This is a genomic window from Angustibacter luteus (genome assembly GCF_039541115.1).
Lineage (GTDB): Bacteria > Actinomycetota > Actinomycetes > Actinomycetales > Angustibacteraceae > Angustibacter > Angustibacter luteus.
Genome location: NZ_BAABFP010000004.1, coordinates 1 through 111677 on the forward strand (window position 1 = coordinate 1; position 111677 = coordinate 111677).

At 72.9% G+C, this 111677-nt stretch carries 113 protein-coding genes, 3 tRNA genes and 1 other RNA gene (1 of these 117 running past the window's edge); 57 read left to right on the forward strand and 60 right to left on the reverse strand.

The genetic code is table 11. From position 1 onward, the window contains the following. The 7 genes from tmk to ABEB17_RS06370 form a co-directional block, all read right to left on the reverse strand. A partial coding sequence (gene tmk / locus ABEB17_RS06340) for a dTMP kinase (RefSeq protein WP_345716365.1) occupies positions 1 to 2333 on the reverse strand: 2333 nt, incomplete at its 3' end. 51 nt (positions 2334 to 2384) lie between these two features. Then, positions 2385 to 5246 carry a type I DNA topoisomerase gene (gene topA / locus ABEB17_RS06345; RefSeq protein ID WP_345715837.1) on the reverse strand — a complete coding sequence of 954 codons (2862 nt, stop codon included), beginning with the start codon at positions 5244 to 5246 and terminating at the stop codon, positions 2385 to 2387. Positions 5247 to 5392: 146 nt separating this feature from the next. Further along, positions 5393 to 6937: a DUF7059 domain-containing protein gene (locus tag ABEB17_RS06350; protein ID WP_345715838.1), complete on the reverse strand. Its 1545-nt coding sequence runs from the start codon at positions 6935 to 6937 to the stop codon at positions 5393 to 5395. 24 nt (positions 6938 to 6961) lie between these two features. Next, positions 6962 to 7570 carry a CGNR zinc finger domain-containing protein gene (locus ABEB17_RS06355; RefSeq protein WP_345715839.1) on the reverse strand — a complete coding sequence of 203 codons (609 nt, stop codon included), beginning with the start codon at positions 7568 to 7570 and terminating at the stop codon, positions 6962 to 6964. A 231-nt stretch (positions 7571 to 7801) separates the two neighbouring features. Continuing rightward, positions 7802 to 10270, reverse strand: coding sequence for a sodium-translocating pyrophosphatase (locus tag ABEB17_RS06360; RefSeq protein WP_345715840.1), 2469 nt, complete (start codon positions 10268 to 10270; stop codon positions 7802 to 7804). A gap of 187 nt (positions 10271 to 10457) precedes the next feature. After that, entirely contained in the window at positions 10458 to 10796 is a 339-nt protein-coding gene (locus ABEB17_RS06365; protein ID WP_345715841.1) for an ATP-binding protein, read from the reverse strand. Between the two features lie 51 nt (positions 10797 to 10847). Continuing rightward, on the reverse strand, positions 10848 to 11204 hold the full coding sequence (locus tag ABEB17_RS06370; protein ID WP_345715842.1) for an STAS domain-containing protein: 357 nt from the start codon (positions 11202 to 11204) through the stop codon (positions 10848 to 10850). 148 nt (positions 11205 to 11352) lie between these two features. Here ABEB17_RS06370 and ABEB17_RS06375 point away from each other — a divergent pair, with 148 nt between their 5' ends. Together ABEB17_RS06375 and ABEB17_RS06380 are read left to right on the forward strand one after the other, a co-directional pair. Continuing rightward, a complete protein-coding gene (locus tag ABEB17_RS06375; RefSeq protein WP_345715843.1) occupies positions 11353 to 13683 on the forward strand; it encodes a DEAD/DEAH box helicase in 2331 nt (776 codons plus the stop codon). Between the two features lie 93 nt (positions 13684 to 13776). Further along, positions 13777 to 14259, forward strand: coding sequence for a hypothetical protein (locus ABEB17_RS06380; RefSeq protein ID WP_345715844.1), 483 nt, complete (start codon positions 13777 to 13779; stop codon positions 14257 to 14259). Here ABEB17_RS06380 and ABEB17_RS06385 read toward each other — a convergent pair. The 6 genes from ABEB17_RS06385 to ssd form a co-directional block, all read right to left on the reverse strand. Continuing rightward, positions 14244 to 14951: an Rv3654c family TadE-like protein gene (locus ABEB17_RS06385; RefSeq protein WP_345715845.1), complete on the reverse strand. Its 708-nt coding sequence runs from the start codon at positions 14949 to 14951 to the stop codon at positions 14244 to 14246. The genes ABEB17_RS06380 and ABEB17_RS06385 overlap by 16 nt on opposite strands. Continuing rightward, complete coding sequence (locus ABEB17_RS06390; protein ID WP_345715846.1) at positions 14944 to 15138, reverse strand: DUF4244 domain-containing protein; 195 nt, start codon at positions 15136 to 15138, stop codon at positions 14944 to 14946. The genes ABEB17_RS06385 and ABEB17_RS06390 overlap by 8 nt, the downstream gene beginning before the upstream one ends. Positions 15139 to 15213: 75 nt before the next feature. Further along, positions 15214 to 15786, reverse strand: a complete 573-nt coding sequence (locus ABEB17_RS06395) for a hypothetical protein (protein ID WP_378227001.1) — start codon at positions 15784 to 15786, stop codon at positions 15214 to 15216. Further along, complete coding sequence (locus ABEB17_RS06400; protein ID WP_345715847.1) at positions 15783 to 16469, reverse strand: type II secretion system F family protein; 687 nt, start codon at positions 16467 to 16469, stop codon at positions 15783 to 15785. Before ABEB17_RS06400 ends, ABEB17_RS06395 begins: the two co-directional genes overlap by 4 nt. Beyond that, the gene (locus tag ABEB17_RS06405) at positions 16466 to 17638 is read right to left on the reverse strand and encodes a TadA family conjugal transfer-associated ATPase (RefSeq protein ID WP_345715848.1); all 1173 of its coding nucleotides are present in this window, start codon (positions 17636 to 17638) and stop codon (positions 16466 to 16468) included. The genes ABEB17_RS06400 and ABEB17_RS06405 overlap by 4 nt, the downstream gene beginning before the upstream one ends. Beyond that, the gene (ssd, locus tag ABEB17_RS06410; RefSeq protein WP_345715849.1) at positions 17635 to 18729 is read right to left on the reverse strand and encodes a septum site-determining protein Ssd; all 1095 of its coding nucleotides are present in this window, start codon (positions 18727 to 18729) and stop codon (positions 17635 to 17637) included. The genes ABEB17_RS06405 and ssd overlap by 4 nt, the downstream gene beginning before the upstream one ends. 633 nt (positions 18730 to 19362) lie before the next feature. Between ssd and ABEB17_RS06415 the strand changes: the two genes are divergently transcribed. From ABEB17_RS06415 to ABEB17_RS06425, 3 genes are read left to right on the forward strand one after another with little or no spacing between them, the layout of a single operon-like run. Further along, positions 19363 to 20382, forward strand: coding sequence for a hypothetical protein (locus ABEB17_RS06415; RefSeq protein ID WP_345715850.1), 1020 nt, complete (start codon positions 19363 to 19365; stop codon positions 20380 to 20382). Between the two features lie 40 nt (positions 20383 to 20422). Continuing rightward, entirely contained in the window at positions 20423 to 21493 is a 1071-nt protein-coding gene (locus tag ABEB17_RS06420) for a hypothetical protein (protein ID WP_345715851.1), read from the forward strand. Between the two features lie 36 nt (positions 21494 to 21529). Continuing rightward, positions 21530 to 22591, forward strand: a complete 1062-nt coding sequence (locus ABEB17_RS06425) for a hypothetical protein (protein WP_345715852.1) — start codon at positions 21530 to 21532, stop codon at positions 22589 to 22591. A gap of 4 nt (positions 22592 to 22595) precedes the next feature. Here ABEB17_RS06425 and ABEB17_RS06430 read toward each other — a convergent pair whose 3' ends face one another. Then, positions 22596 to 23429, reverse strand: a complete 834-nt coding sequence (locus ABEB17_RS06430) for a Fic family protein (protein WP_345715853.1) — start codon at positions 23427 to 23429, stop codon at positions 22596 to 22598. A gap of 145 nt (positions 23430 to 23574) precedes the next feature. On the opposite strand from ABEB17_RS06430, the gene ABEB17_RS06435 reads away from it, so the two are divergent. Together ABEB17_RS06435 and ABEB17_RS06440 are read left to right on the forward strand one after the other, a co-directional pair. Continuing rightward, entirely contained in the window at positions 23575 to 24732 is a 1158-nt protein-coding gene (locus tag ABEB17_RS06435) for a sensor histidine kinase (RefSeq protein ID WP_345716367.1), read from the forward strand. 60 nt (positions 24733 to 24792) lie between these two features. Continuing rightward, entirely contained in the window at positions 24793 to 25284 is a 492-nt protein-coding gene (locus ABEB17_RS06440; protein ID WP_345715854.1) for an FBP domain-containing protein, read from the forward strand. Between the two features lie 108 nt (positions 25285 to 25392). Here ABEB17_RS06440 and ABEB17_RS06445 read toward each other — a convergent pair whose 3' ends face one another. Genes ABEB17_RS06445 through ABEB17_RS06460 form a run of 4 tightly spaced genes read right to left on the reverse strand, consistent with a single transcriptional unit; the run spans position 25393 to position 31719 of the window. Then, complete coding sequence (locus tag ABEB17_RS06445) at positions 25393 to 26418, reverse strand: LLM class flavin-dependent oxidoreductase (protein WP_345715855.1); 1026 nt, start codon at positions 26416 to 26418, stop codon at positions 25393 to 25395. Further along, the gene (locus tag ABEB17_RS06450; RefSeq protein WP_345715856.1) at positions 26415 to 28844 is read right to left on the reverse strand and encodes a GNAT family N-acetyltransferase; all 2430 of its coding nucleotides are present in this window, start codon (positions 28842 to 28844) and stop codon (positions 26415 to 26417) included. The genes ABEB17_RS06445 and ABEB17_RS06450 overlap by 4 nt, the downstream gene beginning before the upstream one ends. Continuing rightward, entirely contained in the window at positions 28841 to 30199 is a 1359-nt protein-coding gene (locus ABEB17_RS06455; protein ID WP_345715857.1) for a lysine N(6)-hydroxylase/L-ornithine N(5)-oxygenase family protein, read from the reverse strand. Before ABEB17_RS06455 ends, ABEB17_RS06450 begins: the two co-directional genes overlap by 4 nt. Next, on the reverse strand, positions 30196 to 31719 hold the full coding sequence (locus ABEB17_RS06460; protein ID WP_345715858.1) for a pyridoxal phosphate-dependent decarboxylase family protein: 1524 nt from the start codon (positions 31717 to 31719) through the stop codon (positions 30196 to 30198). The genes ABEB17_RS06455 and ABEB17_RS06460 overlap by 4 nt, the downstream gene beginning before the upstream one ends. A 123-nt stretch (positions 31720 to 31842) precedes the next feature. On the opposite strand from ABEB17_RS06460, the gene ABEB17_RS06465 reads away from it, so the two are divergent. From ABEB17_RS06465 to acs, 7 genes are all read left to right on the forward strand, one after another. Continuing rightward, positions 31843 to 32601: a LytR/AlgR family response regulator transcription factor gene (locus ABEB17_RS06465; RefSeq protein ID WP_345715859.1), complete on the forward strand. Its 759-nt coding sequence runs from the start codon at positions 31843 to 31845 to the stop codon at positions 32599 to 32601. Further along, positions 32598 to 32987, forward strand: a complete 390-nt coding sequence (locus ABEB17_RS06470) for a hypothetical protein (protein ID WP_345715860.1) — start codon at positions 32598 to 32600, stop codon at positions 32985 to 32987. Before ABEB17_RS06465 ends, ABEB17_RS06470 begins: the two co-directional genes overlap by 4 nt. Before the next feature lie 2 nt (positions 32988 to 32989). Next, positions 32990 to 34531 (forward strand): sodium/solute symporter, encoded by a 1542-nt coding sequence (locus ABEB17_RS06475; protein WP_345715861.1) that lies wholly within the window; start codon positions 32990 to 32992, stop codon positions 34529 to 34531. A 169-nt stretch (positions 34532 to 34700) separates the two neighbouring features. After that, positions 34701 to 35063, forward strand: coding sequence for a DUF485 domain-containing protein (locus ABEB17_RS06480; RefSeq protein ID WP_345715862.1), 363 nt, complete (start codon positions 34701 to 34703; stop codon positions 35061 to 35063). Then, the gene (locus ABEB17_RS06485; protein ID WP_345715863.1) at positions 35060 to 36718 is read left to right on the forward strand and encodes a solute symporter family protein; all 1659 of its coding nucleotides are present in this window, start codon (positions 35060 to 35062) and stop codon (positions 36716 to 36718) included. The genes ABEB17_RS06480 and ABEB17_RS06485 overlap by 4 nt, the downstream gene beginning before the upstream one ends. A gap of 147 nt (positions 36719 to 36865) precedes the next feature. Then, complete coding sequence (locus ABEB17_RS06490) at positions 36866 to 37711, forward strand: HAD family acid phosphatase (protein WP_345715864.1); 846 nt, start codon at positions 36866 to 36868, stop codon at positions 37709 to 37711. Between the two features lie 211 nt (positions 37712 to 37922). Continuing rightward, entirely contained in the window at positions 37923 to 39893 is a 1971-nt protein-coding gene (gene acs, locus ABEB17_RS06495; RefSeq protein ID WP_345715866.1) for an acetate--CoA ligase, read from the forward strand. 16 nt (positions 39894 to 39909) lie between these two features. Here acs and ABEB17_RS06500 read toward each other — a convergent pair whose 3' ends face one another. Next, positions 39910 to 40821 carry a hypothetical protein gene (locus ABEB17_RS06500; RefSeq protein ID WP_345715867.1) on the reverse strand — a complete coding sequence of 304 codons (912 nt, stop codon included), beginning with the start codon at positions 40819 to 40821 and terminating at the stop codon, positions 39910 to 39912. 106 nt (positions 40822 to 40927) lie between these two features. Here ABEB17_RS06500 and ABEB17_RS06505 point away from each other — a divergent pair, with 106 nt between their 5' ends. From ABEB17_RS06505 to ABEB17_RS06515, 3 genes are read left to right on the forward strand one after another with little or no spacing between them, the layout of a single operon-like run. After that, positions 40928 to 41323: a MerR family transcriptional regulator gene (locus ABEB17_RS06505; protein ID WP_345715868.1), complete on the forward strand. Its 396-nt coding sequence runs from the start codon at positions 40928 to 40930 to the stop codon at positions 41321 to 41323. A gap of 33 nt (positions 41324 to 41356) precedes the next feature. Next, on the forward strand, positions 41357 to 42367 hold the full coding sequence (locus ABEB17_RS06510; protein WP_345715869.1) for an aldo/keto reductase: 1011 nt from the start codon (positions 41357 to 41359) through the stop codon (positions 42365 to 42367). 50 nt (positions 42368 to 42417) lie between these two features. Then, positions 42418 to 43179 carry a Clp protease N-terminal domain-containing protein gene (locus ABEB17_RS06515; RefSeq protein WP_345715871.1) on the forward strand — a complete coding sequence of 254 codons (762 nt, stop codon included), beginning with the start codon at positions 42418 to 42420 and terminating at the stop codon, positions 43177 to 43179. Here ABEB17_RS06515 and ABEB17_RS06520 read toward each other — a convergent pair. Both ABEB17_RS06520 and ABEB17_RS06525 read right to left on the reverse strand, forming a co-directional pair. Then, a complete protein-coding gene (locus tag ABEB17_RS06520; RefSeq protein ID WP_345715872.1) occupies positions 43176 to 43412 on the reverse strand; it encodes a YtxH domain-containing protein in 237 nt (78 codons plus the stop codon). The genes ABEB17_RS06515 and ABEB17_RS06520 overlap by 4 nt on opposite strands. A 77-nt stretch (positions 43413 to 43489) precedes the next feature. Beyond that, a complete protein-coding gene (locus tag ABEB17_RS06525; RefSeq protein WP_345715873.1) occupies positions 43490 to 45223 on the reverse strand; it encodes a glycerol-3-phosphate dehydrogenase/oxidase in 1734 nt (577 codons plus the stop codon). A 20-nt stretch (positions 45224 to 45243) separates the two neighbouring features. On the opposite strand from ABEB17_RS06525, the gene glpK reads away from it, so the two are divergent. From glpK to ABEB17_RS06545, 4 genes are all read left to right on the forward strand, one after another. Further along, positions 45244 to 46743 carry a glycerol kinase GlpK gene (gene glpK / locus ABEB17_RS06530; protein WP_378227002.1) on the forward strand — a complete coding sequence of 500 codons (1500 nt, stop codon included), beginning with the start codon at positions 45244 to 45246 and terminating at the stop codon, positions 46741 to 46743. Next, positions 46740 to 48029, forward strand: a complete 1290-nt coding sequence (nhaA, locus tag ABEB17_RS06535) for a Na+/H+ antiporter NhaA (protein ID WP_345715875.1) — start codon at positions 46740 to 46742, stop codon at positions 48027 to 48029. Before glpK ends, nhaA begins: the two co-directional genes overlap by 4 nt. A gap of 61 nt (positions 48030 to 48090) precedes the next feature. Beyond that, a complete protein-coding gene (locus tag ABEB17_RS06540; RefSeq protein ID WP_345715876.1) occupies positions 48091 to 48552 on the forward strand; it encodes a phage holin family protein in 462 nt (153 codons plus the stop codon). After that, a complete protein-coding gene (locus ABEB17_RS06545; protein WP_345715877.1) occupies positions 48549 to 49475 on the forward strand; it encodes an alpha/beta fold hydrolase in 927 nt (308 codons plus the stop codon). The genes ABEB17_RS06540 and ABEB17_RS06545 overlap by 4 nt, the downstream gene beginning before the upstream one ends. Positions 49476 to 49588: 113 nt before the next feature. On the opposite strand, the gene ABEB17_RS06550 is transcribed toward ABEB17_RS06545, so the two are convergent. From ABEB17_RS06550 to nth, 3 genes are read right to left on the reverse strand one after another with little or no spacing between them, the layout of a single operon-like run. Further along, positions 49589 to 50779: a MarP family serine protease gene (locus ABEB17_RS06550; protein WP_345715878.1), complete on the reverse strand. Its 1191-nt coding sequence runs from the start codon at positions 50777 to 50779 to the stop codon at positions 49589 to 49591. Continuing rightward, a complete protein-coding gene (locus ABEB17_RS06555) occupies positions 50776 to 51435 on the reverse strand; it encodes an NUDIX hydrolase (protein ID WP_345715879.1) in 660 nt (219 codons plus the stop codon). The genes ABEB17_RS06550 and ABEB17_RS06555 overlap by 4 nt, the downstream gene beginning before the upstream one ends. Beyond that, entirely contained in the window at positions 51432 to 52100 is a 669-nt protein-coding gene (gene nth, locus ABEB17_RS06560; protein ID WP_345716369.1) for an endonuclease III, read from the reverse strand. Before nth ends, ABEB17_RS06555 begins: the two co-directional genes overlap by 4 nt. Before the next feature lie 163 nt (positions 52101 to 52263). Here nth and ABEB17_RS06565 point away from each other — a divergent pair, with 163 nt between their 5' ends. From ABEB17_RS06565 to ABEB17_RS06580, 4 genes are all read left to right on the forward strand, one after another. Next, entirely contained in the window at positions 52264 to 52611 is a 348-nt protein-coding gene (locus ABEB17_RS06565) for a hypothetical protein (RefSeq protein ID WP_345715880.1), read from the forward strand. Positions 52612 to 52703: 92 nt separating this feature from the next. Further along, positions 52704 to 53381 carry a Crp/Fnr family transcriptional regulator gene (locus ABEB17_RS06570; protein WP_345715881.1) on the forward strand — a complete coding sequence of 226 codons (678 nt, stop codon included), beginning with the start codon at positions 52704 to 52706 and terminating at the stop codon, positions 53379 to 53381. A gap of 88 nt (positions 53382 to 53469) precedes the next feature. After that, the gene (locus ABEB17_RS06575; protein ID WP_345715882.1) at positions 53470 to 55452 is read left to right on the forward strand and encodes a putative bifunctional diguanylate cyclase/phosphodiesterase; all 1983 of its coding nucleotides are present in this window, start codon (positions 53470 to 53472) and stop codon (positions 55450 to 55452) included. Then, a complete protein-coding gene (locus ABEB17_RS06580; protein WP_345715883.1) occupies positions 55449 to 56366 on the forward strand; it encodes an ABC transporter substrate-binding protein in 918 nt (305 codons plus the stop codon). The genes ABEB17_RS06575 and ABEB17_RS06580 overlap by 4 nt, the downstream gene beginning before the upstream one ends. On the opposite strand, the gene ABEB17_RS06585 is transcribed toward ABEB17_RS06580, so the two are convergent. From ABEB17_RS06585 to ABEB17_RS06610, 6 genes are all read right to left on the reverse strand, one after another. After that, the gene (locus ABEB17_RS06585; protein ID WP_345715884.1) at positions 56350 to 57165 is read right to left on the reverse strand and encodes an MBL fold metallo-hydrolase; all 816 of its coding nucleotides are present in this window, start codon (positions 57163 to 57165) and stop codon (positions 56350 to 56352) included. The two genes, ABEB17_RS06580 and ABEB17_RS06585, sit on opposite strands and share 17 nt — an antisense overlap. Next, on the reverse strand, positions 57162 to 58040 hold the full coding sequence (locus ABEB17_RS06590) for an NUDIX hydrolase (RefSeq protein WP_345715885.1): 879 nt from the start codon (positions 58038 to 58040) through the stop codon (positions 57162 to 57164). The genes ABEB17_RS06585 and ABEB17_RS06590 overlap by 4 nt, the downstream gene beginning before the upstream one ends. Before the next feature lie 2 nt (positions 58041 to 58042). Further along, positions 58043 to 58525 (reverse strand): RidA family protein, encoded by a 483-nt coding sequence (locus tag ABEB17_RS06595; protein ID WP_345715886.1) that lies wholly within the window; start codon positions 58523 to 58525, stop codon positions 58043 to 58045. A gap of 2 nt (positions 58526 to 58527) precedes the next feature. Beyond that, positions 58528 to 58677: a Sp36 family protein gene (gene sp36, locus ABEB17_RS06600; RefSeq protein ID WP_345715887.1), complete on the reverse strand. Its 150-nt coding sequence runs from the start codon at positions 58675 to 58677 to the stop codon at positions 58528 to 58530. A 125-nt stretch (positions 58678 to 58802) separates the two neighbouring features. Continuing rightward, positions 58803 to 59474, reverse strand: a complete 672-nt coding sequence (locus tag ABEB17_RS06605) for a response regulator (protein ID WP_345715888.1) — start codon at positions 59472 to 59474, stop codon at positions 58803 to 58805. Continuing rightward, the gene (locus ABEB17_RS06610; RefSeq protein WP_345715889.1) at positions 59471 to 60742 is read right to left on the reverse strand and encodes a sensor histidine kinase; all 1272 of its coding nucleotides are present in this window, start codon (positions 60740 to 60742) and stop codon (positions 59471 to 59473) included. The genes ABEB17_RS06605 and ABEB17_RS06610 overlap by 4 nt, the downstream gene beginning before the upstream one ends. A gap of 211 nt (positions 60743 to 60953) precedes the next feature. On the opposite strand from ABEB17_RS06610, the gene ABEB17_RS06615 reads away from it, so the two are divergent. From ABEB17_RS06615 to bagB, 4 genes are all read left to right on the forward strand, one after another. Further along, entirely contained in the window at positions 60954 to 62996 is a 2043-nt protein-coding gene (locus ABEB17_RS06615) for an alpha/beta-hydrolase family protein (RefSeq protein WP_345715890.1), read from the forward strand. A 17-nt stretch (positions 62997 to 63013) separates the two neighbouring features. Next, a complete protein-coding gene (locus ABEB17_RS06620) occupies positions 63014 to 63808 on the forward strand; it encodes a prolyl oligopeptidase family serine peptidase (RefSeq protein ID WP_345715892.1) in 795 nt (264 codons plus the stop codon). A gap of 119 nt (positions 63809 to 63927) precedes the next feature. After that, a complete protein-coding gene (bagA, locus tag ABEB17_RS06625; protein ID WP_345715893.1) occupies positions 63928 to 64956 on the forward strand; it encodes an ATPase BagA in 1029 nt (342 codons plus the stop codon). Continuing rightward, positions 64953 to 66110 (forward strand): ArsA family ATPase, encoded by a 1158-nt coding sequence (gene bagB / locus ABEB17_RS06630; protein WP_345715894.1) that lies wholly within the window; start codon positions 64953 to 64955, stop codon positions 66108 to 66110. Before bagA ends, bagB begins: the two co-directional genes overlap by 4 nt. 109 nt (positions 66111 to 66219) lie before the next feature. On the opposite strand, the gene ABEB17_RS06635 is transcribed toward bagB, so the two are convergent. Then, positions 66220 to 66552 carry a WhiB family transcriptional regulator gene (locus tag ABEB17_RS06635; RefSeq protein WP_345715895.1) on the reverse strand — a complete coding sequence of 111 codons (333 nt, stop codon included), beginning with the start codon at positions 66550 to 66552 and terminating at the stop codon, positions 66220 to 66222. Positions 66553 to 66821: 269 nt separating this feature from the next. On the opposite strand from ABEB17_RS06635, the gene ABEB17_RS06640 reads away from it, so the two are divergent. Next, positions 66822 to 69239, forward strand: a complete 2418-nt coding sequence (locus ABEB17_RS06640; protein ID WP_345715896.1) for a transglycosylase domain-containing protein — start codon at positions 66822 to 66824, stop codon at positions 69237 to 69239. Positions 69240 to 69248: 9 nt separating this feature from the next. Here ABEB17_RS06640 and ABEB17_RS06645 read toward each other — a convergent pair whose 3' ends face one another. Beyond that, on the reverse strand, positions 69249 to 69707 hold the full coding sequence (locus ABEB17_RS06645) for a GatB/YqeY domain-containing protein (protein ID WP_345715897.1): 459 nt from the start codon (positions 69705 to 69707) through the stop codon (positions 69249 to 69251). Positions 69708 to 69749: 42 nt separating this feature from the next. On the opposite strand from ABEB17_RS06645, the gene ABEB17_RS06650 reads away from it, so the two are divergent. Continuing rightward, positions 69750 to 70679, forward strand: coding sequence for a metallophosphoesterase (locus ABEB17_RS06650; protein ID WP_345716370.1), 930 nt, complete (start codon positions 69750 to 69752; stop codon positions 70677 to 70679). A gap of 112 nt (positions 70680 to 70791) precedes the next feature. Then, positions 70792 to 70868 (forward strand) — tRNA-Pro (locus ABEB17_RS06655). Positions 70869 to 70895: 27 nt separating this feature from the next. On the opposite strand, the gene ABEB17_RS06660 is transcribed toward ABEB17_RS06655, so the two are convergent. Continuing rightward, a complete protein-coding gene (locus tag ABEB17_RS06660) occupies positions 70896 to 71486 on the reverse strand; it encodes a response regulator transcription factor (RefSeq protein WP_345716371.1) in 591 nt (196 codons plus the stop codon). A gap of 188 nt (positions 71487 to 71674) precedes the next feature. On the opposite strand from ABEB17_RS06660, the gene ABEB17_RS06665 reads away from it, so the two are divergent. From ABEB17_RS06665 to gndA, 3 genes are all read left to right on the forward strand, one after another. Next, positions 71675 to 71821, forward strand: a complete 147-nt coding sequence (locus tag ABEB17_RS06665; RefSeq protein WP_345715898.1) for a hypothetical protein — start codon at positions 71675 to 71677, stop codon at positions 71819 to 71821. Positions 71822 to 71953: 132 nt separating this feature from the next. Continuing rightward, a complete protein-coding gene (locus tag ABEB17_RS06670; RefSeq protein ID WP_345715899.1) occupies positions 71954 to 72478 on the forward strand; it encodes a DUF4333 domain-containing protein in 525 nt (174 codons plus the stop codon). Between the two features lie 16 nt (positions 72479 to 72494). Further along, complete coding sequence (gene gndA, locus ABEB17_RS06675; RefSeq protein ID WP_345715900.1) at positions 72495 to 73940, forward strand: NADP-dependent phosphogluconate dehydrogenase; 1446 nt, start codon at positions 72495 to 72497, stop codon at positions 73938 to 73940. Positions 73941 to 73947: 7 nt separating this feature from the next. On the opposite strand, the gene ABEB17_RS06680 is transcribed toward gndA, so the two are convergent. Further along, positions 73948 to 74142 (reverse strand): hypothetical protein, encoded by a 195-nt coding sequence (locus ABEB17_RS06680; protein WP_345715901.1) that lies wholly within the window; start codon positions 74140 to 74142, stop codon positions 73948 to 73950. 204 nt (positions 74143 to 74346) lie between these two features. Between ABEB17_RS06680 and ABEB17_RS06685 the strand changes: the two genes are divergently transcribed. Further along, positions 74347 to 76152 (forward strand): S9 family peptidase, encoded by a 1806-nt coding sequence (locus ABEB17_RS06685; protein ID WP_345715902.1) that lies wholly within the window; start codon positions 74347 to 74349, stop codon positions 76150 to 76152. Between the two features lies 1 nt (position 76153). Beyond that, positions 76154 to 77209: a 5'-3' exonuclease gene (locus tag ABEB17_RS06690; protein WP_345715903.1), complete on the forward strand. Its 1056-nt coding sequence runs from the start codon at positions 76154 to 76156 to the stop codon at positions 77207 to 77209. A gap of 59 nt (positions 77210 to 77268) precedes the next feature. Here the strand turns inward: ABEB17_RS06690 and ABEB17_RS06695 are convergent, their stop codons facing one another. Both ABEB17_RS06695 and ABEB17_RS06700 read right to left on the reverse strand, forming a co-directional pair. Further along, a complete protein-coding gene (locus ABEB17_RS06695) occupies positions 77269 to 78540 on the reverse strand; it encodes an aspartate kinase (RefSeq protein WP_345716372.1) in 1272 nt (423 codons plus the stop codon). 41 nt (positions 78541 to 78581) lie between these two features. Further along, entirely contained in the window at positions 78582 to 79232 is a 651-nt protein-coding gene (locus ABEB17_RS06700; protein WP_345715904.1) for a Pr6Pr family membrane protein, read from the reverse strand. A 52-nt stretch (positions 79233 to 79284) separates the two neighbouring features. On the opposite strand from ABEB17_RS06700, the gene ABEB17_RS06705 reads away from it, so the two are divergent. Beyond that, positions 79285 to 79692, forward strand: a complete 408-nt coding sequence (locus ABEB17_RS06705; RefSeq protein ID WP_345715905.1) for a VOC family protein — start codon at positions 79285 to 79287, stop codon at positions 79690 to 79692. A 25-nt stretch (positions 79693 to 79717) separates the two neighbouring features. On the opposite strand, the gene ABEB17_RS06710 is transcribed toward ABEB17_RS06705, so the two are convergent. From ABEB17_RS06710 to ABEB17_RS06720, 3 genes are all read right to left on the reverse strand, one after another. Continuing rightward, positions 79718 to 80317, reverse strand: coding sequence for a DUF5063 domain-containing protein (locus ABEB17_RS06710; RefSeq protein WP_345715906.1), 600 nt, complete (start codon positions 80315 to 80317; stop codon positions 79718 to 79720). After that, entirely contained in the window at positions 80310 to 80909 is a 600-nt protein-coding gene (gene recR / locus ABEB17_RS06715) for a recombination mediator RecR (protein ID WP_345715907.1), read from the reverse strand. The genes ABEB17_RS06710 and recR overlap by 8 nt, the downstream gene beginning before the upstream one ends. Before the next feature lie 69 nt (positions 80910 to 80978). Further along, positions 80979 to 83075, reverse strand: coding sequence for a DNA polymerase III subunit gamma and tau (locus ABEB17_RS06720; RefSeq protein ID WP_345715908.1), 2097 nt, complete (start codon positions 83073 to 83075; stop codon positions 80979 to 80981). Positions 83076 to 83218: 143 nt separating this feature from the next. On the opposite strand from ABEB17_RS06720, the gene ABEB17_RS06725 reads away from it, so the two are divergent. The 3 genes from ABEB17_RS06725 to ABEB17_RS06735 are packed head-to-tail and all read left to right on the forward strand — an operon-like array spanning position 83219 to position 86027. Next, positions 83219 to 83746 carry a gluconokinase gene (locus ABEB17_RS06725; RefSeq protein ID WP_345715909.1) on the forward strand — a complete coding sequence of 176 codons (528 nt, stop codon included), beginning with the start codon at positions 83219 to 83221 and terminating at the stop codon, positions 83744 to 83746. After that, complete coding sequence (locus ABEB17_RS06730; RefSeq protein WP_345715910.1) at positions 83743 to 85248, forward strand: GntP family permease; 1506 nt, start codon at positions 83743 to 83745, stop codon at positions 85246 to 85248. The genes ABEB17_RS06725 and ABEB17_RS06730 overlap by 4 nt, the downstream gene beginning before the upstream one ends. Before the next feature lie 2 nt (positions 85249 to 85250). Beyond that, entirely contained in the window at positions 85251 to 86027 is a 777-nt protein-coding gene (locus ABEB17_RS06735) for a glucose 1-dehydrogenase (protein WP_345715911.1), read from the forward strand. Between the two features lie 12 nt (positions 86028 to 86039). On the opposite strand, the gene ffs is transcribed toward ABEB17_RS06735, so the two are convergent. Further along, positions 86040 to 86136, reverse strand: an RNA gene (ffs, locus tag ABEB17_RS06740) — signal recognition particle sRNA small type. Positions 86137 to 86200: 64 nt separating this feature from the next. Between ffs and ABEB17_RS06745 the strand changes: the two genes are divergently transcribed. The 9 genes from ABEB17_RS06745 (at position 86201) to ABEB17_RS06785 (ending at position 90346) form a co-directional block, all read left to right on the forward strand. Further along, positions 86201 to 86289: transfer RNA gene (locus ABEB17_RS06745), tRNA-Ser, on the forward strand. A gap of 129 nt (positions 86290 to 86418) precedes the next feature. Next, positions 86419 to 86859, forward strand: coding sequence for a phage tail protein (locus tag ABEB17_RS06750; RefSeq protein WP_345715912.1), 441 nt, complete (start codon positions 86419 to 86421; stop codon positions 86857 to 86859). Between the two features lie 3 nt (positions 86860 to 86862). Beyond that, on the forward strand, positions 86863 to 87219 hold the full coding sequence (locus tag ABEB17_RS06755; protein ID WP_345715913.1) for a hypothetical protein: 357 nt from the start codon (positions 86863 to 86865) through the stop codon (positions 87217 to 87219). A 25-nt stretch (positions 87220 to 87244) separates the two neighbouring features. Further along, positions 87245 to 87544 (forward strand): type II toxin-antitoxin system VapB family antitoxin, encoded by a 300-nt coding sequence (locus ABEB17_RS06760; protein ID WP_345715914.1) that lies wholly within the window; start codon positions 87245 to 87247, stop codon positions 87542 to 87544. Between the two features lie 5 nt (positions 87545 to 87549). Beyond that, complete coding sequence (locus ABEB17_RS06765; RefSeq protein WP_345715915.1) at positions 87550 to 88164, forward strand: LytR C-terminal domain-containing protein; 615 nt, start codon at positions 87550 to 87552, stop codon at positions 88162 to 88164. A 35-nt stretch (positions 88165 to 88199) separates the two neighbouring features. Then, positions 88200 to 88811, forward strand: coding sequence for a class I SAM-dependent methyltransferase (locus ABEB17_RS06770; RefSeq protein ID WP_345715916.1), 612 nt, complete (start codon positions 88200 to 88202; stop codon positions 88809 to 88811). Continuing rightward, the gene (locus ABEB17_RS06775) at positions 88808 to 89284 is read left to right on the forward strand and encodes a helix-turn-helix domain-containing protein (protein WP_345715917.1); all 477 of its coding nucleotides are present in this window, start codon (positions 88808 to 88810) and stop codon (positions 89282 to 89284) included. Before ABEB17_RS06770 ends, ABEB17_RS06775 begins: the two co-directional genes overlap by 4 nt. Then, positions 89281 to 89706: a VOC family protein gene (locus tag ABEB17_RS06780; protein ID WP_345715918.1), complete on the forward strand. Its 426-nt coding sequence runs from the start codon at positions 89281 to 89283 to the stop codon at positions 89704 to 89706. The genes ABEB17_RS06775 and ABEB17_RS06780 overlap by 4 nt, the downstream gene beginning before the upstream one ends. A gap of 19 nt (positions 89707 to 89725) precedes the next feature. Further along, positions 89726 to 90346, forward strand: a complete 621-nt coding sequence (locus ABEB17_RS06785; protein WP_345715919.1) for an L-threonylcarbamoyladenylate synthase — start codon at positions 89726 to 89728, stop codon at positions 90344 to 90346. Here the strand turns inward: ABEB17_RS06785 and ABEB17_RS06790 are convergent. The 9 genes from ABEB17_RS06790 to ABEB17_RS06830 all read right to left on the reverse strand — a co-directional run bounded on the left by ABEB17_RS06790 (position 90295) and on the right by ABEB17_RS06830 (position 99538). Continuing rightward, entirely contained in the window at positions 90295 to 91539 is a 1245-nt protein-coding gene (locus ABEB17_RS06790) for an RNA polymerase sigma factor (protein WP_345715920.1), read from the reverse strand. The genes ABEB17_RS06785 and ABEB17_RS06790 overlap by 52 nt on opposite strands. Before the next feature lie 5 nt (positions 91540 to 91544). Continuing rightward, positions 91545 to 91955 carry a YciI family protein gene (locus tag ABEB17_RS06795; RefSeq protein WP_345715921.1) on the reverse strand — a complete coding sequence of 137 codons (411 nt, stop codon included), beginning with the start codon at positions 91953 to 91955 and terminating at the stop codon, positions 91545 to 91547. Positions 91956 to 92085: 130 nt separating this feature from the next. Further along, positions 92086 to 93759 (reverse strand): acyl-CoA dehydrogenase family protein, encoded by a 1674-nt coding sequence (locus ABEB17_RS06800; protein ID WP_345715922.1) that lies wholly within the window; start codon positions 93757 to 93759, stop codon positions 92086 to 92088. 160 nt (positions 93760 to 93919) lie between these two features. Then, positions 93920 to 95419, reverse strand: coding sequence for a flotillin family protein (locus ABEB17_RS06805; RefSeq protein WP_345715923.1), 1500 nt, complete (start codon positions 95417 to 95419; stop codon positions 93920 to 93922). Between the two features lie 90 nt (positions 95420 to 95509). Then, on the reverse strand, positions 95510 to 96010 hold the full coding sequence (locus ABEB17_RS06810; RefSeq protein WP_345715924.1) for a hypothetical protein: 501 nt from the start codon (positions 96008 to 96010) through the stop codon (positions 95510 to 95512). 113 nt (positions 96011 to 96123) lie between these two features. Beyond that, the gene (locus ABEB17_RS06815; protein ID WP_345715925.1) at positions 96124 to 97215 is read right to left on the reverse strand and encodes a hypothetical protein; all 1092 of its coding nucleotides are present in this window, start codon (positions 97213 to 97215) and stop codon (positions 96124 to 96126) included. An 86-nt stretch (positions 97216 to 97301) separates the two neighbouring features. Further along, a complete protein-coding gene (locus ABEB17_RS06820) occupies positions 97302 to 97505 on the reverse strand; it encodes a cold-shock protein (protein ID WP_345715926.1) in 204 nt (67 codons plus the stop codon). A gap of 279 nt (positions 97506 to 97784) precedes the next feature. Continuing rightward, positions 97785 to 98597 (reverse strand): LLM class flavin-dependent oxidoreductase, encoded by an 813-nt coding sequence (locus ABEB17_RS06825; RefSeq protein ID WP_345715927.1) that lies wholly within the window; start codon positions 98595 to 98597, stop codon positions 97785 to 97787. A gap of 110 nt (positions 98598 to 98707) precedes the next feature. Continuing rightward, on the reverse strand, positions 98708 to 99538 hold the full coding sequence (locus tag ABEB17_RS06830) for an alpha/beta fold hydrolase (RefSeq protein WP_345715928.1): 831 nt from the start codon (positions 99536 to 99538) through the stop codon (positions 98708 to 98710). Between the two features lie 109 nt (positions 99539 to 99647). Between ABEB17_RS06830 and ABEB17_RS06835 the strand changes: the two genes are divergently transcribed. Beyond that, positions 99648 to 100055, forward strand: a complete 408-nt coding sequence (locus tag ABEB17_RS06835; protein ID WP_345716373.1) for a PLD nuclease N-terminal domain-containing protein — start codon at positions 99648 to 99650, stop codon at positions 100053 to 100055. A gap of 72 nt (positions 100056 to 100127) precedes the next feature. Here the strand turns inward: ABEB17_RS06835 and ABEB17_RS06840 are convergent, their stop codons facing one another. The 5 genes from ABEB17_RS06840 to ABEB17_RS06860 all read right to left on the reverse strand — a co-directional run bounded on the left by ABEB17_RS06840 (position 100128) and on the right by ABEB17_RS06860 (position 103201). Next, on the reverse strand, positions 100128 to 101537 hold the full coding sequence (locus ABEB17_RS06840) for an MFS transporter (RefSeq protein WP_345715929.1): 1410 nt from the start codon (positions 101535 to 101537) through the stop codon (positions 100128 to 100130). Further along, positions 101492 to 101857 carry a ClpX C4-type zinc finger protein gene (locus ABEB17_RS06845; protein ID WP_345715930.1) on the reverse strand — a complete coding sequence of 122 codons (366 nt, stop codon included), beginning with the start codon at positions 101855 to 101857 and terminating at the stop codon, positions 101492 to 101494. Before ABEB17_RS06845 ends, ABEB17_RS06840 begins: the two co-directional genes overlap by 46 nt. Positions 101858 to 102016: 159 nt before the next feature. Further along, positions 102017 to 102106: transfer RNA gene (locus ABEB17_RS06850), tRNA-Ser, on the reverse strand. A gap of 13 nt (positions 102107 to 102119) precedes the next feature. After that, positions 102120 to 102593: a tRNA adenosine(34) deaminase TadA gene (tadA, locus tag ABEB17_RS06855; RefSeq protein ID WP_345715931.1), complete on the reverse strand. Its 474-nt coding sequence runs from the start codon at positions 102591 to 102593 to the stop codon at positions 102120 to 102122. Then, positions 102590 to 103201, reverse strand: a complete 612-nt coding sequence (locus ABEB17_RS06860; protein ID WP_345715932.1) for a tRNA adenosine deaminase-associated protein — start codon at positions 103199 to 103201, stop codon at positions 102590 to 102592. The genes tadA and ABEB17_RS06860 overlap by 4 nt, the downstream gene beginning before the upstream one ends. 73 nt (positions 103202 to 103274) lie before the next feature. Between ABEB17_RS06860 and upp the strand changes: the two genes are divergently transcribed. The 3 genes from upp (at position 103275) to ABEB17_RS06875 (ending at position 104810) form a co-directional block, all read left to right on the forward strand. Beyond that, entirely contained in the window at positions 103275 to 103913 is a 639-nt protein-coding gene (gene upp, locus ABEB17_RS06865) for a uracil phosphoribosyltransferase (protein ID WP_345715933.1), read from the forward strand. 75 nt (positions 103914 to 103988) lie between these two features. Then, positions 103989 to 104210, forward strand: a complete 222-nt coding sequence (locus ABEB17_RS06870) for a hypothetical protein (protein ID WP_345715934.1) — start codon at positions 103989 to 103991, stop codon at positions 104208 to 104210. 9 nt (positions 104211 to 104219) lie between these two features. Next, positions 104220 to 104810, forward strand: a complete 591-nt coding sequence (locus ABEB17_RS06875) for a PH domain-containing protein (protein ID WP_345715935.1) — start codon at positions 104220 to 104222, stop codon at positions 104808 to 104810. 109 nt (positions 104811 to 104919) lie between these two features. On the opposite strand, the gene ABEB17_RS06880 is transcribed toward ABEB17_RS06875, so the two are convergent. After that, the gene (locus ABEB17_RS06880; protein ID WP_345715936.1) at positions 104920 to 105678 is read right to left on the reverse strand and encodes a lysophospholipid acyltransferase family protein; all 759 of its coding nucleotides are present in this window, start codon (positions 105676 to 105678) and stop codon (positions 104920 to 104922) included. 46 nt (positions 105679 to 105724) lie between these two features. Between ABEB17_RS06880 and ABEB17_RS06885 the strand changes: the two genes are divergently transcribed. Beyond that, positions 105725 to 106150, forward strand: a complete 426-nt coding sequence (locus ABEB17_RS06885; protein ID WP_345715937.1) for a hypothetical protein — start codon at positions 105725 to 105727, stop codon at positions 106148 to 106150. A gap of 88 nt (positions 106151 to 106238) precedes the next feature. Here ABEB17_RS06885 and ABEB17_RS06890 read toward each other — a convergent pair whose 3' ends face one another. The 5 genes from ABEB17_RS06890 to ABEB17_RS06910 form a co-directional block, all read right to left on the reverse strand. After that, positions 106239 to 107687 (reverse strand): NAD(P)(+) transhydrogenase (Re/Si-specific) subunit beta, encoded by a 1449-nt coding sequence (locus tag ABEB17_RS06890; RefSeq protein ID WP_345715938.1) that lies wholly within the window; start codon positions 107685 to 107687, stop codon positions 106239 to 106241. Further along, entirely contained in the window at positions 107684 to 107989 is a 306-nt protein-coding gene (locus ABEB17_RS06895) for an NAD(P) transhydrogenase subunit alpha part 2 (RefSeq protein ID WP_345715939.1), read from the reverse strand. The genes ABEB17_RS06890 and ABEB17_RS06895 overlap by 4 nt, the downstream gene beginning before the upstream one ends. After that, positions 107989 to 109119, reverse strand: coding sequence for a Re/Si-specific NAD(P)(+) transhydrogenase subunit alpha (locus tag ABEB17_RS06900; protein ID WP_345715940.1), 1131 nt, complete (start codon positions 109117 to 109119; stop codon positions 107989 to 107991). Before ABEB17_RS06900 ends, ABEB17_RS06895 begins: the two co-directional genes overlap by 1 nt. Before the next feature lie 70 nt (positions 109120 to 109189). After that, a complete protein-coding gene (locus tag ABEB17_RS06905; protein ID WP_345715941.1) occupies positions 109190 to 110101 on the reverse strand; it encodes an LLM class F420-dependent oxidoreductase in 912 nt (303 codons plus the stop codon). Between the two features lie 10 nt (positions 110102 to 110111). Then, a complete protein-coding gene (locus ABEB17_RS06910) occupies positions 110112 to 110234 on the reverse strand; it encodes a hypothetical protein (RefSeq protein WP_345715942.1) in 123 nt (40 codons plus the stop codon). A 94-nt stretch (positions 110235 to 110328) separates the two neighbouring features. Here ABEB17_RS06910 and ABEB17_RS06915 point away from each other — a divergent pair, with 94 nt between their 5' ends. Both ABEB17_RS06915 and ABEB17_RS06920 read left to right on the forward strand, forming a co-directional pair. Beyond that, positions 110329 to 110964: an NYN domain-containing protein gene (locus tag ABEB17_RS06915; RefSeq protein WP_345715943.1), complete on the forward strand. Its 636-nt coding sequence runs from the start codon at positions 110329 to 110331 to the stop codon at positions 110962 to 110964. A gap of 190 nt (positions 110965 to 111154) precedes the next feature. Next, positions 111155 to 111677, forward strand: part of the annotated coding region (locus ABEB17_RS06920) for a L,D-transpeptidase family protein (protein ID WP_345715944.1) (this coding region is incomplete at its 3' end). 264 nt of the annotated region lie beyond the right edge of the window; 523 of its 787 annotated nt are in view.

The following is a 111677-nucleotide window of genomic DNA, read 5'->3' on the forward strand; positions in this document are numbered from 1 at the left end:
TCCGCCGCCGCGCGTTCCGCGGCCGCCCTCGCGGCCGCCTCGGCTGCCTCGGCCTGCTCAGCCGCGGCTCGGGCCGCCGCCTCGAGCTGCGCCTGCTGGCGGGCCTGCTCGCGCGCGGCCTCCTCGGTGCGGCGCCGGGCCTGCCGCTCGGCGATCACCTGGGCCTCGACCTCGGCGTGGCGCTGGCGGTCGCGTTCGGCCTGCTCCCGGGCCGCCAGCTCGGCGGCCTCGCGCTCCTCACGAGCGGCGCGCTCGGTGGCCGACTCGGGCAGCAGCGCCGTCAGCCGGTCCAGCACCTCGCGATGGATCTGCTGCGGCCCCAGCGCGGCATCGACGACGAGATACCGGGACGGCGCCCGGCGGGCCAGCGCCAGGAAGCGCTCGCGGACCCGCGCGTGGAACTCGTCGGGCTCCTGCTCGAGCCGGTCGTGCTGGTCGTCGCGGCGTAGGCGGCCGATGTCCGGCTCGACGTCCAGCACGATGGTGAGGTCCGGAACCAGACCCTGGGTGGCCCAGCGCGACAGCTGCGCCACCTCCGCCGTGCCCAGGTCGCGGCCCGTGCCCTGGTAGGCCACGGAGGAGTCGCTGAACCGGTCGGTCACGACGACCTCGCCGGCCTCGAGCGCCGGGCGCACCACCGTCTCGACGTGGTGGGCGCGGTCGGCCGCGAACAGCAGCGCCTCGGCCCGCGGGGTCAGCTCGCCGCCGTGCAGCAGCACCTCGCGCATCTTGACGCCGGCCTCGGTCGCGCCGGGCTCGTGCGTGAGCAGCGGGGTGTAGCCGTGCTCGGTGAGCCACTCGCCGAGCAGTCGGACCTGGGTGGACTTGCCCGCGCCGTCGCCGCCCTCGAAGGCCACGAAGCGACCCGGGTACGCCGCCCGGCGGACCGGCGCGTCCTGCAGCTGCCGCTGGGCGATCGCCTGGGCCAGGTCGCGGACCAGCGGGATGCCCCGACGGTCGTCCATCTGCCGGTACGACACGTAGCCGATCGCGATCGCACCGAACCCGGCCAGCAGGAACGTGGCCATCACGCCGGTGTACGTGAGGCTGACGTCGTCGTTGATGTGCAACGTGGCCGGCAGGTTCAGCAGCTGGGACAGACCCGCCGCCACGATGGGGCCGAGGGCCAGCACCGAGATCAGCACGACCCGGACCATCGACTGCACGAACGCGAAGGTGCGGCCGCGGATGTCGTCGCCGACCTCGAGGCCGAGCAGGGTGTAGCCGGTGACCCACGCGGCACCGGCGCACGAGCCCAGACCGATCGTGAAGAAGACGGCGAGCGCGATGTTGGGGATGGCGGACAGCAGGATCAGCCAGCAGCCGGCCGCGGCGATCGACAGGCCGAACAGGCGGCGCCGGGAGAACTCGGCCAGCAGGCGGGGCGCCAGCCACATGCCGAGGGCCATCCCGAGGAAGACCGCCGCGAAGAGCGTGCCGTAGCCGGGCGACCCGGCCCCGAGCGCGCTGACGAACGCCGGCGCCAGCCCGATCACCAGACCGCCGGCCGCGAACGCGCCGAGCATGCCGAGCACCAGGCCGCGGACCAGCGGCGTGCTCCCGATGTACTTCCAGCCCTCGACCGCCGTGCGCAGGATCGACTCCTGCTTCGCGGTGTGGTTCGTGGTCTGCGGGAAGTCGAGCCGCCAGATCACCAGCGCGGACACCAGGAACGTCAGGGCGTTGGCGTACATTGCGAGGTAGGTCGGGTTCCCCTCGAGGTGGCTCCACACACCGTCGAGGACTCCGCTGGCCAGGGTCAGACCGGCAAACAGCAGCGCCGCGACGGGCGCCGAGCCGTAGGTCACGACCAGGCTCAGCTGGTTGGCCGCCTCGAGCCGCTTGCGGGGCACCAGGTTGGGCACCGTCGCGTCCTTCGCCGGCATCCAGAACAGCCCGACGATCTCGACCAGCACCGTGGCGACGTACAGCCACCACAACGTGCCCACCAGGGGGATCGTGCAGAACAGCACGAAGCGCAGCACGTCGCCGTACACGAGCACGAGACGGCGGGACAGCCGGTCGGCCACCACCCCGGCCAGCGGCCCGAACAGCACCGCCGGCGCCAGGCGCAGGATGAACACCCCGGACACCGCGAGCAGCTTGCCGGACGAGGTGTCGGCCAGGGTCGAGGCGAGCGCCGTGGTGGCCAGCAGCCCCAGCCAGTCGCCCAGGCTGGACAGGCCCAGCGCGAGCCAGAGCCGGCGGAACGGCGTGATCGCCAGCACCGCACGGATGTCGTGGTCCGGCGGCTCCAGGGCGCTGGCTGGCAGACCGGCGTCGACAGCCTGCTCAGCAGGCGCCTCCGGCGGCCCGGGCAGGCTCGCGCTCATGTCAGCCACGCGGGAAGCCTACGTGAGACGGCAGACAGAGGGGCGCACCGCTCAGCCGCCCTTCTTGGCTGCCGTCTTCTTCGCCGCGGTCTTCTTCGCCGTGGTCTTCTTCGCGGCCGTCTTCTTCGCCGTGGTCTTCTTCGCGGCCGTCTTCTTGACCCCGCGCTTCTTGGCCGGTCCGCGCGCCCGCTTGTCGGCCAGCAGCTCGGCCGCTCGCTCCTGGGTGATGGTGGCGGGGTCGTCGTCCTTGCGCAGCGTGGCGTTGACCTCGCCGTCGGTCACGTACGGGCCGAAGCGGCCGTCCTTGACCACGACCTGCTTGCCCGAGACCGGGTCGTCACCCAGCTCGCGCAGCGGGGCGCTCGCGGACTGACCGCGCCCGCGCTTGGGCTGGGCGTAGATCGCCAGCGCCTCCTCGAGAGTCACGTCGAACAGCTGTGCCTCACTGGTCAGCGACCGCGAGTCCGTGCCCTTCTTCAGGTACGGGCCGTAGCGGCCGTTCTGGGCGGTGATCTCGTCGCCCGACTCGGGGTCGTTGCCGACGATCCGGGGGAGCGAGAGCAGCCGCAGCGCGTCCTCGAGGGTGACGGACTCCGGTGACATGTCCTTGAACAGGCTGGCCGTGCGCCCCCGGGGCTTCGCCGCCTTCTTGGCGGCCTTCTTCGCCGTCTTCTTGGCGGCCTTCTTCTTCGGCTTGGCCTCGGTCTCGCCCTCGACGGTCTCGCTGGACGCGTCCTGCGCCCGGTCGCCCTCGTCACCGGAGTCGTCGGTGTCAGAGGCGTCCGGGACGTCGTCCGGGATGAGCTCGGTGACGTACGGGCCGTAGCGGCCGGCCTTGACGACGATGTCGCGTCCGGTCGCCGGGTCCTCGCCGAGCACGCGGCCGTCGTCCCCGCTCATCGTCAGCAGCTCGCGGGCCTTCTCGACGCTCAGCTCGTCCGGGGCCACGTCATCGGGCACCGTGGCGCGCTGCGGCTCGCCGTCCGGTCCGGTGACCTCGACGTACGGGCCGTAGCGACCGACCCGCAGGACGACCCCGTCGCCGAGCGGCACCGTGCTGATCTCGCGGGCGTCGATCTCGTCCAGGTCGCCCGCCAGGTCCTTGAGCCCTTCGAGCGCGGTGTCGGCGTCGCCGAAGTAGAACCGCTGCAACCAGCGCGAACGCTGCTCGTGGCCGTCCGCGATCTTGTCGAGGTCGCTCTCCATCGCGGCGGTGAAGTCGTAGTCGACCAGCCGGGCGAAGTGCTCCTCGAGCAGGCGGGTCACCGCGAAGGCGACCCAGTGCGGCACGAGGGCGGAGCCACGCGACCACACGTACCCGCGGTCCAGGATGGTCGAGATCGTCGAGGCGTACGTCGACGGGCGGCCGATGCCGCGCTCCTCGAGGGCCTTGACCAGGCTGGCCTCGGTGTAGCGCGGCGGCGGGCTCGTCTCGTGACCCGAGACGTCCAGCTCACGGGTCGAGACGCCGTCACCGACCGCCAGCTGCGGCAGCCGGCGCTCGGCGTCCGCGCCGTCGCTGTCGCCGCGGACCTCGTCCCGGCCTTCCTCGTACGCCGCGAGGAAGCCGCGGAAGGTGATGACGGTGCCGCTGGCGCTGAACTCGGCGTCCCGGCCGTCGGTAGCCGTCGCGGCGAGCCGCACGGACGCGGTCGAGCCGCGCGCGTCGGCCATCTGGCTGGCCACCGTGCGCTTCCAGATCAGCTCGTAGAGGCGGAAGTCGTCGCCGCGCAGCTGCCCGGAAACCTGTGCAGGAGTGCGGAACCGGTCGCCGGCGGGCCGGATCGCCTCGTGCGCCTCCTGCGCGTTCTTGGACTTGTTCGCGTAGTGCCGCGGCTGGTCCGGCACGTACTGCGGGCCGTACAGCTCCGACGCCTGGCTGCGCGCGGCGGACAGCGCCTCGCTGGACAGCACCGTCGAGTCGGTGCGCATGTAGGTGATGAAACCGTTCTCGTACAACGACTGTGCGACGCGCATCGCGTGCCGGGACGAGAACCGCAGCTTGCGGCTCGCCTCCTGCTGCAGCGTCGAGGTGGTGAACGGCGCGGCCGGACGGCGGGTGTACGGCTTCTCGTCGACGCTGCGCACCGTGACGGTGACGTCGATCAGCGCCTGGGCGAGGGTGGTCGCGGCGCTCTGGTCGAGGTGGACGACGGCCCGCGAGCCGGTCTGCAGCTGGCCCAGGTCGTCGAAGTCCTTGCCGGTCGCCACCCGGGCGCCGTCGACCGAGGTCAGGCGAGCGCTGAAGGCGGTGTCGTCGTCCGAGGCGAACGTGCCCTGCAGGTCCCAGTAGGACGCCGAGCGGAACGCCATGCGCTCCCGCTCGCGCTCGACCACCATGCGGGTGGCCACCGACTGCACGCGGCCGGCCGACAGGCCCTGGCGGATCTTGCGCCACAGCACCGGGGAGACCTCGTAGCCGTACAGCCGGTCCAGGATGCGGCGGGTCTCCTGCGCGTCGACGAGCCGGTCGTCGATGTCGCGGGTGGTCTCGAGGGCGCGTTGCAGGGCCTCGCGGGTGATCTCGTGGAACACCATGCGCTTGACCGGGACCTTCGGCTGCAGCGCCTCGAGCAGGTGCCACGCGATGGCCTCGCCCTCGCGGTCCTCATCGGTGGCCAGGTAGAGCTCGTCGGCGTCCTTGAGCAACCGCTTCAGCTCGGCGACCTTCTTGCGCTTGTCGGCATCGACCACGTAGTACGGCTCGAAGCCGTTCTCGAGGTCGACGGCGAACTTGCCGAACGGGCCCTTCTTCATGTCCGCCGGCAGCTCGGAGGGCTGGGGCAGGTCGCGGATGTGTCCCACGCTCGCCTCGACGTCGTAGCCCTCGCCGAGGTAGCCGGCGATGGTCTTGGCCTTCGCCGGGGACTCGACGATGACGAGCCGGCGACGGCTGCTGGACGACGTGGCCACGCTTCTCCCCTTGCTGAACGGACCGGCAGGGAGCACCCCACCGGGCACGACGGTAACGCCGCGGGACCGAGAGTATGCAATCGGCGTCCACAGCGGGGCCGACGAAGGTGATCTTGAAGCGGCACTTCTCGTGGTTGGCGGGTCGGTCAGGGGTGCTGCAGGAGCAGGTCGGCGACGAGGTGCCGCACGTCGGGTAGCAGCCGGGCGCGCAGGTCGGCCTCGGGCTCCTCCAGCAGCTGCGCCAGGGCCGCGACGATCTGCCCGACGGACAGCTCGCCATCGCAGGCGCCGACCAGCCCGGCGAGAGCCGTGTCGGCCCGCACCACCCGCTGCAGGCCGCCACCCTGACGCAGCAGGATCACCTGCGGGTCCGCCGCGCCGGGCAGGGCGTGACGCTCCTCGGTGACGTCGGCAGCGACGGTCAGGTGGGCGGCCAGCAGGTCCTCGTCCGAGGTGCCACGCACCCAGGTCTCGGCGTCCAGGACGGCGGCGACGACGTCGCCCATGGGTCCGTCCAGCGGGCCGCGCAGCTCCTCGACCCGGTGCCAGCCCGGCTCGGCCCTGCGCAGCGTGACGACACCGAAGCCGACGGCCGCGACGCCGCGGGCCTCGAAGTCGTCCAGCCAGCCCTCGACCAGGTCGTCATGGGCGCCGGACCCCGGCAGGTGGCCACCGTCCCGGGCCCAGGTCTGCGCGTACTGGGCCGGGTCCTGCACCTCGCGCTGCACCACCCAGGCCTGGACGCCGTCCGGCAGCCACTCGCGCACCCGCTGCGCCCAGTCCTGTGCCTGCCCGTCGTCGTCCACCCGGTGCTCCCAGTTGCCGAGCAGCTGCGCCACACCACCCGGCGCGAGCACGTCGACGACTCCGCCGACCAGCCGGCGGACGACCTCGTCGCCGGCCAGGCCGCCGTCCCGGTACTCGTAGAGCGGCACGCCGGCCGCGCGCGGGGTGATCACGAACGGCGGGTTGCTGACCACGAGGTCGAACCGCTCCCCGGCGACCGGCTCGAGCAGGTCGCCGCGGCGCAGCTGGAGGCGGCGGTCCGCGAACGGCCCGCCGACCACGGCCGCGTTGAGCCGGGCGTTGAAGTCGGCGAACGCGAGCGCCCGCTCGGAGGAGTCGGTGCCGAGCACGGACGTCGCGTGCCGGGCCGCGTGGAACGCCTGCACCCCGCACCCGGTGCCGAGGTCGAGGACGCTGCCGACGGGCGCCTGGACCGTCCACTGGGCCAGCGTGGTGGAGGCGCCGCCGACCCCGAGGACGTGGTCCGCGGGCAGCGGGCCACCGGTGGCGAGCTCCCCGAGGTCGCACGCCAGCCACCACTGCACGTCGTCGGCCGCGTGCGGCCCCAGGTCGACCAGCGGGCGGGCGACGGGCGACGCGTCACTGCCGATGAGCTCGACGAGCCCGGCGTCCGCCGCCCCGCGGGACCCGGTGCGCGGCAGCGCCGCATCCAGCGCCGCCGCTGCGACCGGCTCGCCCAGCACGAAGAGCCGGACCAGCACGGCCAGCGGGCGGTCGTCGCCCCGCAGCGCCCGGCGAGCCGCGATCGGCTCCTCCCGCAGCAGGGCGGACGACGCCTGTGGGCCCAGCAGGTCGCCGACGGCGTCGACGGTGAACGGTGCGAGGTCAGCCGCGAGGTCGCGGGCCGCCTGGTCGTCGGCGAACCGCGGCGCCGGCCGGCTCATGCCGGCCCGCTCATGCCGGCCCGCTCATGCCGGCCCGCTCATACCGGCGGCCTTGCGGCGCGCGCGGTAGCTGCGCGTCTTCGCCTTGTTGCCGCAGCCCCACTCGCACCAGGTGCGGGAGCGGTTCTTGCTGGCGTCGAAGTAGGCCCACCCGCAGTCGTCGGCGGCGCACAGCTTCACCCGCCGCCAGGTGCCGTCGACCACGGCCGCGTTGACGGCGACGAGCAGCCGGGTGAGCGCGCCTGGGACACCGTCCAGCACCGGGACCAGGCCCGGCTGCGGGCTGTCCCCGGGGACGTCCCGGCCGCCCAGCCGCAGGGGCAGGCGCTCGGCGACCGCATCCAGCGCCGTGAAGTCGCCGGTGCCCTCGTGGTTGGCCGTGAACGCCGCCTGCAGGGCTTCGCGCAGCCGTCGGGCCACTGCCAGGTCGTCCGCGGTGGCCCGCATGGCTCCGGCCCCCAGGCCGTGCTCGGTCAGCCAGGCGTCGAGCTCGGCCGGGGTGGTCAGGTCGTCGGTGGCCAGCTCGTGGTCGATCGAGTTGGCGTAGCCGATCAGCAGCTCGACGTGCGGCGGCCGGGGCGGCGTGGGCGGCGTGGGCGGCGTGGGCGGCCCGGGCGTGGGGGTGGTCGACATGGCACCTCCATCCTACTCGCGACACCACCGTCAGCGTTTTGGGGGTTGCGATTCTTCCGACACCGGCATAACGTGATGACTGGTGTTAGGGAGGTTCACCATGGCCAGCTTCATCACCGCCATCGCCATGCAGCAGCTGTCCGACATGGAGGGGCTGCGGCGCGATCTCGGGCGCAAAACGCGCTCGCCCCTCGGACGGCGGGCGTCCGAGAGGCGAGCGAGGCGAGCGGCTCAGCGGGTGACGGCGCGCTCCTCGGCGTCGTCGGCCTCGCCGGCCTCGTCAGCGACGCCGGGCTCCGCTCCCGCGTCGTCGGCCGCGTCGTCGGTCCGCACGGCCTGACCGTCAGCCGTGCTCGCCGCACCGTCGTCGTCCACGCCCACGACGTCCTGCTCGGCGTCCGTGGCGTCGTCGCCGAAGGCGATGTCCCGGCGCTTGGTGATCGCGACCATCGTGATGATGATGATCACCGCGACCCCGGCGATGCCGTAGCGGATCGGCGCGCTGGCGTCCTTGCCGACGCTCAGCTGGACGATGGCCGGTGCGATCAGCACCGCGACCAGGTTCATGACCTTGATCAGCGGGTTGATGGCCGGGCCGGCGGTGTCCTTGAACGGGTCGCCCACCGTGTCACCGATGACGACGGCCGCGTGTGCCTCGGACCCCTTGCCGCCGTAGTGGCCGTCCTCGACGATCTTCTTCGCGTTGTCCCAGGCGCCACCGCTGTTGGCCAGCATGACGGCCATCAGGACGCCCGCGCCGATGGCTCCGGCGAGGTAGCCGGCGAGCGGCCCGACGCCGAGGCCGAAGCCGACGGCGATGGGTGCCATGGCCGCCAGCAGACCCGGCGTGGCGAGCTCACGCAGCGAGTCCCGGGTGCAGATGTCGACGACGCGCGCGTACTCGGGACGCTCCGTGCCCTCCATGATCCCGGGGTGCTCGCGGAACTGGCGACGGACCTCGAAGACGATGGCGCCCGCCGCGCGGGTCACCGCGTTGATGGCGAGCCCGGAGAACATGAAGACGACCGCGGCACCGAGGATCAGGCCGACCAGGGTGGACGGCGTCACGATCTCGTAGTTGAACGAGGCCACGACCGCTGCCTTGACCGGGCCGGTGATGCTGGCCTCGGCGGTCTCGCGGGCCACGTTGACGGCGTCCGTGTAGGAGCCGAACAGCGCGGTCGCCGCGAGCACCGCGGTCGCGATCGCGATGCCCTTGGTGATGGCCTTGGTGGTGTTGCCCACCGCGTCCAGCTCGGTGAGGATCTTGGCGCCCTCGCCGTCCACGTCGCCGGACATCTCCGCGATGCCCTGCGCGTTGTCGCTGACCGGGCCGAAGGTGTCCATCGCGACGATGACGCCGACCGTCGTGAGCAGGCCGCAGCCCGCCAGCGCGATTAGGAACAGCGACAGGATCACGGTGCTGCCGCCGAGCACGAAGGCCAGGTAGACCGCGCCCGCGATGATGACGGCGGTGTAGACGGCCGACTCGAGCCCGACGCCGAAGCCGGACAGGACCACGGTGGCCGCGCCGGTGAGCGAGGTGCGGGCGACGTCCTTGGTCGGGCGGTCCTCGGTACCGGTGAAGTACCCGGTCAGCCACAGGATGATGCCGGCCAGCACGATGCCCAGCGCCACGGCAGCCGTGGCCACCAGCCGCGGATCGCCCTGCAGCGCCTGGACCTGCTCGTTCGCGTTGGTCAGCTCGCCGAACGTGGCGGGCAGGTAGGCGAAGGCCGCGATCCCGCACAGCACGGCCGAGATGGCCGCCGAGATGTAGAAGCCGCGGTTGATCGCGGTCAGGCCGCTCTCGCCGCCGCGGGGCTTGACGATGAACACGCCGAACACGGCGGTCAGCGCGCCCAGCGCCGGGACGATCAGCGGGAAGACCAGGCCGGCGTCGCCGAAGGCGGCCTTGCCGAGGATCAGCGCGGCGACCAGGGTCACGGCGTACGACTCGAACAGGTCGGCCGCCATACCCGCGCAGTCACCCACGTTGTCGCCCACGTTGTCCGCGATCGTCGCGGCGTTGCGCGGGTCGTCCTCGGGGATGTTCTGCTCGACCTTGCCGACCAGGTCGGCGCCGACGTCCGCGGCCTTGGTGAAGATGCCACCGCCGACGCGCATGAACATCGCGAGCAGCGCGGCGCCGAAGCCGAAGCCCTCGAGCACCTTCGGCGCGTCACCCTTGTAGATCAGGACGACGATCGAGGCGCCCAGCAGGCCGAGGCCGACCGTGGCCATGCCGACCGTGCCGCCGGTGCGGATCGCGACCCGCATGCCACCGTCCCGGTCACCGTGGCGAGCGGCCTCGGCGACGCGCACGTTGGCGCGCACGGCCAGGGACATGCCCAGGTAGCCGATCGTCGCCGAGAACAGCGCGCCAAGGATGAAGAACCCGGAGCGGCCGAAGCGGACGCTGCTCGAGTCGGCCGGCAGTGCCAGGAGCAGGAAGAAGACGATCACCACGAACGCGGCGAGCGTCTTGAACTGCCGGGCGAGGTACGCCGAGGCGCCCTCCTGGACGGCTCGGCCGATCTCCTGCATCTTCTCGGTGCCGTCGGGCGCGGCGAGCACCTGCCGGCGGAACGCCGAGGCGACCAGCAGGGACAACACCCCGATCACCGCGACGACGACGACGTAGGTCAGGTTGGCGCCGGAAATGGTGGCACCGTCAGCGGCCTGGCTCAGCCCGCGCATTCGCGTCCTCCTAGACGTGGCGGACGTCCCCACGGCTGGTCGGGAAGGGCGCGCGTCACTTGGCACACCGACCGGGGGGACGTTCGTAGCGGACTGTATCGGTGCCCAGCAAGGCGCGGAAGGAAACCCAGGTCGCGGATCTGCAACGAACGCCTCTGCGCCGTCGGGCGGTGGGTCCGGTCACCGGTCAGCTCGCTGGTGGGTTCACCCAGGACAGACGCAGCACGCTCACGCCGTCCTGCTGCTCGATGGCGGCGTCGTCGGTCAGCCCGGCCAGCACCGCCCAGGGGAGGTCGTCATCCGAGGTCCCGGTGGACGTCGGCACCGGCCAGACCCGCGCCACCAGGCTCGGGCCGCGGTCGTCGAGCTCCACCGTCAACGAGCCGTCCGGTCCGGCCGCCCGCAGCGCCAGCGCGCAGGCCTCCCCCACGCCCTGCCGGACGGACTCGAGCTGGCCCTCCGGCCAGCCGGCCCGCCGAGCGACCGTCACCGCCACCAGCCGGGCCGTCCGCACGTGCGTCGGCAAGGCCCGGAAGGTCAGGCGAACGGTCCCCCTGCTGCCCCCCACCTGCTCGGCTCAGCCCTCGGTATCGGTCGGGTGGGCCGCGAGCGCCTCGTCCACCGAGTCGTGGATGGCGAACACCTTGGTGAGCCCGGTGATCCGGAACACCTTGAGCACGCGCTCCTGCGAGCACACCAGGTGCAGCGAGCCCCCTTGGGTGCGCACGCGCTTGAGGCCACCGACGAGGACGCCGAGGCCGGTGGAGTCGAGGAACTCCACGCCCTGCATGTCGACGACCAGGTGATGGTGTCCCCCGGCGACGAGCGTGTTCAGCTGGTCGCGCAGTGCAGGAGCGCTGTAGACGTCGATCTCGCCACTGACCTCGACGATCATTCGCCCGCCCTGCTCGCGGGTGCCCACGGACAGATCCACAGTTCCTCCATTGCCCCTCGTCACTGCGCGCTATCTAACCACCGCATGGCGCTACCGAGAACCGTCCGGGGCCTGCCGTCTGCCACCTGGACGCCTCAACCACCCGTCTGCCGGCCGGTCCGTCGGTGCCGCGGGGGAGCATGGGCGCATGTCCACCCCCGGCCAGCAGCCCAGCATGCTGGACGTGGTGCGGGCCAGTGGCTTGCGCGCGGACCGGGTGCGCCACATCGAGCACCTGGAGCGTCGGGCAGCTGAGTACGCCGACTGGCCGGACTGGGCGGACCCGCTCGTCGTGTCCGCGTTCCAGCTCGGCGGCGTGCTGCGTCCCTGGCGGCACCAGGTACAGGCCGCGGACCTCGTGCACGCCGGCCAGCACACGGTGCTGGCCACGGGCACCGCGAGCGGCAAGTCGCTCGGCTACCTGCTGCCGGCGCTGACCGCGGTGCTGGACGACGCAGGCCGGGGACTCGCGGTCCGGCGGCCCACGGTGCTCTACCTCGCTCCGACGAAGGCGCTGGCGGCCGACCAGCTGGCCCGGCTGGAGGCGCTGCAGCTGCCCGGGCTGCGCGCGGCGACCTATGACGGTGACACCGCCCCCGAGGAGCGGCGGTGGGTGCGGGACCACGCGTCGTTCGTGCTGACGAACCCGGACCTGCTGCACCACTCGCTGCTGCCCGGGCACGAGCGCTGGGCTCGGTTCCTGCGCGGCCTGCGGGTCGTGGTCGTCGACGAGAGCCACCACTACCGGGGAGTCTTCGGCTCGCACGTCGCCACCGTGCTCCGCCGGCTGCGGCGGGTGGCGGAGCGGTACGGGTCGGCACCGACCTTCGTGCTCGCCTCCGCCACGGTGTCGTCCCCGGCCGAGCACGCCAGTCGCCTGGTAGGCCTTCCCGTGCGGGCGGTGACGGACGACGCGTCGCCGCGCGGCCGCACGGACGTGGTGCTCTGGGAGCCGCCGCTGCTGCCCGGCGGCGGGGAGCACGAGGCACCGACCCGGCGCAGCGCGCAGGCCGAGACCGCCGACCTGCTCACGGACCTGACCTCGCGCGGCGTCCGGACGCTCGCGTTCGTCCGGTCCCGACGCGGGGTCGAGCAGGTCGCGGCCACGACCCGACGCCTGCTCGGCGAGGTCGATCCCGAGCTGGCCGACCGGGTGGCGGCCTACCGCGGCGGTTACCTGCCGGAGGAGCGGCGGGCACTGGAAGGGGACCTGCGCTCGGGACGGCTGCTGGGCCTTGCCGCCACGAACGCCCTCGAGCTCGGGGTGGACATCGCGGGCCTGGATGCCGTGCTGATGGCCGGTTGGCCTGGCCGTCGGGCCTCGATGTGGCAGCAGGTCGGCCGGGCGGGCCGCGAGGGTCAGGACGCACTGGCGGTACTCGTCGCCGCTGACGATCCCCTGGACACCTACCTGGTGCAGCACCCGGCGGCAGTGTTCGGGACGCCCCTGGAGGCGACGGTGCTGGACCCGGACAACCCCTACGTCCTGGCCCCGCACCTGGCGGCCGCGGCCGCCGAGCTCCCGCTCACCGAGGACGACCTCGTGCTGTTCGGCCCGAGCGCCCGTGGCGTGCTGGACGTGCTGGTCGCTCAAGGGGTGCTGAGGCGGCGACCCGGAGGCTGGTTCTGGCCGCGATCCGACCGGGCGACCGCACGGACGGACCTGCGCGGGACCGGCGGCTCCACCGTGCGGGTGGTGGAGGAGGAGACCGGCCGGGTGCTCGGGACCGTGGACGCCGGCGCGGCCGATCGCACGGTGCACGACGGCTCCGTCTACGTGCACCAGGGCGACACCTTCGTGGTGCGCCGGCTGGACCTCGAGCAGCACCTGGCGCTGGTCGAGCGGTCGGCGCCGCCGTGGACGACGCACGCGCGCTCGCTGAGCGACGTGCGCCTGCTGGAGACGCTGCAGCGGCGAGAGTGGGGTGACGTCGAGGTCTGCTTCGGGGTCGTCCGGGTCACCTCGCAGGTGGTCTCGTTCCTGCGTCGGCGCCTGGTCACCGGCGAGGTGCTGGGCGAGCAGCCCCTCGACCTGCCGCCGCGCGACCTGGTGACCAAGGCGGTGTGGTGGCACACCTCGTCGCAGGCGCTGGCAGGGTGCGGACTCGAGGCGCCGGACGTGCCCGGCGCGTTGCACGCCGCCGAGCACGCGGCGATCGGCTTGCTGCCACTGCTGGCCACCTGCGACCGCTGGGACGTCGGCGGCGTGTCCACCGCGCTGCACCCGGACACCGGGCGGCCCACCGTGGTCGTGCACGACGGCCACCCGGGGGGCGCCGGGTTCGCCGAGCGCGGGTTCGCCGTGATGCGCGACTGGATCCAGGCGACGCACGACGCGGTGCAGGGCTGCGCCTGCGAGACCGGCTGCCCGTCGTGCGTCCAGTCGCCGAAGTGCGGCAACGGGAACGAACCGCTGGACAAGCGGGGGGCGCTGCGAGTGCTCAGCATGCTGCTCAGGGCGTCCGCGGACGGTGGATGAGGCTCGCAGAACGGGCCGAACCGGCTCGACCGCACTACTGTCGGCCGCGTACTGACGGTGGCAGGCGCCACGGAATCGACTCGGAGGACCCCCATGCTCGTGCTCGGCATCATCCTGCTGGTCCTCGTGGCGGTGGTCGTCGTCGGCGTCGTCGCGAACGGATCCGCGCAGGACGTCGCTTTCAACACCTCGGTCGTGGACGTGACGACCCAGCCGGTGTGGGTCTTCCTGGCCGGCGCGATCGCGATGTTGGTGACGCTCATCGGGCTCTCGTTCATCCGCCGTGGCACGCGACGCCGCGTCGAGCGACGCCGGGAGATGAAGCGCCTGCGAAAGGTCGAGAAGGAGCACGTCAGCGGCCCGATCCCCGTCACCGAGACTGGCGCACAGCCCGCCACCGAGAAGGCCGGCAGCACCGAGACCCGCACGCCGGTGGTGGACGACCAGCCGGACCGCCAGCTGGTCCGCGAGCCCGGGCGGCAGTCCGTGGCACCGAGCTCCAGCACGCCGGAGACCACGAGCACGCCGGAAACGACGGCCGCCACCGAGGACCCCGCCCGTCACCGCGAGGCCTGACCGGACGGTCCGGCCGCCGCGCTCGCGGACGCCAGCCCGAGTCGACCGACCGGACCGGGTGGCCGGACGGCGACCCTGACCTGCACCACCTGACCGGTCACCGCGCACCGCTGCAGGGCCGCGCCGTTCGCTCCGGCCACGGACCGCGCCCGCTCGCACGGGGCACCGGAGGAACGCGCTGCGGCCGCGCCGGCCAAGGCGGCAAGATCGGCCGCCACCACTGCGCGGTGCCGAGCCAGCACCGCCACCGCGACGCCCCCGACGAGCAGGGCGAGCACGACGGCGACCAGGACTGTGGCAAGCACGAGGACCGTGGCGCTGCCCCCGTCCGCCGGCTGCTCCGGCTCGGCCCGCGCCCGGGCCTGCGTCATCACGGTGGGACCGATCCCGAGCAGGTGCACCGGACGGCGCACCACGACCGTGACCAGCCGGCCGCGGGTGAGAGTGACCCGCGAGGACGGTGAGGCGGAGGTCTCCCGGGCCGCCGCCAGCACGCGCGCGTCCGTCTCACCACGTGCGGCCAGCCGGGCACCGGCCCGAGCGGCATCCACGCAGGCCAGCTGCGCCAGCGCGACGTGCCCGACCCCGAGGACCGCGGCCAGGCCCAGCACCACGGCGGGTAAGGCGACAGCCAGCTCGGCCGTCGCACTCCCCTGGTCGTCCGCGCTCGGCGACCGCCCGGTCTCAGCCACCGAGCGCCAACGCCCGCTCGATGATCCCGGTCAGCAGCGCACGGACGGCCGAACCGCGCAGGATCGTCACCAGCAGCGCGGCGAACCCGCACGCCGCGAGGGTGCCGATCGCGTACTCCGCCGTCGTCATGCCGGCATCTGCGACCCGTCCGGTGATGCGTCGGCGCAGGCTCGTGCCTGTGGCCATGGTCGTGTTCCTCTCCTCGGTATCTCGTTGTCGCGCAGCGGTTGCCGCGCCACGTCGGCGATCGGTCGAGCGCCGTCAGGGTGAGCTGAGCACCTGGTCGGCCAGGCCGAGAACCACCGGGGCCACGCCGAGCAGGACGAAGGCGGGAAGGACGGTGAGCCCGAGCGGCAGGACCAGCCGCACGCCCAGCCGACCCGAGGACAACCGCACTGCCGCCCGGCGTCTGGCCCGCTCGTCCGCGGCAGCCGAGCGGAGCAGCACCGCCGCCGAAGCGCCCGTGCGGTCTGCCAGGTCGAGCGCGCGGGCCAGCGGGGCCCACTGCGGTGTCGCCGCCGCGGTGCGTCGACCGGGAGCGGCGGCCAGCAAGGCGTGCCCGTCGAACTCGCTCCCCGCCACCGCCAGCGCAGCGCGCAGGGCCGAGCCCGTCGGCAGGCCGGCCTCGAGCGCAGCACACATCAGCTCGAGGACGATCGGGGCCGGGAGGCCGGCATCGCCGTCCGTCGCCGCCCGCCGCCCCGGCCTTCGTTCCGTTGCGCCAGTCCCGGGCACGGGAGACGACGGCAGCGCCGACCGCCCCTGCGGCGGCCAGGCCAGCAGGGTGGCCGTGACCAGGAGCGCACCGCCGAGCGCGCCCGGGTGCACCATCACGCCGCCCGCGCGACGGCCCGCACCAGGCGGCGCATCCACCACCGGCTGAGCAGCAGCAGCACCGCGCCCAGCACAGCGCAGCAGCGCCCCAGATCGGTGCCCACCAGGACGTCCAGGGGTCGCGCCCCGATCAGCTCACCGAGCACCAGCCCACCCAGGGGCAGGACGGTGAGCAGGCGGGCGGTCGCCTGCGGACCGGCCAGCGCCGCCGCGATGTCCGCCGACAACGCCTGCTCCTCGCGCAGGGTCGTGGCCACGCCGTCGAGGGCGTCGGCCAGCGGCGCTCCCGTGCGCTCGGCCAGCCGCCACGCCGCCCCGGCCGACCGGGCCGACTGGGCCGCCTCGGACCGGGCTGTCTTCGACCGGGCTGTCTTGGACTGGGCTGTCTTGGACCGGGCGGCGCGGTCCCACCAGACCTGGGGGTCTGCGGATGGACCGGGCGACGGCAGGCCCAGCACGTCCAGCGCGGACAGCCAGGCACTGGTCGGCGCCGACCCGGCGCGCACCTGCGCGCTGATCATCTCGACGACGCTGAGCAGCAGCTCGGCAGTCACGCTGGCCTGCGGAACCCGACCGTCCGTGACATCGGGGGCAGCGCCGCCAGTGGCCGGGTGGAGCCGTCGCCGGGCCGGCCAGACCAGCACGGCGAGCCCCACCAGGATCGCGGTCGTCGTCGCGGTCACGGCAGCTCCAGCCGCTCGCGCAGGGCGCCCCACCCCGGTCCACGCACGCCCACCGCCGACGGGTCGGCTGGATCCGCGACGAGCGCGGGCACCACCTGCACCAGGTCGCCGATGCGCTGCACCACACCGACCTGCACCAGGCGGCGGGCACCACGGTGGCGGCGCAGGTGCAGCACCACCTGGATCGCCGCGGCGACCTGGGCGTGGACGGTGGCCCGGTCGAGCCCGGCCAGGGCACCCAGGGCCTCCAGCCGAGCCGGCACCTCGGTCACCGAGTTCGCGTGCAGCGTGCCGCACCCTCCCTCGTGGCCGGGGTTGAGCGCCGCGAGCAGCTCGCGGACCTCAGCGCCGCGCACCTCGCCGACGACCAGCCGGTCCGGCCGCATGCGCAGCGCCTGCCGCACGAGGTCGGTCAGGGTGACCGCGCCCCGACCCTCGACGTTGGGGGAGCGCGCCGCCAGCCGGACGACGTGCGGGTGCTGAACGCGCACCTCGGCGCAGTCCTCGACGACGACGATGCGGTGCGCGGGCGGCACCAGACCGAGCAGCGCGCCCAGCACCGTGGTCTTGCCCGCACCGGTCCCGCCGGAGACGACGAACGCGGCCAGCCCGCTCATCAGGTGCTCCAGGACCTGAGCCCAGGGCGGGGGAACGGTGCCGAGCCGCACCAGGTCGGCGAGATCCAGCTCGCGCCGGCTCGGCACCCGCAGTGACACGTGGGTCCCACCGGCGACGAGTGGGGGGAGCGCGACGTGCAGCCGGACGCCGTCGGCCAGCTGCGCGTCCACGAACGGGGACGCGTCGTCCAGCCGGCGACCAGCCGCACCGGCGAGCCGAGCCGCCAGCGCGCGCACGTCCCGCTCGTCGCCGACGTCCACCCTGACCCGCTGCACGCCGCGACCCCGGTCGACCCAGACGCTGCCCGGGCCATTCACCAGGACGTCGGTGACGTCTGGGTCGGCCAGCAGGGGCTGCAGCGGACCGGCCCCGTGCAGGTCGGCCCGCAGCCGGTCCACCGCCTGGAGAAGACCCTCGTGACCGAGGACGACGCCGACCTCGCGGGCCGCCTGCGCGACGGCATCCGGGGTGACCTGCCCGGCGCCGGCGAGGGCGTCCCGGATGCGAGCGAGCAGCGCAGCGTCAAGGACCTGGGCGGACGCTCCCGTCACGCGACCGCCACCCGATCGCGATCCGCGCGCGCGGCGAACACTCGCGCCAGGCACTGCTCAGCTGCCCGACGCGAAGGGCTGCGCAGGCGCGCACCCGGCAGGACACCGCGGGCCAGGTCGGCGTCCAGCCGCGGGTCGTCGGCCAGGACGGCAGCCAGTGGCAGACCGAGCGCGTCCGCCACCCGACGTCCGGTCCACCGCTCGTCCGGACGTCGCCGGGCCACCACGGTCACGCTCGACGCGCGAGGTCCCAGTGCCGCCACGAGCTGCCGGGCGGCAACCACGGCCCGCAACCGCGTCGGCACCACGAGCAGCAGCTCGTCCGCCCGGTCGAGCGCGGCGTGCGCCACCGGATCCAGGGATCGACCGACGTCGAGCACCACGAGCTCGTGGCCGCGTCCCGCGGCGTCCAGCACCGCGGTCGCCGCGGCCACGGGCAGGTCCATCGGGTCCCCGCGACCCGCCGCGAGCACCGCGAGGGAGCCCGCCCGCGGCAGCGACTCGTGCAGACTGCTGGCGGGCAGGCGACCTCGAGCCGAGGTCAGCTCCGGCCAGCGAAGCCCTGGGACGTCGTCCAGACCGAGCGCGAGGTCGAGCCCACCGCCGAGCTGGTCCAGGTCGACCAGGAGGGTGCGCCGACCGGAGTCCGCACCGGCAACCGCGAGCGCACCGGCGAGCAGCGACGCCCCCGCTCCGCCGCAACCGCCGAGGACGGCCAGCACGTGCGCCGTGGTCGCCGGTTCCACGGTCCGCGCCAGGCGCTCGAGCAGCCACTCACCAGCCAGCGGCAGCACCGCCACCTGGTCTGCGCCGAGCGCTACCGCGTGTCGCCAGGCGGCATCCGACTCGGCCCCCTCGGGCGCACCGGCGCGGGCGAACGCCACCACCACGACGTCCGCCCGCCTGGCCCCCCGCGAGCGGGCGAGCACCCCGGCCCGGTCGGCGCCGACGAGCAGCAGACCCGCGGGCCAGCGGCCGCGATCCGGGAGCTGGGACGCCACCTGCACGCGCACGCCGGCGGAGGCGGCGAGCCGCTGCACCTCCACGACGAGCACCTCGTCGCCGCTCAGCAACCACACGTCCTGGGCCATGCCGCCTCCAGCGTCTCGGGAACACCTCGACACTGGCGGCCCGACGGCGCGCACGGCGAGCGCCCGGACGGCATCTGTGGACGGTGGGACGGGGAGCCCGAGCTGTGGACGGGAGCACAGACTGTGGACGGACCAGACCGCAAAGAGGTGACGGCCCCCGTCGGGGGGACAACGGGGACCGTCGGGCGCTCCGGCTCGGGGGGGATGAACCGGGAACGCCGGCACGGTCCGAGGACCGGCGATCTCAGTGTGGACCCACCGCTCGCGGCGCGCAATTCCCAGTTACGTCCGCCCAGCACCGCAACAGCGCTACTGCCCCAGGTGTCTCGCGCATGTCCGAAAAGTCAAGGCTTCACTTGCCTGCGAGCCTGGGGTAGACAAGGACACGAGCCGCCGGGAGTCTCCGGCGACCAGCACGGCCCTCCCGGTACCCACGTGCGGGCAGTCCACTGATGGACCGGTCGTGGCGGGCTTGTCCCACTGCGCCAACGCACAGCACGCTTGGTAGCCGGTGACCGTGCACGACGGCGCCCCGCCCCGCGAGGCGCCGTCACCTTGTCCGGTGCCGACGGCCCCCGGGACCCACCCGAAACGGCCTGACCAAAGTGCCCGCGCAGGGCGGACACTGTGAGCGTGGGCTACGAGGTTCTCGACGCCGAGGGCGGCCAGGTCGACCTGCCGCGCGCCGACCTGCCACCCACCGAGCTGGGCCCAGCCCCGCCGGACGGCACCCCAGCCCCGCCGGACGGCTCTCCGGCACGCCGCCCACGCCCCCGGCGTCCCGAGGTGACGGCGACGACCTCGCTGGCGGTCCTGCTCGGCGGGTCCTTGCTGGTCGGCGCGATCGCCGGTGGTCTGTGGGCGAGCCGGCACGCGGGCCTGAACGAGCAGGCGGCCCAGGCTTCCCAGCTGTCCGTGGTCGCCATCGTCACGAACGTCGACGCAGTGCGCGCGGAACGGGTCGCGGACTTCACGGTCAAGGTGGTGAACGCCGGTCCCCGACCGCTCGACCTGGTCACGTCCGGACCCGCGGAGCGCCCCCGCGACGGTCACCAGGTCGTGCAGTCCCTCGGCGGTGCGGTCACCGTGCCGGCCGGGGGGTCGTTGAGCGCGAACATCCGACTGCGTGTCGACTGCGCGTCGAAGACCGACCCGCGCTCGCTCCTCCGGGTGCCGTTGCGCACGTCGGACGGCACGGTCCACCAGGTCGCGGTGGCCGACCAGGACGTGCTGGACAGCGGCTACCCGGTCGACTCCCCCTGCGCCAGCCCGGACGACCCGGTCCTGCAGGCCCACCTCACCGGCTCGGTCAGCCGCCCGCAGCTCACCCTGCACAACAACGCCGACTCCGACGTGAGCGTCACCTTGGACACCGAGCACTCGCCGTTCGTGGCCCAGACCACGAACTTCTCGGTGCTCCGGCTGTCCCCAGCCCTCCCGCAGGTCCTGGGACCGAAGCAGACCCTCACCCTGACCCTGTCCCTGACGCCGTGGTCGTGCCCGCGGAGCCTGAGCGAGGTGGTCGACACCCAGCTCTCGCCGTACGTCGTGCTGCGGGCGGGCACGCCGGATGCCCCCGCCCTGCTCCAGGAGCCCGTCGGCCTCGACCTGAGCACCGTCTGGGGGGCGGCCCTGGCCCGCGAGTGCACCTGAACCGGCGCACCTGCGGGGTGGCATGCCCCATGATGACGGGGTGGGATTCGAGGTGCTGGACGTCGGCGGGCGGCCGAGCGAGTCGCCGGACGTGCTGCCGACCGGACGGGCCGACCGGATCCAGCCGCTCGAGCTGGAACCGCGCCCGCCGGAACCGCTCGCGCTCGACCCGCTCGACCCGCACGACCCGCACGACCCGCACGACCCGCAGGACCCGCACGACCCGGTGCCGGCCCCGGCAGCCCGGCGCCACCCCCGGCTCCCCGCCGGCACGTGGTGGAAGGTAGCCGCAGCCGGAGTCGTCGGCATCGCGATCGGCGCAGTGGCGACCCAGCACCACGCGACCGACGTGGCGCAGGCCCGCGAGGCCCGCCGGGTCATCGCCCAGGCCCAGTTCAGCGACGTCACCCCGAACCGGACCGACCGGGGCACCGTGGCGGAGGTCCGGGTCCGGGTGACCAACCTGGGCTCCCGCCCGTTCGACGTCGTGGTCGCCACCTCGGGCGGCGCGCCCACGGCGCAGGAAGCGGCGCAGTTCCGGACGGTGTCCGGCACCGCGACGGTCCAGCCCAACCAGGTGGAGAGCTTCTCCACCGCGGTGCTGCTGGACTGCCAGTCCAGCGCGCCGATCAGCCTGTCCCTGCCGGTCCGCTCGGCTGCCGGCACGACCAGCCGACTTCCCGTGCAGCCCGCCGGCGACTCGGGACCGCTGAGCGGTCTCGAGCTCTGCCCGTTCTACGGGCCGGACGCGGGCTTCCAGGCCACCATCGGCGGCACGCTGAGCAGACCTACCATGCGCCTGTCGAACGACACTGCGGAACCGATCACGGTCACCCTGGACTCGGGATCCCCGCTCACCGAGGCGACCAGCCAGCGACTCTCCCTCACGACGGTCCCGGCGCTGCCGCTGAAGGTGCCCGGGCACAGCAACCGGACGGTGCGCCTGCAGCTGCGTGCGCACGGCTGCCTGGCGGGCGCGGACGCGACCACGATGGACGGCATAAGCTACCTCCAGCTGCGCGCGGACGACGTGCGGGGGAATGAGGTCGGTGCCAGCGGGGTGGACGTCGGCGCCCTGGTCGGCCTGGCCATGGCCCGGTCCTGCTCGTAGGGATCGGCGACGAGGTCCGAGCGCCATAATGCGCGCATGGGCTACGAGGTGCTCGGCTCGGACGGCGGCAACCTGGGCTTGCCGACTGCCGACGTCCCGGCGTCCGACGTCATCGCCCTCGACGACCTGCCGACCCCCGAACCCGAAGCCCCGACCCAGCGGCCGCCGCGACGGCTTCCCCTACCGCTGCAACGGGTCCGGGACCGGGCGGCCCCCCGGGTGTCGGCCAGCCTGGCGGCGCACGCGACCCGGACGACGGCCGTGCTGGCCGGTGGCACCGCCGCGGTCGGCCTGGTGCTGGGGCTGGTCTGGTCCGGCCACCACGGCGACCAGGTGCGGGAGGCCCAGGCCCGCTCCACGGTCAACGCGCTGGCCAGCTTCCAGTCCGTGAATCGGATCCGCACCGGGCAGGGACCGGCGATCGAGCTGGCCGTGGACGTGTTCAACGTCGGCGCACTCCCCATCGCCCTGGTGACCTCCCCGGCCCAGACCCGGCTGTCCTACGACACCCCCGTCGTCACGTCGCTGTCCGGGGCGCAGGAGATCGCCCCAGGGACGTCGACCCCGGTGACCGCGCGGCTGCTCCTGGCGTGCGACTCCCGGACCCCGATCGAGCTGGCCGTGCCCGTGCGGGCGCCCGACGGTGAAGTGCACCGGCTGCCGATGCAGTCGTCGCAGTGGCAGTCCGCCAGCCTGTTCCCCGCCGACCTGTGCAACCAGAGCGACGACGCGCGCCAGCCGCTCGAGGCGAACGTGGCCGGCACGCTGCTGCGTCCGACGCTGGAGCTGCGCAACTGGACCGCCGATCCCATGACGGTGACCTGGGGGTCCGGTGGGCAGCCCGGTCTGGCGCAGTTCCTCGAGAAGGTGGACCTGCGGCTGACGCCGGCCCTGCCGCTGACCCTGCGACCGAACGAGCAGCGGACCCTGCGGCTCAGCGTGACCGCGCACGGCTGCCCGCAGGGCGTCTCGCTCGACGACCTGAACGGCTACAGCAACCTGATGCTGCACGGCTCCGGCGGGTCGGGGCAGGTGGGCGAGGCGTGGGTCCAGGTCACCGCCGTGCTCGGCGCCGCGATGCAGCGCGCCTGCGACTGACCGCTCAGGTCAGCCGCCCGGCCAGCACCGCGTCGGCCACCTCGACCCCGTAGCCGGCTCCGCGACGCACCGCGTCCGCGCAGCCGACCAGCCACTGCGCCACCCCGTCCGGCGTCCCGCTGGCGTAGCCCCGCAAGGCACTGACGTACGGCGGGAGCCCGGACGCCGCGAGCGCGCTCTCGGGGATCGCGACCCCGGTGGGGTCCAGGCCACGTTGCACGACCACGGCCCGGAACACCGCGCGGGCGACGACCCCGTTACCGGCGACGAACGGCCGGATCGTCAGCAGCTCGCCGTGCGCGATCGCGGCCACCAGCAACGCGGGGACCTCGCCGGGGGCGGACAGCACCGCCGACACCCCGCTCAGCCGGTCCGCGAGCTCGGTCCCGCGTGGGGCGGCGCCCGGGCCGGGCAGGTCGAGCGGCTGCTCCGCCCCCTGGCGCGGACGCCCCAGCGCCTCGTCCGGCACCAGGCCGGCGGCCGCCGCGGTGTGCAGTCGCGCGAGGGCCTGCAGCGGGGCGGAGCGGACGACGTCCCCGGTGCTCTGCGCGAGGTCGACGGCGCGGACGGCGCCGGCAACCGTGCGGCCGACCGCGTCGTCCGGGGCCGGCCGGGCCCCGCGCAGCACGTCGCGCACCAGGTCGACGGGCAGCTCCGCGCCGTCCAGGGCTGCGCTCGCCCGGGCCGCGCGGGCCGTGGTCTCGGCGCGGGCCTCGGCCGTGCGCCGGCGCAGCGCCTGGTGCCAGCGCAGCTCGGTGCACGCCTGCCGGGCGGCGTCCACCGCGGCCGCGACCCCGGGCAGGTCAGCGAGCCGGCGCAGGGCGGTGGCGTCGTCCACGATCCGCGACCCTACGCGGCGGGTGGCCACTAGCCTCACGTCGGTGCACCCACTCGCGCTCGCCAGCCGGCTCGCCACCCCGGCCGCCGCCGACTCCGGCGGCACCAACGTGGTGCCGGTCGTGGTGGTGACGCTCGTGGCCGCGCTGGTCGTGGCGCTCACCGCCCGGGTGGTGCGCCGGCGGCGGGACTTCGGCTCCTCAGCCGATCGCGCCACCTTCGAGACCCTGCACACCGCGTCGCTGGCGGCGCCCAGCCTGCGCGACGGGCTGACCGCCTCCGGGGCGGAGCGCGCCGTCAAGCACCTGCGGACCCTGCTCGGCACCCCGGCCGTGGCGTTGGTCGACGCCGCCGGGCACTGCCTGGCCTGGGACGGCGCCGGCGGCCGGCACGCCGCGGACGTCGGCCGGCACGCCGGCGGGGTGCTGACCGGTGGTCAGCCCGCGGTGGCCAGCGGCCCGGCGGTCGGCCAGGGCGAGGAGGCGCGCTGCGACGACCCGGACTGCCCCGTGCGGACGGCGGTGGTGGCCCCGATCGTCAGCGGCGACACCGTGGTCGGGGCGCTGCTGGCCTACGGCGGCCAGACCTCCGCGGGACTGGTGCGGGCGACGTCCGAGGTGGCGCGGTACGTGTCCTCGCAGGTCGCCCTCGCCGAGGTGGACCGCGAGCGCACCCGCGCGATGGAGGCCGAGTTGCGGGCGCTGCGCGCCCAGATCAGCCCGCACTTCGTCTACAACTCGTTGGCCGCGATCGCGTCGTTCGTGCGCACCGACCCCGAGCAGGCACGCGAGCTCCTGCTGGAGTTCGCCGACTTCACCCGGTACGCGTTCCGGCGGGGCGGGGAGTTCACCACGCTCGCCGACGAGCTGTCGAACGTCGAGCGGTACCTGCGGCTGGAGCAGGCGCGCTTCGGCGAGCGCCTGCAGATCTCGCTGCTCGTCGCGCCCGAGGTGCTGTCCGTCGCCGTGCCGTACCTGGTGCTGCAACCGTTGGTGGAGAACGCCGTCCGGCACGGGCTGGCCGACCGGACCGGCCCGGGGCACATCGTGATCACCGCGGAGGACGGCGGGTCCGAGGCGCTGCTGTCGGTGGAGGACGACGGCGCCGGCTCCGACCCCGAGGTGGTGCGGGCGGTGCTGTCCGGCGAGTCGTCCGCGGACTCGGTCGGGCTCGGCAACGTGGACGCCCGGCTGCGGCAGGTCTTCGGCGACGGCTACGGCCTGGTCGTGGAGACCGCGCCGGGCGCCGGGACCCGGGTGAGCCTGCGGGTGCCGAAGTACGCGCCGGGCGTCGCCGCCCGCTGAATCCCGGTTGCCGGTGATTTCCGGTTGCCCCGTGGCCGGTGCCCGTGATGCGCTCGAGTCATGGACCCGATGACCTTCGAGGCGATGCGTGCTGCCTTCGTGAACTGCTCGCGGAGCCAGCTCAAGGCGCTGCCGCCCCCACCGGGCCTCGCGGACCTGGACTGGCCGAACCTCGACTACCTGGGCTGGCGCGACCCGAAGGCGCCGCGGCGCGCGTACCTGGTGGCACCGCACGGCGCGGACGTCGTCGGGCTGGCGCTGCGCGCACCGCAGGGCTCGGGTCGACGCAAGGGCTCGGCGATGTGTGCGTTGTGCGCGTCGGTCCGGACGACGTCCGAGGTGGATCTGTTCGTCGCGCCCCGGGCCGGCAGTGCGGGCCGGGCCCACAACACCGTCGGCACCTACATCTGCACGGACCTCGCCTGCTCGCTGTACGTGCGCGGGTTGCGTGAGCTCGACCTGCCGCAGGGCGAGCGCCTGCCCGTGCCGGCCCGCGTCGCGCGCCTCACCGAGCGACTCGCCGCCTTCGTGGCCCGCGCCGTCCAGAACTGACCCCGCGCGCCGCAGATATCCCGCTTTCCGGGCTCATGAGGCGCGAATGGGCCCGGAAAGCGGGACATCTGCGTCCAGAGTCCTGCGGGGTGGGGTTATGGGCGGGGGTCAGGGGCGGGGGGCGAGGGCGAAGGCCTCGGCGAGCAGCTCGAAGGACCGCTGGCGCTCGACGGGGTCGTGCACGTTCGTGGTGACGATGAGCTCGTCGGCGCCGGCGTGCCGGGCGCGCTCGAGCAGACCCTCGCGGACGGCGTCCGGCGTGCCGGTCGTGACGAACCGGCGGGCCTGGGCGGCGATGTCCAGCTCGATGCTCGTCCAAGTGTGCGCGGCGGCCTCGTCGGGGCTGGGCAGCGGGCCGGGCTGGTTGGTCCGCAGGCGGGCGATCGACAGGTCGTTCGCCCGGGCCAGCTGGTCGGCCCGCTCCTGCGTGTCCGCGACGATGGCCGAGACGGCCAGGATCACCCGCGACTCGGACGGCGCCCCCGGCCGCCCCGAGGGACGGAACGACGCCCGGTAGCCGTCCACCGCCTCGGCCGGGTCGACGCTGCCGAAGTGCCCGGCGAAGGCGAACCCGGTGCCGAACGCCCCCGCCGCCTGCCCGCCGTACAGGCTGGACCCCAGGATCCAGACGGGCGGCAGCGGGACGTCGTCCGGCATGGCCCGGATCGCCGCGAACGGGTGCGACGGCTCGAAGCCGTCGACGTACGCGATCAGCTCGGCGTACTGCTGCGGGAAGTCGTCGGCACTCAGGGCCTCGTGACTGCGGCGCAACGCGTAGGCGGTGAGCTGGTCCGTGCCGGGGGCGCGTCCGATGCCCAGGTCGATCCGCCCCGGGTGCAGGCCCTCGAGCACCCGGAACGTCTCGGCCACCGTCAGCGGCGAGTGGTTCGGCAGCATGACGCCGCCGGAGCCGACCCGGATCCTGGACGTCGCCGCCGCCACCGCGCCGATCAGCACGGACGGCGTCGACGAGCTGACGCTGGGCAGCGAGTGGTGCTCGGCCAGCCAGAACCGCTCGTAGCCGAACCGCTCCGTGGCCCGGGCCAGCTCGATGGTGCGGTGCAGAGCCTGCGACGGCAGGGTGCCCGACGGCACCGGGGACAGGTCCAGGACGGACAGGGGGAGGGTGCTCACCCTCCTGCCAGCACCGCGGACCTCCCGGTTGATTCCCGACCGGACGATTCCCGACCGCCGCTCCCGGGCACGCCCCGCCAGCGAGCCAGCGGGTTCACCAGCGTCCCCTCGAGGCAGAGCGAGTACGCCGGGTCCTCCAGGTCGACCATCTCGTCGTTCTTGCGCAGCTGGAGCCGGTTCAGGCACGAGCGGGCGAACTCGGGGGCGAACAGCTCCTCGACCGCGCCGGCGACGTCGGGGTGCCGCTGCTGGTACTCGGCCAGCACCTGCGCGGCGACCGACCAGAACTCCCGCTCGGGCAGCGTGCCGGACGCGTCCAGCCTGGCCCCGAGGAACCGCAGGAACGAGTCGACGACGTCGGTCAGCACGGACAGCGGCCGCAGCTCGGCCGGGACGTCGAACTGGATCCGCCCGACGTCGGCCGGCAGCTCGCGGTCGAGGGTGACGACCAGCACCTCCTCGCCGATGTCCTTGAGCAGGACGCGGTCCACGACCCCGTCGCGCAGGACCAGGATGATGTTCTCGCCGTGCGGCATCAGCGCGACGTCGTGCCGGTAGAGCAGGTGCACGACCGGCACGAGGTAGGCCTGCAGGTAGCGGCGCAGCCAGTCCCGCGGGTCCAGGCCGCTGCGGGCCACCAGCTCGGCGGCCAGCGACCGGCCGTGGCCGTCGACGTGCAGGAGCGCGGCCATGGTCATCACGTGCTCCCCCTCGGCGACCCGGGGGACGGCGGACTCGCGCCACAGGGCCGCGAGCATCTTGCGGTACGGCGACCCGCTGGGAGCCGCCTGCGCGCTCGCCCCGCCCAGGTACCCGACGGCGGCCCGCTCGCGCAGCACCGAGAACCGCCGCGCGCCCAGCTCGTCGTCGGACTGGACCAGACCGTGCAGCCAGTCGTTGATCGCCGGCGTCGCGGCCATGTACTTCGCCGACAGCCCGCGCAGGAACCCCATGTTGAGCACCGACATGGCGGTCTTCACGTAGTGCCGCTCGGGCCGGGTCAGGTTGGCGAAGGTGCGGATGGACTGCTGCGCCTGGTACTCGTCCTGGCTGTCCCCCAGGTGCACCAGGTCCCGCCGGGCCAGGTCTGCGGCGAAGGTCACTGCGATCCGGTTCTCCCACTGCCACGGGTGCACGGGGACCAGCACGTACCCGGCGGCGTCCAGCCCGAGCTCGGTGAGCCGGCGGTGGAAGTCGGCGCGCACGCGCTCATCCAGCTCGGCATCCAGCAGCGCGTCCTCGGTGAGGTCGGTGGACAGCGCGAGGGTCGTCAGATCCCGCCGCGCCGCGAGCCAGGTGAGCCGGATCGGTCGTCCCACCTCGGGCGCGTACGCCAGGAAGTCCTGCGCGGACAGTCCGAGTCGGCCGTTGCAGGCGACGAAGCACGGGTGCCCCTCGGTCATGGCCGCCTCGACGACCTGGAACCGCTCCCCCGCCAGCTGCCGTGATCCTGGGCGTTCCGGGCCGAGCTTGAAGGCGGCGCTGGCCAGCGTGCTGGTGAGCTCCTCCAGGTAGACGGGCAGGATCTCGGCCGACAGCTGCAGGCTCGTGCGCAGGTCGGTGACCAGTCGCAGGGCGTCCGGCGGCGCGGGCTCACCATCGGCGTCCCAGTACTCCAGGGACGCCGCGTCGACCAACCAGTGGTCGAGCGCGTACCGCCGGGCCGTGAACCGGTAGCAGGCCCGACCGTCGTCGGCGACCACCTCGAAGCGATTGTCCGGCAACGGTTCCGGCCGGACCAGCAGCTCGTGGGCGAACTCCCCGAGGGCCTTGGCGACCAGCGTGCGGTTGGCTGCGTCCCAGCGCTGCGGGGTCAGGTGGTGCACCGGCCCCGGCCGCAGCAGGGACGGCCGGGCCCGTCCGTAGTCGGCGCGGGTGCACGCGCTGAGCGCCGCCCGCTTGCCCGGCAGCTCGACCTCTCGGTGGACGACGAAGCCGGCCTGCGCGTTGAGCCGCCGCACGGCGTCGTTGCGCACGTCCGGCTCGACGACGACGCGAACGGTGGCCGGGTCGGCGAACAGCCAGTCCAGCACGACGGCGAACACCGCTCGGGTGAAGCCCGCGACCGGCTCGCCGGACGGCGCGACGAGCACGTGCATCCCGACGTCCCCGTCCTGCACCCGGTACGTCGAGCCGACGGCGTCCTGGCGAGGGTCGTACCGCTCGACCAGGAACGCCGGCCGGCCATCGTGCTCGCCGATGAAGGCGTCGTGACCCGGCCGGGCGGCGATGGCCTGGTACACCGCGCGGGTGCCCTCGACATCGGCCGGGGTGGGCTCCCAGAACCGGGCCTTGTCGTGGGTCGTCCAGCCGTGCAGCAGCGCCGCGTCCGCGTCCGGGTCGACCGGCCGCAGCCGGAGCTGCCCGACGCCGGAGATCTGCTGCGCCGACAGGTCGGCATCGGTGGTGGTGGTGTGGGTGGTCATGCGGGGACCTCCTGCTTGTCCTGCAACGGTTCACGGACGTCCAGCGGGCGAGGCACGCCGAACTCCTGGTGGGCGATGGACTGCTCGATCGGGTAGACCTCGCGACCGGTGATCGACCGGACCAGCCACGAGTTGCGGTAGGCGGCCATACCGAGGTCCGGCGCGACGAAGCCGTGGGTGTGCAGCTCGGCGTTCTGCACGAAGACCTCGTCGCCGGCGACGTCCACGGAGTAGTTGCGGTGCACGGCGAAGCGGCCCTGCTCGTCCCAGCGGATGCGGTGCCGGATCGGGTCGAGGAAGGCCGGCGCGGCGTAGCGGTACCCGGTGGCCAGGACGAGCGAGCCGGTCGTGTGCTCGAAGCGGCGGCGCTGCTCGACCTGCTCCACCCCCAGCCGCAGCCTGCCGTCACCGTCGCGCTCACAGGTGCGCACCTCGGTGTTGGTGAGCAGTCGGGTGCGTTGCGGCCCATCGAGGTCGAGCTCGTAGAGCCGGTCGTAGATCTCGTTGACCAGCCCGGAGTTGATGCCCTTGTAGAGCGAGCGCTGCGCGCGCACCAGCCCGTCGCGCGTCTCGGCCGGCAGCGCGTGGAAGTAGTCCGTGTAGTCCGGCGAGGTCATCTCCAACGTGAGCTTGGTGTACTCCAGCGGGAAGAACCGGGGTGAGCGGGTCAGCCAGGTCAGCTGGTAGTCGTGGGCGGGCAGGTCTGCCAGCAGGTCGGCGTAGATCTCGGCGGCGCTCTGCCCGCTGCCCACCACCGTGATGGACCCGCTGCGCCGCAACGACTTCGCGGCCTGCAGGTACTGCGAGCTGTGCACGACGTCACCGCCCGACGCCCACTGCGCCCGCAACGGCTCGGGTACGTACGGCGGCGTCCCCGTGCCGAGGACGAGCCGCCGACCCCGGTACGTCGAGCGGTCTCCGGTGGCCGGTCGGACGGCGTGCACGACGTACGCCTGGTCGGCCGCGTCGTACTCGACGGACTCCACCCGCTGAGCCAGCCGGACCGACCGCAGCTGCCCCGCCGCCCAGCGGCAGTAGGCGTCGAACTCGCGGCGGAGCGGGAAGAAGCTCTCGCGGATGTAGAAGGGGTACAGCCGACCGGTCTGCTTCAGGTAGGACAGGAACGACAGCGGGGACGTCGGATTGGCCAGACTGACCAGGTCGGCCAGGAACGGGGTCTGCAGGGTCGCGCCCTGGAGCAGCATCCCCGGGTGCCAGGCCAGCTCGGAGCGCGCCTCGAGGAAGACGGCGTCGACGTCGTCCAACGGGTCGAGCAGGCACGCCAGGCCGAGGTTGAACGGCCCGAGCCCGATCCCGACCACGTCGTGGACGTGCTCGGCGGTCGGTGTGCTCATCGGACGGCCTCCTCGTCGCGGATGACGGCGAGGGAGCGCTCGGCGTGCACCGCCGCGAGGTCCAGCACCTGGGCCACGTCCCGCAGCGTCGTGCGCGGGTTCAGCAGCGTGAGCTTGAGGTGGTGCCGTCCGTCGACGGTGGTGCTGGCGACCACTGCTTCGCCATGCGCCGACAGCCCCTCGCGCACCGCTAGCACGAGGGCGTCGCTGACGTCCTCCGGCAGCCCCGGCTCCGGGGTGCAGCGGAACACCACGGTGCTCAGCTCGGGGACCGAGGCGAGCTCGAAGCGCGGGTCGGCGGCGACCAGCCCCGCGACGTCCGCTGCCAGGTCGACGACGTCGTCGAACAGCCGCCCCACGCCGTCCGCGCCCATCACGCGCAGCGTGAGCCAGAGCTTCAGGGCATCGAACCGGCGGGTGGTCTGCAGGCTCTTGTCGACCTGGTTGGGGATGCTGCGCCGCACGTGCCGCTCGGGGTTCAGGTAGTCGGCGTGGTGCCGCACGTGCCGGAGCACGGCTCGGTCGCGCACCAGCACAGCGCTCGAGCTGACCGGCTGGAAGAAGGACTTGTGGAAGTCCACCGTCACCGAGTCGGCGCGCTCGATGCCGGCCAGCAGGTGCCGGCGGCGGGGCGAGACCAGCAGGCCGCAGCCGTACGCGGCATCCACGTGCAGCCACACGCCGGCCGCCCGGCAGGCATCCGCGATGGCCCGCAGCGGGTCCACCACCCCGAAGTCCGTCGTCCCCGCCGTCGCCACCACGGCCATCGGCACCAGCCCCTGGCCGGCCACCGCAGCGAGCTCCCGGCGCAGAGACGCGGCGTCCATCCGCCGGTCGGCGTCGACGTCCACCGCGATCACCGCCTCGGGCGCCAGGCCGAGCAGCTTGGCCGACGTGGTGACGCTGAAGTGGGCGTCCCGCGACGCCAGGACGCGCAGCCTCGACAGGTCCCGGTTGCCGGCGTCCGGCCCGGCGGCCGCCTCGCGGGCCAGCAGCAGAGCCTGCAGGTTGGACTGCGTCCCGCCGCTGGTGAACACACCGTCGGCGTCGGGCCCCAGGCCGACCCGGTCGGCGGTCCAGTCCACGAGGCGCCGTTCGATCAGGGTCGCCCCGGCGCTCTGGTCCCAGGTGTCCATCGAGGAGTTGACCGCCGCGATGATCGCCTCCGCCGCGAGCGCCGGCACCGCGACCGGGCAGTTCAGGTGGGCCAGGTAGCGCGGGTGGTGGAACCAGACGGCGTCCCGCAGGTAGAGCGGTTCGAGCTCGTCGAGCGCGGCCGCGAGGTCGGGCAGCGGCCGGGACAGGTCGACCTGGTCCACCTCCGCCGCGAGGGCCGCGGGCGAGATGCCGGTGAACGCCTGCGGGGTGGCGGCGACCCGGTCGCTGACCCGCAGCACGGTCTCCACGACCGCCCGCGCGTAGGACGCCGCCGTGTCGGACCCCAGCAGCAGGTGCTCCGGACCGGTGGCGAGGTCGGACGCAGCGCCGGCCGGCGCGGTCCTGGTGCCGACAGGTGTCATCTCAGCTCCTTCGTCGTTAAGTAAGGTTAGGCTTACCTTACTCATAGATCGGACGAATGGGGCAAGTCGCGCAGGTCACTGCTCCACCGCGCGAACGGCGCTGCACGTCGTAGGCTCCGCGCCATGGTGGACGCACCCCCCGGCGCCCTGTCCGCACTCGTCGTGGACGACGAGGAGCCTGCGCTCGCCGAGCTGGCCTACCTGCTCGGTCAGGACGAGCGGGTCAGCGCCATCCGCACGGCCAACAGCGGCCCCGGCGCCCTACGACTGCTCGACAGCGCGGCCGTCGACGTGGTGTTCTGCGACATCGCCATGCCCGGGCTGGACGGGCTGGACCTGGCGCGAGTCCTGGCCCGGTTCGCCCGCCGTCCCCAGGTCGTCTTCGTGACCGCCTACGACCAGCACGCGGTCGACGCCTTCGACCTGCGGGCCACCGACTACGTGATGAAGCCGGTCCGCGCGGAGCGGTTGCGCGAGGCCGTCCGCCGGGTCGTGGAGGCCCGTGACGGCGCGCCCGAGCCGGTCGAGGACGACGAGACGATCGCGGTCGAGCTCGGCGGGGTGACCCGCTTCGTGCAGCGCTCGCAGGTCCGCTACGTCGAAGCGCACGGGGACTACGCCCGGTTGCACACGACCGCCGGCAGCCACCTGCTGCGGATCCCGCTCGCCACCCTGGAGGAGCGTTGGGGCACAGCGGGTTTCGTCCGCATCCACCGCAGCACCCTGGTGGCCCTGCAGCACGTCGACGAGGTGCGCTCGGACGGCGGTCGCTACACCGTCCGGCTCGGGGACGACGAGCTCGCGGTCAGCCGGCGGCACACCCGCGAGCTGCGCGACCGGTTGATCCGGTCCGCCCGGCCCGGGCGACCGGACCCCCGGTGAGCCAGCGCCCGCCGTCCGAGCCGCCCCGTCGGGTCCGGGTCACCAGCCCGCTGATGGGAGCGTCCCGGCGCGCGCCGTCCCGGCCGGCCACCCGCGAGATCGACGAGCAGACCGGGCTCGGCGAGGTGTACATGCGCTCCCTGCTGCGCAGCCAGCTCCGGCTGGCCCTCAGCGTCCTGGCCGCCACCGGGGTGCTGCTCGGCGGGCTCCCCCTGCTGTTCGCCCTCGCCCCGTCCGTCGCGGACGCCCACCTGCTGGGCCTGCCGCTGCCGTGGCTGCTGCTGGCCGTCCTGGTGTACCCGATGCTGTGGCTGGCGGCCCGGTTCTACGTGCGGCAGGCCGAACGCAACGAAGCCGAGTTCACCGACGTCCTGGAACGGCACTGACCGTGGGCGAACCGCAGGTGGCCTCCCTGGTCGCGGTGGTGCTGGTGTCGGTCGCGACCATCGCCGTCGGCGCGTTCGGGCTGCGGATGTCGCGCACCACCAGCGACTTCTACGTCGCCAGCCGCGCCGTCTCGCCCCGGTGGAACGCCTCGGCCATCGGCGGCGAGTACCTCTCTGCCGCAAGCTTTCTCGGCGTCGCCGGCCTGGTGCTGGTCGCCGGCACGGACATGCTGTGGTTCCCCGTCGGCTACACCGCGGGCTACCTGGTGCTGCTCGTGCTGGTCGCGGCACCGTTGCGCCGGTCCGGGGCGTACACGCTGCCGGACTTCGCCGAGGGACGCCTGGAGTCTCGGGAGGTGCGGCGTGCGGCGTCCGTCCTGGTCGTCGGGATCGGCTGGCTCTACCTCGTTCCCCAGCTGCAGGGGGCCGGCATCGCGCTCAGTGCCGTGACCGGGGCACCGCTGTGGATGGGCGCCGCGCTGGTGGCGATCGTGGTGGTGCTCAACGTGGTGGCCGGCGGGATGCGGTCCATCACCTTCGTCCAGGCCTTCCAGTACTGGCTGAAGCTGACCGCGATCGCGGTGCCGATGTTCTTCATCCTGCTGGTCTGGCGCGGGGACGGCGCCCCCTCCCCGGCGACGGCCGAGTGGATCCGGCCGCTGGGCGGGGCCTCCGGCCGCGACCACCCGCTGTACTCGACGTACTCGATCGTGCTGGCCCTGTTCTTCGGGACGATGGGGCTGCCGCACGTGCTGGTTCGCTTCTACACCAACCCCGACGGCCGGGCCGCGCGACGCACGACGCTCGTGGTGATCGCGCTGCTCGGTGCCTTCTACCTGTTCCCGCCGATGTACGGCGCGCTCGGCCGCATCTACGCTCCCGACCTCGTCGTGACCGGCCGCGCCGACACGGTCGTCCTCCTCCTCCCGCAACGGGTCATCCCCGGGATCGGTGGGGACCTGCTCAGCGCCCTGACCACCGCGGGGGCGTTCGCGGCGTTCCTGTCGACGTCGTCCGGGCTGGTCATGTCGGTCTCCGGCGTGCTGCACCAGGACCTCCTCTCGCGGTGGCAGCGCGGCGGTGGGCGCTCCTCCTGGCGGCGACGTCCCGAGTCCCTGCGCGGGTTCCGCACCGCCACCGCGCTCTCGGTCCTGGTGCCGTTCACGCTGTCGCTGTTCGCCGGGTCGCTGAGCCTGGCGGACACCGTGGGGCTCGCGTTCGCCGTCGCCGCCTCGACCTTCTGCCCCCTGCTGGTGCTCGGCATCTGGTGGCGCGGCCTGACCCGGGTCGGCGCCCTCACCGGGCTCGCCGTGGGCGGGGGCCTGGCCAGCATCGCGGTCCTGGTCACCATGATCGGCGGGACCCGCGCCGGCTGGAGCGGCGCCCTGCTTGCCCAGCCCGCCGCGTGGACGGTGCCGCTGGCGTTCGCCGTGATGGTCGGGGTCTCGCTGGCCACCCCGCGGACCGTGCCGCCGCACGTCGCCCGGACGATGGTCCGGCTGCACGCCCCCGAGAGCGTGGACGTCGACCGCTCGTCGCGCTGAGCGCGCCGTTCATCGCGCCCGCACCGGCCGCCGGACGCCGGATCGCCCCTTCCGGCGACGCCACGGCCTCGAATCCTTCCCCGCCAGGACCTCCAAGAGAACAGTGACGGCCGTCACACCGTGGTGACGGCGCGTGCCCGCGTCGTCCGTCTGCCGTCCGGGAGGACACGTGAGCAGCACCGACCAGCAAGACGGGGGAGGCGGGACGACGAGCTACATCGCCGTCCAGGACTCGCCAGAGTTCGCCCACCTGCGGCGCACCTTCCGCACCTTCGTGTTCCCCATGACCGCACTGTTCCTGGTCTGGTACTTCGTCTACGTCCTGCTGTCGACCTACGCACCGGACTTCATGTCGCACAAGGTGTTCGGCAACATCACGACCGGCCTGCTGTTCGGACTCGGGCAGTTCGTCTCGACGTTCGCGATCACGATGATCTACCGCAGCTGGGCGGACAAGAAGTTCGACCCGGCCGCCGCCGAGCTGGCCGAGCGGGTCCTCGCCCACCCTGACCACGAGGACGGTTCCCGATGAACGCCGCCGCGATGGACGGCGCCGTGCTGCGCGCCGCGGACACCCCTGGTAGTCCCGGGGTCAACATCACCATCTTCGCCATCTTTGTCGCCGTGACCCTCGGCATCGTTTTCCGGGCCTCGCGCAACAACAAGAGCGCTGCGGACTACTACGCGGCCGGCCGCTCCTTCACCGGCCCGCAGAACGGCATCGCGATCTCCGGCGACTACCTCTCTGCCGCCAGCTTCCTGGGCATCGCCGGCGCCATCGCGATCAACGGCTACGACGGCTTCCTGTACTCGATCGGCTTCCTGGTCGCGTGGCTGGTCGCCCTGCTGCTGGTCGCCGAGCTGCTGCGCAACACGGGCCGGTTCACCATGGCCGACGTCCTGTCGTTCCGGTTGCGGCAGAGGCCGATCCGGATGGCCGCGGCGATCAGCACGCTGGTCGTCAGCTTCTTCTACCTGCTGGCCCAGATGGCCGGCGCCGGTGGCCTCGTCGCGCTGCTCCTGGGCGTCGACGGCAAGACCGGCCAGGGCATCGTCATCGCCGTCGTCGGCGTGATCATGGTGCTGTACGTCCTGATCGGTGGCATGAAGGGCACCACCTGGGTGCAGATCGTCAAGGCGGTCCTGCTGGTGATCGGTGCCGGCGTCATGACGATCTGGGTGCTCAGCAAGTACGGCTTCAACCTGTCGGACCTGCTGGGCGCGGCCGTCGAGAAGAGCGCCAAGGGCGAGGGGATCCTCAGCCCGGGCCTGCAGTACGGCAAGACCGACACCTCGAAGCTGGACTTCATCTCGCTGTCGTTGGCCCTGGTGCTCGGCACCGCCGGCCTCCCGCACGTGCTGATGCGGTTCTACACCGTGCCCTCGGCCAAGGAGGCCCGGCGCAGCGTGGTCTGGGCGATCTGGATCATCGGCATCTTCTACCTGTTCACCCTGGTGATCGGGTACGGCGCCGCCGCCCTGGTGGGCCCGAAGACGATCGCCGCAGCCCCGGGCAAGGCCAACTCGGCGGCGCCACTGCTCGCGTTCGAGCTCGGCGGCACCCTGTTCCTCGGCCTGATATCCGCGATCGCGTTCGCCACGATCCTGGCGGTGGTCGCCGGGCTCACCATCACGGCCAGCGCCTCGTTCGCCCACGACATCTACGCCAACGTGATCAAGAACGGCGAAGTCAACCCGGACGCCGAGGTCAAGGTCGCCCGCCGCGCCGCGATGGTGATCGGGGTGTGCGCGATCATCGGCGGCATCTTCGCCATCGGGCAGAACGTGGCCTTCCTGGTGGCGCTCGCGTTCGCGATCGCGGCGAGCGCCAACCTGCCGACCATCCTCTACTCGCTGTTCTGGAAGAGGTTCAACACCAGGGGCGCGCTGTGGTCGATGTACGGCGGCCTGATCTCGGCCGTCGTCCTGATCATCTTCTCGCCGGTCGTGTCCGGGAAGCCGGCCGACCCGGTGACCGGCAAGAGCCTGTCGATGATCACGGACACCTCGATCGACTTCCACTGGTTCCCGCTGGACAACCCTGGTCTCGTCTCGATCCCGCTGGCCTTCTTCCTCGGCTGGATCGCCACGCTGACCAGCAAGGAGAGCTCGAGCCGCGAGAAGTACGCCGAGATGGAGGTCCGCTCGCTCACCGGGGCCGGCGCCGAGAAGGCGGTCATCCACTAGCCCCACCCGCACAACCCGGTTCCGCCACTCGGGCCGGTTTCCGCCACTCAGGCCGCTCCCCGACGTCCCGGGAGCGGCCTGAGTGGCGAAAACGGACAGCAGTCATATAGTCCGGCTATCCACCCTGAGAACCACGGAGGCTCCCTGATGACCCGACGGCTACGGATGACGGCTCTGGCCGGCGCACTCGCGCTGGGCCTGGTCGGCGGCGGAGTGGCGCTCGCCGACACGCCCTCCCCCGCGATCACCACCTTCACGCCGCGCTCCGAAGCGCAGATCACGAACATCGACGTGCTGCGCCAGCAGATCCGCAACTACTACGGCGACCCGCTGGGCACCGGCGTCTTCGCCGCGGACGGCAACTACGCCAAGGAGGCCACCGGCGTGGCCAAGTCCGGCACGCGCTACCTGTCCGGGGGCCAGCACGGACCGCACGGCAAGGCGTCGACGTCGCACGCCAGGAAGGCGATCCTGCTGGACGTCGACGACACCACCCTGGCGACCTGGAACTACGAGATCGTCAGCAACTGGGCGTACAACCCGACCACGAACGCCGACTACGTGAACGGCCAGAAGTTCCCCGCCGTGCCGGGCATGGTCGGCCTGGTGAAGTACGCCGCCGACCACGGGTACGCGGTCTTCTACCTGACCGGACGCCCGACCACCCAGGAGGCCGCGACGCTCGGCAACCTGACCTCGGACGGCGTGGGCGTGGACGCGGGCTACCCCGCCCCGACCACGTTGCCGAACGGCGAGGACGGCCTGTTCACCAAGCCGGCCGTGGCCGACTACCCGGGCTACCTGAAGACCGCCTGCGTGAACGACCCGGACGGCAAGTGCACGACGATCCACTACAAGTCCGCGACCCGGGCGCACATCGAGTCGCTCGGCTACGACATCGTCGCGAACTTCGGCGACCAGTACAGCGACCTCAAGGGCGGGTACGCCGACCGCACCTTCAAGCTGCCGAACCCGAACTACTTCCTGCCCTGACCGACCCGGGGTTGCTCACCCCAGGCCGCTCTGCTCACCCCAGGCCGCTCCCGGAAGCCCCGGGAGCGGCTCTGGGTGAGCAAGCCGCGCACCAGAGCAGCCGTTGGGCGACTGAGAGCGACCGCTGACCCAGGCGCCCCTGTCGGACGCCGGAGCCGCTGGCTAGGGTCGGACGCGGACGACGACGACCACGCGCGCGGAGGATGCCCCCATGTCGAGCGAGACCCCGAGCACCAGCCTGGAGAACCTCAGCCGCGAGGACCGCCGGTTCCCGCCGAGCGAGGAGTTCAGCGCCCAGGCCGTGGCCACCAGCGAGCTGTACGACCGGGCCGCCGCCGACCGCGAGGGCTTCTGGGCCGAGCAGGCCCGCGAGCTGCTCAGCTGGAGCACCGACTTCACCCAGACCCTCGACTGGTCCAACGCGCCCTTCGCGAAGTGGTTCGTCGGCGGCGAGCTCAACGTCGCCTACAACTGCACCGACCGGCACGTCGAGGCCGGGCACGGCGACCGGGTCGCGCTGCACTTCGAGGGTGAGCCCGGCGACACCCGCACCCTCACCTACGCCGAGCTGACCGCGGCGGTCAAGCAGGCCGCCAACGCGCTCACCGACCTCGGCGTCGGCGAGGGCGACCGGGTCGCGATCTACCTGCCGATGATCCCCGAGGCCGTGATCTCGATGCTGGCCTGCGCCCGGATCGGCGCGCCGCACAGCGTCGTGTTCGGCGGCTTCAGCGCGGAGGCGCTGCACAGCCGGATCGAGGACGCCCAGGCCAAGCTCGTCATCACCAGCGACGGCGGCTACCGGCGCGGCAAGCCCGCGGCGCTCAAGCCGGCCGTGGACGGTGCCCTCGCCAAGGGCTCGGAGAGCGTCGAGCACGTGCTCGTCGTCCGGCGCACCGGTCAGGACGTCGAGTGGACCGACGGGCGCGACGTGTGGTGGCACGACGTGGTCGACTCCGCGAGCGCCGAGCACGAGGCGCAGCCGATGGACGCCGAGCACCCGCTGTTCATCCTCTACACCTCAGGCACGACCGGGAAGCCGAAGGGCATCCTGCACACCAGCGGTGGCTACCTGACCCAGGCCACGTACACCCACCGCAACGTCTTCGACCTGAAGCCCGAGACGGACGTCTACTGGTGCACGGCCGACATCGGCTGGGTCACCGGCCACAGCTACATCGTCTACGGCCCGCTGAGCAACGGCGCGACCCAGGTGATCTACGAGGGGACGCCGGACACGCCGCACCAGGGTCGCTGGTGGGAGATCGTCGCCAAGTACGGCGTGAGCATCCTCTACACGGCGCCGACGGCGATCCGCACCTTCATGAAGTGGGGCGAGCAGATCCCGGCCGAGCACGACCTGACCTCGCTGCGGGTCCTGGGCAGCGTCGGTGAGCCGATCAACCCCGAGGCGTGGGTCTGGTACCGCCGGGTCATCGGCGGCGACCGCACGCCGGTGGTGGACACCTGGTGGCAGACCGAGACGGGCGCGATCATGATCAGCCCGCTGCCCGGCGTCACGACCGCCAAGCCCGGCTCGGCGCAGGTGCCGCTGCCCGGGATCAGCGCCGACGTCCTGGACGACGAGGGGCACCCGGTGCCCAACGGCAGTGGCGGCTACCTGGTGCTGACCGAGCCGTGGCCGTCGATGCTGCGCGGGATCTGGGGTGACGACGAGCGGTACAAGGAGACGTACTGGTCGCGCTTCGAGCACATGTACTTCGCCGGGGACGGCGCCAAGAAGGACGACGACGGGGACCTGTGGCTGCTCGGCCGGGTGGACGACGTCATGAACATCTCGGGCCACCGGCTGTCCACGACGGAGATCGAGTCGGCCCTGGTGTCGCACCCGAAGGTCGCCGAGGCCGCGGTCGTGGGGGCCGCCGACGACACCACCGGTCAGGCGGTCTGCGCGTTCGTGATCCTGCGCGGCAACGCGGAGCAGGGCGATGACATCGTCACCGAGCTGCGCAACCACGTCGCGCAGGAGATCGGCCCGATCGCCAAGCCGCGCCAGATCATGGTCGTCGCCGAGCTGCCCAAGACGCGCTCGGGCAAGATCATGCGCCGGCTGCTCAAGGACGTCGCGGAGAACCGCGAGGTCGGCGACGTCACCACACTGGCGGACAACACCGTGATGGACCTGATCAAGTCCGGGATGACGGGGTCGAGCGAGGACTGACTCCGGCCGGGCGGCGTCAGGAGTCCGTCGGACGCCGCCGGGTCAGCTCGAGCAGCAGGGTCGTCGCGACGGCGACCCCGACGGCGACGACCCAGGGCAGCCACGGACGCAGAGCAGGGTCGGCCGCGGCCTTCGTCACGTCCCAGAACTGCTGGACCAGGTCGGTGACCGCCTCCCCCGCCCGCGGGTGCTCCGGGAGGTTCACCAGGCCGGTGACGGGTGGCGCCACGGCGTAGGCGGCCGCGGCGCAGACCGGCCACCAGAGCAGGCGGTACCAGGGTTGCGAGCCGGCGACCACGAAGGCGACCGCGACGAGCGCGGCCGTGCCCCAGGTCGTGGCCCGCCACGGCAGCTGGTCGTGGCCGAGGGCGGCGGCCAGGCCGGCGACCCAGCTCGGTGACAACCCGGCGAGCAAGGACAGCGCGAGTGCGAGACCCAGCCGTCCACTCGTGCCGACGGCGCCGATCACCCAGCCGGCCAGCGCGGCCCCCACGACCACGGCCGACAGCCCGGTCACCACCCGCGCGTCAGCGACGAAGGCGCCGGGCGGAGCCGTCTCGACCACCAGCCGCCGGGACACTGACAGGGTCGCGACCACGCCGACCAGAACGCCGCCCGACGTCGCGAGCAGCGCCAGGCCACGCCGCGGCACCAACCACCCGCACAGTCCGGCGACGATGCCACCGACAACGCCCCCGACCACGAGGACAGTCAGGTGCGGGGTGTCCAGCGGCAGCGGTGTGCGGCCGGCGACGGCGAGCCCGTCCAACAGGTCGGCGCCGGACCGGCCGCTCGCCCCCGCGACGAGCCACGGCAGGAAGCCCACGGACCACCACAGCACGGCCGCGACGGGCAGCACGAGCCAGGTCGGCCGGTCCGGACGGCGCAGCCCAGGATCGTGGGTCATCTCGTCGGCGAGGAGCGTCACGGCGGTCACCCTAGTCAGGGCGAGCCCGATTCAGCCCGACTTCACCGGATTCCGTGGTGTCTACCCTGAATCGTGCTGGAGCGGACTCGAAGCGCATACTGCCCAGATGACCAGCCAGACCATCGCCGAGGTCGCCGAGCACTGCGGCCTGACCGCGCACACCCTTCGCTACTACGAGCGCGACGGGCTCCTCCTGCGACCGGTTCCGCGCACGTCGTCCGGGCACCGCGCGTACGGCGCCTACGACGTCCGCTGGATCGAGCTGGTCACCCGGCTGCGGGCCACCGGGATGCCGATCCGCGAGGTCAAGGCGTACACCGAGCTGGTGCGGGCCGGCGACGGCAACGAGTCCGAACGACTGGCGCTGCTGCGAGCGCACCGCGACCGGGTCCTGGCCCAGCTGGCCGAGGTCACCTCCCACCTGGGCGCCATCGACGCGAAGATCGGCATCTACCAGGACCGGATCGACCAGCCCGGGGCTCCGGTTCGCGCCACCGCTTGACTTCGAGCGCGCTCAAAGGCGTTGGGTGGAGACATGAGCAACCACTCCCTGACCACCCGCACGCTCGGCGACGCGGCGCACGGCAGCGACCTGACCGTGTCGGCGCTCGGCCTCGGCTGCATGGGCATGTCCGAGTTCTACGGCACGACCGACGAGCCCGAGGCGGTGCGCACCCTCGAGCGAGCGGTCGACCTCGGCGTCACGTTCTTCGACACGGCCGACATGTACGGCCCGTTCACGAACGAGCAGCTGGTCGGTCGGGTCCTGGCACCGCACCGCGACCGGGTCGTGCTGGCCACCAAGTTCGGCAACGTGCGCGACGCGGAGGACCCCACCAAGCGCTGGGTGGACGGCTCACCGGACTACGTCCGCCAGGCGTGCGACGCCAGCCTGCAACGGCTCGGTGTGGACCACGTCGACCTCTACTACCAGCACCGGGTCGACAAGAGCACTCCCATCGAGGAGACCGTCGGCGCGATGGCCGAGCTCGTCCAGGCGGGCAAGGTGCGCCGGCTGGGGCTGTCCGAGGCCTCGGCCGAGACCATCCGGCGCGCGCACGCCGTGCACCCGATCACCGCCCTGCAGACCGAGTACTCACTGTGGACCAGGCACGTCGAGTCGCAGATCCTGCCGACCCTGCGCGAGCTCGGCATCGGCCTGGTCCCTTACTCCCCGTTGGGTCGTGGCTTCCTGACCGGGGCGATCACGTCGGCGGACCAGCTGGACGCGAGCGACTTCCGGCGGCACAACCCCCGCTTCGTCGGCGACGCGCTGGAGCACAACCTGGCGCTCGTCGAGGCGGTCCGCGAGATCGCCGAGGGCAAGGGCGCGACGCCGGCCCAGCTCGCCCTGGCGTGGGTGCTCGCGCAGGGCCCGGACGTCGTCCCGATCCCGGGCACCCGGCGGGTGAACCGCCTCGAGGAGAACGTCGGGGCCGACTCCGTGGAGCTGACCGGTGACGACCTGGCGCGCATCGAGCGGGCGTTCCCGAAGGATGCCGCGCAGGGCGAGCGCTACCCGGACATGTCCACCATCGACGCCTGATCGTCAACCCTGGGTTGACGTCCCGCCGGCGTCAACCTAGGGTTGACGGCATGACGAGCTCCGTGCCGCTGACCGGCCAGATCCGCCTCGACGACCTGATCGAGGCCATCACCAAGGTCCACTCCGACGCCCTCGACCAGCTGACCGACGCCGTGCTGGCCGCCGACCACCTCGGCGAGGTCGCCGACCACCTCATCGGCCACTTCGTGGACCAGGCCCGCCGCTCCGGTGCGTCGTGGACCGACATCGGTCGCAGCATGGGCGTCACCAAGCAGGCGGCGCAGAAGCGCTTCGTGCCCAAGGAGTCCGGCGAACCTGACCTCGACCCCAGCCAGGGGTTCACCCGGTTCACCGACCGGGCGCGCAACGTGGTGGCGGCAGCCCAGAACGAGGCGCGGGGGGCGGGCAACGACCGGGTCGGCGCGGCGCACCTCACCCTGGGCCTGCTGGCCGAGCCGGAGGGCCTCGGCGTCCTGGCCGTGGTCGCCCAGGGCGTCTCGACGGAGCAGGTACGCGAGGCCGTGCGGGTCGTCCTGCCCGCGGCCGTCGACGACGTCCCGGTGCTCATTCCCTACGACGTGACCGCGAAGAAGGCCCTCGAGCTGACGTTCCGGGAGGCGCTGCGGCTCGGGCACAACTACGTCGGAACCGAGCACGTCCTGCTGGCCCTGCTGGAGAACGAGGACGGCGACGGCCCGCTCAGCACGCTCGGCATCGACAAGGCCGCCGCCGAGGAGAACGTGATCGCGACCCTCGCCACCCTCTCGTGGTCGAGGGACGCGGACGAGGCCGCCGGGGGCAGCGGGGCCTAGGAGGAGGTCGCCCGGTCCACGGCCCGCTTGGCCGCCGCGGTCAGCTGCTCCTGCACCACCGGCGCCTGCTCGCGGGCGAAGGCCTTGGCCTGCTCGACCTGCTCCTGCACGGTGGGGCTGTCCCAGAAGTCCTTGGCCTGGCCCTTGAGCTCCTCGTAGCTCCGGCGGCCGGACCGGGACCCCAGCACGTACCCGACGGCGACCCCCGTCGCCAGCAACAGCTTGCCCTTCATGACGTGCTCCTCTCGTTGGTCCGACCTCTACCTCACCAGCCACCCGCCCTTTGCGCACCCCCAGACGCTGCGCAGAGTCAGCGGGTGGCCGTGACCTGCCGCAGGCCGGGCCGCACCTCATGCGCCTCGCGCCGGGCGGAGTCGCTGGCCGAGTCGTCGGGCAGGTCCTGCGAGCGGCGCTCGGCCGCGACCCGCTCGGTGTAGCTGTCGACCTCGGCCGCGATCGCGCTCTCGTCCCAACCGAGCACGTCGGCCACCAGCTCGGCGGCCTCGCGGGCGGCGTCCACGCCGCGGTGCCGGGTCTCGATCGACATCCGGGTCCGCCGGGCCAGCAGGTCGTCCAGGTGCAGCGCCCCCTCGTGGGTAGCGCCGTACCGCAGCTCGGCCCGCAGGTACTCCTGGGCGGCCGGCACCGGCTCGAGCAGGGTCGGGTCGTCGTCCGCGAGCGAGAGCACCTCGCCCAGCAGCGAGCCGTAGCGACCCAGCAGGTGCTCGATCCGCCACGGCGGCAGCCCCGTCTCGCGGCCCAGCTCGGGAGCGAGGTTCACCATCGCGGCGTACCCCTCGGCGCCGACCAGCGGCACGTGCTCCGTCACCGACGGGCGCAGCGGGCCGAGGTCGACCGCGGCCGCGTCCACCGCATCGGCCGCCATCACCCGGTACGTCGTGTACTTGCCGCCCGCGATCGAGATGAGCCCCGGCTGGGGGCGGGCCACCGCGTGCTCGCGGGACAGCTGGCTGGAGTCCTCGTCCTCGCCGGCCAGCAGGGGTCGCAGGCCGGCGTACACGCCCAGGATGTCCTTGCGGGACAACGGGATCGACAGCACGGTGTTGACGGTGTCGAGGATGAAGTCCAGGTCGGTGGAGGTCGCCGCCGGGTGCGCCAGGTCGAACTGCCAGTCCGTGTCGGTGGTGCCGACGATCCAGTGCTGGCCCCACGGGATGACGAACAGCACGCTGCGCTCGGTGCGCAGGATCAGGCCGACCTCACCGGCGATCCGGTCACGCGGGACCACGATGTGCACGCCCTTGCTGGCCCGCACCCGGAACCGCCCGCGGCCACCGGACATCCGTTGCAGGTCGTCGGTCCACACGCCGGTCGCGTTCACCACGACCTTGGACCGGATCCGTTGCGTGGCACCGGTCTCGACGTCCCGGACGACGGCGCCGACCACGCGGTCGGCCTCGCGCACCAGCTCGACCACCTCGGTCGACGACCGCACCTGCGCGCCGTAGTGGAACGCCGTGCGCGCCACCGTGAGCGTGTGCCGGGCGTCGTCCGCCTGGGCGTCGTAGTACTGCACCGCACCGACCAGCGCGTCCCGCCGCAGCCCCGGAAAGCGTTTCAGCGCACCGGATCTGGACAGGTGCTTCTGCCGCGGGACCGACCGTGCACCGCCCATCTGGTCGTACAGGGTCAGCCCGGCCGCGACGTACGGGCGTTCCCAGCCGCGGTGCGACAGCGGGTACAGGAACGGCACGGGACGCACCAGGTGCGGCGCGATCCGGGTCAGCATCAGCTCGCGCTCGCGCAACGCCTCGGCCACGAGCCGGAAGTTCAGCTGCTCGAGGTACCGCAGCCCGCCGTGGAACAGCTTGCTCGAGCGGGACGACGTCCCGCTGGCGAAGTCCCGGGCCTCGACCAGGCCGGTGCGCAGGCCACGGGTGGCGGCGTCCAGCGCCACCCCGGCCCCGGTGACCCCACCGCCGACGACCAGGACGTCGAGCTCGCGCGCTCCCAGCTCGTCCCAGGCCTCCCGGCGCTCGGCCGGGCCAAGACGCATCGTGGTCGTCGCGAGAGCAGGGGCCATGACTCGATTATGGTCTGCTCATGTACGTCGCGGCGATCGACCAGGGAACGACGAGCACGCGATGCCTCGTCGTCGACCACGGCGGTCGGGTGGTCGCCGGCCACCAGCTCGAGCACCGGCAGATCCTGCCGCGCGCCGGCTGGGTCGAGCACGACGCCACGGAGATCTGGGAGAACACCCGCGAGGTCTGCGCCGGCGCGCTCGCCCGGGCCGACCTGAAGCCGCACGACATCGCGGCCGTCGGCATCACCAACCAGCGCGAGACGACGCTCGTCTGGGACCGCACGACCGGCCAGCCCATCCACCCGGCGATCGTCTGGCAGGACACCCGCACGGAGGCGATCTGCCGCCGGCTCGGCGAGGACGGCGGCCCGGACCGCTACCGAGAGCGCACCGGCCTGCCGCTGGCCACCTACTTCGCCGGACCGAAGATCGCCTGGATCCTGGACCACGTGGACGGCGCCCGGCAGCGCGCCGAGGCCGGCGAGCTCGCGTTCGGCACGATGGACTCGTGGCTGGTCTGGAACATGACCGGCGGCCCGGACGGCGGGCTGCACGTCACCGACGTGACGAACGCGTCGCGCACCCTGCTGATGGACCTGCGCACCTTGGCGTGGGACGAGGAGATCGCTGCCGACCTCGGCGTCCCGCTCGCGATGCTGCCGCAGATCCGCTCGTCGTCCGAGGTGTACGGCACCGTCCGCGAGGGCGGCGTGCTCGCCGGGGTGCCGATCGCGGGCATCCTCGGTGACCAGCACGCGGCCACGTTCGGCCAGGTCTGCTTCGAGCCCGGCATGGCCAAGAACACCTACGGCACCGGCAACTTCGTGCTCCTCAACACCGGCACCGAGCCGGTCGTCAGCGAGCACGGGCTGCTCACCACCGTCTGCTACCGGATCGGTGACGAGCCCGCGGTCTACGCGCTCGAGGGCTCGGTCGCCGTCACCGGGTCACTCGTGCAGTGGCTGCGCGACAACCTGGGGCTCATCGCCTCGGCGGAGGAGATCGAGCCGCTCGCGCGCACCGTGGACGACAACGGCGGGGCGTACGTCGTCCCCGCGTTCAGCGGGCTCTTCGCCCCGCACTGGCGCTCGGACGCCCGCGGCGCGATCGTCGGCCTCACCCGCTTCGTCGACCGCGGGCACCTGGCCCGCGCGGCGCTGGAGGCCGCGGCGTTCCAGTCGCAGGAGGTCATCGAGGCGATGGCCGCCGACTCCGGCGTGCAGCTCAGTGAGCTCAAGGTGGACGGCGGGATGGTGGCCAACGAGCTGCTCATGCAGTTCCAGGCCGACCTGCTCGGCGTCGACGTCGTGCGGCCCGTGGTCGCCGAGACCACGGCGCTGGGCGCGGCGTACGCCGCCGGGCTCGCGGTCGGGTTCTGGGACAGCGCCGCCGAGCTGGTCGCCAACTGGGCCGAGGACAAGCGGTGGACGCCGCAGATGCCGGACGACGAGCGGCAGCGGCTGCTCGGCCAGTGGGCGAAGGCCGTCCAGCGCACCCTGGACTGGGAGACGACATGAGCTCGCCTGCTCCGCGACGGTTCCTGACCCGACCGAGCAGCTGGCCCGAGGCCCGGTTCGTCGCTGACGCGCTGCGCGCCGAGACGGTCGGCGGCATGCTCCTGCTGGCGGCGGCCGTCATCGCCATGGTCTGGGCGAACTCGCCGTGGCGCGACGGCTACCTGCGCGTGCAGACGTTCAAGATCGGCCCCGAGGCCCTGGACCTGCACATCTCGTTGGCGCACTGGGCCTCCGACGGCCTGCTCGCCGTGTTCTTCCTGGTGGCCGGTCTCGAGCTCAAGCGGGAGCTGGTGGTCGGCGACCTGAGCGACGTCCAGCGCGCGATCCTGCCCGTCGTCGCCGCGATCTGCGGGGTGGTCGTCCCGGCCCTGTTCTACCTGGCCGTCGTGGCGGGCGTCGACGGAGCCGGGCGTGGGTGGGCCGTGCCCACGGCGACGGACATCGCGTTCGCCCTCGCAGCGCTGGCGGTGCTCGGCTCGCACCTGCCCTCCGCGCTGCGCTCGTTCCTGCTCACCCTGGCCGTCGTCGACGACCTGATCGCCATCACGATCATCGCCGTCTTCTACACCGACGACCTGAAACCGTTGCTGCTGCTGGGCTCTGCGGTGCCGCTCGTCGCCTTCTGGCTGGTGGCGCGACGCCGGGTCGCGCCGTGGTGGCTGCTCGTGCCCCTTGGCCTGGCCACCTGGACGATGGTGCATGCGTCCGGCGTGCACGCGACGGTCGCCGGCATGGCGCTGGCCTTCACCGTCCCCGTGCGACCCCACGAGGGCGACAGCGACTCCCGCGCCGAGCACGTGGAGCATGCGATCCGACCCCTGTCGGCCGGGTTCTGCGTGCCCGTGTTCGCCCTGCTGGCCTCGGGGGTGACGCTGGTCGGCGGCGGCCTCGGGGACGCCGTCAGCGACCGGGTGACCTGGGCCGTCGTCGTCGCCCTGGTCGCGGGCAAGCTCGTCGGGGTCTTCGGTGGGACGTTCCTCACCGCACGGCTGACCCGCGCGCAGCTGGACGACGACCTGGCCTGGGGCGACGTCCTGGGGCTGTCGCTGCTCGGCGGGATCGGCTTCACCGTGAGCCTCCTGGTCGGTGAGCTCGCGTTCGAGGACGACCCGGCCCGGCACGCGCACGTCAAGCTCGGTGTGCTGATCGCCTCGGTGCTGGCCGCCCTGCTCGCCGCGGTGGTGCTGCGTCGACGTGAGCGCGCCTACCGCACGATCGCCGAACGAGACTCCCGGGACGACGACGGGGACGGCGTCCCGGACGTCTACCAGCCCGGCCGCGGCTGAGCGCTGGGGCCGCCCACCCCGTAGGCTCGCGCCAGGACCGACCGCCCAGGAGGAACCAGCCATGAGCGACACCGGGACCACGCCCGCGAACGCGCTGAAGAACGCTCTCCCCGACGGGCTGCCGATCGAGCCGCCCGCCGAGCGCAGCCTCGGCCAGCTCGTCGCCGATGCCTCGCACGACCTGTCGCGGATCCTGCGCTCCGAGGTGGCCCTGGCGAAGGCCGAGATCAAGGCCGACGTGCAGGCCGCCGCCACCGGCGCCGCGATGTTCGTCGTCGCGGCCGTCTTCGCCTTCCTCGCCCTCATCCTGCTGCTGATCGCCGCCGCCTACGGCCTGGTCGCCGCCGGCCTCGCGCCGTGGCTGGCGTTCCTCATCGTGGCCGTCGTGCTGCTGCTCGTCGGGGTGGTGCTGGTGCTCGTCGGGCGCGCGAAGGTGCGTCGGGTCGGGCCACCCGAGCGCACGATCCGGACGACGCGCGAGACGGTCGAGGCGCTCAAGGGCGCCGACGCGCCAGCGGAGTGACCAGCGTCGACGCCACGCACGTCCTGCACGACGGTCCGTGGCGGCACCGGTTCGTCTCGGCCAACGGGGCCCGGTTCCACGTGGCGGAGGCCGGGTCCGGGCCGCTCGTCCTGCTGCTGCACGGGTTCCCGCAGATGTGGTGGTGCTGGCGGCACCAGCTGACGGCACTGGCCGACGCCGGGTATCGCGCGGTGGCCATGGACCTGCGCGGCTACGGGGCCTCCGACAAGCCGCCCCGCGGGTACGACACCCCCAACTTGGCCACGGACGTCGCCGCGGTGATCCGCTCGCTCGGGGCCTCCGACGCCGTGGTCGTCGGGCACGACTGGGGCGGCTGGATCAGCTGGTCGATGCCCGCACTCGAACCAGAGGTGACTCGGGCCGTCGCGGCGATCTCGATGGCGCACCCGGTGGCGATGCGCCGCGGGGCCGGCGGGCACCGCAGCCAGGCCGCCGCGAGCCGCTACGTGTGGGGGTTCCAGGTGCCGATCCGCCCGGAGCGCCAGCTCGTGCGCGCCGGCGCGGTGGAGGCGTTGCTGCGCAGGGGGTCCGGCACGTCGTGGCCAGGCCACGGCGAGGAGGCCGACGCCATCGTGGCGGCGTACACCGACGCCATGCGCGTGCCGTTCGTGGCTCACTCGGCGATGGAGTACTACCGCTGGGCGGTGCGGTCCACCTGGCGCCGGGACGGGCGGGCGTTCGTCGAGCGGATCGACCGGCCCATCGACGTCCCGGTCCTGCACCTGCAGGGCGCCCGCGACCCCGCCGTCCTGGCCGAGACGGCCCGGCGGTCGGCGAAGTGGGCGACCGGCGGCTACGAGTACCACGAGGACGACGACGCCGGACACTTCCTGCCCGAGGAGCGCCCGGCCGAGGTCAACGCGGCTCTGCTGGACTGGCTGGCTCGCCTGCCCAGCAGCTGAGCTGCTCCCGGATCACCCGAGATGAGTGCGTCCCGTCGAATGCAGAGAAGTGGGGCACGTGAGGTCCCTCGGGTGCCCCGGTTCTCTGGTCTGGGCGCGCCGGGTCGGGCCTCTCAGCCGGCGGCGCAGTCGCCCGTCGACACCGGCCGGGTCGCGACCAGGCCGCGGGCCAGGACGGCCCGGGACTCCTTCATCGTCAGCGCGTAGCCGGTGCGGTCGTCGTCGAGGCTCTTGGCGAAGACAGTGCCGACGACGCGGCCCTGCGGGTCCAGCAGCGGACCGCCGGAGTTGCCCGGCTGCACCCGCGCGTAGAGCGAGTAGACCTCGCGCACCGAGGTCTTCCGGCCGTAGATGTCCTCACCGCGGGCGGTGATCACGTCGCGCACCCGGGCCGCGTCCAGCCGGAACGGACCGTTCAGCGGGAAGCCCGCCACCACAGCCGTCGCGCCGCGATCCAGGTCGTCGCCCCGCGGCAAGGCCGGCGCATCCAGCCCGGGAACGTCGAGCACGGCGAGGTCGCGCACCGGGTCGAACACGACGACGGTGGCCTGCCGCCGGGCCCCGACCCCACCGACCTGCACGGTCGGACGCCGGACGCCGGCCACCACGTGCGCGTTGGTCACCACCACGTCGTCGGCCAGCACCCAGCCGCTGCCCTCCTGCGACCGCGAGCACGCCTGGGCGTCACCGGTGATCTTCACGACACTGCGGGCCGCCCGACGCACGCCGGCCGTCTGACCAGCCGTCGCGTCCGGCGGCTGCACCGGACGGATCAGCTCCGGCCCGAGCCCCTCGAACACCCGGGGGAAGCCCTCGGCGTCCAGCAGCGACCGGAAGCCGGCGAAGACCCGCCCGGTCTGCGACGGCACCACCCCGTCGATCGCCGCGACGATGTGCGAGCGACCGACCGCCCGGGACAGCTGCTCCGACGGGCCGCCTCGAACGGCCCCTGCGATCAGCGACACCAGCAGTGCCACAGCGAGCACGCTGGCCACCGCGCCGAGCGCGGAGTCGACCTTGCGGGCCGGCGCCGCCGTCACCTGGTTGCGCAGGCGGGCGCCGATGGCCGAGCCCACGGCCTGGCCGAGGACCGCCGCGAGCACGACGCCGACGAGCAGCAGCAGCGCCCGGCTGGTCTGGGACGCCGACGTGAACGACCGGTCGAGCAGCTGCGGCAGCGCCCACATCGCGAGGACGGCGCCCCCGACGAAGCCGGCCAGCGAGCAGAACCCGACGAGCGCGCCGTGGCGGTACCCGGCGAAGGCGTAGGCGATCAGCACGACCGCCAGGAGGACGTCGATCACGGGAGCAGCGCCAGCACGTCCGGGGGCAGGTCGACGACGCGCCGGCGGTCCCACGGGTGCTCCAGCCCAGCGAGGGCGAGCACCCGGGCGAGCAGGCCGGCCGTGAAACCCCAGACGAACAGGCCGCGCACCGTGAAGGCCGGGCCGACAAAGCCGCTCGGGTGCCGGGTGGTGACCCGGTTGGCCGGGTCGAGCAGCTCGACGAGGGGCACCCGGACCACCCGCGCCACCTCGGCCTCGTCGACCGCGGACACCGGGGACGACGTCCGCCAGTACGCCAGCACGGGCGTGACGACGAACCCGCTGGGCGGCAGGAAGAGGGCGGGCAGCTCACCGAGCACCTCCACCCCGTCGGCATGCAGGCCGGTCTCCTCCACCGCTTCACGGACGGCGCACTCGGCCGGCCCAGCGTCCGTGGGGTCGAGCGAGCCGCCCGGGAACGACACCTGGCCGGGGTGCGAGCGCAGCGAGTCGGCGCGCTGGGTGAGCAGGACGTCAGGGCGGCCCTCGTCGTCGACGCCGAACAGCATCAGGACGGCGGACGGGCGGCCCCCGTCCTCCGGCGGCAGGAACCGGGACAGGTCCTCGGGGCGCGCCGACGCCGGCACCGCGGCCAGCCGCTCGAGCCAGTCCGCCGCGAGGACGACGGCGCTCACGCCGACGCCTCGGCGGCGCGCTCGTACTTGAGCAGCTTGCGCGCCTTGACCGGGTCGGTCTCGCCGTCGCCGTAGGAGGGGCAGAGCCGCGCGATCGGGCAGGCGCCGCAGGCGGGCTTCTTGGCATGGCAGGTCCGGCGGCCGTGAAAGATCAGGACGTGGGACAGCATCGTCCAGTCCTTGCGCGGGAACAGGGCACCCACCTGGTGCTCGACCTTGACGGGGTCCGACTCCGCCGTCCAGCCGAAACGGCGGACGAGTCGCCCGAAGTGCGTGTCCACGGTGATGCCCGGGATGCCGAAAGCGTTGCCCAGCACCACGTTCGCGGTCTTTCGACCTACTCCGGGCAAGGTGACCAGATCGGCCAGCCGCGGCGGCACCTCACCGTCGAACCGCTCGACCAGGGCGGCGCCGAGCTTCATCACGGAGTTCGTCTTGGCCCGGAAGAAGCCGGTCGGCTTGAGCAGCTCCTCCATCTCGACGCGGTCCGCACCGGCCAGCGCGGCGGCGTCCGGGTACCGCGCGAACAGGGTCGGTGTGACCTTGTTCACCATCACGTCGGTGGTCTGCGCCGACAGCACCGTGGCCACCAGGAGCTGCAGCGGCGACTCGAAATCCAGCTCGCAGTGGGCATACGGGTACAGGTCGTGCAGGTCGCGGTACATGCGCCGCGCCCGGCGGGTCAGGGCGACCGGCGAGGGGTCGGCGAGGGCGGCAGGCACGGACCCAGCGTACGTGGCGATGCTGACAGCGCCGTCCGATGATCCGGAAGGGTGAGTGCCGCCGCTCCCGGCTCAAGCGAGCCCAGCCGGCGACGAGAACCCTGCTGTGACCGACCCATCCCTGCACTCCCTCGACGACCTGCGAAGTGAACGTCGGCTGCTCGTCGAACACGTGGCGAACCTGTCCTGGCTGCGCCGGCTGGTCGTCGCCCGGTCCGACCTCGAGGTCGCACGGATGACCGGACTGGCCGAGGGCGTGGACCGGCTGGAGCCCGTGGTGCGCGAGGCGCTCGAGCTCGGCACGGTCGCCGGCCCCGAGCTGCTGCAGGCGCTGTCCCGGACGAGTCGCACGCTGCACGACGAGTCCGACGTCGCCCGCTCCCGGCTCGATGCCGTGACCGACGCCCTGGTCGCCCAGCTGGCCGTCGACCCGACCCGCTGCCTGGCCGGCTGACGAGCCCTCACCGCCCCGACCCGCCCGCGGTTCGTGTCGCACGTCACAGTAAGGCAGACTGCCTTCGTTACGTGCCGTGCGAAGGAGAGATCGTGGACGACGACATCGTGCGCAGCGCACCGCTGTTCGCGGCGCTTGACGAGCAGGCGGCCGCCTCGCTGCGGGAGTCCATGGTCGAGGTCGCCCTGGGCCGTTCCGAGACCCTCTTCGACGAGGGTGAGCGGGGCGACAAGCTGTACGTCATCGTCGAGGGCAAGATCAAGCTCGGCCGGACCAGCAACGACGGCCGCGAGAACCTGCTGGCGATCCTCGGGCCGGGCGAGATGTTCGGCGAGCTCAGCCTGTTCGACCCCGGCCCTCGCACGGCCACCGCGACCTCCGTGGGCGACAGCCGGCTGATCGGCTTGGGCAACGACGCCTTCGAACCGTGGCTGCTGCAGCACCCCGAGGTGGCCCAGACCCTGCTCCGGGCGCTGGCCCGTCGCCTGCGCCGCACCAACGAGACCCTCGCCGACCTCGTCTTCACCGACGTGCCCGGCCGCGTCGCCAAGGCCCTGCTGGACCTGTCGACCCGCTTCGGGCGTCCCGCGGACGACGGCATCCTGGTCGCGCACGAGCTCACCCAGGAGGAGCTGGCCCAGCTGGTCGGCGCCTCCCGCGAGACGGTCAACAAGGCGCTGGCCGACTTCGCCACCCGCGGCTGGTTGCGGCTCGAGGCCCGGGCCGTCGTCCTGCTCGACATCGAGCGGTTGAAGCGCCGGGCGCGGTAGCCACGCGCGGCGGCCGGTGCGCTGCGCCGACCGTTGGATCGTTCGAGAAGATCGTTCATGTCCGCGGTCGCGCTGCCGATAGGTCGTCATGCAGATCGGACGGCGTCAACGCGCGGGCTCACGCCTGTTCGTCGTCTACGCGATCGCCAGCTTCGTCCCCCTCGCCGTGCTCGGCGCGGCCCTGCTGCACGGGTACCAGGACCAGGGCGCGGCCCGCGGTCGTGACCAGGGGCGCGCGCAGGCCGCGGTCATCGAGGAGATGGCCGTCGCCCCGGCGCTGAGCGGCGCCGACCTGTCCACCGGACTCACCGGGGCCGAACGGGAACGGCTGCAGGCCGCCACCGACCTCGCCATCTTCAACGGCTCCGTGGCCCGGCTGCGGCTGCGCAGCTTCGACGGGGCGGTGCCGTTCTCCGACGACGGCTCCCGGGACGGCGCGGTGCCCGTCGAGGACGAGGCGTTCCAGCGCGCCGCGCACGGACACGTCGACGTCCGGCTGGTCGACGACCCCGAGCAGGCCACGGACGTGACGGTGCGGGTGCTGCAGCCGATCGTCGCCGCCTCCAGCGGCCAGGCGACCGGCGTCCTGGAGGTCTACCTGCCCTACGGCGAGATCGCCCGGGCGGTCGAGGCCGACGGCCGGCGGACCGTGTGGAAGGTGGGCGGCGGCCTCGTCGTCCTCTACGCCGTGCTCGCCCTCATCTCCTGGTGGACCACCCGTGCGCTGCGCCGGCACGCCGCCGCGCACGAGCACCAGGCCCTGCACGACGCCCTGACCGGGCTGCCGAACCGGCTGATGTTCCGCCGTCGGGCCGAGGCCGCGCTGGCCCGTGGCCGCAAGGGTGACGGCGGCGCGCTGGTGCTGGTCGACCTCGACCACTTCAAGGAAGTCAACGACACCCTCGGCCACCACGCCGGCGACGAGCTGCTGCGGGTGGTCGCCCAGCGGCTGCGCGACCAGCTGCGCACCGACGACACCGTCGCGCGGCTAGGCGGCGACGAGTTCGGCCTGGTGCTGCCCGGCAACACCGACCGGGCCGCCACGGTGGCCCTGCTCGGCCGGATCCGCACCGAGCTGGCTCGCGAGATCGTCATCGGCACCGTGTCCCTGCACGTGGTCGCCAGCTTCGGCGTCTGCTTCTACCCGGACGACGCGGGCGACCTGGAGTCGCTGATCCAGCACGCGGACACCGCCATGTACCAGGGCAAGCACGGCCCGACCGGCGTGATCGTCTACGAGCCGGACTCGGCCCAGCACCCGAACCACTCGCTCGTCGTCCAGGCCGAGCTGCGGCACGCGCTCGAGCGCGACGAGCTCGTCCTGCACTACCAGCCCAAGCTCGAGCTCGGCTCGGGCGAGGTGCACGGCGTCGAGGCGCTGGTGCGCTGGCAGCACCCCGAGCGCGGCCTGCTGCCGCCGTCGGAGTTCCTGCCGGTGGCCGAGCGCTCGGACCTCATCGAGCCCCTCACCACCTGGGTGCTGCGCCGCGCGCTGCGCGACCAGCAGGAGTGGACGGCGCAGGGCCTGGACTGGACCGTCGCGGTGAACATCTCGGCGCGCAACCTCTCCTCCCTGGACTTCGCCCGGACCGTAGGAGGCCTGGTCAGCGAGTCCGGCGTCCACCCGGACCGGCTGCACCTGGAGGTCACCGAGACGGCACTGGCGTTCGACGCCGACGCCGCAGCCGAGGTCGTGCACGCGCTGGCCGCCCAGGGGCTCTCGATCTCGGTCGACGACTTCGGCATCGGCTACACCAGCCTGTCCCAGCTGCGCTCGCTCGCCGTGTCCGAGGTGAAGATCGACCGCACGTTCGTCGCCGGACTGTCGGACAACGAGCAGGACCGGGCGATCGTCGGCTCGGTGATCGGACTGGGCCACAGCCTGGGCTGCATGGTCACCGCCGAGGGCGTCGAGACCCAGGACGTCGCCGACTGGCTGCAGGACGCCGGGTGCGACCGCGCGCAGGGCTTCCTGTGGATGCGACCGGCGCCCTGGACCCAGGTCGCCACGGCACTGCAGAACAGGGAGCCGGTCTCCGCCGGTTCGTCCGACGAGAGGTCTGCCCGATGACCACCACCGCGCGCCGCCGGCGCACCGGCACCGCCGTGCTGGCCGTGGCCGCAGCCCTGGTCGCCGTGTGCGCCAGCGCCTGCGGGACGAGCCAGCCCACCGCGAAGACGGCCGGCTCGAACGTCAAGCCGACCCTCGACCGGTCACTGAACAGCCTGCTGCCGGCGGCCGTGCGGGACGCCGGAGTGCTGCGGGTCGGCACGGACGCGTCGTACGCGCCGATGTCGTTCTTCGGTCCGGACGGGCGCACCATCGTGGGCATGGAACCCGACCTGGGCTACGCCATCGGCCAGGTCCTCGGCGTGCGTCTGGAGTTCATCCGGACCGACTTCACGGACATCCTCCCCGAGGTCCAGAACGGCCAGCTGGACGTCGGGATGTCGGCGATGACCGACACCGCCGAGCGCGAGAAGCAGGTCGACTTCGTCAACTACCTGAGCGCCGGCACCTCGATCGTCGTGCAGCGCGGCAACCCGTCGGGCGTCACGGACCTGAAGGACCTGTGCGGCAAGAAGGTCGCGCTGGAGAAGGGGACGATCCAGGTCGACCTGGTCAAGCGGTCCCAGCGCAGCTGCGGCGGCGTGCCGATCGTGCTGTCGACGTACGCGACCAACTCGGACGCCCTCGTCCAGCTGCGCACCGGCCGCGCCGTCGCGGTGCTGAACGACTTCGCACCGGCCGCCTACCTGACCACGGACGCGCGCACCAAGGCGCACTACCAGCTCGCCTCGACGAACCAGTACGAGCCGGGGCAGTACGGGATGGCGGTCAACAAGAACCAGCCCGCGATCCGGGACGCCATCGCCGGGGCGCTGGATGCGTTGAACCGCAACGGCTCCTACCTGGGCGTCCTGGACCACTGGGGAGTCGCCGGCGGCGCCATGGACGACGTCACGGTCAACTCCGGCCGCTGAGGTACTCCAGCTGGGCCCGCACGGACAGCTCGGCGGCCGGCCACAGGGCCCGGTCGACGTCCGCGTAGACCCGCTCGACGACCTCACGAGGCGTGCGGTCCCCGGCCTCGAGCGCAGCGCTGACCTGCGCCAGCCGGCTCTGCCGGTGCGCGAGGTACGCCCGGACGACGGCACCGGCGTCGGCCAGGACCGGCCCGTGCCCGGGCAGCACGGTGTGCACGGCGCCTGAGTCGGCCAGGGATCCCAGGCGCTGCAACGACTCCAGGTAGTCCTCGAGCCGTCCGTCCGGGTGGGCGACGACGGTGGTCCCGCGTCCCAGCACGGTGTCGCCGGTCAGCACCGCACTGTCCGCCGGCAGCAGGAACGACAGCGAGTCGCTCGTGTGCCCGGGGGTGGCGACGACCTGCACGTCGAGGTCATCGGCGTGGACGACGTCCCCCTCGCCCAACCCCTCGGACCCGCTGCGCTGCAACGGGTCCAGGGCCAGCACCGGAGCGTCGCTGAGCTCGGCGAAGCGTCGAGCACCGGCACTGTGGTCCAGGTGGGCGTGGGTGAGCAGCACCTTCGCGACCTGCGCGCCACGCGATCGGACGGCTGTCAGGACGGCCTGCAGGTGGCCCTCGTCGTCCGGACCGGGATCCACCACCAGTGCGGTCGAGGCGCCGGGTTCGTGCAGCACCCACGTGTTGGTGCCGTCCAGGGTCATCGGTGAAGGGTTCGGCGCCAGCACGCACAGCGCGCGGGGCGACGCCGCACCGCCGTGCCAGTCACCCGAGGGCGTTCCGAGCAGTCCGGTCACGGCCGGTCCTCCAGCCCACCGGCGGGGCCGGGCCGGCCGCCACCCTCGCCGTCCAGGTCGACCTCGATGGCCAGGCCGTCGCCGGTGCGCACCAACCACGGCATCACCAGGCTCAGCTGACGCTGCCGGGCGAGCAGCGCCGCGACGTCCGGCGCCTGGGCGACGTCCTCGAGCGTGACGAGCGTCGGCGGCATCATGGCGAGCGTCCCGTCACCGCCACCGGTCGCTGCCGTCCCGGCGTCGAGCCACTCGGCGTGGTCCGCCTCGCCACCGACCTCGCGGGCCCGCTGACCGGTCGGCAGGGCAGCGACGAAGAACCAGGTGTCGTACCGGCGCGGCTCGAAGACCGGTGTGCACCAACGACTCCAGGCGGTCAGCAGGTCAGTACGCAGGGTCAGTGAGCGCCGGGTGAGCAGCTCGGACAGCGCGAGGCTGCGGTCCAGCAGGGCGAGCCGGTCGGCCTCCCAGCTGTCGTCCGAGAGGTCCGCGACCACGTCGTCCGGACCCGCCCCCGCCAGCAGCACGCCGCACTCCTCGAACAGCTCGCGGACGGCGGCGCAGACCAACCCCGCGGCGTCCGGCTCGTCGACGCCCAGTCGCTCGGCCCACGCGCTCAGCGGCGGTCCGCTCCAGGGCACGGCCGGGTCGCAGTCGCGCGGGTCGACCCCGCCACCGGGGAACACGTGCATGGAGGCGGCGAACGCCATCGTCGACGTCCGGCGCATGAGGAACGCCTGCGGTCCGGCTGCGGCGTCGCGCACCAGGACGACCGTGGCGGCCCGGCGCGGGGCCGCCGGCTCGACGGCACCGTCGACGGCCGCGAAGGCGACCGCGTGGTCCCCGATCCGCGAGGTGAGGGCGAACGATCGCCGCATGCTCAGCGCACCCGGACGGTGATCTCCACCTCGACCGGGGCGTCCAGCGGCAGGACCGCGACGCCCACCGCGCTGCGGGCGTGGATCCCGGCGTCGCCGAAGGCCTGGCCGAGCAGCTCGCTGGCCCCGTTGACCACACCGGGCTGGCCGGTGAACGCCGGGTCGCTGGCCACGAAACCGACGACCTTGACGACCCGCTCGACCAGGTCGAGGTCGCCGATCGCCGACTTCACCGCGGCCAGCGCGTTCAGCGCGCAGGTGCGGGCGAGGTCCTTGGCGTCCTCGGGGGACACGAGCCCGTCGCCCTCGCCCACCTTGCCGGTCGCGGCGAGCTGGCCACCCACCATGGGCAGCTGTCCCGACGTCCAGACCAGCGCGCCGTCCCGGACGGCGGGCACGTAGACGGCGACCGGCGGGGCGACGTCCGGCACGGTCAGGCCGAGCTCCGCCAGTCGCTGCTCGACGGCTCCCTGCGCGTCCGACATCGTCACTTCTCCCGCTTCAGGTAGGCGACCAGGTTGCCCTGGTCCCCGGTGACGACCTGCACGAGCTCCCAGCCGTCCTCGCCCCACTGGTCGAGGATCTGCTTGGTCGCGTGCACGATGAGCGGAACGGTCGCGTACTCCCACTTGGCCATGGCCCGCATCCTCCCCCATCCCGCACTCCGCCGCCCAGCCCCCCTCCCCCCGCGGTGATCATGCACGTTCGCCCCGGGCTTGCTGGGGTGAACGTGCGTGATCACCGGGGGGGAGGGACGGGCCGTCACGTGGAGGGGCGGACCAGGCCCGTCTCGTACGCCAGGACGACGGCCTGGGCGCGGTCGCGCAGGTCCAGCTTGGTCAGGATCCGGCCGACGTGGGTCTTCACCGTCTGCTCGGCCAGCACCAGCCGGTCGGCGATCTCGCCGTTCGACAGGCCCGCGGCGATGAGCTCGAGCACCTCGGTCTCGCGTGGGGTCAGCGCGTTGAGCCGGGTCGGTCGGGCGGACGACGACGCCGGCCGCCGCGCGAACTCGGCGATCAGCCGGCGGGTCACCGTGGGCGCCAGCAGGCCGTCGCCGGCGGCCACCACCCGCACCGCCTGCACCAGCTCGTCCGCCCGGGCGTCCTTGAGCAGGAACCCGCTCGCCCCCGCCCGCAACGCCTCGAACACGTAGTCATCGAGGTCGAACGTGGTCAACACCAGCACCTTGGGGTGCCGGTCGCCAGGCATGGCCATGATCCGCCGGGTCGCCTCGATGCCGTCCAGCACGGGCATCCGGATGTCCATCAGGACGACGTCCGGGTCGTGGGTGCGCACCGCGCGCACCGCGGCCTCACCGTCGGCCGCGTCACCGGCGACGGTGATCCCGTCCTGCGCGGCCAGCAGCGCGGCGAAGCCCTGCCGCACCATCGCCTGGTCGTCGACGACGACCACCCGGATCGAGTCGGTCACGGCGCTCCCAACGGCAGCTCGGCCCGGACGACGAAACCGCCGTCCGCGGAGGGCGCGGCGTCCAGGGAACCGCCCTCGGCCCCCGCGCGCTCGCGCATCCCGATGATGCCGTGCCCGGCGCCGTCGGGGTCCAGGTCGGCCGCGACGGGCTCCGGCGGCCGGTCGTTGACGACCGAGACCCGCAGCGCGGACCCGTCCCGCGCCACCACCACGCGCACCGCCGCCCCGGGAGCGTGCCGGGCGGCGTTCGCCAGCGACTCCTGCACGATCCGGTAGGCGGCGAGGGACGTTCCGGGCCGCAGCGCGTCCCCGCCCAGCCGGACGTCCGCCTCGACGTCCTGCCCGGCCCGACGGGCCCCCTCCACCAGCTCGGCCAGCAGCTCCAGCCCGGGCTGCGGGGCGTGCTCGGCCTCGTCGTCCTCGTTGCGCAGCACCGCGAGCAGCGCCCGCGTCTCAGCCAGCGCCGCCCGAGCGGACGCGCTGATCGACTCGAGCTCCTCGCGCGCGACGTCGGGCAGGTCCGGGTGGCGGTAGCCCGCGGTCTCGGCCTGCACCACGACCAGCGACATGTGGTGCGCGACGATGTCGTGCAGGTCGCGGGCGATCCGCGCGCGCTCCTCCAGCACCAGCCGCCGCTGGGTCTCGGCCGAGCTCACCGCCGTCTGCCGGGACAGCGCCCGGTTGGTGCGCGCCAGCCGGCTGACCAGCAGGCCGACGACCACGATGATGGTGACGCCCACCATCCAGCCGGTCCGGACGTCCGGCGCCGAGCCCCAGGCGAACAGCAGCACCGTCGCGGCCCACGCCCCGACCACCCGCTGCAGCGGCTCGCGCAGCGCGACCGCGAACAGCAGCGCGAAGATCACCAGCGACTGCACGGTGAGCCACGTCCACGGGTCGGAGTCCGCGACCGGCAGCGTGATGGCCAGCGCGAACGCCGAGACCTCGCTGATCAGCAGCCCCAGCGTCGGCCGGGTCAGCACCAGCCCGAACGGCAACCCGGCCAGCAGCCCGACGAACGGCATCAGCCCGTAGCCGAGGGTGTCGACGTCGTACACCTCGCCGCTGGTGCCGAACGCGATGACCGACAGCGCGACCGCGACGGTCCAGGCGGCCAGGGTCAGTCGCAGGCGGCGGCGCGGGTCGGGGCTGAGCGCCGCGGGCTCGCTCCAGCGCAGCAGCGCCGACTCGACGTGCTGCCAGCCGCGGGCCGTCGCGGCCGGTGCGGCGCGCAGCCGGCGCAGCGGATGGGGTCGGGGAATCCTCACCCGACCACCGTAGGGACTTCGGCGCAGCAGGTCGTCATACCTGAGGGGTATCTGCCACCCCCTACGCAGGTCCTACCGCTCGTCCGGCGTGGAACCGCAGTGGCACAACGGATCTGGCGCCCACGGACGACGACCCGGCGGCCATCTCGTCCCTACCGTCCGGCCGGACGCGGGTCAGCCGACCCGCTGTGACGGCGGAAGGGGCGCTCTGATGCGCGAGGGCACGCAGCAGCGGACGAGTACGCCGATCGGACGACGCATCCTGGTGGTGCTGGCGGCGCTCCTGGTGTTCGGGGCGGTCAGCGGGTCCGCGGCCTGGGCCGGCGGCCGGCCGCGCTCGACCGCCTCCGAGACCTCCGACGCCGCGGCAGCGGCCGTGCGGTCGCTGACCGGGGACGGCGACCCCCGGGCGACCGCGGCGCTGCTACCGGCGGACTTCGGCGCGGTGATGGGCTACTGGCCCGTCGTCGTGCGGGCCGGCGGCCGAACCGTGCTGGAGCGCGCGAGCGGGAGCTGCTCGTCCCCGTTCGGCGACACCCGCTACGACTTCTCCGCGGCCTGCCGCCAGCACGACCTCGGCTACGACCTGCTCCGCTACGCCGACCGGACCGGCCACCCGCTCGGCGCCTGGGCCCGCGCCGCCGTGGACCGGGCGTTCGACCGGCACCTGAACGAGCGCTGCGGCGGCCCGGCCTGCGCAGCGGCCGCGGCGGTCTACGCCGGCGCCGTGGACGTCAACTCCGTGCGCCAGCTCTACCGGGTACCCGCGATCGAGACCCCTATGCACTGGGGACTGGCGGGGTCGGCCGGCGCGCTGGTCCTGCTGCTCGGCTGGTGGCGGCGGCTGCGGGTCCGCACGGCGACCGTGCTCGCCCGGCTGGCCAGGGCCGCCGCTCGGCGGGTCACCGTGGGCCTGCCCACCCTGCTGGGCGCGATCGGTCTCGGCGCCTCACTGGTCCCGACGATCCTGCCCCGCCCCCTGCTCGTGCAGGCCGTGGTGTCGGCCGTCGTCGCCGTCCAGCTGGTCGCCGTCGGTGCGCTGGCCCGTCGGGCCGTGGCACGGATGCGCACGATGCGACCGAACCGGCTGCCCCCGACCGTGCAGCGCTGGGGCACGACGGCGTTGGCGATGGCGGCCATCACCGCGGGCGTCGTCGCCGGCCACGCCCGCAGCGCCGAGCTGCTCACCGGGATGGGCCAGGCGGCGCCGTCCCTGGCCGAAACCGCCCTGGCCGCCGGGCTCGCCGGCGCGCTCGGGACGGTGCTCGTCGCGGCCGGCCGCGGCCTGGCGTGGACGGCCCGCGCCGCGTGGCGCTCACGCCGCGTCCGGGTCGCCCTGCTGGTACCGGTGCTCGCGGTCGGCTCGACGGTGGGCTTCGCGGCGCCGCGCGACGCGTCGGCCGGGATCGACGTCGGCAGCAAGGGACGCCGCTACCTGGCCCACGGACTCACGGCCGACCAGATCAGCCAGGTGACCGGGAAGCCTGCACGGCAACCGATCCGGACCTACGTCGGGCTCGGCGCGGCCGCCGATCCGCAGGACCGGGCGCGGCTGGCCGTGCGTCAGCTCGACCAGCTCGGCGGCTTCGACCGCGCCGCGGTGCTGGTGCTGATGCCGACCGGCTCGGGCTGGGTCGACCCGGCGGGCGTCGGCGCCGCGGAGTACCTGTACGGCGGCGACATCGCCTCCGTGGCCGTGCAGTACGACGACGTGCCGAGCTGGGTCGCGTACCTGAAGGGCGGGGGGGCCGGGCGCCAGACCGCGACCGCGGTACTGGACGCCGTCCGGGCCCGGGTCGACGCGATGCCGGCCCAGCGCCGCCCCCACGTGCTGCTGTTCGGCGAGTCGCTGGGCGCGCTGTCCGGGCTGCACGCCCCGGTCGGGCGGGCGGACGCCGCGCTGTGGGTCGGCGTGCCGGGGCCGGCCCGCGAGCGCGCCGAGCAGGTGTCGGCGGACCCGAGCCAGCAGGTGCTGCTGCACGCCGACGACCCGGTGGCGGCCTGGTCCCCGGAGCTGGCGTGGCGCGACACGGCGCAGTGGAGCCGGCCGTGGGTGCCGGGGTTCAGCTTCTGGCAGGGGGTCGGCGACCTCGTCTCGGCCTACTGGACGCCGGACGGCTACGGCCACCGGTACTCCACCGAGATGGTCGACGCGTGGGTGCGGGCGGCGCACCCCTCGGCGGCGGGCAGCCCGGTGGCGGCCCGGTTGCCGCAGGTGCGGGCGGCGGTCGGCGACCTCGCGGCGGTGGGCTGATCGGCCAGGATGGTCCCGTGAGCTCCCGCGGCGTCCTCGACCAGCCCGCTCCCCCGCCTGACGCGGTGCTGCGGTACGGCCCGCTGCCCGAGCACGTGATCGACGTCCGGTGGCCGGCGGCCGCCACGGCCGCCCCGCTGGTCGTGGTCGTGCACGGCGGCTACTGGCGCGAGGAGTACGACCGCACGCACGCCGGGCCGCAGTGCGTCGGGCTCGCTGCGGCCGGCTACGCCGTCGCCGCGATCGAGTACCGCCGGACCGGGTCGGGGAACGGCTGGGACGAGCTGTCCGCGGACGTCGCCGCCGCGCTCGAGCAGGTCGGTGGACTGGTCGCCGGGGCGGCCCAGCAGGCCGGCATGGACGTCGACCCCGCCCGCACGGTGCTCGTCGGGCACAGCGCCGGCGGGCACCTGGTGGCCTGGGCGGCGGCGACCCGCGACCTGCCCGGCGTCGTCGGCGCGGTCAGCCTGGCCGGCGTCCTGGACCTCACGCTCGCCGACGACCTGCGACTGGACGTCGGCCCCGGCGGTCCCGCCGTGCACGTCCTGCTCGGCGGGTCGCGGGTCGACGTCCCGCAGCGGTACGCCGCCGCCGACCCGACCCGCCTCGGTCCGCCCGCGATCCCGGTGGTCGCGCTGCACGGTGACGCGGACGACGTGGCGCCCCTCGCGCTGAGCGAGTCGTACTGCGCCGCGACCGGCCAGCGGCTCGTCGTCCTGGCCGGCACCGACCACTTCGCCTGGATCGACCCCCAGTCCACCGCCTGGCCGCACGAGCTGGCCGCGATCGACGCCCTCGCCCGCTCCCCCTAGCCCGCCGCCCCCACCCAGCCGCCCCCACCCGATCGTGGCAACCTCGCATCGCCGGCGATGCGTCGTTGCCACGATCGTGGGGTTGGGCGGGCTCGCGGAAGGCTAGGTAGCCTTCGCAGGTGCCCACGACCGCCGCTGCGACTGCCTCCGCGACCGCCGGCGACGTCCACGAGCGCGACTGGGACGGCGTCCGGCTGCACGTGGTGACCGGAAAGGGTGGCACCGGCAAGACGACCGTCGCGGCCGCCCTGGCGCTGGCCCTGGCCGAGCGGGGCAAGCGGGTGCTGCTGACCGAGGTCGAGGAGCGGCAGGGCATCGCGCAGCTGTTCGACGTGCCGCAGCCCGGCTACGACGAGGTGCGGATCGCGAACGGGCTGGACGGCGGCGAGGTGTTCGCGCTGGCCGTCGACCCGAAGGCCGCGCTGCTCGAGTACCTGCAGATGTTCTACAAGCTGGGCCGCGCCGGGGGGCTGCTGGAGCGGTTCGGCGCCATCGACTTCGCCACCACGATCGCGCCAGGCGTGCGCGACGTCCTGCTCACCGGCAAGGTCTACGAGGCCGTCCGCCGACGCAGCGGCGGCCGGCCCGTGTACGACGCGGTCGTGCTGGACGCCCCCGCCACCGGGCGGATCACCCGCTTCCTGGACGTGAACTCCGAGGTCGCCGGGCTCGCCCGGGTCGGCCCGATCCGGCACCAGGCCGACTCCATCACCACGCTGCTGCGCTCGCCGCAGACCGCCGTGCACCTGGTCACCCTGCTCGAGGAGATGCCGGTGCAGGAGACGCTGGACGGCGTCGCGTCGCTGCGCGCGGTCGGACTGCCGGTCGGCGGTGTCGTGGTCAACCAGGTGCGCGAGCCGATCCTGCCGGCCGGCCGGCTGGCGAGCGCTGCCAAAGGCAAGGTGAACCGGGCCGAGATCGGACGAGGGCTGCAGGCGGCCGGGCTGGGCCACGCCGAGTCGGACGTCGACGTGCTGGTCACGGAGGCCACCGAGCACGCGCAGCGGGTGCTGCTGGAGCAGCGCGAGCGGCAGGAGATCGACGCCCTCGCCCGCCCCGTCTACGAGCTGCCCGCACGCAGCGAGCTGGTGGACGTCGGCACGCTCTACCGGCTGGCCGAGCTGCTGCGTGAGCAGGGGATGGCATGAGCCCGACCACCCGGCGTCCGAGCCCGCAGCTCGACGTGGACGCCCTGCTGCGCGACCCCGGCACCCGGATCATCGTCTGCTGCGGGTCCGGCGGGGTCGGCAAGACCACCACCGCGGCCGCGCTGGGCCTGCGGGCTGCCGAGCAGGGCCGCTCGGTCGTCGTGCTGACCATCGACCCGGCGCGCCGACTGGCCCAGTCGATGGGGCTGGTGGAGCTCGACAACACCCCACGCGAGGTGGCCGGCGTCGACACCTCGGCCGGCGGGCGGCTCGACGCGATGATGCTCGACATGAAGCGGACGTTCGACGAGATCGTCGAGACGCACTCCACGCCGGACAAGGCCCAGCAGATCCTGGCGAACCCCTTCTACCAGGCGCTGTCGAGCTCGTTCGCGGGCACGCAGGAGTACATGGCCATGGAGAAGCTCGGCCAGCTGCGCGCGCAGGCCGACCAGGACGGCACCTGGGACCTCGTGGTCGTCGACACCCCGCCGTCCCGCTCCGCGCTGGACTTCCTGGATGCCCCGGCCCGGCTCGGCTCGTTCCTGGACGGCCGCTTCATCCGGCTGCTCGCCGCGCCCGCGAAGAAGGGCGGCCGGGCGTACATGAAGGCGTTCTCCGCCGGGGTGAACGCGGTCACCGGCACCCTCACCAAGGTGCTGGGCGCGCAGGTGCTCAAGGACGTGCAGACCTTCGTGGCGGCGCTGGACACGATGTTCGGCGGGTTCCGCGAGCGCGCCGACGCGACGTACCAGCTGCTGCAGCACGAGGGGACGGCGTTCCTGGTGGTCGCCGCCCCCGAGCGGGACGCGCTGCGCGAGGCGGCCTACTTCGTGGAGCGGTTGGCGCGGGACGACATGCCGCTGGGTGGGCTGGTCCTGAACCGGGTGCACGAGGTGGCGCCTGGCGCGCCTTCGGCGGAGCGGGCGCTCGCCGCCGCCGAGGCGCTCGGCGAGGGCAGCGGGCACACGCTGACCCAGCAGCTGCTGCGGCTGCACGCCGACCGGGTGCGCGTCGCCGAGCGGGAGCAGCAGATCAGCGAGCGCTTCACCGGGGCGCACCGCACGGTGCCGGTACGCCGGGTGCGGGCCCGCGCTCAGGACGTGCACGACCTGCCCGGGCTGCGCGACATCGGCGCTGACCTCGCCGGCTGACCCGCCCAGGCGGCCGGACGTCGTCCAGAGCAGAGAAGCGGGGCACCCGACGTCCGTCAGGTGCCCCGCTTCTCTGGTCTCGTGCTCTGGTCCCGGTGGTTCGAGGGGGTCAGACCGCCAGCGAGTCGTCGTCGGCCACGCCGGAGCTGAGGTGCTCGGCCCGGGCCGTCTCGAGCAGGCGCCGCCACGACTGCACGTTCGGGCGCTTCTTGAGCAGGGCCCGGCGCTCGCGCTCGGTCATCCCGCCCCACACGCCGAACTCGGTGCGGTTGTCGAGGGCGTCGGACAGGCACTCGGTGCGGACGACGCAGCCCATGCAGACGGCCTTCGCGCGGTTCTGCTCGGCGCCCTGGACGAACAGGTCGTCCGGGTTGACCTGGCTGCACGACCCACGTGCGGCCCAGTCGCGCTCCCAGACCTGGCTGCTGGTTGTCTCCGTCATCCCCGTACTCACCCTCTGCTGTGTCCACCCACGAGCTGCACGCCCGCTGCGGTGGTGCCCCATCCCCGGTACTTCGACGGTAGGTGTGCACCACCTGGTCGGGCTATGACCCGATCCGGCCATTCCTGCGGGCCACGATGACTAGTCATTTCGACGGCAACAATCAGCGTTTCTGCCATTCACGCCCGCAGGAATCGTGGTATTGAGGCAGGTCGGGTTACCCTTGATGAGGCCCAAACGGGTCCTGCACGCCCAGAAGAGGAGCACGGATGACGATGCGGACCGACGACCGCGGAAGCGGCTTTGCCGGCATCATCGCCCTGCTCGCAGCCTTCATCGGCACCGCTCTGGTCGCCGGCCTGATCGGCGCCGGGCTGTTCATGCCCTCGGTCGGCGCGGCCGGGGCCACCGCCCGCTCGGGCGTGGAGTTCTTCGACGCGCTGCCCACCGAGTTCGAGCAGAGCCCGCTGGCGCAGCAGTCCAGGATCCTGGACGCCGACGACCACGTCATCGCCACCTTCTACAACGAGAACCGCATCGTGGTCCCGTTGAAGAAGGTCGCCATGATCATGCAGAACGCGCAGATCGCGATCGAGGACACCCGCTTCCGCGAGCACGGCGGCATCGACCCCAAGGGCGTGCTGCGCGCCGCCGTCAGCAACGCGCAGAGCGGCGAGTCCGGCCAGGGCGCCTCCACCCTGACCCAGCAGTTCGTCAAGCTCACCCTGCAGGAGAACGCGCTGTCCGCCGGCGACGAAGAGGGCGCGCTGGCGGCGGTGGACAAGAACTTCGGGCGCAAGCTGCAGGAGATGAAGTACGCGATCACGCTCGAGAAGAACATGACGAAGGACGAGATCCTTCAGGGCTACCTGAACATCGCCTACTACGGCGACGGCGCGTACGGCGTCGAGACGGCCGCCCGGCACTACTTCTCGACCACCGCAGCCAAGCTGACCCTGCCGCAGGCCGCCATGCTCGCCGGGCTGGTCCAGCAGCCGGGTCGCTTCGACCCCCGCAAGAACCCGAAGGCCGCGCTGGCCCGCCGCAACATCGTCCTGGACCGCATGCTGCAGACCAAGGTCATCACCCAGAAGCAGCACGACGCCGCCGTGAAGACCAAGATCGGGCTGAAGGTGCGGCCCGCCGGCAACGGCTGCGACACCTCGCCGTACCCGTACTTCTGCGACTACATCTACAACCAGGTGCTCGACAGCAAGACCTTCGGCCCGACCACCGCGGCCCGCCGGGCGCTGATGATGCGTGGCGGCCTGACGATCAAGACCACCCTGCAGCCGGCCGCGCAGAAGCAGGCGCAGAAGGCCGTCTCGAGCAAGGTCGCCCCCACCAACAAGAGCAAGGTCGCGGCGGCCATGTCCGTCGTCGAACCGGGCACCGGCAAGGTGCTCGCCATGGTGCAGAGCACCAGGTACGGCCGCACCAAGGGCAAGACCACCGTCAACTACAACGTGGACAAGACCTACAACGGCGGCAGCGGGTTCCAGACCGGCTCCACGTTCAAGGCCTTCACCCTGGCGGCCGCCCTGGACGACGGGCAGTCGCTCAACTCGATCGTCGACGCCCCTCCGGGCAAGTACAAGTTCCAGCGCAGCGAGTTCAAGCCCGGCAGCTGCGAGGACCTGCGGCCGAGCAACTACGACCCCGGGAACAGCGAGGGCCACGAGCGCGGCCCGATGACCCTGGCGGACGCCACCGCGCACTCGGTGAACACCGCGTTCGTCCGGCTCGAGGCGGAGGTCGGGATCTGCAAGGTCGCCGACATCGCCAGCAACCTCGGCGTGCACCTGGCCCAGCCGTCCGCGGCCGACCAGCCGGACGGCAAGCCGAGCAGCGACATCCGGCCCTACGGCTCGCTGACCCTCGGCATCGAGACCATCGCGCCGCTGACCATGGCGAGCGCGTACGCGGCGTTCGCAGCCGACGGCCAGTACTGCCCGCCGGTGTCGATCACGTCGGCGACGACGCTGGGCGGCAAGAAGATCGCGCTGCCCAAGTCGGCGTGCGACCAGGCCATCAAGGAAGACGTCGCCCGCGGCGTCACCAGTGCGCTCCAGGGCGTCCTGACCCACGGCACCGCGGCGGGTCGCGGGATCGGGCGACCGGCGGCCGGCAAGACGGGCACGACGAACAACTCCACGGACCTGTGGTTCATCGGCTACACCCCCCAGCTCGCCGCCGCCGTGTGGTTCGGGCACCCCAACGCCAGCAAGCCGATGAAGAACATCAACACCGGCAAGGGCTCGTACGGCGGGCAGCTGTACGGCGCCACCGTCTCCGCGCCCATCTGGCAGTCCTTCATGAAGGCGGCCAGCGCCAAGCTGGCGGTGGAGAACTTCGGCAAGCCGTCGTCCAAGATGACCTACGGCGAGCGGATCACGGTGCCGTCCGTGACGGGTCAGTCGATCGAGGCCGCCACGAGGACGCTCGAGGGGGCCGGCTTCTCGGTCTCCGTCGGCGCGCCGAAGCCGAGCGCCGTCCCGGCCGGGCAGGTCGCGGAGTCCAGCCCCGGCGCCGGGTCACGGGCGACGGCCGGGACGACGGTCACGATCTACCCGAGCACCGGCGTGCCGCCGGCCACCCCGAACCAGCCGGGCCCGGGCAACACCCCGAACCCGACGATCACCGGGTTCCCGAACCCCAACCCGACGCACACGCGCAAGCCGCGCTGACCGGGCGGCTCAGCCGGACGCGAGCTGGCGCTTGACCTCGGCCGCGACCCGGCCGCCGTCGGCGCGACCGGCGACCTGCGGCTGCACGACCTTCATCACCGTGCCCATGCCAGCGGGCCCGGCCGCGCCGGTCTCGGCGATGGCCGCGGTCACGAGCGCGGCCAGGGCGTCGTCGTCCAGCTGGGTGGGCAGGTACTCCTCGACGACGGCCAGCTCGGCGCGCTCGCGCTCGGCCCGCTCGTCCCGGCCGCCGTCGGCGAAGGCGGTGGCGGCCTCGCGCCGCTTCTTGCCCTCACGACGCAGCACGGCCTGGACGTCGTCGTCGCTGAGCTCGCGCGCGACGTCCCCGGCGACCTCCTCGTTGGTCACGGCGGTCAGCACCATGCGCAACGTGGCGACCCGCACCTCGTCCTGCTGGCGCATCGCGGAGGTGAGGTCGGCCCGCAGCTGGTCCTTCAGAGCGCTCATGTCCAGCGAGTCTGTCAGCCGATGGCAGGATGAACCACTGTGATCCCTGTGCCTGCCCGTGCCGCGCTGGGCCTGGTCGGGCTCGGTGCCGCCTTCGTGGCCGGCACCGTGGTCGAGAGCCGGGCCTACCTGCTGCGCCGCTACGAGCTGCCGGTGCTCGCGCCGGGCTCGCGGTCGCTGCGGGTGCTGCACCTGTCCGACCTGCACCTGACGCCGTGGCAGCGCCGCGAGCGCGAGTGGGTCCGCGGGCTGGCGGCGCTCGAACCCGACCTGGTGGTGGACACCGGCGACAACCTCGCGCACGTCGACGCCGTCCCCGCGGTGCTGGACGCCCTGGCCCCGCTGCTCGAGCGCCCCGGGGTGTTCGTGCTGGGGTCGAACGACTACTACGGGCCGGTGCCGAAGAACCCTGCCCGGTACCTGCTCCGCCACGGCGGCAAGAAGCGACTGACCGGCGCGCGGCTGCCTACCCAGGACCTGGTCGACGGGCTGCTGGACGCGGGCTGGTTGGACCTGGACAACCGGCGCGACCGGCTGGACGTCGGCGGTCTGGCGCTGTCGTTCGTCGGGGTCGACGACCCGCACCTGGGCTACGACCGGTTCCCCGCGCCGTCCGAGTCCGCGCGTGACGCCGTCGACCTGCCCGTCGGGGTGCTGCACGCGCCGTACACGCACGCGCTGGACGCGATGGCGGCGGACGGTGCGCGGCTGGTGCTGGCCGGGCACACCCACGGCGGCCAGCTGCGGTTGCCGGGCTTCGGCGCGCTGGTCACCAACTGCGACCTGGACCGCCGGCGCGCCCGCGGGGTGAGTCGCTGGTGGACCGGCGCCGGCCGGGTCGCGGCCGACCACCTGCCCCCGGACGACGCCGCCTGGCTGCACGTGAGCGCCGGCCTGGGCACCTCGCCGTACACGCCGTTCCGGTTCTGCTGCCGCCCCGAGGCGTCGCTGCTCACCCTCACCGCCCCCTGACGTCCGCCTCGGGCCGGGGTCCGCACGGGATCCGGTTTCAGGGATGTGCCTCGGCTCGGCTACGATGACGTGGCTCCGTTCGACCAGCCCGCTGGACGTCGGAGCACAGCCACGGGGTGTGGCGCAGCTTGGTAGCGCGCTTCGTTCGGGACGAAGAGGCCGCAGGTTCAAATCCTGTCACCCCGACCACGTCAATCTCGGCGACCGGCCCGGCACTCAGGGGCCGCCGCGCCAGTGCTCGATCCGGTGGTGGTCGGGCACGAAACCGTGCTTGACCCCCCACAGCACCGCTTGCGAGCGGCTCGCGACGCCGATCTTGCGGTACGTCGTCCTGATGTAGGACTTCACCGTGTTGGGACTCAGGTAGGTCAGCGCGGCGACCTCGGCGTTGCTCTTGCCCTGCGTGATCAGCGCCAGGATCTCCGACTCCCGGTCCGTCAGACCCTCGCCGCGGCCGGGCCAGTCCAGCCCCGTCGCGACCTTCGCCCGTGGCGGTCCCTCCGTCGTGACGTTCTCGCCGGCGTGGATCGCCTCGAGTGCGTCCACGAGCTCGCGCGCCGCGAGGGTCTTGGACAGGTAGCCGTGCGCGCCCTTGTCGCGCGCGCTCGCCACCAGGTCCGGGTGGAAGTTCCAGGTGTAGACCACGACCCGCCGGGCCCGCGGGTTGGCCACCAGCACGCCGATCTCGGCGGCATCGGACTCCGGCTGGGCGAAGGAGTCGTACAGCGCGATGTCCACCAGGTCGTCAACGGGCTCGTTCGCATCCAGCTCGGCGATCACGACGCGGTCCCGGTAGGGCTCGAGCATGCGGGCGACGCCGGCCAGGACGACGTCGTAGTCATCCACCAGGGCGACGGTGATCGGGGTCCTCGGCTCGGCTGCCACCCGGCAACTCTACCTACCTAGGGGTGTACCCACCCCACCCTTAGGGTGGTTATCTCTAGGGTGCGCGTCCGTCTCGGACAGCGCCTTAGCCCCAATGAGAGAGGCACCTCATGATTCTCCTCGGCATCATCCTGATCATCGTCGGGCTGGTCGTCGCCAGCCTGCACGTCCTGCTCTGGATCGGGGTCATCCTGCTGCTCGTCGGCCTGGTGCTGAACTTCGTGCCGATCGGCGGCTCGCGACGTCGGGTCTTCTAGCGGACGTCGCGCCGCACGCGACGGCGCGCCTGGACGAGGGTGGGGCACCGCGGGGGCTGAATTTCGGTGCCTCACCCTTCTCGTCCCCTCGTGTCGTGCGTACCGCGGCCGCCGCTCGCGCATAATCGCCGCGTGAGCACGCCACCCCCCGAGCCGACGCAGCCGACGCAGCCGACGCAGGCGTTCGCGTCCCCGTCCCCGCTGCCGGCGCACCAGCAGTACCCGCAGTACCAGCAGCCGTACGCTCCGACGTCGTCCTGGCAGCCGCCAGCCCAGCCCCCGCGCGGGGAGTCCGGCGCGACCAGGGTCATCGCGATCGTCGCCCTGGTGCTCGCCGCGCTGGCCTGCCTGGGCGTCCTCGTGGTGTTCGTCGTCACCATGGTGTCCGGCGTCGGCATCGACGCCGGGGGCGACCTCGAGGGCACCGCCCCGCAGGTCGTCGCGGGCCAGCCCTACTCCGGGGAGGCGCTCGCGGCGGAGGTCCAGCACGTGTTCGAGTACGAGGGCTGGAGCGTCGACTCGATGGACTGCCCTGACACCCCACGAGTGGACTACGACGCGCAGACCACCTGCCACGGCGTCGTTGACGACTACGAGGAGAACGTGACCGTCGACTTCCAGGACGCCGAGGGGCACTTCAAGGTCTTCGAGGAGTAGCGCGTAGCGTCGCAGGATGACGAACCCGGACGCTCCCGCGCAGATCGGCGTCACCGGCCTGGCCGTGATGGGCCGCAACCTCGCCCGCAACCTCGCCCGGCACGGCTTCACGGTCGCGCTGCACAACCGCACCCACGCGCGCACCGAGAGCCTGGTCGCCGAGCACGGCGACGAGGGCACCTTCGTTCCCAGCGAGCGCCTCGAGGACTTCGTCGCGAGCCTCGAGCGACCACGGGCGATCATCGTCATGGTCAAGGCCGGTGGGCCGACCGACGCGGTGGTCGACGAGCTCGTGCCCCTGCTGGACGAGGGCGACATCGTCATCGACTGCGGCAACGCGCACTTCGCCGACACGCGGCGCCGCGAGCAGGCGCTGTCCGAGCACGGCCTGCACTTCGTCGGCGCCGGGGTGTCCGGTGGTGAGGTGGGCGCCCTGGAGGGGCCGTCGATCATGCCCGGCGGGTCGGCGCAGTCGTACGAGAAGCTCGGCCCGATCTTCGAGTCCATCGCCGCCCAGGTCGACGGCACGCCCTGCTGCGTGCACGTCGGCCCGGACGGCGCCGGGCACTTCGTCAAGATGGTGCACAACGGCATCGAGTACGCCGACATGCAGCTCATCGCCGAGGCCTACGACCTGCTGCGCAGCGGCCTGGGGGCGGCGCCCGCCCAGATCGCCGACACCTTCCGTGAGTGGAACTCAGGCGACCTGGAGTCCTTCCTCATCGAGATCACCGCCGACGTCCTGGCGCACACGGACGCCGCGACCGGCGAGGCCTTCGTGGACGTCGTCCTGGACCAGGCCGAGCAGAAGGGCACCGGCCGCTGGACCGTGCAGAACGCCCTCGAGCTCGGGGTGCCGATCACCGGCATCGCCGAGGCGACGTTCGCCCGGTCACTGTCCGGGCACGCCGAGCAGCGGGCCGCCGCCGCGCAGGCGTTCGCCACGCCCGCCGAGGAGGGCTTCGCTGACGACCCGCAGGCGTTCACGGACGACGTCCGCAAGGCGCTGTACGCGAGCAAGGTCGTCGCGTACGCGCAGGGCTTCGACCACATCGCAGCGGGCAGCGACGAGTACGGCTGGGACGTCGACCCCGGTGCCATGGCGACGATCTGGCGCGGCGGCTGCATCATCCGGGCCAAGTTCCTGGACCGGATCCGGGAGGCGTACGACGACCAGCCGGACCTGCCGACCCTGCTGGTCGCGCCCTACTTCGCCGCCGCCGTGCAGGACGGGGTGGACAGCTGGCGGCGCGTGGTCGCGGCGGCGGCCCGGGCCGGCATCCCGACCCCGGCGTTCTCGTCGTCCCTGGCCTACTTCGACGCGCTGCGCCGGCCTCGGCTTCCGGCGGCCCTCATCCAGGGGCTGCGAGACAACTTCGGCGCGCACACCTACCGCCGGGTCGACCGGGACGGCACGTTCCACACCGAGTGGTCGCAGGACCTCGTCGAGCACGAGGCCTGAGGCGCCGTCAGCAGTGGTCGGACTTGCTGACCTTCGTCGCCTTCGCCGTGCTCGCGGTGCCCTCGGTCGCGGCGTAGGTCACGGTCACGCAGTCGCCGGCGGCGAGGTCCCTCTCCGACGTACCCTCCGCTTCGGTGGTGACGAAGCACATTCCCTTGGCCTCGGCCGCGCCCACGCAGAAGGCCGGGATGGTGCTCGTCACCCGTCCCGTGAGGACCTCGTCGCTCGTGCTGCCACCCGAGCACGCCGGAAGGACCGCCAGGCAGGCGGCCGACACCAGGGTTGCGAGAACCGCACCTTTGCCGTTCATAGCGACGTTGATCGGCTGCCGCGCGGGCGAGGTTGAGCCTGCCGGGGCCCGGAACCACCCGGATGGCGTGACGGTGGGCGCCGCTAGTCTCCCGGGATGAGCGAGATGCCCGACTGGGAGGCCCGGTTCCGCGCCCGCCGCCTCGGTCTGCCCGACTTCGCGCGCGACGACGACCGGCGCACGGTCGTACCGGCGACGACGTCGGCGGGCACCCTCGAGCTGCACTGGTGGTCGGTCGGGGACGACGAGCCCGTGCCCGCGACGGACCGACCGGAGGGCACCGCCCACGGCATCCTGCACCCGAGCGGGCACGCCCTGTGGTGGTTCGACGACCGCAAGGGCGACGAGAAGGGCGTCTGGCAGCGGCAGGACTTCGGCTCGGCGCCGGGCTCGCACACGGACGCGACCGGGCTGCCGCACGCGTACAGCTCGGGCCTGGCTCTGGGCGACGGCCTCGCGGTGGTCGGCAGCAGCGACGACGACTACGGCGTGCGCGTGCACGTGGTCGCCGCGGACGGCGCAGCGCGCGTGCTCTACGAGCACGAGGAGGAGGCCTACGTCGGTGACCTGTCCCGCGACGAGTCGCTGCTGGTGATCGCGCACAGCGAGCACGGCGACTCGCGGCACCCAGCGTTGCGGGTGGTGCGCGTGGACGACGGGACGACGGTCGGCGACCTGTGGGACGGCGCCGGTAAGGGTCTCGAGCCCGCGGGCTTCTCCCCGCTGGCCGGCGACCAGCGGATGCTCGCGGTGCACGAGCGCGACGGCGTCCCCGCGCTGCTGGTCTGGGACCCGGTGTCGGGCGCCGAGCAGCTCGTCGCGATCGACCTGCCCGGCGAGGTCGAGGACGCGGACTGGTGGCCCGACGCTGGCAGCGTGGTCGTCGCCCTGTCCCACGAGGCCCGCACCACGCTGGTCCGGGTGCAGCTGGATTCCCTTGCCGCGCAACGGTTCGGACCGACGTCCGGCACCGTGCGGTCGATGGCGGTGCGAGACGACGGCGAGGTGTGGGCGGGGTGGTCGTCCGCGGCGCAGCCGGCCACCGTGCGCCGGCTGGACGTCACGCGCCAGGACGAGGGCGAGGTACTGCTCGCGCCGCCCGGCGCCGCGGCGCCGCCGTCCGTGCCGGTCGAGGACGTCTGGGTCGAGGGCCCCGGCGGGCGCATCCACGCGCTGCTGCGCCGCCCGGCGGTCGACCTGGTCGCACCGCCGCGCCCCCTGCCTCTGGTGATCGAGGTGCACGGCGGCCCGACGCACCACGACGTGGACGCCTTCGGCGCCTACCCGAGCGCCTGGGTCGACCACGGCTACGCGGTGGTGCAGGTCAACTACCGCGGCTCGACGGGCTACGGCTCGGCCTGGCGCGACGCCTTGGAGGCGCGGGTCGGGCACGTCGAGCTGGAGGACGTGCTCGCCGTGCGCGACCACCTCGTCGAGATCGGCTTCGCGGACCCGACCAAGGTCGTGCTCGCGGGCGCCTCCTGGGGCGGCTACCTCACGCTGCTCGGGCTGGGTACCCAGCCGGACTCCTGGGCGCTGGGACTCGCCGGCGTGCCGGTGGCCGACTACGTCGCCGCGTACGAGGACGAGATGGAGGGGCTCAAGGCCTTCGACCGGTCGCTGTTCGGTGGCTCGCCGGCGGAGGTCCCCGAGCGGTACGTCGACTCCAGCCCGATCACCTACGTCGACGCCGTGCAGGTGCCCGTGCTGGTGCTGGCCGGCGAGAACGACCCCCGCTGCCCGATCCGGCAGATCGAGAACTACCTGGCCCGGCTCGACGCGCGCGGCGTGCCGCACGGCGTGTACCGGTACGACGCCGGGCACGGGTCGCTGGTGGACGACGAGCGCGTCCGGCAGATGCGCGTCGAGCTGGACTTCGTGCTGGCGCACCTGGGGGCCTGAGATGAGCGCCGGACCCGGGACGCCGCTGCTGATGGCCGTCGACGGCAACAGCCTGCTGCACCGGGCGCACCACGCGCACGAGCACAGCGGCCAGCGTGACCTGGCCGGGCACCCGACCTGGGGGCTGCGTGGGATGGTCGCGGCGATCGGTGGGGCGGCGGCGCGCCTCGGCCCGGACGCCGTCGTCGTCGGCTTCGACTGCCCCGTCGCCTCGGTCCGGCGCGAGGAGTACCCCGAGTACAAGGCGGGCCGCGCCGCCAAACCGGACGACCTGGTGGAGCAGCTGGCCGGAGCCGTGGACCTGTTGCGGCGGTGCGGTTTCGCCGTCGTCCAGCACGAGGGGTGGGAGGCGGACGACGTCCTGTCGTCCGCTGCGGCGCTGGCCCGGGGGCACGACTGGCGGTGCACCGTGGTGACCAGCGACCGCGACTCGTTCGCGCTGATCGACGAGAGCACGTCGGTGCTGCGGATCATCGCTGGCGGGGTGGACGCCTCCCCGCTGCTCACCCCCGCCCGGCTGCCCCTGCTGTGCGGGGTGCAGGCCGGCCAGTACCGCGACTACGCCGCGCTGCGGGGCGACGTGTCCGACAACCTGCCGGGCGCGAACGGCATCGGCGCCAAGACGGCCGCCAAGCTGCTGCAGTCGTTTCCCGGGGTCGCGCAGGTGTACGCGGCGATCGACGGCGGCCGCGAGGAGGAGGTCGTGGCGGCGGTCGGGGCCGCGGCGTGCCGGCGCCTGGCCGAGCCGCAGGCCCGGGCGAACGTGACGCGAAACCTGCGCCTGATGGCGATGCGCGTCGACCTGCCCATGCCGGGCCTGGACGCGATGCGGGTGCCGATGGACCTCGTGCGCATGCAGACCGCGCTGCTCGAGCGCGACATCCGGCTCGGGCCGTCCCTGTGGGCGCTGACCGGCAGCGCACCGCCGGGCGAGGACTCGTGGGCGCGCATCGCCGAGCAGGAGGACGTCGCCCCGCCGGCCGTCGCGAGCCCGACCGCCGCCCCGGTGGCGGTCGCCGAGCCCGTCGTCGAGGACGACCAGCTCAGCCTGTTCTGAGGGTCGTTCACCACGCGAAGCGGGGGTGGCACTGCTGAACGTGATCCACGTCCGGCCGGTCAGCGGCCGGTGCCCCCGTAGACGACGGCCTCGACCTCGAGGGCGTCCAGGCCGAACGCGGTGTGCACGGCGCGGACGGCGGCGTCGACGTCCTCCGCGCGGGTGACCACCGAGATGCGGATCTCGGACGTCGAGATCATCTCGATGTTGACGCCGGTGAGCGCGAGCGCCTCAAAGAAGGTGGCAGAGACGCCGGGGTGGGTGCGCATGCCGGCACCGACGAGCGAGACCTTGCCGATCTGGTCGTCGTACTGCAGAGCAGCGAATCCGACCTCGGCCTGGATGCCTTCAAGCGTGGACATCGCGATCACGCCGTCGGTCTTGGGCAGGGTGAACGAGACGTCGGTCAGGCCCGTCGAGGCGGCCGAGACGTTCTGCACGATCATGTCGATGTTGATCTCGGCGCGGGCGACGGCCTGGAAGATGGCGGCGGCCTTGCCCGGCTGGTCCGGGACGCCGACGACGGTGATCTTGGCCTCGCTGCGGTCGTGCGAGACGCCCGAGATGATCGCCTGCTCCATGTCCTGACCTTCCGTGTCCGTGTCGATGACCCAGGTGCCTTCGCGCGTGCTGAACGAGGACCGGACGTGGACCGGCATCCGGTACCGGCGCGCGTACTCGACGCAGCGCAGGTGCAGCACCTTGGTGCCGCACGCCGCCATCTCGAGCATCTCCTCGCTGGTGATCCGGGCGATCCGCCGGGCGTTCGGCACGATCCGCGGGTCGGCGGTGAACACGCCGTCCACGTCGGTGTAGATCTCGCAGACGTCGGCGCCGAGCGCGGCGGCCAGCGCCACCGCGGTGGTGTCCGAGGCGCCCCGCCCGAGGGTGGTGATCTCCTTGGTGTCCTGGCTGACGCCCTGGAAGCCGGCGACGATGGCGACGTGACCCTCGTCGATGGCCTGCCGGATCCGGCCGGGCGTGATGTCGATGATCCGGGCCTTGCCGTGGGCGGAGTCCGTGATGACGCCGGCCTGGCTGCCGGTGTAGGAGCGGGCCTGGTGGCCGAGGTCGTGGATGGCCATGGCGACGAGCGCCATCGAGATGCGCTCGCCCGCGGTGAGCAGCATGTCGAGCTCGCGGGCCGGGGGCAGCGGCGAGACCTGCTGGGCGAGGTCGCGCAGGTCGTCGGTGGTGTCACCCATGGCGGACACGACCACGACCACCTGGTTGCCGGCCTGGGCGGTGTCGACGATGCGGCGCGCCACCCGCTTGATGCTCTCGGCGTCAGCGACGGAGGATCCGCCGTACTTCTGCACGACCAAGCCCACCGTGACCTCCGGGACGACGCGAAACGACTGCGTCGTCAAGTCTAACCAGCGGGCGGTGTCGTCACGTCGCCGCCCGGATCGCGAGACGGCTGTCTCGCGGTGGCGCGCCACTGGCCGAGCCAGGCGACTGCGAGCGACAGCAGCATCATCAGTGCGGCCAGCGCCACCGCGTACGTCGCGACCCGCCCGTACCCCCCCGTCTCGCGGGGGTCCAGGAACGGGTACGGGTACCAGTCCACGACGGGCCCACGCAGCAACGAGTAGGCGAAGTAGGCCAGGGGGAACCCGAGCCAGCCCAGCGCCAGGCGCCACGACGCCCGCGGCCACGGAGGCAGCAGCAGCCAGTCGACCAGCACGACCACGGGCGTCACCCGGTGCAGCACGGAGTTGATCCACGGCTCGGTGAGCCCGACGTCCTGGTTCGACAGCAGCACCGCGTAGACGATCCCGGTGATGACGAGGTACAACGTCGCCGCGCCACGCAGGGCGGCCCACCTCGGTCCGGTCGGTGCGCGGAGCCCACCGACGAGCAGCACCACGATCCCGAGCACGTTGCTGAGAATCGTGAAGAAGCTGAAGAAGTTGCCCGCACTGCCCGTCCGGGCGTCGAACGCGGCCCCGAGCGCGACGGCGTCCAGGACTGCGAACCCGACCCGGGCGATCCGTCCGACCGTGAGTCCCGGGACCGACATAGGCGCAGTCTGACGCACGCGCGCCGTCGGCGACCAGCGCTACGGTCACCGCATGAGCCTTCGCCCCGCCGTCATCGAGCTCGTCGTCTCGGACCTGGCCGCGTCCATCGCCTTCTACCGGCGCCTGGGCCTCGAGCTGCCGGAGGACGGGTCTGCCCCGCACGTCGAGGTCGAGCTCGGGGGTGGTCTGCGCCTAGCGCTCGACACGGTCGAGACGATCCGCAGCTTCGACCCAGGCTGGACGCCGCCGACCGGCGGGCACCGGGTCGCCCTCGCCTTCGCCTGCGACAGCCCGGCGGACGTCGACGTCAACTACCGGCGACTGACCGACCTCGGGTACGCCGGGCACCTGGCGCCGTTCGACGCCGTCTGGGGTCAGCGGTACGCGGTCATCCATGACCCGGACGGCAACCCGGTCGACCTGTTCGCCGCCACGGTCTCGCCGGACTCAGCTGGCTGAGCGGGCGGTCAGCGGCGCCGGGCCGTCACGGGTGCAGGGCGTCGAACTCGGCGTCCGCGACGAGCTCGTCGTCGGCGTCCAGCCGCAGGTGCGCCAGGATCGACTGGACGACGCGCAGCGCGCTGGCCGCGCGGGTGCCCCAGCTCGACAGGTAGGAGAACTGCCACCACCACAGCGCCTCGTCCACCCGGCCGGCCTCGAAGTGCCGCAGCCCGTGCGAGAGGTCCGAGGCGACGGTCGCGAGGTCGCCCGACAGCGAGCCGGCGACGACCTCGCCGGACACCACCGGGTCCACGACGTCCGCGTACTCGTCCAGCCCGACCAGCACGTTGGACAGCGCCCCGTGCAGCGGGTCGACGTCCGGCTCGGGCCCGGAGTCCGGCTCGAACCGCTCGGTCGGGATCACGTCGCCGATGGCGCCCAGCCGGGCACCGGCCACCAGCACCTGGCTGACGGCGAGCAGCACGATCGGCAGCGCCACGTCCGGGCTGGTGCCGCTGGCCACGGTCGTCGTCGCCTCGAGGTAGGCGCGCACGTCGATCGCGGTGTCGGCGGCCAGGCGGGTCAGCTCGCCACGCTCGTTCTCGACCGCGTCGCGCGCGCGGCTCTGCGGTGCGTCAGACATCCAGCAGTCTCCGTCCTTCGAAGGCTCGGCCCAGGGTGATCTCGTCCGCGTACTCCAGGTCGCCGCCGACCGGCAGGCCCGAGGCGATCCGGGTGACGCGGAGCCCCATCGGGCGCAGCAGCCGGGCCAGGTAGGTCGCCGTCGCCTCGCCCTCGAGGTTCGGGTCGGTCGCGATGATGACCTCGGTGACCACGCCGTCAGCCAGCCTGGTCATCAGCTCGCGGGTGCGCAAGTCGTCCGGACCCACCCCGTCGATCGGGCTGATGGCACCGCCGAGCACGTGGTAGCGCCCGCGGAACTCACGGGTCTTCTCGATGGCGACGACGTCCTTCGGCTCCTCGACGACGCAGAGCACCGTGGGGTCGCGGCGGGCGTCGCGGCAGATCCGGCACAGCTCGTCCTCGGAGACGTTGCCGCAGACGGCGCAGAACCGGACCTTGTCCTTGACCTCGGTGAGCGCCGTGACGAGCCGGCGCACGTCGGCCGGCTCGGCGGCCAGCAGGTGGAACGCGATCCGCTGGGCACTCTTCGGACCGACCCCGGGCAACCGCCCGAGCTCGTCGATCAGGTCCTGGACCACACCCTCGTACACACCGGGCAGCCTACGTCCTCGCACCGACGTTCACGGACGGCGCCACCGACGGCTCGCCGCCCGTCTGGGTCACTCGTCGGTCTCGTCGATGACCCGGCCCCCGAGCAACCGCTCGACCACGGGCCGGCCGACGAGGTCGCTGTCCTCTGCGTCCGGGTCGTCCGCGCTCGGCAGGTCGTCCGCGAGCGCCACCGCCGACGCCTCCGGACGCCGGAACTTGGCCGCCTGCTCGGTGGCCACCTCACGGCGGCTGCGCCGGGGCGGTTCGGGCTCGGCCGGCGGGGCGGGATCGGCGGCTGGTTCAGGCTCCGGTTCCGGAGCAGGCTCGACGTCGTCGTGGGGTGGGCTGTCCCACCCGGCGGGCTCCGCCGGGGCCGTCTGCTGCGCGGGCTGGCGCGGCGGCGGTGAGGCGGGCGGGCCCGACGCGGGCGGCCGACCGGGACCCCCGGAGCCAGCACCACGGTTGGCGCCCCCGGCGGGCAAGGTGTCGCCGTGGACGGCCTCGACCTGGGCATCGAGGGCGAGGACCTCGATCAGCGCCTGCCGCACGAACTCGCCGTGCGCACCGGCGCGGAAGTTGGCCGCAGCACCCTCGGACGCGATCCCCAGCGTGACCCGGCGGCCGTCGAAGGCGAGCACCTGGGCGTGCTGGACCAGCATGAACGTCACCTTCTTCATGCTGAACAGGCGCGTCGCGACGTCCGGCCAGGCGTGCCGGATCGCCTCGACGTCCAGCGCGCCGGGGGCAGCCGGGGCCACTGAAGCAGCCGGCTCGGCCACCGGCTCGGGGGCCGGCTCGGCGACCGGCTGGGCGACCGGCTGGGCGACCGGCTCGGCGAGCGGCGTCGGCGCGGCGTCCGGCTGCGCCTCGGGCTCCGGTTCCGGCCGTGGTGCGGGCTCGGCTGCCGGGGCTCGATCGGCCGGCGGCGCAGCGGGGGCAGCGGGCTGGACGGCGGGCTGGACGGCAGCCGGGACAGCAGCGACCGGGGCGCCAGCCGCGGGCACGGCCACGGAGAGCCGGCGCTCGATGCGGTCCAGCCGGGCGCCGTAGCCGGCCTCGCCGTCGGCGGCGGGCAGCAGGACCCGGGCGCACAGCAGCTCGAGCTGGAGCCGCGGTGCGGTGGCGCCGGTGAGCTCGGTCAAACCGTTGTTGACGACGTCCGCCGATCGGGAGAGCTGGGCGGCGCCGAACCGGGAGGCCTGGTCGCGCAGCCGCTCGAGCTGGTCCTCCGGCACTCCGCGCAGGATCGCTCCGGCCCCCTCCGGCACCGCGCTGATCACCAGCAGGTCCCGCAGCCGCTCGAGCAGGTCCTCGACGAACCGGCGCGGCTCGTGCCCGGACTCGACGACACGGTCCACCACCTTGAAGACGGTCGCCGCATCGCCCGCCGCGAAGGCGTCGACCACCGCATCCAGCAGCGTGGCGTCGGTGTACCCGAGCAGCGACACCGCGCGCTCGTACGTCACCCCGTCCTCGCCTGACCCCGCGATGAGCTGGTCGAGCACGGACAGCGCGTCCCGCACCGACCCGGCCCCCGCGCGCACCACGAGCGGCAGCACCCCCTTGGACACCTCGACGTCCTCGCGCCGGCACAGCTCAGCCAGGTAGTCCTGCAGGCGCTGCGGCGGGACCAGCCGGAAGGGGTAGTGGTGGGTCCGCGAGCGGATCGTCCCGATGACCTTCTCGGGCTCGGTGGTGGCGAAGATGAACTTCACGTGCGGCGGCGGCTCCTCGACGACCTTCAGCAGGGCGTTGAAGCCCGCGGAGGTCACCATGTGCGCCTCGTCGATGATGTAGACCTTGTACCGGCTCGCGGCCGGGCCGAACGCCGCCTTCTCGCGCAGCTCGCGGGCGTCGTCCACACCACCGTGGCTGGCCGCGTCGATCTCGATGACGTCGACCGTGCCCGCCCCACCACGGGCCAGGCCCACGCACGAGTCGCACACCCCGCAGGGCACATCCGTCGGCCCCTGCTCGCAGTTCAGGCAGCGCGCGAGGATCCGAGCGGACGTGGTCTTGCCGCACCCGCGAGGCCCGCTGAACAGGTAGGCGTGGTTGACCCGCCCGGTGCGCAGCGCCTGCATGAGCGGCTCGGTGACGTGCTCCTGACCGATGACGTCCGCGAACGACTCGGGGCGGTAGCGGCGGTACAGGGCGGTCGACACGGGACGACCCTAACGCGCCGTCCCGACAGCTTGGCGTCCGTCGTCCACCGGTTCCACCCACGACCGACGGTCTGCGGTTGCCGCTGTCGGTGGACTGCGCGACGGTGTACCCGGTCAAAGGGGACGTCTAGCCGAGGAGCGTCATGGCCGGCACTGCGCACGAACGTCCGCTGGTCGTCGTGATGGGCGTCTCCGGAACGGGGAAGACGACCATCGGCGAGGCACTCGCCGCACGGCTCCACCTCGACTACCGGGACGCCGACGTGTTCCACCCGCAGGCCAACATCGACAAGATGGCGGCCGGCCACCCCCTGGACGACGACGACCGGGCCCCCTGGCTGGCGGCCATCGGTGGCTGGCTCGCCGAGCACGACCTGACCGGTGGGGTGGTGAGCTGCTCGGCGCTGCACCGCACCTACCGGGACACCCTGCGCAGCCTCGCGCCCCGAGCGCGCTTCCTGCACCTGTCCGGCGACCCGGAGGTCATCGCCGAGCGGATGCGGGCCCGGCCCGAGCACTTCTTCAAGGTCGAGATGCTCGCGTCCCAGCTCGAGACCCTCGAGCCGCTCGAGGACGACGAGCCCGGCGTCACCGCCGACCTGTCCGACCCGGTCGAGCAGATCATCGACCACTTCCTGTCGACCCTCGCACCCACCGGAGGCACCCCGTGATCACCGCGTTCCTCACCGCTGAGCCGATCAGCGACGCCAGCGGCGGCCAGCTGATCGCCGCTGCACTGATCGGTATCGCGGTCATCGTCGTGCTGATCACCTGGCTCAAGGTGCACCCGTTCCTCGCCCTGACCATCGGCTCGATCATCACCGGCGCAGTCGCCGGCGCCGAGCTGTCCAAGACGGTGCTGAGCTTCTCGACCGGCGTCGGCGCGACCGTGGCCTCGGTGGGCGTGCTCATCGCGCTCGGCGCGATGTTCGGCAAGCTGCTCGCCGACTCCGGCGGCGCGTCCGAGATCGTGGACACCATCGTCGACCGCTCCAGCGCGCGCACCCTGCCGTGGGCGATGGCGCTGGTCGGGGCCCTGATCGGGCTGCCGATGTTCTTCGAGATCGGCCTGGTGCTGCTCGTGCCGATCATCCTGCTGGTGGCTCAGCGCTCGGGTCAGCCCCTGATGAAGATCGCGATCCCCACGCTCGCGGGGCTCTCGGTGCTGCACGGGTTCGTCCCGCCGCACCCCGGCCCGCTGGCCGCCATCGGCGTCGTGAAGGCCGACCTCGGCATCACCCTCGCGCTCGGCCTGCTGATCGCCATCCCGACCGTGATCATCGCCGGGCCGCTGTTCGCGCCCTTCGCGGCCCGCTGGGCCCCGGTGATGGCCCCCGGTGCCGCAGTGGAGGAGACCGTCGGCGCCGGTGGCGCGGGCAACACGTCGCGGACGTCGACCGGCGCCGGCACGAGCGCAGCGCGCACGAGCAGCACGGGAACCGGCGAGGGCACGGACGTCGACACCGGCGAGGGCGACACCAGCCTGGACCGTGCGCCGGGCCACCGCCGGCCGAGCTTCCCGGTCACGCTCGCCACCGTTCTGCTGCCCGTCGCACTGATGCTGGGCAAGGCCGTCGCCGACATCTGGCTCAACGAGAACAGCCTGGGCTACAAGGTGCTGGACTTCATCGGCACGCCGCTGGTGGCACTGCTGATCGCCGTGCTCGTGGCCATGTTCACCCTCGGGGTGGGCACGGGCATGAGCAAGACGGAGCTGTCGAAGTCGTTCGAGACCTCGCTGCCGCCGATCGCCGGGCCGCTGCTCATCGTGGCCGCCGGCGGCGGTTTCAAGCAGGTCCTGGTCGACACCGGGATCGGCGGGGCCATCGGCGACGCGATCGCGGGCAGCAGCATCTCGCCGCTGCTGCTGGCGTGGGTGGTGGCGGTGCTGATCCGGCTCGCGACCGGGTCGGCGACCGTGGCCACCATCACCGCCGCGGGCATCATGGCCCCGCTGGCGGGCAGCATGTCCAACGGGGAGACCTCGCTGCTCGTGCTGGCCATCGGCAGCGGCTCGCTGTTCTTCAGCCACGTCAACGACGCCGGGTTCTGGCTGGTCAAGGAGTACTTCGGGCTCACCGTGGGGCAGACCATCAAGAGCTGGTCGGTGATGGAGACGATCATCTCGGTGACCGGCATCATCCTGGTCATGGCGTTGAACCTGGTCGTGTAGCGGTGCCCGGGGCGGCCGGCCTCTTCGACCTGACCGGCGAGGTCGCACTCGTCACCGGCGCGAGCCGCGGCATCGGGGCGGTGCTCGCTCGTGGACTGGCCACGGCCGGGGCCACCGTCGTGATCACGGCGCGGGACGAGGCGGCCCTGCAGAGGCAGGCGGAGCACCTCCGGGACGAGGTCGCCGCCGAGGTGCACACAGTCGCCTTCGACGTCACCGAGCCGGACGACGTCGCCCGCGGCGCCGCCCAGGTGCGCGACCTCGCGGGCGACCCGACGATCCTGGTGAACAACGCGGGCGTCCAGCACCGGCAACCGATCCTCGAGCTGGAGCCCGCGGACTGGCACCGGCTGCTCGACACGAACCTGACCAGCGCCTACCTGGTGGCCCGCGAGCTCGCCCCCGCGATGCTGCGGGCCGGGCGCGGCAAGGTGCTCAACGTCTGCTCCGTGCAGACCCACCTCGCCCGGCCCGGGCTGTCGGCGTACGCGGCCAGCAAGGCCGGCCTGGGCATGCTCACCCAGGTCATGTGCGCGGAGTGGGCGTCGTCCGGCGTCCAGGTCAACGGTCTCGCGCCCGGGTACGTCGACACCGAGCTCACCGCACCTCTGGTCGCCGACCCCGAGTTCGACTCCTGGATCCGCGGCCGGACGCCGGCCGGCCGCTGGGGCGCGCCGCAGGACCTCGTCGGCGCGGCGGTGTTCCTGTGCAGCGGCGCGTCCGACTTCGTGAACGGCCAGGTGCTCGTCGTGGACGGCGGGCTCACCGCAGTCGTCTGAGACCCAGCAAACATGAGCGACCCCTCGCGCACCCGACAGAGCCCGCCTGCCCTTGCTGCCTTCCGGCCCTGGGGGAGTTGAGCGAGGTGACGCCGCACGAGGGGTCGGCGACCACTCTACAAGGCGCCGGGCGTGGTCCGAGCCACCCCTGAACCTCCGGTATTCTCTGCGGCGGAGGATTCGCATAGTGGCCTAGTGCGCACGATTGGAAATCGTGTTGGGTTAATCACCCTCAGGGGTTCAAATCCCCTATCCTCCGCCACCTCGAGGGGGTCCGGGCAGCTGCTCGGGCCCCTTCGTCGTCCGGGAACGAACCCTGGCGTCCGGAGCGCCCCGGCTGCCACACTCGCTCGCAGCGCAGACCGTGAGGTCGACCGAGAGGTGGGACGCCGTGGCGATCCGAGACAACCCCTACGGGGAGTTCAACTTCCTGGTCCAGCTCGGCGACGGCAGCGACGACACCGTCGCCGGCGGGTTCCGCACGGTCAGCGGCATCGGCACCTCCCTGGACGTCATCGAGTACCGCAACGGCAACGACCGCTCGCCCTCGACGCGGCTGCTGGCCGGGCTGCGCCGGCACCCGCGGGCCGTGCTCACTCGCGGGGTGATCGGTGACCTCCGGCTGTGGCAGTGGGCGAACCAGGACCCACCCGAGCGGCGCACCGTGACGATCGTGCTGCTCGACGAGACCCGTTCCGCGGTCATGGCGTTCACGTTGCTGCGGGCGTGGCCGACGAAGTGGGAGGGCCCGGCGCTGGACGCCGCGGGGACCGACGTCGCGATCGAGACCCTCGAGCTCTGCTACGAGGGCCTGCAGGTCGAGAGCATCTGAGCCATGGCCGAGCCCACGAGCTGGCGTCCCGAGGTCGTGCTGGACGTCGAGGTCCGCGGCGGGTCCGTCGTCCTGGTGCTGGAGAACACCGGGACGGCGTGCGCGTACCGACCGCGGGTGCGGTTCGACCCTGAGGTGGTCGGGCTGGGCGGAGAGCTGGCGGTGTCCAAGCTGCGGATCTGGACCTCGCTCGCCGTCCTTCGCCCGGGCCGTGCCGTGGAGGTGCTGCTGGGCAGCGTCGCCGACACCGATCAGCGGTTCACCGCGCAGATCGACTACGCGGACGTCGACGGGCGCAGCTACGCAGTGACGCTCGGCCACGACCTGCGCGTGTACCACGAGCTTCCGCAGCCCTTCTGACCTGCGCTTCCTCTAGGATCAGGGCGTGATATTCAAGGCCGTCGGCGACTCCCGACCGTATCCGGACCACGGGCTCACCACGCCCAAGGACTGGTCGGACGTCCCGCCGCGGCAGGTGCGGCTCGACGAGCTGGTCACGACGAAGCGCACCCTCGACCTGGACGCCCTGCTGTCCGAGGACTCCACGTTCTACGGTGACCTGTTCGCGCACGTCGTGGAGTTCGGCGGGGTGCTCTACCTCGAGGACGGGCTGCACCGGGCCCTGCGAGCTGCCCTGCAGCAGCGGCCCGTCCTGCACGCGCGCGTCCTGGTGATCGACGGCTAGCAGCCATGTCGACGGGGTACATCGACGAGCCCCCCACCTGGCGGCTTCGCAAGCGGCACCGGCAGCAGATCACGCTGGGGCTGGTCCTGTTGCTGCTGCTGGCGACCGGGGCGGTCGGGTACGCCGTGTACTCGGGGGCCATCGGTGGCCCGGCACAGGTCGACGTGGCCAAGCTGCCGCCCTGCCCGCCGGCCGCGAAGGTCCTGACGCCCGAGAGCGTGCACGTCAACGTCTACAACGCGACCCGGCGCGACGGTCTCGCCGCCAAGACCGCCAACGCGCTCGCGCTGCGCTCCTTCGCCATCGGGACCTACGCCAACGACCCGAAGAACGAGCGGGTCGCCGGCATCGCGATCATCCGCTACGGCCCGAAGGGCTCGGCGGCCGCGACGGTGCTGGCCAAGCACGTGGCCGGCGCGAAGCTGGTCAACGACAAGCGCAAGGGCGCCGGGGTCGATCTCGTGCTGGGGGCGAAGTACAAGAGCCTGAAGCCGCTCGCCCAGGTGACCGCGACGCCGACCAGCACACCCACGTGTCGGGTCGTCACCCCGACGCCCAGCGTGACGACGTCCCCGACGGCCACGGCCAAGGTGACCGCCAAGGCCACGACTGCCAAGTAGCGCAGCCGATGCCGGGAGGCGGCAGGATGGTCCGGATGAGCACCGAAGCACGCGAGATCTGGGACGCCGAAGCCACCTCGTTCGACGACGAGCCTGACCACGGCCTGCGCGACCCCGAGACGCGGGCGGCCTGGGAGCAGCTGCTCGCCGAGCTGCTACCGGCCATCCCTCACCCGCTCCGCGTGGCTGACCTCGGGTGCGGCACCGGCTCTCTGGCGGTCCTGATGGCGGCGCGCGGGCACCACGTGCACGGGCTCGACGTGTCGCCGGTGATGGTCGAGCAGGCTCGCGCCAAGGCCCAGGACGCTGGCCTGAGTGCCGAGGGCGCGACGTTCGCCGTTGGTGACGCGGCGTTCCCGGACCTGCCGGCCGGCGCGTTCGACGTCGTGCTGTGCCGGCACGTCCTGTGGGCCCTGCCTGATGCGCGCGCGGTGGTCAGCCGCTGGACGGACCTGCTGGCGCCGGGCGGGCGGCTGGTCCTCGTCGAGGGCTTCTGGTTCACCGGCGCGGGGCTGCACCAGGACCAGACGGTCGACTTGCTCGACCCGCGACTGGTCCTGCGCCGGAGCGAGCTGCTGCCGGACCGCGCGTTGTGGGGCAAGGAGATCAGCGACGAGCGGTTCGTCGTCGCGGCGGACCGCGAGTGAGCGGTCGCGCACCTGCTCGGACGCCGTCCACCCTGCTGCCGCACCTGCGTCGGGCCCGCGACCACATCGACCGGCACTTCGCGGAACCGCTCGACGTCGACGCGCTGGCGGCGGTCGCCGGCCTCTCGCCGTCCCACTTCGTCCGGCGGTTCGGCGAGGCCTTCGGCGAGACGCCCATCCGCTACCTCACCCGGCGGCGGATCGAGCGCGCGCAGGACCTGCTCCGGGTCGCGAACCTCACCGTCACCGAGGTGTGCACGGCAGTCGGCTTCGCCAGCCTCGGCTCGTTCTCCTCCCGGTTCAGCGAGCTCGTCGGGCAGTCCCCGACCGCCTACCGGGACCACTGGGCCGCCCGCGGCGGCCCGCACGTGCCCGGCTGCTACCTGTTCATGCGCGGCGTCGTCGACCTGCCCGGAACCGCGCAACCTCGGAGAAGCGCCAGCGACCACGCGGCCCGTACCGTCGAGCCATGATCACCAACGTCTCGCTCACCACCGTGTACTGCCTCGACCAGGATGCCGCCCGCGACTTCTACGTCGACGTGCTCGGGTTCGAGCCCCGCGTCGACGTCAGCCTGGGTGGGTACCGCTGGGTGACCATCAGCCACCCCAACCAGCCCGAGCTCGAGCTGACCCTGATGACGCCGGGTCCCCCGCTGGACGACGACGCCGCGGCGTTCGTGCGGAGCCAGCTCGAGAAGGGTTCCCAGGGCGGTGTCGGCCTGCGCGTCGACGACTGCCAGCGGACCTTCGAGGAGCTGAGCGCCAAGGGCGTGACCTTCATGCAGGAGCCGGCCGAGCGCCCGTACGGCGTCGAGGCCGTCATGCGCGACGTGTCCGGGAACTGGCTGGTGCTCGTCGAACCGCGCGAGTTCACCCCGGAGGACTTCGACTGACCGGTCGTAGGCTCAGGGGATGGCCAGGTACTTCGACGTCCACCCGCAGAACCCGCAACCGCGGGCCATCGCCCAGGTGACCGAGCTGTTGCGGCAGGACGCGCTCATCGCCTACCCGACGGACTCGTCGTACGCGCTGGGCTGCCGGATCGACTCCCCGGACGGCATCGAGCGGATCCGGCGCATCCGGAACCTCGACGACAAGCACCACTTCACGCTGGTGTGCGCGGACTTCTCGCAGTTCGGCCACCTGGTGCAGCTGAGCAACTCGGCGTTCCGGGCGATCAAGGCGGCGACTCCCGGGCCGTACACGTTCATCCTGCCCGCGACCAGCGAGGTGCCGCGCCGGCTCGCGCACCCGAAGAAGAAGACGGTGGGCGCCCGGATCCCGGACAACAACGTCGTGCGCGCGCTGCTCGCCGAGCTGGGCGAGCCGTTGCTGTCCAGCACCCTGCTGATGCCGGACGACGAGGAGCCGATGACCGACGGCTGGCAGATCAAGGAGGCGCTGGACCACGTCGTCGACGCCGTCCTGGACGCCGGGGACTGCGGGCTCGAGCCCACCACCGTCGTCGACTGGTCCGCGGGCTACCCCGAGGTCGTGCGAGTCGGCGCGGGAGACCCCTCGCGCTTCGAGTGAGCCCGCGCGTCGGCGCCGCGCGCACGCGCCGCCTGCCGGACCAGGTGATCGCGCTCGGCGACGGCCGTGGCCAGACGCGCGGCATCCGCGTACGCGGCCGCCGCGGCCGGCAGATCGCCGGCCAGCTCGTGCAGATGTCCTCGGACGGCGTGCCAGCGGTGCCGATCGCCGAGCACCTCGCGCAACCGCTCGGTCTCGCGCAGCCCGGTCACGGGGTCGAGCACGTGGCCGACCGCGACCGCACGCCCCAGCACCGCGGCGGGGTCCTGGTGCACCGGGTCATCGCTGAGCCCCACGAGGTCGTCGTACCAGGCGAGGATCTGCGGCCAGTCGGTCTCCTCGGCGCTCACCGCGTCGTCGTGCAGGGCAGCGATCGCGGCCTCGATCTGGTAGCGGCCGGGACGCCGGGCGGCCAGCGCCGACTGCAGGACGCGCACGCCCTCGGCGATCTCACCGGCGTCCCACCGGCTGCGGTCCTGCCGATCCAGCGTGACGATGCGCCCCTGCGGGTCGAGCCGCGCCGCGCGGCGGGCGTGGTTGAGGAGCATGAGTGCGAGCAACCCGCGCGCCTCCGGCTCCGCGGTGGCGAGCGTGAGCTGGCGACCGAGCCGGATCGCCTCGCCGGCCAGGTCCAGCCGTCCGCCGTGGCCGGCGGTGTAGACGAGGTAGAGCACGCGCAGCACGACCGCGAGGTCGCCCGGCTGGTCCAACCGGCGTCCCCGCAGCGCCCGCTTGGCCCGGCTGATCCGCTGCGCCATCGTCGCCTCGGGCACGTAGAAGGCGTCGGCGATCTCGCGCGTGGTGAGCCCACCGACGGCGCGCAGGCTCAGCGCCACCTGGGAGGCGGGCGGGAGGTCGGGGTGGCAGCAGCAGAAGAGCAGGAAGAGGGTGTCGTCACCGTCCTCGGTCGCGTCGGGCCGCGGCTCCGCCTCCGTCAGCACCTCGCGACGCCGTCGGGCGACCTCGCTGCGCCGGGCGTCGACCAGGCGTCGGGTCGCAACCGTCGTCAGCCAGGCGCGCGGGTCTCGGGGCGGCCGCTCCGACCACACCCGTAGTGCCTCCAGCAGGGCCTCCTGCAGCGCGTCCTCGGCGGCGTCGAAGTCCTCGCCCCGCCGGACCAGTCCCGCGAGCACCCGCGGGGCGAGGGCGCGCAGGGCGCCCTCGTCCAGCGGTGCGATGGGCTCGTCAGGCACGCCGGTCAGTCGCTCGCCGGCAGGTCCGACATGACCTCTCGGACGTCGATCCACTCGTAGAGCGGCGTCCCGCCCGGGCCGGGCTCGGACGAGACGTACGCCGCGAGCTCGATCGCCCGCTCGTGCGACTCGACGTCGATCATGAACCAGCCCGCCGCGAGGTCGCTGGTCTCGGGCAGCAGCCCGTCGGTGGTGACCGGCGCGGCGCCCGGACCGCCGTAGCGCACCCAGGTGCGGGCCGGGGTCAGCGCCTGCGCGTCGACCCACTCACCGTTCTCCTTCAGCACGTCGTTGACGTGGCGCTGGAAGGTCATGTGCGCCTCGACGTCCTCGGGTGCCCACTCGTCCATCGGCGGGATCGGCTGGTACGGCGCCGGGCCGCCGCGGTAGTGCTTGAGAAGCAGGTACTTCGGCATCGTGTGTCTCCTCGTCCGGGGCCGCGCCTGTCGTGGCCCTTCACCTGGTGAGCGGAGCCGGTCCGCGGTTCTCGACATGCGATCTCGACATAGAACCAGTGGGCCCGCCGCCCGAGCACCCTCGGGCGAGTCAGTGCCGGGACAGGATGGACTCGAGGTCCGCGCCCACCGGCAGCGCGCCGTACTCGTGGTTGCGGTCCGGGCCGAGCCGCGCCTCGACGAAGGCCGAGCTCGTGGCGGACGGTGCGAAGCGGGTGAGCAGGCTCGCCTGCAGGCCCAGGGCCATCGCCTCGACCAGGCCCCGCGCGCCCCGCTGAGCCGCAGCGCTCGCCGGGTCGACTGCGAGCTCGCGCACCCGCCGTCCGGTCAGGTCGAGGTGCGCGTCGAGGACCGGGTGGCCCCCGCGCGCCAGCTCGAGCTCGGCGGCGAAGGCCTCGGCGCTCGCCGGTTCGCGAGCGAGGGCTCGCAGGACGTCCAGCGCGATGACGTTGCCGGAGCCCTCCCAGATCGCCATCACGGGCTGCTCGCGGTAGCGCCGCGCCAGCGGGAAGTCCTCGGTGTACCCGTTGCCGCCCAGGCACTCCATGGCCTCGTAGGCGTGGTGCGGCCCGCGCTTGCAGATCCAGTACTTCGCGACGGCGGTGGCCAGCCGCCGGAAGGCCTGCTCGGCGTCGTCCGCGTCCTCGTCGTGCGCCCGGGCCAGCCGCAGCGCAGTCAGGGTCGCAGCCTCTGACTCCAGCGCGAGGTCGGCCAGCACCGCGGTCATCGCCGGCTGCTCGGCCAGGACCCGGCCGAAGGTCGTCCGGTGCCGGGCGTGCCAGATCGCCTCGGCGACGCCCTGGCGCATCCCGGCCGTCGAGCCCAGCACGCAGTCCAGCCGGGTGCGCGCGACCATCTCGATGATCGTCCGGACGCCGCGGCCGGGCTCGCCGATGAGCACCCCGACCGTGCCGTCCAGCTCGATCTCGGACGACGCGTTCGACTTGTTGCCCAGCTTGTCCTTGAGCCGCTGGATGCGGAACACGTTGCGGGTGCCGTCGGGGAGCATGCGGGGCAGCAGGAAGCACGAAAGCCCTTCTCCAGCAGCGCCTTTCGCCTGGGCGAGCACCAGGAACGCGTCCGACATCGGGGCCGAGCAGAACCACTTGTGGCCGGTCAGCCGGTACTCCGCGCCCGGTCCGCCCTGGCCGGCCGGGATCGCGACGGTGGTGTTCGCCCGGACGTCGGACCCGCCCTGCTTCTCCGTCATCGCCATGCCGAACAGTGCGGACGGCTTGCCCGCGGTCGCGAGCGCCGGGTCGTAGCTGCGGGCGAGCACCCGCGGTAGCCACTGCGCGGCGACCTCGGGCTGCACGGCGAGTGAGGGCACCGCGGCGTGGGTCATGGACACCGGGCAGGCGTGCCCGGGCTCGACCTGGCTGAACAGCATGAACGTGGCCGCGCGAGCGACGTTCGCGCCCGGCCGTGGCTGGGCCCAGGCACTGGTGTGCGCGCCGTGCGCGACGGCGTCCGCGATGATCCGGTGGTACGCCGGGTGGTACTCGACGTGGTCGACCCGGTTCCCCCACCGGTCGAAGGGGTGCAGCGTCGGGACGTTCGTGTTCGCCAGGTCCGCGTCGTGCTGGAACGACGCGCTGCCAACGAGGTGGCCGACGACGCTCAGCTCCTCGGCGGCCCAGGCCGCGTCGTGCCGCTCGACCGCCTCGGCCAGGACGAGGTTCGTCGCGTACTCGTCGACGTCCGTCCGCGGCGGTGGCTGGTTCGCGACCTCGTGGGTGAGGTGCGGGGTCGGCCGGCTGCTCACACGTCGCTCCTGGTGTCGTCGAACGGCGGCCAGGTTAGCCGACGCCTCCGCGCACCAGCCCCTCCAACCGCCACCCCACCTCGCACCATTCGCGCTTGACGTGGCCATGAGGGGCCCATAGCCACGCGTAGCGCGAATGGTGCGGGAGCGGGAGCTTGGGTCAGGGCTTGGCGACCGTGCCGTTCGTGGACCCGCCGGACGGTGCCGCGTCGTCCTGCTGGCCGAGCACGCCACCAAGCGCTGCGCCGAGGTCGAAGCCGGTGGTGTCCTGGACCAGCTGCAACGTCTGCATCAGGTTGTTGGACACCGCCTTCGGCAGCGCACCGGCGCCCTCCTGCGAGATCACCGTGAGCTTGTCGATGGCGCCCATCGGGGCGGCGAGCTCGTGCGCGACCTTCGGCAGCACCTCCACCAGCATCTGCAGGGTCGCGGCCTGGTTGTAGCTCGCGTAGGCGTCGGCCTTCTTCTGCATGGCCTCGGCCTCCGCCGACCCGGTCGCAGCGATCGCCGCGGCCTGCGCCTCACCCTCGGCTCGGACGGCGTCCGCGGTGGCGACCCGACGGGCCTTCTCGGCCTCACCGCGCTTGGCGCCCTCGATCGCGTCGGCCTGGGCGAGCGCGGTACGCCGGTCCAGCTCGGCCTGACCGGACAACCGGGCCTGCTCGGCGGCGGCCTCGGCCTCGGCGATGGCCCGGGACCGGGACGCCTGGGCCTCCTGCTCGACCTTGTACCGGGCGGCGTCGGCGGGCTTGCGGACCTCGGTGTCGAGCTGGCGCTCGGTCAGTGCCGCCTGCCGCTCGGCCACCTTCTCCTGCTCGGTCAGCACCGCCTGCTGACGGTCGGCCGCCGCCAGCGGGCCGGCGGCGTCCGCCTGGGCCTGCGCCGCGTCGGTCTCGGCCTTGATGACGGCCTTGCGCAGGGTCAGCTCGCGCTGGGAATCCGCGATCTGCTGCTCGGTGCTGAGGCGCGCCGCCTCGGACGCGCGGTAGGCCTCCGCCTCGGCGATGGACGCGCGCTGGCTGACCAGCGCCTGCTCGGGGCGACCGAGGTCGCGCAGGTAGGTGCCGTCGTCCGTGATGTCCTGGATCTGGAAGGTGTCCAGCACCAGACCCTGACCGGTCAGCGAGGACTCGGACTCCTCGGCGACCTTGGTGGCGAAGGCCGCCCGGTCCCGGATGATCTGCTCGACGGTCAGGCCGCCGACGATGGAGCGCAGGGCGCCTGACAGGGTCTCCTGGGTGAAGGTGTCGATGTTCGACTGCTGGCCCAGGAACCGTTGTGCCGCAGCGCGGATCGCGTCCTCGGTGCCGCCGACCTTGACGATCGCCACGCCCTCCAGGTTGAGCTGGATGCCCTGGGCGGAGACGGCGCCGCGGATCTGCAGCGGGATGCGGCGGGCGGACAGGTCGACGCTGAAGGCCTTCTTCACGAACGGGACGACGAAGACGCCGGCACCCATCACGACCTTCTGACCGGTCAGGTCGCGGATCACGTCGCCGGTGCTCGGGTCACGGCGCTCCTTGCCCTTCGACCCGGTGACGATGATCGCCTCGTTCGGCCCGGCGATGCGGTAGCGCTTGACCACGATGCCGATCGCGATGACGGCGACGACGACCAGCATCAGGACCGACAGAACCGTCGGGGAGCTGAAGACACTCATGAGGGGTGACTCACTTTCGGGTGGGTCGCGGACGCGGGTGGCGTCGGCGAGGTCAGGTGGAACGAAGACGTGGGACGGCGAGCGGCCGGGTCAGGCGCGGGCGGTGACCCGCACGGAGGTGCTCGACAGCACCTCGGTCACCTCGACCGTCGTGCCGGCCAGCACCGCGGCCGCCGACCGGGCGTTGAGCTTGTGCGGCGCGCCGGCGAGGCGCACCGAGATCTCACCCAGGCCGTCGGCCGGGATGGCCGTCACGACCGTGCCGGTGAGCCCGACCAGGTCGAGCGAGCGCGGGGTCGCATCGGTCGCCGTCCGGACCATGCTCCGGGTGACCACGGCAACGAGGGCACCGAGCAGCAGACCCGCACCCAGGCCGGCCAGGCAGGCGACGCCGGTGCCGGCACCCGCGCTGGACACGATGGCGCCCATCGCCCCGAAGGCCGTCACGAACGCGCCCAGGGCCGGGCCTGAGATGACGTCACCACCGGGCAGGTCGAACGACGGCAAGACCGAGTCGAGCACGCCGTCCAGCAGCAACGAACCCAGCAGCAGGACCAGGCCCGCGGCGCCGACGATCAGGAAAACCAGCACGGTAGTGCCTTCCAGGAGGGGGAGTGCGGGTCGCACTCCTCAACGGTGACGGTGCTGGGACGCCGCCCGGTGGCCGCTGGTTCCAGCGACACCCGAACGGCGCAGCGGGCGCGTCAGCGGGCGGTGCCGCCGTCCTGCTGGCAGACCTGCGCGGCCACGAGGCGCAGGGCCGGGCCGAGGTCGACGTAGCTGGTCGACCAGCCGATCGGGGAGTCGTCACCGATGGGCAGACCGGCCAGCGCGAGCTCACCAGCGTCGCCCAGCTTCGCCGGCGCCAGGCAGTGCGCCACCGACAGCCGGACCGACACCCGCTGGGTCGCGCCGGCGGGAAGCCGGACGGGCAGGTCCGGCGTGGTCACGAACGTGAGGCCGAGCCCCGACGTGTCGGCCGGCACCGGCTCCAGTCCCCCGTTGCTCGAGTTGGCGATGAGCTCACCGGGCCGGGGACGGATCGTGGACTCGGTGGAGACGGACACCGCGATCGACTGGTCGCTGTTGTTGGTGAGCACGAGCGTCGGGGCGGTCACGGGCCCGGTCAGGGACGCCAGGAAGCGGTGACGAGCGTCGGACAACGGCGCGCAGCCCTCCTGGGCGGCCATCCGGTACTCCTCGAGCTGGGCGTCCTTGACGGGGATGGCGTGCAGCACCCCGTCGTCCGACCTCACGGGCACCTTGGGCACCATCGTCGTGCCGGCCCGGCAGTCGACCGCGACGACGACGGGCACCTGGTGCAGCTGCCCCGGGTGGATCGCCACGTCGGCCGGCAGCATCGTGACCGTCTCACCGGGCTTCGGCCCGCTGCCCGAGGCAGGGGTCGCGACGACCGAGATCGTCCCGACGCCGAGGTTGAGCACCCGGACCTGCAGCCGCGCCGTGGCCACGCCGGTGGCCGGGTCCGCCTCGAGGGTCGTGCTGCCGTCGGTGGTGGCCAGAACCGCCAGGCGAGCGGTCTCGGCCGCGCTCGGCGCACGGTCCCGCTGGGCCCCGTCGGCCCAGGCTCCGGCCGCGAGCCCGGCGACAAGAGCGACGACGGCGACGACGGCCGTCCTGGCGCCGCGCCGCCCCGGACCGCGCCTGAGGCGGGGCTGGGACGTCGGGCCGGACAGGTCAGTGAGGTCGGTGACCTCGACGGCACCGGGCAGCGGTGCCTCGGCCGCGTCACCGCGGCGGGCAGGCGTCCGGTCGTCGAGCACCTCGTACCCCATGCTCGGAGTATCGCCGATCACGCGCGCGGTGGCAGCAGACGAAGAAGGCCCCCACCGAGGTGGGGGCCTTCTCGCGTGAGGTCAGGTCAGGCGACGGTGACGTTCTCCGCCTGCGGGCCCTTGGGGCCCTGCGTGATGTCGAACTCCACGCGCTGGTTCTCGTCGAGCGAACGGTAGCCGTCGCTCTGAATCGCCGAGTAGTGCACGAAGACGTCGGCGCCGCCGCCGTCCTGAGCAATGAAGCCGAAGCCCTTCTCAGCGTTGAACCACTTCACGGAACCCTGTGCCATGTCGTCTCCTTCAGGGGACGTAATGCGATCGGCACTGTGCCGACCTGGTGCTGGTCATGCATCCAGACGTTGGAGGCAGACCCGCTACATGGGGGTGCCTGTGAACATCGGTGGTGGGAGCAGATACGCCACCCACACCATCGATCAACGAAAGAGATCGAAACTGCAGCCCCATTAGCCTCCCATGCCGAAGGGCCGAATGGGAAACGGACCCCACCCAAATCAGAGAAACGGGGCACGGAGGACGGCTCTGGTGCCCCACTTCTCTGGTCTCAACGCCTACAGGCCACGCAGGAGGTCGACGACGGGGGCGAGCTTCTCGGCCTGGTCGACGCCGGCGCAGACGTAGGTGATCCCGGTCGCGTCCCGACGTCGCTGCAGCGTGGCCGCCATCTCCGCGGGTGAGCCACTCAGCAGCCCGGCGGCGTCGGCGGCGCGCAGGCTCTCAACCGTGAGCCCGAGGCGCTGGGTCAGCCAGGGCGGGAGGTCGTCCCCCACCGCCGTCAGGTTCATGTTGAGGACGACCTCGTCAGCGCGCTCACCCGCTGCCTCGCGGACGACGCCCGCCATCCTCGCGAGCGTCGCCTCGTCGGCGAGCGGCGGGGCGCCCAGTGCGACGACGTCCGCCCTGCGTCCGGCGAGCGCGAGCATCCGCGGTCCGGACGCGGCGACGGTCACGCGCGCGGCAGGGACGCGCTCGCGGACGGCGGCGATCGTGGTCTCGAGGACGCCGACCCGCTCGCTCGGGCTGCCGAAGGGCACCCCCAGCCGGCCGGCCTCCGCCTCGGAGTCCGGGCGACCGGCACCCAGGCCGATCTCGACGCGACCGTCCGCCAGCAGGTGCAGCGCGGCGGCCTCGGCGGCCACCAGGCCCGGCGTCCGCAACGGGGCCGCCAGCACGTACGGGCCGACCGTCAGTGACGTCGTCACCGACGCCGACGCCGCGCACGCCAGCATCGGTGCGACGCCGTCGAGGTTGTCCGGCACCAGCAACGAGTCGAAGCCGAGGTCCTCGGCACGGCGGGCCAGGGCCAACCAGTCGGCGCGGTCTCGGACGGTGGCCACGAGGCCGAAGCGGAACGGTGCGGTCATGGCTCCTCCAGGTCGCTCGTCGTCCAGACCGACGGTCCTACCTTCACCCCGGCGCCTCAGCCACGTCGTCCCCCTGGCGGTGACACCTGAGATACGCCCGCGGAGGTAGGTCAGGTGCGCGGGACCTGCAGGACCCGAGCGTGGCCGGGTTGATCCGGGTCGTCGAGGATCTCGCGGCCGTCGAGCCAGCAGGAGATGACGTTGGCGAGCTCGCCGGGGTGACTGAAGTTGATCGCGTGCGCGGCACCCTCGATCTGCACGACCGTCACGTGGCCCGGCGCCCGGCGGCCGATCTCACGGACCCGTGGCTCCGGTGGCATCAACGGGTCCCGGGCGCCGAGCACCGCCAGCGCCGGCACGGGCAGCGCCAGGAGGCGCTCCTGCGACGGGTACCGGGTGAGCTGGCTGAACAACCGCAACGCGTTGACCGGGCCGAACCGCACGTAGTCCGGGACGGCGACCGGCATCATCCGTGGCGTCTCGCGGATGCCGTCCATCGCGAGCTGTCCGAGCGCGCGACGCAGCGGTCGGTTCTGGTAACCACCGGCCGGCGAGACGAGCACGACCCCCGCCACCCGGTGCGGCGCCTCGTGGGCGACCTCGAGGCTGATGGGGCAGCCCATGGAGTTGCCGACCAGCACGACCTTCTCGAACCCCAGCCGGTCCACGACCTCGAGCACGGTGCGAGCCAGCGCGGGGATGCCCATGGTGACGTCGGGGCGCGGGCTGCGTCCGTAGCCCGGCAGGTCCGGGACGACGTTGGGCCCGTGGCGCGCCAGCAGCCGAGCGGTCGGCATCAGGTAGGCGCCGGAGATGGCGAAGCCGTGGACGTGCACGATCGGCACGCCGTCCGGGTCGCCGCCGACGCTGCGCCGGTAGAAGAGCGGGCGTCCGCCAACGATCAGCCGACCCTGCAGCCACGCTGTCCGGTTCGCCACCATGGCGGCAGCCTAGGCACCCGTTCGGACCAGAGCGGCGGAAACGAGTCCGCCCGGGCGGCCGACATCTGCCACCATCCGGGGCGACCTGGAAGGGGAAGACGTGTTCCTGATGTTTCGTGGGCTGCCGGTCCTGATCGAGATCTGCCTGTTCGTCTACTGCCTGATCGATGCGATCCAGACGCCCAGTGACGAGATGCGCAACCTGCCGAAGGTGACCTGGGTCATCCTGATCATCCTCGTGCCGTTCATCGGCAGCATCGCCTGGCTGGTCGCAGGCAAGCCGACGACCCGCCGGCAGAGCGCCTGGGCGGCCGGCCGCGGCTTTCCCGAGTACGAACGCCCGCACGCACCCCGCGGATACGCCCCGGACGACGACCCCGCCTTCCTCGCCCAGCTGCGCAAGGTCGACGACGAGCACCGGGATGCCCTGCGTCGCTGGGAGGAAGACCTGCGTCAGCGCGAGGACAAGATGCGCCCCAAGGACATGGAGGAGCCGGACGGCGCAGCGCCGGCCTGACCCAGCACATGACGAGCTCGCACACACGATCTCGCTGACCAGTGGCAGTCAGAACAGCACGCGCCCGCGCCGTCAGCGTGCTCGGCAGCCAGTCATCCGGTTGCTGCGCATGCTGGTGATCAGGTCAGTGGCATCAACAGCAGACCGGCAGACGTCCTCGTCCCAGCCGTCGGGTGTGGGCAGACTCCGGACCTCGCGCGACAGGAGCAGGGGCAGGGACGCCGCCGCGGCGAGGGCCGCTGCCGCGAGGGTCGCCCCCGAGGCGCCCAGACCGTGCAGGAGCGCTCCGCCCGTCAGCGGACCGAGCGGCTGGATGACTGTGGCGCCGAAGGTGAGCCCGGCCCCGACGCGCCCCTGCAGCCCGTCCGGGGTGATCGCGCTGACATACGCCGAGATCGCCGCGACGCCGGCCGGGTGCACCAGCATCGCGATGGCGAACAACCCGCCGACGAGCCACGGGTCGTCGGTGAGGGCCATCGGCAGGACGACGACACCGAGCACCACCGCAGTGGCGATGGCGAGGAGGCCGGAGGGCACCCGGCGGATCAGCGCGGGCGCAGCCACCGCCCCGACCAGGCCACCCAGCGCCGCCGCTGTCTCGACGGCCCCGATCTGCGCGGGCGCGGCGCCGGCGGCAGAGAGCTTCAGCACGATGACGAGGAACAGCGCGAGCAGCGCGAAGTTGGTCAGGGCCGCGTACGCGAGGTACGCCCGGAAGAACGGCCGGGCCCACAGGAACCGAAGCCCCTCGACCAGGTCCCGCCGCAGCGATGTACCGGACCGGCGGACCGGCGCAGGCAGAGGCGTCACGATGCGGTTCAGCACCAGGCAGGAGAACGCGTAGCTCGCGGCGTCGACCAGGAACGGGAGCCAGGGCTGCACCGCGTACAGCGCACCACCCAACGGCGGGCCGGCGAGCTGCGCGGCCTGCTGGCGGACCTGGGTCTGGCTGTACGCCTCCGGCAGTTGCGCCGACGGCACCAGCGATCGCACGGCGGCCGTCTCTGCCGGGTCGAAGAGAGCCTTGGCCAGTCCGGTCGCTATCGCCACCGCCAGCAGGTGCGGCAGGGTCAGCACCCCGGCCCACTGCGCCGTCGCCGCGCTCGCGTACAGCGCCGCGCAGACGACCTGCGCGGACGTCATCACCCGTTTGCGATCCCACTGGTCGGCAAGGACGCCGCCCGGCAGTCGGCCGAGCGTGCTGGCCGCAGCGAACGCGGACCCGACCAGCCCGGCTTGGAGCACCGAGCCGGTCAGTGCCAGCCCGACCAGCGGGAAGACGAGGAAGCTCATCGCCGACCCCAGCGACGAGACCGCCTGCGCGGTCCACAGGCGCATGCAGTCCGGGTGCCGCCACAGCGAGCGTTCCGCAGGGTGAGGGTCGGCGACAGCCGTCGCAGGCGGCGTCCCGTCCACCTCGGTGTCGCCGCCGCCGTTCACAGCGTCGAGGTCGTGGGACCGCGGTGGGCGAAGCGCTCCCACGCCGACTGCTTGGACATGCCCAGCGCCTGCCCGATCCTTGCCCAGGTGACCTGGCGGGCGCGCAACCGGACCACCCGGTCCGCGACCGCGTCCTCGACCGCTTCGTGGGTGGCGGACACCCGGGCGATGTCGACCAGCAGATCCTCGTCGGTGCGGTCGTCCAGCGACGGGAAGTGCGGAGTCGCCCGGCCGTCGAAGATCAGCTGGCACAGGGCGACGCACTCGTCGCAGATGTACACGCCCGGGCCTTTCACGAGGTGGGCCGTCTCGCCCTGACCCTTGCCGCAGAACGAGCACCTCGGTACGAACGCTTCGACCATGGCAGACCCACCCTCTCGCCCGCCGTCAGGCATTCCCTGACGCGGTTTGTCAGGCTACACCTGACGCTGCTCGTCCAGGCGCCGAAACCCTGAACGACGAAACCCCGCCGGGACCGGGGTCCAGGCGGGGTTTCAGGCCCTCAACTCGCAAGGACCGCGTGGCGGTGGCGGTGGGATTTGAACCCACGGAGGAGTTACCCCCTCACACGCTTTCGAGGCGTGCTCCTTAGGCCGCTCGGACACGCCACCGCCGAGAAGGGTACTAGAGCCGGTGCTCGGCGAAGAAATCGAGCAGCAGCCGTGAGCACTCGTCAGCCCGGACGCCGCCGACCACCTCCACGCGGTGATTCACCCGCCGGTCGCGGACCAGGTCCCAGACCGAGCCGGCCGCCCCGGCCTTCGCGTCCCACGCACCGAGGACCAGACGCGACACCCGGGCCAGCACCAGCGCCCCCGCGCACATCGCGCAGGGCTCCAGGGTCACCACGAGCGTGCACCCGGTGAGCCGCCACTCGCCCTGGGCAGCGGCGGCCGAGCGCAACGCCAGGACCTCGGCGTGCGCCGTGGGGTCGCCGTCCGCCTCACGTCGGTTGACCCCGGTGCCGATCACCCGACCCCCGGCGTCCACGACGACCGCACCCACCGGCACATCACCGGACGACGCCGCCGCCGCAGCCTGCTCCAGGGCCAGACCCATCCACGCCTCGTCGGAAGGGTCGACCGACCAGCCGCTCACCGCAGCGCTTCGAGCAGCTCGTCGAAGCCGCAGCGCTCGCCGAGGTCCGCGACGACCGAGCCGGGGTCGTTCGGCGACTCCAGCACCAGGTCGACGAGGTCGGCTGGGTCCACCCCGAAGTCCTCCAGCACACCGGGATCACCGACCCACGGCGGCGGCGGCTCGACCTCGATCGCGGCAGCCGCGAGGTCGGCCTCCGCCTCGGCCATCAGCGGGTCCTCGTCCAGCTCGTGGCCGTCCTGGTCCGCGTCGTCGTCGTCCTCGTCGTCGCCCAGGTCCGACTGCGCCGTCGTTGCGGCAGAAGGGTTTCGCAGGTCGAGGTACTCCTCGAGCTCCACCTCGCCGACGGGGGCGAGCAGCGTCGCGTAGTGCCCGGTCTGGCTGGCCTCGAAGTCACTGACGAACGCCCGCGGGTCGTCGTCCCCGTCGACCCGGATCAGCGCGAACCACAGCTCCTCGTGCTCCACCACGGCCAGCACCGGACCGGCGTGTCCCGTGGAGCGCAGGTGCTCCGCCAGCTCGTCGAGCGACTCCACGTCGTCCACATCGACGTCCAGCGCGCGCCATCGCGACCCCGTGCGGCCGATCACTGCGCAGAAGTACGACACCCATCCATCGTGGCACGACCTGAGCGCCGGGTGCAGGGTCCCAAAGCGACGTCCAGCCGGTACGTTCTCGGGTATGCGCGTCCACGTCGCGGACCATCCGCTCATCGCCCACAAGCTCACCGCCCTGCGTGACGAGACCACCGACTCGCCGACCTTCCGCCGGCTCGCGGACGAGCTCGTCACGCTGCTCGCCTACGAGGCGACCCGCGACGTCCGCGTGCAGCCGGTCGAGGTCCGGACCCCGGTGGGCCCGGCGACCGGCGTCCGGCTGAGCCAGCCCAAGCCGCTGGTCGTGCCGATCCTGCGGGCGGGGCTGGGCATGCTCGACGGCATGGTCCGGCTGCTGCCGACGGCCGAGGTCGGGTTCCTCGGCATGGTGCGCGACGAGTCGACGTTGAAGGCCACCACCTACGCGAACCGGCTCCCGGACGATCTCTCCGGCCGCCAGTGCTACCTGCTCGACCCGATGCTCGCCACGGGCGGCACGCTGGCCGCCGCGATCCACTTCCTGGTGGACCTCGGTGCGGACGACATCACCGCGATCACCCTGCTCAGCGCTCCCGAGGGCGTCGCCCGGCTGGAGTCCGAGCTCGCCGGGCTCGACGTGCCGGTGTCCGTGGTGACCGCCGCCATGGATGAGCGGCTCAACGAGCACGGCTACATCGTCCCCGGGCTCGGCGACGCCGGCGACCGCCTGTACGGCGTCGTCTGAGATCGGGCGATTCGGGCTGAGGTCTCGGCGCGCCTCACCCGTTCGGACGATCCGATCGGACAGGATGGCCGCTGGATGGCGCCGTCCGACCCTGCTGGCGCGCCCACGAACGAGGAAGTGATCGGCATCGGCAAGCTGAAGAAGCCCCTCATCTGGCTCGTCGTCGCCTTCTTCGCCTACGCGATCGTCAAGTCCCCCGACCAGGCGGCCGACATCGTGCACTCCGCCTGGAACGGCCTGCTCGACGGCCTCCAGGCCATCGGCCACTTCTTCGACGCCCTGCTGTCGTCGTCCTGACCGTCTGACATGGGCATCATCCAGCCGGTGGGGCCCCGCTCGCGAGCACCGCAGCCGGCGCTCAACCCGATCGGCCTGCGTCGGGTCCAGCGGTACCTGCTGCCGAGCGAGCGCGCGGTCATCGTGACCCGGCGGCACTGGGCCGTGGTGGCCGTCCCGGTCGCCGAGGCGCTCCTCGGGATCATCGTGAGCGGCATCGCCGTGGGCAAGATCGGGGACGCCGCGCCGTTCCTGGTGAACGTGATCGCGCTGGCCGCGATCGCCCTGGTGCTGCGCGCCCTGTGGCGGGTCGTCGAGTACTGGTGGGACTGGTTCGTCGTCACGGACTCGCGGCTGCTGCTCACCCAGGGCCTGCTCACCCGCAGGGTCGCCGTGATGCCGCTGACCAAGGTCACCGACATGTCGTACAACGTGTCGATGCTGGGGCGGGTGTTCGGCTACGGCGAGTTCGTGTTCGAGTCCGCCGGCCAAGAGCAGGCCCTGCACAAGGTGACCTATCTCGGCCGGTCGGACGTGCTGTTCGCGGTGCTATCCGAGGAGCTGTTCGGCGAGCAGGGCATCGTGGCGCGCACCCGCCGCCGGGCGACGTACGACGAGTGACCCCACCCGGCCAGCCCCGCCATCCCGCAGATATCCCGCTTTCCGGCGTCCTGGCGCTCGAATGAGACCGAATAGCGGGACATTCGGGTGGATGGGCAGCGGACGGGGGTTAGGCGGACGGCGGGGTGCGGGCCTCGCGGTCAGCGGCGTCGAGCGCCGCGGCCTCCTCCGGCGTCGGAGCCGTGCCGCCCAGGTGCGCCGGGTGCCACCAGGCGTCCTCGCCGGGCTTCGGCTGCTCCGGGGTGCGGCGCTGCAGGTCGTCGAGCAGCTCCTGCAGCCGGGTGCGCAGCGTCGCGGTCAGCTCGTCGCCGTCCGCACCCTTGGGCGTCGGGATCGGCTCGGCCACCGCGATCAGGATGTGCCGGCCCCGCGACGTGAGGTCCTTCGGGTGACCCTTCGTGAACATCCGCTGTCCGCCCCAGAGCGCGACGGGCAGCAGCGGCGTCCGGGTGGCCTGGGCCAAGCGCACCGCACCGGACTTGCACTCCTTCACCGTGAAGGACCGGCTGATCGTGGCCTCGGGGAAGATGCCGACGACCTCGCCGTCCTTCAATGCCGTCATCGCGGCCCGGAACGAGGCGGAACCGGCGTCCCGGTCGACCGGGATGTGGTGCATGCCGCGCATGAGCGGGCCACCGATCCTGTCCTTGAACACGCCGTCCTTGGCCATGAACCGGGTGAGCCGGCGGGACTTGCGGGGGGCGAGCCCGGCGAAGATGAAGTCGAGGTAGCTGACGTGGTTGCTGGCGAGCACCGCGCCGCCCTGACGTGGGACGTGTTCGGTGCCGGTGACGCTCACCTTCATGCCGAGGGCGAAGAACGCGGTGCGGCACAGGCCGATCACCGGTGGGTACACGAGGTCGGCCATCCGCCGACCCTACTGCCGGGACGCCGGACCTGAGTACGGTCGGGTCGTGAGCCCTGCCGCACGCCGCTTCCCGCTGGTCCCCGCGACGACCGGGGAGCTCGAGCTCGGCGACCTGTTCGCCGTCCCGCTGAAGGGCGGCAACCTGTCGGTCTTCCAGGTGCGCGGGCTCAAGACGTCCGGGTCCGGCGCCTACACGCACTTCGTGGCCGGGGTCGTGGACTGGCGGGCGCCGTCCCTGCCCGTCGGGTTCGACCTGCGCGGACGCCGGGTGCTGGTCGAGGGGGTGCTGCGCTTCGAGACGTTCGGACCGGACCGCGCGCAGGTGTTCGGCAACTCGGACCTGGTGGTGCCACCGGTGGCGTGGTCCGACCTCGCCAAGGCGTTCGCGGCCGGCACGAACGACGAGGTGTGGTCGTGGAAGAGCCTGCGCCGGCGGGCCGAGCTGGCGCTGAAGAGCAAGCCGGCGTCCTAGCGCGGGCCCCCTTGTCGAGGGTTACGTCCACTTCTCGAGGGTCCTTCGCCTCGAGAAGCGGGTGCAGACCCACTGAACGTGATCAACGTCAGAGGGTCTTGACGGCGGCGACGACCTTGGTGAGGGAGTCCTTGGCGTCGCCGAACAACAGCGTGGTCTTGGGGTCGTAGAGCAGCTCGTTCTCGATGCCCGCGAAGCCGGGGCGCATCGACCGCTTGAGGAACACCACCTGCTGCGCCTGGTCGACCTCGAGGATCGGCATGCCGTAGATGGGGGCGCCCGGTGTGGTCTTGGCGGCCGGGTTCACCACGTCGTTCGCGCCGACGACGAGGGCGACGTCCGCGGTGCGCAGCTCGGGGTTGACCTCGTCCATCTCCTTGAGCACCTCGTACGGCACGTTCGCCTCGGCGAGCAGCACGTTCATGTGCCCGGGCATCCGGCCGGCGACCGGGTGGATGCCGTAGAGCACCTCGATGCCGCGGGCCTCCAGCAGCTCGGCGAGCTCGCGGATGGTGTGCTGCGCCTGCGCGACGGCCAAGCCGTAGCCCGGGACGATGACCACCTTGCGCGCGTAGCCGAGCAGGATCGCGACGTCCTCGGGGCTGCCCGAGCGGACCGGCCGCTCCGGACCCGTGCCGGCCAGGACCGCCGTCGACGGCCGGAAGGCGCCGAACAGGATCGACGTGACCGAGCGACCCATCGCCGACGCCATCAGGCGGGTGAGGATCGTGCCGCTCGCGCCGACCAGCGTGCCGGCCACTAGCAGCAGCGTGTTGTTCAGCACGTAGCCGCTGGCCGCCACCGTGAGGCCGGTGAACGCGTTGAGCAGGGAGATGACGATCGGGACGTCGGCCCCGCCCACCGGCAGGACGAACAGGACGCCCGCGACGAGCGAGAACAGCGCCAGCACCGCGAGCAGCCAGGCGTCGGGGATGTCCGTGCGGCCCTGCACCACGATGACGATGCTGAGCGCGACGGAGACGAGGAGCGAACCGCCGAACAGGTACTGCCCGCCCCTGATCGTGACCGGCCGGGTCGTCATCAGCTCCTGCAGCTTGGCGAACGTCACGCACGAGCCGCTGAACGAGATGCAGCCGACCAGGACGGTGAAAGCCCCTGCGGCACTGGCGATCCCACCGGGAGCGCCGAGGAGTGCGTGGCCCTGCGACCCAGGGAGGTAGTCGGTCCAACCGAAGGAGCGTCCGTGCTGCAGCTCGAGCGCGGCCACCAGCGCGGCCGCCGCGCCGCCGACCCCGTTGAACAGCGCGACGAGCTGCGGCATCTGCGTCATGGCCACCCGACGCGCCGCCGGCACGCCGATCGCGCAGCCGATCGCGATGGCGACCAGGATCGCGAGCACGTGGTCCATGTCCTCGGACAGGAACGCCGTGACCACCGCGAGCACGGCACCGCCGGCGCCGATCAGGTTGCCCCGCCGGGCCGTGCCCGGGGACGACAGACCTTTGAGCGCCAGGATGAAGCAGACCGCCGCGACGAGGTAGAAGAAGGCGGTCCAGTTCGCCGAGAGCACGCTCATCGGGCACCCCCGCCGGGCCGGCCGGACGAGCGCCCCTTGAACATCTCGAGCATCCGGTCCGTCACCACGAAGCCGCCGACCATGTTCACCGTGGCCAGCACCACGGCCAGCAACCCGAGGGTCGTCCCGAACCAGGACGTCGTCTGCCCGGTCACCAGGATCGCGCCGACCAGGATCACGCCGTGGATCGCGTTGGCCCCGCTCATCAACGGCGTGTGCAGCGTCGTGGACACCTTGGAGACGACCTCGAAGCCCACGAACGCCGCCAGCACGAACAAGGCCAGCATCGTCATGCCGTCCATCAGTCGCCCCCTTCCAACAGCTCGCGGGTGGGTTCGTGCAGCACGGCACCGTCACGGGTCACGCAAGCCCCGGCGAGCACCTCGTCGTCCAGGTCGACCACCAGCTCCCCCTCGGCCGAGATCATCAGCGCCAGCAGGTTCGTCAGGTTCTTGGCGTAGAGCCGACTCGCGTCCGTCGGCATCGCCGACGCGGCGTCGGCCATCCCGACGAGGGTGACCGGGCCGACCGTGTTCGCCTCTCCCGCAACGGATCCCTCGACGTTGCCGCCACTCTCGGCGGCGAGGTCGACCACCACGGAGCCGGGCTTCATGGCCGCGATCATGTCCGCCGTCACCAGCAGCGGCGCCGGTCGCCCGGGCACCGCAGCGGTGGTGATCAGCACGTCGGACTTCGCGACGTACGGCGCGAGCAGCTCGCGTTGGCGGGTGGCCCGGTCCTCGGCCATCTCGCGCGCGTAGCCGCCGGCCCCTTCGATCGCCTCCAGCTCCAGCTGGACGAACGTCGCCCCCATCGACCGCACCTCGTCCGCGGACGCCGGCCGGACGTCGTACGCCTCGACCACCGCACCGAGCCGCTTGGCCGTCGCGATCGCCTGCAGCCCAGCCACTCCGGCGCCCAGCACCAGCACCCGGGCCGGTGGGACGGTGCCCGCGGCGGTCATGAACAGGGGGAAGAACCGCGGCAGGCGCATCGCCGCCTCGAGCGCGCAGCGGTAGCCGGCCACCAGCGCCTGCGAGGTCAGCGCGTCCATCGACTGCGCCCGCGAGATGCGCGGCACGAGCTCGACCGAGAACGCGGTGACCGAGGCGTCCCGGAGCGCGCGCACGCCGTCCGGTTCAGCGGACGGCGCGAGGAAGCCGACGGTGACGGCACCGGGTCTGAGCCGGGAGATCTGGTCGGGCAACAGGGGGCGCACGTGCAGGACGACGTCCGCGTCGGCGAGCACGTCACCCTCGACCACCGTCGCCCCCACCGCGACGTACGAGGCGTCGTCCGACAGCGACTGCACGCCCGCACCGGCCTGCACCACGACCTCGTGACCGGCCGCGACGAGTGGCGCGACCGTGTCGGGGACGGCCGCGACCCGTCGTTCGCCTGGGCGGGTCTCCGCGGGGACGGCGATCTTCATACCCAGGCAACCTAGAGGGTCAAGGGCTGCCACGACGAGATGCGATGCGTCACATCTGCCGTGCGAGTGGCTAGCCGAGCTGCGGCGCGACCTCGCTCGCGACGAGGTCGAGGTGGTCCAGGTCCGCCAGGTCCAGCACCTGCAGGTAGAACCGCGTGGCGCCGATCTCGGCGAACTCGCCGATCCGCGCGACCACCTCGTCGGGGGTGCCGGCGATCGCGTTGGCTCGCAGGTCGTCCAGGTCGCGGCCGATCGCCTCGGCCCGGCGGGTCAGCTCGGCCTCGTCGCGCCCCACGCAGATCGGGTGCGCGACGGACAGCACGAGCTCGCTCCCGGTCGCCTCGCTGGCGGCGCGGACCCGGTCGAACGAGGCAGCGGTGTCGGCCACCGAGGAGAAGCCGCGGTTGAACTCGTGCGCGTAGGTGGCGGCGAGCCGCGGCGTCTTCTTCGCGCCACCGCCGCCGATGATGATGGGCAGCGGCGACTGCACAGGGCGGGTCAGGGCCGGGTTGGCGCTCAGCTGGTAGTGCTCGCCGACGAAGTCGAACGGGCCGTCGCTGTTCCACAGGCCCTGGACGATCTGCAGCTGCTCCTCGAAGCGGTCGAACCGCTCGCCGACCGTGCCGAACGGCAGCCCGAACGCCCGGTGCTCGGCCTCGTACCAGCCGGTGCCCAGACCGAGCTCGACGCGGCCGCCGCTCATCTGGTCCACCTGCGCCACGCTCACCGCGAGCAGCGCCGGGTGCCGGAACGTCGCGGAGCTGACCAGGGTGCCGAGCCGGATCCGGGTGGTCTCGCGCGCTAGGCCGGCCAGGGTCACCCACGAGTCGGAGGGCCCGGGCTCGCCGTCCACGCCCATCGCCAGGAAGTGGTCGCTGCGGAAGAAGGCGTCGAAGCCGGCGTCCTCGGCGTGGCGGGCGACGGCCAGCTGGTCGTCGTACGACGCGCCCTGCTGGGGCTCGGTGAAGATGCGCAGGTCCATGCGCCTCACGTTAGCCGCGCAGGTACATGTACCCGACCATCAGGATGGCGACCACGACCGCGCCGAGCAGCAGGGCTGCTCCGGCGTCGCGCTGGTGCTCGCGCTCGTTCTGGGGCTGGTGCTCGTTGCTCATGGGGACTCCCGAGATCGTCGGAACGTCCACCCCCGCTGACCTACGGGACCGTAACCTACTCCGAGTAAGGTCGTCAAGTGCCACCATGCACCCCATGAGCGACGAGCACCCCCACGACACCGACGTCCTGGACGAGCGCACGCCGCTCGACCTGCTGGTCTGGGACGCGCCCAACATCGACATGACCCTCTCGAACGTGATCGGCGCCAAACCGTCCCCCGCGTCACGGCCGCGGTTCGACGCGATCGCCCGCTGGTTCGTCACCACGGCCGAGGACCGGGACGTCGAGGGCAGCGTCTTCGCCAACATCCCGCCCGCCACGGCCACCGGGATGCGCGGCTGGATCGAGGCGATCCGCTCGTTCGGCTACGCCGTGTTCGCCAAGCCCAAGCTGCACCCGGACGACGACGTCGACCTCAACATGCTCGAGCACATCGCCGACCGGGCCGCCCAGCGCCGGCTCACCCGGCTGATCGTGGCCAGCGGCGACGGGCGGAACTTCCTCGAACCGCTCGAGGACCTGGCCCGCTCAGGGGTGCAGGTCGTCGTCCTGTCGTTCAGCGAGGTCGCGGGCTACGCGATGGAGTCCGACCTGCTGACGTTCCTCGACCTCGAGGACGTGCCAGGCGCCTTCGTCACCCCGCTCGAGCGGGTCCGGCTGGACGCGCTGCCCGCCGAGGGTGCCTGGCTGCGGCCGAGCCGGTCGATGCGCGAGGTCGCCTCCGGGTGAGCCGTCCGGGCGGCGCGCGCGGCGCCTCAGACCCCTTCGGCGGGCGCTGGCCTACTCTGGTACGAGCCGTACGCGGCCCGACCGAGAGGCTCTGCCCATCACCGAGACGACTCGTCGCGCCGCTCGACCAGCGGCGCGGGCACCGCAGCCCCGGGCGTCGTCCCACCGACGCCGGGGGCCGTCCGCACGTGTGCGCCGGCGGCGCACGCTGCTGGCGGCCCTGCTGCTCGGGGTGACCGGGCTGGCGGTGACGATGGCCATCAAGGGCGACCCCGGGGACGCCGGGCGCAAGGCTGCCGCCGCGTCCCTGCCCGACGGCGGGGGCGGCGGTCTGGACCCGACGGGCGCGCCGAGCGCGAGCGCCAGCCCGACGACGTCCGGCTCCCGGGTCGTGACGCAGCCAAAGCTGCTCGGTGAGGTCGCGTCCCTCGGCCCGCGCACCCTGGAGACCGTGCCAGCGGGCACGACCAAGGCGGTGGTGGTGCGCGGCGACGGGTCGACGTCCCCGACCGCGACCATCGAGCTGTACGCACTGACCAAGGGCGCCTGGAAGAAGCAGGCGAGCTGGCGCGGCCACCTCGGCGCCAAGGGCTGGACGAACGACCACCACGAGGGCGACCTGCGCACGCCCGCCGGTACGTACACCCTCAGCGACGCCGGCGGTCTGCTGGCCGACCCGGGCACCAAGCTGCCGTACCACCGCTCCAGCCACT

Bases quoted from the DNA above. Each gene is read 5' to 3' on its own strand.
- ABEB17_RS06375 (WP_345715843.1), top strand. From the start codon at position 11,353: ATGTCCACCCCCGGCCAGCAGCCCAGCATGCTGGACGTGGTGCGGGCC.
- ABEB17_RS06595 (WP_345715886.1), bottom strand. From the start codon at position 58,525: ATGTCGGACGCGCAGGGAGCCGTCGAGCAGCGACTGGCGGAGCTCGGC.
- bagB (WP_345715894.1), top strand. From the start codon at position 64,953: ATGAGCCCGACCACCCGGCGTCCGAGCCCGCAGCTCGACGTGGACGCC.
- ABEB17_RS06350 (WP_345715838.1), bottom strand. From the start codon at position 6,937: ATGAGCCGGCCGGCGCCGCGGTTCGCCGACGACCAGGCGGCCCGCGAC.
- ABEB17_RS06900 (WP_345715940.1), bottom strand. From the start codon at position 109,119: ATGAAGATCGCCGTCCCCGCGGAGACCCGCCCAGGCGAACGACGGGTC.
- ABEB17_RS06490 (WP_345715864.1), top strand. From the start codon at position 36,866: ATGACCCGACGGCTACGGATGACGGCTCTGGCCGGCGCACTCGCGCTG.
- ABEB17_RS06835 (WP_345716373.1), top strand. From the start codon at position 99,648: ATGTTTCGTGGGCTGCCGGTCCTGATCGAGATCTGCCTGTTCGTCTAC.
- glpK (WP_378227002.1), top strand. From the start codon at position 45,244: ATGTACGTCGCGGCGATCGACCAGGGAACGACGAGCACGCGATGCCTC.
- ABEB17_RS06825 (WP_345715927.1), bottom strand. From the start codon at position 98,597: ATGACCGCACCGTTCCGCTTCGGCCTCGTGGCCACCGTCCGAGACCGC.
- acs (WP_345715866.1), top strand. From the start codon at position 37,923: ATGTCGAGCGAGACCCCGAGCACCAGCCTGGAGAACCTCAGCCGCGAG.
- ABEB17_RS06590 (WP_345715885.1), bottom strand. From the start codon at position 58,040: ATGCGGCGATCGTTCGCCCTCACCTCGCGGATCGGGGACCACGCGGTC.
- ABEB17_RS06460 (WP_345715858.1), bottom strand. From the start codon at position 31,719: ATGACACCTGTCGGCACCAGGACCGCGCCGGCCGGCGCTGCGTCCGAC.
- ABEB17_RS06725 (WP_345715909.1), top strand. From the start codon at position 83,219: ATGGCCGGCACTGCGCACGAACGTCCGCTGGTCGTCGTGATGGGCGTC.
- ABEB17_RS06510 (WP_345715869.1), top strand. From the start codon at position 41,357: ATGAGCAACCACTCCCTGACCACCCGCACGCTCGGCGACGCGGCGCAC.
- ABEB17_RS06515 (WP_345715871.1), top strand. From the start codon at position 42,418: ATGACGAGCTCCGTGCCGCTGACCGGCCAGATCCGCCTCGACGACCTG.
- ABEB17_RS06915 (WP_345715943.1), top strand. From the start codon at position 110,329: ATGAGCGACGAGCACCCCCACGACACCGACGTCCTGGACGAGCGCACG.
- ABEB17_RS06805 (WP_345715923.1), bottom strand. From the start codon at position 95,419: ATGAGTGTCTTCAGCTCCCCGACGGTTCTGTCGGTCCTGATGCTGGTC.
- ABEB17_RS06690 (WP_345715903.1), top strand. From the start codon at position 76,154: ATGAGCGCCGGACCCGGGACGCCGCTGCTGATGGCCGTCGACGGCAAC.
- ABEB17_RS06905 (WP_345715941.1), bottom strand. From the start codon at position 110,101: ATGGACCTGCGCATCTTCACCGAGCCCCAGCAGGGCGCGTCGTACGAC.
- ABEB17_RS06910 (WP_345715942.1), bottom strand. From the start codon at position 110,234: ATGAGCAACGAGCACCAGCCCCAGAACGAGCGCGAGCACCAGCGCGAC.
- ABEB17_RS06820 (WP_345715926.1), bottom strand. From the start codon at position 97,505: ATGGCACAGGGTTCCGTGAAGTGGTTCAACGCTGAGAAGGGCTTCGGC.
- ABEB17_RS06485 (WP_345715863.1), top strand. From the start codon at position 35,060: ATGAACGCCGCCGCGATGGACGGCGCCGTGCTGCGCGCCGCGGACACC.
- ABEB17_RS06830 (WP_345715928.1), bottom strand. From the start codon at position 99,538: ATGGTGGCGAACCGGACAGCGTGGCTGCAGGGTCGGCTGATCGTTGGC.
- ssd (WP_345715849.1), bottom strand. From the start codon at position 18,729: ATGGCCCAGGACGTGTGGTTGCTGAGCGGCGACGAGGTGCTCGTCGTG.
- ABEB17_RS06540 (WP_345715876.1), top strand. From the start codon at position 48,091: ATGAGCGACACCGGGACCACGCCCGCGAACGCGCTGAAGAACGCTCTC.
- ABEB17_RS06665 (WP_345715898.1), top strand. From the start codon at position 71,675: ATGATTCTCCTCGGCATCATCCTGATCATCGTCGGGCTGGTCGTCGCC.
- ABEB17_RS06450 (WP_345715856.1), bottom strand. From the start codon at position 28,844: ATGACCACCCACACCACCACCACCGATGCCGACCTGTCGGCGCAGCAG.
- ABEB17_RS06380 (WP_345715844.1), top strand. From the start codon at position 13,777: ATGCTCGTGCTCGGCATCATCCTGCTGGTCCTCGTGGCGGTGGTCGTC.
- ABEB17_RS06870 (WP_345715934.1), top strand. From the start codon at position 103,989: ATGGCGCCGTCCGACCCTGCTGGCGCGCCCACGAACGAGGAAGTGATC.
- ABEB17_RS06440 (WP_345715854.1), top strand. From the start codon at position 24,793: ATGGACCCGATGACCTTCGAGGCGATGCGTGCTGCCTTCGTGAACTGC.
- nhaA (WP_345715875.1), top strand. From the start codon at position 46,740: ATGAGCTCGCCTGCTCCGCGACGGTTCCTGACCCGACCGAGCAGCTGG.
- ABEB17_RS06780 (WP_345715918.1), top strand. From the start codon at position 89,281: ATGATCACCAACGTCTCGCTCACCACCGTGTACTGCCTCGACCAGGAT.
- ABEB17_RS06640 (WP_345715896.1), top strand. From the start codon at position 66,822: ATGACGATGCGGACCGACGACCGCGGAAGCGGCTTTGCCGGCATCATC.
- ABEB17_RS06700 (WP_345715904.1), bottom strand. From the start codon at position 79,232: ATGTCGGTCCCGGGACTCACGGTCGGACGGATCGCCCGGGTCGGGTTC.
- ABEB17_RS06765 (WP_345715915.1), top strand. From the start codon at position 87,550: ATGTCGACGGGGTACATCGACGAGCCCCCCACCTGGCGGCTTCGCAAG.
- ABEB17_RS06755 (WP_345715913.1), top strand. From the start codon at position 86,863: ATGGCCGAGCCCACGAGCTGGCGTCCCGAGGTCGTGCTGGACGTCGAG.
- ABEB17_RS06685 (WP_345715902.1), top strand. From the start codon at position 74,347: ATGAGCGAGATGCCCGACTGGGAGGCCCGGTTCCGCGCCCGCCGCCTC.
- ABEB17_RS06710 (WP_345715906.1), bottom strand. From the start codon at position 80,317: ATGTCTGACGCACCGCAGAGCCGCGCGCGCGACGCGGTCGAGAACGAG.
- ABEB17_RS06360 (WP_345715840.1), bottom strand. From the start codon at position 10,270: ATGCGCGGGCTGAGCCAGGCCGCTGACGGTGCCACCATTTCCGGCGCC.
- ABEB17_RS06615 (WP_345715890.1), top strand. From the start codon at position 60,954: ATGCGCGAGGGCACGCAGCAGCGGACGAGTACGCCGATCGGACGACGC.
- ABEB17_RS06880 (WP_345715936.1), bottom strand. From the start codon at position 105,678: ATGGCCGACCTCGTGTACCCACCGGTGATCGGCCTGTGCCGCACCGCG.
- ABEB17_RS06505 (WP_345715868.1), top strand. From the start codon at position 40,928: ATGACCAGCCAGACCATCGCCGAGGTCGCCGAGCACTGCGGCCTGACC.
- ABEB17_RS06525 (WP_345715873.1), bottom strand. From the start codon at position 45,223: ATGGCCCCTGCTCTCGCGACGACCACGATGCGTCTTGGCCCGGCCGAG.
- ABEB17_RS06635 (WP_345715895.1), bottom strand. From the start codon at position 66,552: ATGACGGAGACAACCAGCAGCCAGGTCTGGGAGCGCGACTGGGCCGCA.
- ABEB17_RS06455 (WP_345715857.1), bottom strand. From the start codon at position 30,199: ATGAGCACACCGACCGCCGAGCACGTCCACGACGTGGTCGGGATCGGG.
- ABEB17_RS06390 (WP_345715846.1), bottom strand. From the start codon at position 15,138: ATGGCCACAGGCACGAGCCTGCGCCGACGCATCACCGGACGGGTCGCA.
- ABEB17_RS06795 (WP_345715921.1), bottom strand. From the start codon at position 91,955: ATGCCGAAGTACCTGCTTCTCAAGCACTACCGCGGCGGCCCGGCGCCG.
- ABEB17_RS06845 (WP_345715930.1), bottom strand. From the start codon at position 101,857: ATGGTCGAAGCGTTCGTACCGAGGTGCTCGTTCTGCGGCAAGGGTCAG.
- ABEB17_RS06575 (WP_345715882.1), top strand. From the start codon at position 53,470: ATGCAGATCGGACGGCGTCAACGCGCGGGCTCACGCCTGTTCGTCGTC.
- nth (WP_345716369.1), bottom strand. From the start codon at position 52,100: ATGTACCGCGACCTGCACGACCTGTACCCGTATGCCCACTGCGAGCTG.
- ABEB17_RS06895 (WP_345715939.1), bottom strand. From the start codon at position 107,989: ATGGACGGCATGACGATGCTGGCCTTGTTCGTGCTGGCGGCGTTCGTG.
- ABEB17_RS06705 (WP_345715905.1), top strand. From the start codon at position 79,285: ATGAGCCTTCGCCCCGCCGTCATCGAGCTCGTCGTCTCGGACCTGGCC.
- ABEB17_RS06645 (WP_345715897.1), bottom strand. From the start codon at position 69,707: ATGAGCGCTCTGAAGGACCAGCTGCGGGCCGACCTCACCTCCGCGATG.
- ABEB17_RS06770 (WP_345715916.1), top strand. From the start codon at position 88,200: ATGAGCACCGAAGCACGCGAGATCTGGGACGCCGAAGCCACCTCGTTC.
- ABEB17_RS06785 (WP_345715919.1), top strand. From the start codon at position 89,726: ATGGCCAGGTACTTCGACGTCCACCCGCAGAACCCGCAACCGCGGGCC.
- sp36 (WP_345715887.1), bottom strand. From the start codon at position 58,677: ATGGCCAAGTGGGAGTACGCGACCGTTCCGCTCATCGTGCACGCGACC.
- ABEB17_RS06890 (WP_345715938.1), bottom strand. From the start codon at position 107,687: ATGAGCGTGCTCTCGGCGAACTGGACCGCCTTCTTCTACCTCGTCGCG.
- upp (WP_345715933.1), top strand. From the start codon at position 103,275: ATGCGCGTCCACGTCGCGGACCATCCGCTCATCGCCCACAAGCTCACC.
- ABEB17_RS06660 (WP_345716371.1), bottom strand. From the start codon at position 71,486: ATGCTCGAGCCCTACCGGGACCGCGTCGTGATCGCCGAGCTGGATGCG.
- ABEB17_RS06815 (WP_345715925.1), bottom strand. From the start codon at position 97,215: ATGGGGTACGAGGTGCTCGACGACCGGACGCCTGCCCGCCGCGGTGAC.
- ABEB17_RS06425 (WP_345715852.1), top strand. From the start codon at position 21,530: ATGGGCTACGAGGTGCTCGGCTCGGACGGCGGCAACCTGGGCTTGCCG.
- ABEB17_RS06520 (WP_345715872.1), bottom strand. From the start codon at position 43,412: ATGAAGGGCAAGCTGTTGCTGGCGACGGGGGTCGCCGTCGGGTACGTG.
- ABEB17_RS06355 (WP_345715839.1), bottom strand. From the start codon at position 7,570: ATGTCGACCACCCCCACGCCCGGGCCGCCCACGCCGCCCACGCCGCCC.
- ABEB17_RS06875 (WP_345715935.1), top strand. From the start codon at position 104,220: ATGGGCATCATCCAGCCGGTGGGGCCCCGCTCGCGAGCACCGCAGCCG.
- gndA (WP_345715900.1), top strand. From the start codon at position 72,495: ATGACGAACCCGGACGCTCCCGCGCAGATCGGCGTCACCGGCCTGGCC.
- ABEB17_RS06580 (WP_345715883.1), top strand. From the start codon at position 55,449: ATGACCACCACCGCGCGCCGCCGGCGCACCGGCACCGCCGTGCTGGCC.
- ABEB17_RS06465 (WP_345715859.1), top strand. From the start codon at position 31,843: ATGGTGGACGCACCCCCCGGCGCCCTGTCCGCACTCGTCGTGGACGAC.